At 38.7% G+C, this 115,343-nt stretch carries 99 protein-coding genes and 5 tRNA genes (2 of these 104 only partly in view); 41 read left to right on the plus strand and 63 right to left on the minus strand.

The window, feature by feature from the left end; genetic code table 11:
• The 4 genes in view from CXF79_RS21640 to CXF79_RS21655 are tightly spaced (at most 4 nt apart) and all read left to right on the plus strand, a layout consistent with a single transcriptional unit that may run on beyond the window.
• Positions 1-712, plus strand: the 3' portion of a protein-coding gene (locus CXF79_RS21640; RefSeq protein WP_101157829.1) for a nitrous oxide reductase family maturation protein NosD. It extends 692 nt beyond the left edge of the window; only the last 712 of its 1,404 coding nucleotides appear in the window; the start codon falls outside the window, past its left edge; its stop codon occupies positions 710-712.
• 4 nt (positions 713-716) lie between these two features.
• Positions 717-1,631: an ABC transporter ATP-binding protein gene (locus CXF79_RS21645; RefSeq protein WP_101157831.1), complete on the plus strand. Its 915-nt coding sequence runs from the start codon at positions 717-719 to the stop codon at positions 1,629-1,631.
• Positions 1,631-2,449: an ABC transporter permease gene (locus tag CXF79_RS21650; RefSeq protein WP_101157833.1), complete on the plus strand. Its 819-nt coding sequence runs from the start codon at positions 1,631-1,633 to the stop codon at positions 2,447-2,449. The genes CXF79_RS21645 and CXF79_RS21650 overlap by 1 nt, the downstream gene beginning before the upstream one ends.
• Positions 2,449-2,952 carry a nitrous oxide reductase accessory protein NosL gene (locus CXF79_RS21655; protein ID WP_101157835.1) on the plus strand — a complete coding sequence of 168 codons (504 nt, stop codon included), beginning with the start codon at positions 2,449-2,451 and terminating at the stop codon, positions 2,950-2,952. Before CXF79_RS21650 ends, CXF79_RS21655 begins: the two co-directional genes overlap by 1 nt.
• A 44-nt stretch (positions 2,953-2,996) precedes the next feature.
• Here the strand turns inward: CXF79_RS21655 and CXF79_RS21660 are convergent, their stop codons facing one another.
• Positions 2,997-3,887, minus strand: a complete 891-nt coding sequence (locus tag CXF79_RS21660) for a TraB/GumN family protein (RefSeq protein WP_011045462.1) — start codon at positions 3,885-3,887, stop codon at positions 2,997-2,999.
• Positions 3,888-4,123: 236 nt separating this feature from the next.
• Here CXF79_RS21660 and CXF79_RS21665 point away from each other — a divergent pair, with 236 nt between their 5' ends.
• From CXF79_RS21665 to CXF79_RS21675, 3 genes are all read left to right on the plus strand, one after another.
• Positions 4,124-4,609, plus strand: coding sequence for a DUF4136 domain-containing protein (locus CXF79_RS21665; RefSeq protein ID WP_232769282.1), 486 nt, complete (start codon positions 4,124-4,126; stop codon positions 4,607-4,609).
• A 97-nt stretch (positions 4,610-4,706) separates the two neighbouring features.
• The gene (locus CXF79_RS21670; RefSeq protein WP_101157839.1) at positions 4,707-5,030 is read left to right on the plus strand and encodes a ribonuclease E inhibitor RraB; all 324 of its coding nucleotides are present in this window, start codon (positions 4,707-4,709) and stop codon (positions 5,028-5,030) included.
• A 52-nt stretch (positions 5,031-5,082) separates the two neighbouring features.
• Entirely contained in the window at positions 5,083-5,709 is a 627-nt protein-coding gene (locus CXF79_RS21675; RefSeq protein ID WP_232769283.1) for a lysophospholipid acyltransferase family protein, read from the plus strand.
• 327 nt (positions 5,710-6,036) lie between these two features.
• On the opposite strand, the gene CXF79_RS21680 is transcribed toward CXF79_RS21675, so the two are convergent.
• The 9 genes from CXF79_RS21680 to acuR form a co-directional block, all read right to left on the minus strand.
• Positions 6,037-6,696 (minus strand): trimeric intracellular cation channel family protein, encoded by a 660-nt coding sequence (locus CXF79_RS21680; RefSeq protein ID WP_101157841.1) that lies wholly within the window; start codon positions 6,694-6,696, stop codon positions 6,037-6,039.
• A gap of 27 nt (positions 6,697-6,723) precedes the next feature.
• Positions 6,724-7,689 carry a cobalamin biosynthesis protein CobD/CbiB gene (locus CXF79_RS21685; protein ID WP_101157843.1) on the minus strand — a complete coding sequence of 322 codons (966 nt, stop codon included), beginning with the start codon at positions 7,687-7,689 and terminating at the stop codon, positions 6,724-6,726.
• 45 nt (positions 7,690-7,734) lie between these two features.
• Positions 7,735-8,466: a 5'-methylthioadenosine/S-adenosylhomocysteine nucleosidase gene (mtnN, locus tag CXF79_RS21690; protein WP_101157845.1), complete on the minus strand. Its 732-nt coding sequence runs from the start codon at positions 8,464-8,466 to the stop codon at positions 7,735-7,737.
• A gap of 87 nt (positions 8,467-8,553) precedes the next feature.
• Entirely contained in the window at positions 8,554-9,303 is a 750-nt protein-coding gene (locus CXF79_RS21695) for a pantothenate kinase (RefSeq protein WP_101157847.1), read from the minus strand.
• Positions 9,300-10,301: a bifunctional biotin--[acetyl-CoA-carboxylase] ligase/biotin operon repressor BirA gene (birA, locus tag CXF79_RS21700; RefSeq protein WP_101157849.1), complete on the minus strand. Its 1,002-nt coding sequence runs from the start codon at positions 10,299-10,301 to the stop codon at positions 9,300-9,302. The genes CXF79_RS21695 and birA overlap by 4 nt, the downstream gene beginning before the upstream one ends.
• Positions 10,294-11,418, minus strand: coding sequence for a UDP-N-acetylmuramate dehydrogenase (murB, locus tag CXF79_RS21705; RefSeq protein WP_232769284.1), 1,125 nt, complete (start codon positions 11,416-11,418; stop codon positions 10,294-10,296). Before murB ends, birA begins: the two co-directional genes overlap by 8 nt.
• A gap of 158 nt (positions 11,419-11,576) precedes the next feature.
• Positions 11,577-12,233, minus strand: coding sequence for a nitroreductase family protein (locus CXF79_RS21710; protein WP_101157851.1), 657 nt, complete (start codon positions 12,231-12,233; stop codon positions 11,577-11,579).
• Between the two features lie 122 nt (positions 12,234-12,355).
• A complete protein-coding gene (gene acuI, locus CXF79_RS21715) occupies positions 12,356-13,339 on the minus strand; it encodes an acrylyl-CoA reductase (NADPH) (protein ID WP_011045473.1) in 984 nt (327 codons plus the stop codon).
• 44 nt (positions 13,340-13,383) lie between these two features.
• Positions 13,384-14,007 carry an acrylate utilization transcriptional regulator AcuR gene (gene acuR, locus CXF79_RS21720; RefSeq protein ID WP_011045474.1) on the minus strand — a complete coding sequence of 208 codons (624 nt, stop codon included), beginning with the start codon at positions 14,005-14,007 and terminating at the stop codon, positions 13,384-13,386.
• A gap of 329 nt (positions 14,008-14,336) precedes the next feature.
• On the opposite strand from acuR, the gene CXF79_RS21725 reads away from it, so the two are divergent.
• The 4 genes from CXF79_RS21725 (at position 14,337) to CXF79_RS21740 (ending at position 16,177) form a co-directional block, all read left to right on the plus strand.
• A complete protein-coding gene (locus tag CXF79_RS21725; RefSeq protein WP_101157853.1) occupies positions 14,337-14,675 on the plus strand; it encodes a hypothetical protein in 339 nt (112 codons plus the stop codon).
• A 110-nt stretch (positions 14,676-14,785) separates the two neighbouring features.
• A complete protein-coding gene (pspA, locus tag CXF79_RS21730; protein WP_101157855.1) occupies positions 14,786-15,448 on the plus strand; it encodes a phage shock protein PspA in 663 nt (220 codons plus the stop codon).
• Positions 15,449-15,541: 93 nt separating this feature from the next.
• Positions 15,542-15,772: a PspC domain-containing protein gene (locus tag CXF79_RS21735; RefSeq protein WP_101157857.1), complete on the plus strand. Its 231-nt coding sequence runs from the start codon at positions 15,542-15,544 to the stop codon at positions 15,770-15,772.
• Positions 15,773-15,820: 48 nt separating this feature from the next.
• Positions 15,821-16,177 carry a hypothetical protein gene (locus CXF79_RS21740; protein WP_011045478.1) on the plus strand — a complete coding sequence of 119 codons (357 nt, stop codon included), beginning with the start codon at positions 15,821-15,823 and terminating at the stop codon, positions 16,175-16,177.
• A 57-nt stretch (positions 16,178-16,234) separates the two neighbouring features.
• Here the strand turns inward: CXF79_RS21740 and CXF79_RS21745 are convergent, their stop codons facing one another.
• Positions 16,235-16,972 carry an enoyl-CoA hydratase-related protein gene (locus tag CXF79_RS21745; RefSeq protein ID WP_101157859.1) on the minus strand — a complete coding sequence of 246 codons (738 nt, stop codon included), beginning with the start codon at positions 16,970-16,972 and terminating at the stop codon, positions 16,235-16,237.
• Between the two features lie 81 nt (positions 16,973-17,053).
• On the opposite strand from CXF79_RS21745, the gene CXF79_RS21750 reads away from it, so the two are divergent.
• From CXF79_RS21750 to CXF79_RS21760, 3 genes are read left to right on the plus strand one after another with little or no spacing between them, the layout of a single operon-like run.
• The gene (locus CXF79_RS21750; protein WP_101157861.1) at positions 17,054-17,497 is read left to right on the plus strand and encodes a copper chaperone PCu(A)C; all 444 of its coding nucleotides are present in this window, start codon (positions 17,054-17,056) and stop codon (positions 17,495-17,497) included.
• A 33-nt stretch (positions 17,498-17,530) separates the two neighbouring features.
• The gene (locus CXF79_RS21755; protein ID WP_101157863.1) at positions 17,531-18,523 is read left to right on the plus strand and encodes a DUF2333 family protein; all 993 of its coding nucleotides are present in this window, start codon (positions 17,531-17,533) and stop codon (positions 18,521-18,523) included.
• 4 nt (positions 18,524-18,527) lie between these two features.
• A complete protein-coding gene (locus tag CXF79_RS21760; RefSeq protein WP_041737174.1) occupies positions 18,528-19,283 on the plus strand; it encodes a TIGR04219 family outer membrane beta-barrel protein in 756 nt (251 codons plus the stop codon).
• 94 nt (positions 19,284-19,377) lie between these two features.
• On the opposite strand, the gene CXF79_RS21765 is transcribed toward CXF79_RS21760, so the two are convergent.
• The gene (locus CXF79_RS21765; protein ID WP_101157865.1) at positions 19,378-20,031 is read right to left on the minus strand and encodes a lytic transglycosylase domain-containing protein; all 654 of its coding nucleotides are present in this window, start codon (positions 20,029-20,031) and stop codon (positions 19,378-19,380) included.
• A gap of 151 nt (positions 20,032-20,182) precedes the next feature.
• Here CXF79_RS21765 and CXF79_RS21770 point away from each other — a divergent pair, with 151 nt between their 5' ends.
• From CXF79_RS21770 to CXF79_RS21785, 4 genes are all read left to right on the plus strand, one after another.
• On the plus strand, positions 20,183-22,021 hold the full coding sequence (locus CXF79_RS21770; RefSeq protein WP_101157867.1) for an assimilatory sulfite reductase (NADPH) flavoprotein subunit: 1,839 nt from the start codon (positions 20,183-20,185) through the stop codon (positions 22,019-22,021).
• Positions 22,021-23,775, plus strand: a complete 1,755-nt coding sequence (gene cysI / locus CXF79_RS21775) for an assimilatory sulfite reductase (NADPH) hemoprotein subunit (RefSeq protein ID WP_101157869.1) — start codon at positions 22,021-22,023, stop codon at positions 23,773-23,775. Before CXF79_RS21770 ends, cysI begins: the two co-directional genes overlap by 1 nt.
• Positions 23,768-24,529, plus strand: a complete 762-nt coding sequence (locus CXF79_RS21780) for a phosphoadenylyl-sulfate reductase (protein ID WP_101157871.1) — start codon at positions 23,768-23,770, stop codon at positions 24,527-24,529. The genes cysI and CXF79_RS21780 overlap by 8 nt, the downstream gene beginning before the upstream one ends.
• Before the next feature lie 955 nt (positions 24,530-25,484).
• Complete coding sequence (locus tag CXF79_RS21785; RefSeq protein WP_101157873.1) at positions 25,485-26,069, plus strand: hypothetical protein; 585 nt, start codon at positions 25,485-25,487, stop codon at positions 26,067-26,069.
• Positions 26,070-26,213: 144 nt separating this feature from the next.
• Here CXF79_RS21785 and epmA read toward each other — a convergent pair whose 3' ends face one another.
• The 12 genes from epmA to CXF79_RS21845 all read right to left on the minus strand — a co-directional run bounded on the left by epmA (position 26,214) and on the right by CXF79_RS21845 (position 45,041).
• The gene (gene epmA, locus CXF79_RS21790) at positions 26,214-27,191 is read right to left on the minus strand and encodes an elongation factor P--(R)-beta-lysine ligase (RefSeq protein WP_101157875.1); all 978 of its coding nucleotides are present in this window, start codon (positions 27,189-27,191) and stop codon (positions 26,214-26,216) included.
• A 319-nt stretch (positions 27,192-27,510) separates the two neighbouring features.
• Positions 27,511-28,695, minus strand: coding sequence for an elongation factor Tu (tuf, locus tag CXF79_RS21795; RefSeq protein WP_011045489.1), 1,185 nt, complete (start codon positions 28,693-28,695; stop codon positions 27,511-27,513).
• Positions 28,696-28,788: 93 nt separating this feature from the next.
• The gene (gene fusA / locus CXF79_RS21800) at positions 28,789-30,888 is read right to left on the minus strand and encodes an elongation factor G (RefSeq protein ID WP_011045490.1); all 2,100 of its coding nucleotides are present in this window, start codon (positions 30,886-30,888) and stop codon (positions 28,789-28,791) included.
• A 254-nt stretch (positions 30,889-31,142) separates the two neighbouring features.
• A complete protein-coding gene (gene rpsG / locus CXF79_RS21805) occupies positions 31,143-31,613 on the minus strand; it encodes a 30S ribosomal protein S7 (RefSeq protein WP_011045491.1) in 471 nt (156 codons plus the stop codon).
• Positions 31,614-31,731: 118 nt separating this feature from the next.
• Positions 31,732-32,106: a 30S ribosomal protein S12 gene (gene rpsL, locus CXF79_RS21810; RefSeq protein ID WP_011045492.1), complete on the minus strand. Its 375-nt coding sequence runs from the start codon at positions 32,104-32,106 to the stop codon at positions 31,732-31,734.
• Between the two features lie 486 nt (positions 32,107-32,592).
• Complete coding sequence (gene rpoC / locus CXF79_RS21815; protein ID WP_101157878.1) at positions 32,593-36,813, minus strand: DNA-directed RNA polymerase subunit beta'; 4,221 nt, start codon at positions 36,811-36,813, stop codon at positions 32,593-32,595.
• 108 nt (positions 36,814-36,921) lie between these two features.
• Positions 36,922-40,950 (minus strand): DNA-directed RNA polymerase subunit beta, encoded by a 4,029-nt coding sequence (gene rpoB, locus CXF79_RS21820; RefSeq protein ID WP_101157880.1) that lies wholly within the window; start codon positions 40,948-40,950, stop codon positions 36,922-36,924.
• A 245-nt stretch (positions 40,951-41,195) separates the two neighbouring features.
• Positions 41,196-41,555 carry a 50S ribosomal protein L7/L12 gene (gene rplL / locus CXF79_RS21825; protein WP_011045495.1) on the minus strand — a complete coding sequence of 120 codons (360 nt, stop codon included), beginning with the start codon at positions 41,553-41,555 and terminating at the stop codon, positions 41,196-41,198.
• Positions 41,556-41,676: 121 nt separating this feature from the next.
• Entirely contained in the window at positions 41,677-42,171 is a 495-nt protein-coding gene (gene rplJ / locus CXF79_RS21830) for a 50S ribosomal protein L10 (protein WP_011045496.1), read from the minus strand.
• A 364-nt stretch (positions 42,172-42,535) separates the two neighbouring features.
• Entirely contained in the window at positions 42,536-43,234 is a 699-nt protein-coding gene (rplA, locus tag CXF79_RS21835) for a 50S ribosomal protein L1 (protein WP_011045497.1), read from the minus strand.
• Positions 43,235-43,237: 3 nt separating this feature from the next.
• Entirely contained in the window at positions 43,238-43,666 is a 429-nt protein-coding gene (gene rplK / locus CXF79_RS21840; RefSeq protein ID WP_011045498.1) for a 50S ribosomal protein L11, read from the minus strand.
• A 271-nt stretch (positions 43,667-43,937) separates the two neighbouring features.
• Positions 43,938-45,041 (minus strand): OmpA family protein, encoded by a 1,104-nt coding sequence (locus CXF79_RS21845; protein ID WP_101157882.1) that lies wholly within the window; start codon positions 45,039-45,041, stop codon positions 43,938-43,940.
• Between the two features lie 263 nt (positions 45,042-45,304).
• Between CXF79_RS21845 and CXF79_RS21850 the strand changes: the two genes are divergently transcribed.
• The 3 genes from CXF79_RS21850 (at position 45,305) to CXF79_RS21855 (ending at position 48,037) form a co-directional block, all read left to right on the plus strand.
• Complete coding sequence (locus CXF79_RS21850; RefSeq protein WP_269801495.1) at positions 45,305-45,847, plus strand: ion transporter; 543 nt, start codon at positions 45,305-45,307, stop codon at positions 45,845-45,847.
• Positions 45,848-45,867: 20 nt separating this feature from the next.
• Positions 45,868-46,119: an ion transporter gene (locus CXF79_RS23880; RefSeq protein WP_269801496.1), complete on the plus strand. Its 252-nt coding sequence runs from the start codon at positions 45,868-45,870 to the stop codon at positions 46,117-46,119.
• A 97-nt stretch (positions 46,120-46,216) separates the two neighbouring features.
• The gene (locus tag CXF79_RS21855) at positions 46,217-48,037 is read left to right on the plus strand and encodes a glycoside hydrolase family 9 protein (RefSeq protein WP_101157884.1); all 1,821 of its coding nucleotides are present in this window, start codon (positions 46,217-46,219) and stop codon (positions 48,035-48,037) included.
• A 313-nt stretch (positions 48,038-48,350) separates the two neighbouring features.
• On the opposite strand, the gene nusG is transcribed toward CXF79_RS21855, so the two are convergent.
• The 10 genes from nusG to CXF79_RS21905 form a co-directional block, all read right to left on the minus strand.
• The gene (gene nusG, locus CXF79_RS21860; RefSeq protein ID WP_011045502.1) at positions 48,351-48,938 is read right to left on the minus strand and encodes a transcription termination/antitermination protein NusG; all 588 of its coding nucleotides are present in this window, start codon (positions 48,936-48,938) and stop codon (positions 48,351-48,353) included.
• Positions 48,939-48,955: 17 nt separating this feature from the next.
• Positions 48,956-49,336 carry a preprotein translocase subunit SecE gene (secE, locus tag CXF79_RS21865; protein ID WP_011045503.1) on the minus strand — a complete coding sequence of 127 codons (381 nt, stop codon included), beginning with the start codon at positions 49,334-49,336 and terminating at the stop codon, positions 48,956-48,958.
• Between the two features lie 93 nt (positions 49,337-49,429).
• A tRNA-Trp gene (locus tag CXF79_RS21870) sits at positions 49,430-49,506 on the minus strand.
• A 465-nt stretch (positions 49,507-49,971) separates the two neighbouring features.
• The gene (gene tuf, locus CXF79_RS21875) at positions 49,972-51,156 is read right to left on the minus strand and encodes an elongation factor Tu (protein WP_011045489.1); all 1,185 of its coding nucleotides are present in this window, start codon (positions 51,154-51,156) and stop codon (positions 49,972-49,974) included.
• 82 nt (positions 51,157-51,238) lie between these two features.
• A tRNA-Thr gene (locus CXF79_RS21880) sits at positions 51,239-51,314 on the minus strand.
• A 16-nt stretch (positions 51,315-51,330) separates the two neighbouring features.
• Positions 51,331-51,404 (minus strand) — tRNA-Gly (locus tag CXF79_RS21885).
• A gap of 61 nt (positions 51,405-51,465) precedes the next feature.
• Positions 51,466-51,550: transfer RNA gene (locus CXF79_RS21890), tRNA-Tyr, on the minus strand.
• Between the two features lie 60 nt (positions 51,551-51,610).
• A tRNA-Thr gene (locus tag CXF79_RS21895) sits at positions 51,611-51,686 on the minus strand.
• 275 nt (positions 51,687-51,961) lie between these two features.
• Complete coding sequence (locus CXF79_RS21900; RefSeq protein ID WP_011045504.1) at positions 51,962-52,645, minus strand: DUF2726 domain-containing protein; 684 nt, start codon at positions 52,643-52,645, stop codon at positions 51,962-51,964.
• Between the two features lie 192 nt (positions 52,646-52,837).
• On the minus strand, positions 52,838-53,482 hold the full coding sequence (locus CXF79_RS21905; protein ID WP_011045505.1) for a dUTP diphosphatase: 645 nt from the start codon (positions 53,480-53,482) through the stop codon (positions 52,838-52,840).
• Between the two features lie 239 nt (positions 53,483-53,721).
• Here CXF79_RS21905 and CXF79_RS21910 point away from each other — a divergent pair, with 239 nt between their 5' ends.
• Complete coding sequence (locus CXF79_RS21910; protein WP_101157886.1) at positions 53,722-54,600, plus strand: GGDEF domain-containing protein; 879 nt, start codon at positions 53,722-53,724, stop codon at positions 54,598-54,600.
• A gap of 56 nt (positions 54,601-54,656) precedes the next feature.
• Here the strand turns inward: CXF79_RS21910 and CXF79_RS21915 are convergent, their stop codons facing one another.
• A complete protein-coding gene (locus CXF79_RS21915; protein WP_101157888.1) occupies positions 54,657-55,691 on the minus strand; it encodes a GlxA family transcriptional regulator in 1,035 nt (344 codons plus the stop codon).
• A gap of 150 nt (positions 55,692-55,841) precedes the next feature.
• Between CXF79_RS21915 and CXF79_RS21920 the strand changes: the two genes are divergently transcribed.
• The 4 genes from CXF79_RS21920 to CXF79_RS21935 all read left to right on the plus strand — a co-directional run bounded on the left by CXF79_RS21920 (position 55,842) and on the right by CXF79_RS21935 (position 64,418).
• Positions 55,842-57,737: a beta-ketoacyl synthase gene (locus CXF79_RS21920; protein ID WP_101157890.1), complete on the plus strand. Its 1,896-nt coding sequence runs from the start codon at positions 55,842-55,844 to the stop codon at positions 57,735-57,737.
• 131 nt (positions 57,738-57,868) lie between these two features.
• Positions 57,869-58,726, plus strand: a complete 858-nt coding sequence (locus CXF79_RS21925) for a DMT family transporter (protein ID WP_101157892.1) — start codon at positions 57,869-57,871, stop codon at positions 58,724-58,726.
• Positions 58,727-59,275: 549 nt separating this feature from the next.
• Positions 59,276-62,269, plus strand: a complete 2,994-nt coding sequence (locus CXF79_RS21930) for a TonB-dependent receptor (RefSeq protein ID WP_101157894.1) — start codon at positions 59,276-59,278, stop codon at positions 62,267-62,269.
• Between the two features lie 199 nt (positions 62,270-62,468).
• Entirely contained in the window at positions 62,469-64,418 is a 1,950-nt protein-coding gene (locus tag CXF79_RS21935; RefSeq protein WP_101157896.1) for a DNA topoisomerase III, read from the plus strand.
• Between the two features lie 152 nt (positions 64,419-64,570).
• Here the strand turns inward: CXF79_RS21935 and CXF79_RS21940 are convergent, their stop codons facing one another.
• Positions 64,571-64,993 carry an SRPBCC family protein gene (locus CXF79_RS21940; protein ID WP_011045512.1) on the minus strand — a complete coding sequence of 141 codons (423 nt, stop codon included), beginning with the start codon at positions 64,991-64,993 and terminating at the stop codon, positions 64,571-64,573.
• Positions 64,994-65,351: 358 nt separating this feature from the next.
• Here CXF79_RS21940 and CXF79_RS21945 point away from each other — a divergent pair, with 358 nt between their 5' ends.
• Positions 65,352-65,837, plus strand: a complete 486-nt coding sequence (locus CXF79_RS21945; protein WP_101157898.1) for a potassium channel family protein — start codon at positions 65,352-65,354, stop codon at positions 65,835-65,837.
• A gap of 238 nt (positions 65,838-66,075) precedes the next feature.
• Entirely contained in the window at positions 66,076-66,933 is an 858-nt protein-coding gene (locus tag CXF79_RS21950; protein WP_011045514.1) for a PA4780 family RIO1-like protein kinase, read from the plus strand.
• Positions 66,934-67,022: 89 nt separating this feature from the next.
• On the opposite strand, the gene CXF79_RS21955 is transcribed toward CXF79_RS21950, so the two are convergent.
• Complete coding sequence (locus CXF79_RS21955) at positions 67,023-69,110, minus strand: S9 family peptidase (protein WP_101157900.1); 2,088 nt, start codon at positions 69,108-69,110, stop codon at positions 67,023-67,025.
• 330 nt (positions 69,111-69,440) lie between these two features.
• On the opposite strand from CXF79_RS21955, the gene CXF79_RS21960 reads away from it, so the two are divergent.
• Positions 69,441-70,334 carry a dienelactone hydrolase family protein gene (locus CXF79_RS21960; protein WP_101157902.1) on the plus strand — a complete coding sequence of 298 codons (894 nt, stop codon included), beginning with the start codon at positions 69,441-69,443 and terminating at the stop codon, positions 70,332-70,334.
• A 103-nt stretch (positions 70,335-70,437) separates the two neighbouring features.
• On the opposite strand, the gene trhO is transcribed toward CXF79_RS21960, so the two are convergent.
• The gene (trhO, locus tag CXF79_RS21965; protein ID WP_101157904.1) at positions 70,438-71,463 is read right to left on the minus strand and encodes an oxygen-dependent tRNA uridine(34) hydroxylase TrhO; all 1,026 of its coding nucleotides are present in this window, start codon (positions 71,461-71,463) and stop codon (positions 70,438-70,440) included.
• 414 nt (positions 71,464-71,877) lie between these two features.
• On the minus strand, positions 71,878-74,469 hold the full coding sequence (acnB, locus tag CXF79_RS21970) for a bifunctional aconitate hydratase 2/2-methylisocitrate dehydratase (protein ID WP_101157906.1): 2,592 nt from the start codon (positions 74,467-74,469) through the stop codon (positions 71,878-71,880).
• Positions 74,470-75,482: 1,013 nt separating this feature from the next.
• On the opposite strand from acnB, the gene CXF79_RS21980 reads away from it, so the two are divergent.
• Positions 75,483-78,290 (plus strand): bifunctional aconitate hydratase 2/2-methylisocitrate dehydratase, encoded by a 2,808-nt coding sequence (locus CXF79_RS21980; protein ID WP_101157911.1) that lies wholly within the window; start codon positions 75,483-75,485, stop codon positions 78,288-78,290.
• A 175-nt stretch (positions 78,291-78,465) separates the two neighbouring features.
• Here the strand turns inward: CXF79_RS21980 and CXF79_RS21985 are convergent, their stop codons facing one another.
• The 8 genes from CXF79_RS21985 to ampD all read right to left on the minus strand — a co-directional run bounded on the left by CXF79_RS21985 (position 78,466) and on the right by ampD (position 89,457).
• On the minus strand, positions 78,466-78,843 hold the full coding sequence (locus tag CXF79_RS21985) for a hypothetical protein (RefSeq protein WP_011045522.1): 378 nt from the start codon (positions 78,841-78,843) through the stop codon (positions 78,466-78,468).
• 88 nt (positions 78,844-78,931) lie between these two features.
• Positions 78,932-79,981 (minus strand): energy transducer TonB, encoded by a 1,050-nt coding sequence (locus CXF79_RS21990; RefSeq protein WP_011045523.1) that lies wholly within the window; start codon positions 79,979-79,981, stop codon positions 78,932-78,934.
• A 155-nt stretch (positions 79,982-80,136) separates the two neighbouring features.
• Positions 80,137-81,570: a dihydrolipoyl dehydrogenase gene (lpdA, locus tag CXF79_RS21995; RefSeq protein WP_011045524.1), complete on the minus strand. Its 1,434-nt coding sequence runs from the start codon at positions 81,568-81,570 to the stop codon at positions 80,137-80,139.
• A 162-nt stretch (positions 81,571-81,732) separates the two neighbouring features.
• Positions 81,733-83,382: a dihydrolipoyllysine-residue acetyltransferase gene (aceF, locus tag CXF79_RS22000; protein WP_232769285.1), complete on the minus strand. Its 1,650-nt coding sequence runs from the start codon at positions 83,380-83,382 to the stop codon at positions 81,733-81,735.
• Between the two features lie 287 nt (positions 83,383-83,669).
• A complete protein-coding gene (gene aceE / locus CXF79_RS22005) occupies positions 83,670-86,351 on the minus strand; it encodes a pyruvate dehydrogenase (acetyl-transferring), homodimeric type (RefSeq protein ID WP_101157913.1) in 2,682 nt (893 codons plus the stop codon).
• A gap of 544 nt (positions 86,352-86,895) precedes the next feature.
• Positions 86,896-87,687 (minus strand): pyruvate dehydrogenase complex transcriptional repressor PdhR, encoded by a 792-nt coding sequence (gene pdhR / locus CXF79_RS22025; protein WP_011045528.1) that lies wholly within the window; start codon positions 87,685-87,687, stop codon positions 86,896-86,898.
• Between the two features lie 263 nt (positions 87,688-87,950).
• On the minus strand, positions 87,951-88,886 hold the full coding sequence (ampE, locus tag CXF79_RS22030; protein WP_011045529.1) for a beta-lactamase regulator AmpE: 936 nt from the start codon (positions 88,884-88,886) through the stop codon (positions 87,951-87,953).
• 1 nt (position 88,887) lies between these two features.
• Positions 88,888-89,457: a 1,6-anhydro-N-acetylmuramyl-L-alanine amidase AmpD gene (gene ampD, locus CXF79_RS22035; protein WP_101157916.1), complete on the minus strand. Its 570-nt coding sequence runs from the start codon at positions 89,455-89,457 to the stop codon at positions 88,888-88,890.
• Between the two features lie 187 nt (positions 89,458-89,644).
• On the opposite strand from ampD, the gene CXF79_RS22040 reads away from it, so the two are divergent.
• Complete coding sequence (locus CXF79_RS22040; RefSeq protein ID WP_041737176.1) at positions 89,645-90,166, plus strand: retropepsin-like aspartic protease family protein; 522 nt, start codon at positions 89,645-89,647, stop codon at positions 90,164-90,166.
• Between the two features lie 13 nt (positions 90,167-90,179).
• Positions 90,180-91,076: a carboxylating nicotinate-nucleotide diphosphorylase gene (gene nadC, locus CXF79_RS22045; RefSeq protein ID WP_011045532.1), complete on the plus strand. Its 897-nt coding sequence runs from the start codon at positions 90,180-90,182 to the stop codon at positions 91,074-91,076.
• Between the two features lie 93 nt (positions 91,077-91,169).
• Here the strand turns inward: nadC and CXF79_RS22050 are convergent, their stop codons facing one another.
• Positions 91,170-92,447, minus strand: coding sequence for a DUF3667 domain-containing protein (locus tag CXF79_RS22050; RefSeq protein WP_101157918.1), 1,278 nt, complete (start codon positions 92,445-92,447; stop codon positions 91,170-91,172).
• A gap of 245 nt (positions 92,448-92,692) precedes the next feature.
• Here CXF79_RS22050 and CXF79_RS22055 point away from each other — a divergent pair, with 245 nt between their 5' ends.
• A complete protein-coding gene (locus CXF79_RS22055) occupies positions 92,693-93,241 on the plus strand; it encodes a YkvA family protein (protein ID WP_011045534.1) in 549 nt (182 codons plus the stop codon).
• Positions 93,242-93,356: 115 nt separating this feature from the next.
• Here the strand turns inward: CXF79_RS22055 and CXF79_RS22060 are convergent, their stop codons facing one another.
• Complete coding sequence (locus CXF79_RS22060) at positions 93,357-95,543, minus strand: DUF6351 family protein (RefSeq protein WP_101157920.1); 2,187 nt, start codon at positions 95,541-95,543, stop codon at positions 93,357-93,359.
• Between the two features lie 93 nt (positions 95,544-95,636).
• Entirely contained in the window at positions 95,637-96,191 is a 555-nt protein-coding gene (gene msrA, locus CXF79_RS22065; RefSeq protein WP_101158303.1) for a peptide-methionine (S)-S-oxide reductase MsrA, read from the minus strand.
• Between the two features lie 257 nt (positions 96,192-96,448).
• Between msrA and CXF79_RS22070 the strand changes: the two genes are divergently transcribed.
• Complete coding sequence (locus CXF79_RS22070) at positions 96,449-97,717, plus strand: sensor histidine kinase (RefSeq protein ID WP_101157922.1); 1,269 nt, start codon at positions 96,449-96,451, stop codon at positions 97,715-97,717.
• Positions 97,710-98,270 carry a response regulator transcription factor gene (locus tag CXF79_RS22075; protein WP_011045538.1) on the plus strand — a complete coding sequence of 187 codons (561 nt, stop codon included), beginning with the start codon at positions 97,710-97,712 and terminating at the stop codon, positions 98,268-98,270. The genes CXF79_RS22070 and CXF79_RS22075 overlap by 8 nt, the downstream gene beginning before the upstream one ends.
• A 19-nt stretch (positions 98,271-98,289) precedes the next feature.
• Here CXF79_RS22075 and CXF79_RS22080 read toward each other — a convergent pair whose 3' ends face one another.
• The gene (locus tag CXF79_RS22080) at positions 98,290-99,402 is read right to left on the minus strand and encodes a DUF3083 family protein (protein ID WP_101157924.1); all 1,113 of its coding nucleotides are present in this window, start codon (positions 99,400-99,402) and stop codon (positions 98,290-98,292) included.
• Positions 99,403-99,521: 119 nt separating this feature from the next.
• On the opposite strand from CXF79_RS22080, the gene CXF79_RS22085 reads away from it, so the two are divergent.
• Entirely contained in the window at positions 99,522-99,740 is a 219-nt protein-coding gene (locus tag CXF79_RS22085) for a DUF3820 family protein (RefSeq protein WP_011045540.1), read from the plus strand.
• Between the two features lie 638 nt (positions 99,741-100,378).
• Positions 100,379-100,552 carry a ribosome modulation factor gene (gene rmf / locus CXF79_RS22090; protein WP_011045541.1) on the plus strand — a complete coding sequence of 58 codons (174 nt, stop codon included), beginning with the start codon at positions 100,379-100,381 and terminating at the stop codon, positions 100,550-100,552.
• A gap of 83 nt (positions 100,553-100,635) precedes the next feature.
• Here rmf and hemN read toward each other — a convergent pair whose 3' ends face one another.
• The 4 genes from hemN to CXF79_RS22110 all read right to left on the minus strand — a co-directional run bounded on the left by hemN (position 100,636) and on the right by CXF79_RS22110 (position 103,633).
• Positions 100,636-102,006, minus strand: coding sequence for an oxygen-independent coproporphyrinogen III oxidase (gene hemN / locus CXF79_RS22095; protein ID WP_011045542.1), 1,371 nt, complete (start codon positions 102,004-102,006; stop codon positions 100,636-100,638).
• Positions 102,007-102,130: 124 nt separating this feature from the next.
• Positions 102,131-102,619, minus strand: a complete 489-nt coding sequence (locus CXF79_RS22100) for a DUF2489 domain-containing protein (RefSeq protein ID WP_011045543.1) — start codon at positions 102,617-102,619, stop codon at positions 102,131-102,133.
• 5 nt (positions 102,620-102,624) lie between these two features.
• Positions 102,625-103,251, minus strand: a complete 627-nt coding sequence (yihI, locus tag CXF79_RS22105) for a Der GTPase-activating protein YihI (RefSeq protein ID WP_101157927.1) — start codon at positions 103,249-103,251, stop codon at positions 102,625-102,627.
• 124 nt (positions 103,252-103,375) lie between these two features.
• Complete coding sequence (locus CXF79_RS22110) at positions 103,376-103,633, minus strand: hypothetical protein (RefSeq protein ID WP_011045545.1); 258 nt, start codon at positions 103,631-103,633, stop codon at positions 103,376-103,378.
• Between the two features lie 179 nt (positions 103,634-103,812).
• Here CXF79_RS22110 and tesB point away from each other — a divergent pair, with 179 nt between their 5' ends.
• Positions 103,813-104,670 carry an acyl-CoA thioesterase II gene (gene tesB, locus CXF79_RS22115; protein ID WP_011045546.1) on the plus strand — a complete coding sequence of 286 codons (858 nt, stop codon included), beginning with the start codon at positions 103,813-103,815 and terminating at the stop codon, positions 104,668-104,670.
• Positions 104,671-104,768: 98 nt separating this feature from the next.
• On the opposite strand, the gene CXF79_RS22120 is transcribed toward tesB, so the two are convergent.
• From CXF79_RS22120 to CXF79_RS22130, 3 genes are read right to left on the minus strand one after another with little or no spacing between them, the layout of a single operon-like run.
• Positions 104,769-105,320 (minus strand): Mpo1 family 2-hydroxy fatty acid dioxygenase, encoded by a 552-nt coding sequence (locus CXF79_RS22120; protein WP_101157929.1) that lies wholly within the window; start codon positions 105,318-105,320, stop codon positions 104,769-104,771.
• Between the two features lie 14 nt (positions 105,321-105,334).
• On the minus strand, positions 105,335-106,588 hold the full coding sequence (locus tag CXF79_RS22125) for a mechanosensitive ion channel family protein (protein WP_101157931.1): 1,254 nt from the start codon (positions 106,586-106,588) through the stop codon (positions 105,335-105,337).
• Between the two features lie 60 nt (positions 106,589-106,648).
• Complete coding sequence (locus CXF79_RS22130; protein WP_011045549.1) at positions 106,649-107,560, minus strand: acyltransferase; 912 nt, start codon at positions 107,558-107,560, stop codon at positions 106,649-106,651.
• 364 nt (positions 107,561-107,924) lie between these two features.
• On the opposite strand from CXF79_RS22130, the gene proB reads away from it, so the two are divergent.
• Together proB and CXF79_RS22140 are read left to right on the plus strand one after the other, a co-directional pair.
• Positions 107,925-109,022, plus strand: a complete 1,098-nt coding sequence (proB, locus tag CXF79_RS22135; RefSeq protein ID WP_011045551.1) for a glutamate 5-kinase — start codon at positions 107,925-107,927, stop codon at positions 109,020-109,022.
• A gap of 57 nt (positions 109,023-109,079) precedes the next feature.
• On the plus strand, positions 109,080-110,336 hold the full coding sequence (locus CXF79_RS22140; RefSeq protein WP_101157933.1) for a glutamate-5-semialdehyde dehydrogenase: 1,257 nt from the start codon (positions 109,080-109,082) through the stop codon (positions 110,334-110,336).
• Between the two features lie 117 nt (positions 110,337-110,453).
• Here CXF79_RS22140 and CXF79_RS22145 read toward each other — a convergent pair whose 3' ends face one another.
• Complete coding sequence (locus CXF79_RS22145) at positions 110,454-110,843, minus strand: Fis family transcriptional regulator (protein ID WP_232769286.1); 390 nt, start codon at positions 110,841-110,843, stop codon at positions 110,454-110,456.
• A gap of 199 nt (positions 110,844-111,042) precedes the next feature.
• On the opposite strand from CXF79_RS22145, the gene yegD reads away from it, so the two are divergent.
• A complete protein-coding gene (gene yegD / locus CXF79_RS22150) occupies positions 111,043-112,404 on the plus strand; it encodes a molecular chaperone (RefSeq protein ID WP_041737178.1) in 1,362 nt (453 codons plus the stop codon).
• Between the two features lie 123 nt (positions 112,405-112,527).
• Here yegD and CXF79_RS22155 read toward each other — a convergent pair whose 3' ends face one another.
• The 4 genes from CXF79_RS22155 to ilvC form a co-directional block, all read right to left on the minus strand.
• Positions 112,528-112,986 carry an NfeD family protein gene (locus CXF79_RS22155; RefSeq protein WP_101157935.1) on the minus strand — a complete coding sequence of 153 codons (459 nt, stop codon included), beginning with the start codon at positions 112,984-112,986 and terminating at the stop codon, positions 112,528-112,530.
• Positions 112,987-113,064: 78 nt separating this feature from the next.
• On the minus strand, positions 113,065-114,042 hold the full coding sequence (locus CXF79_RS22160) for an SPFH domain-containing protein (RefSeq protein WP_011045556.1): 978 nt from the start codon (positions 114,040-114,042) through the stop codon (positions 113,065-113,067).
• Between the two features lie 406 nt (positions 114,043-114,448).
• Positions 114,449-114,763, minus strand: coding sequence for a pyrimidine/purine nucleoside phosphorylase (ppnP, locus tag CXF79_RS22165; RefSeq protein WP_101157937.1), 315 nt, complete (start codon positions 114,761-114,763; stop codon positions 114,449-114,451).
• A gap of 159 nt (positions 114,764-114,922) precedes the next feature.
• Positions 114,923-115,343 carry the end of a ketol-acid reductoisomerase gene (gene ilvC / locus CXF79_RS22170; RefSeq protein ID WP_011045558.1) on the minus strand. 1,061 nt of this gene lie beyond the right edge of the window, so only the last 421 of its 1,482 coding nucleotides appear in the window; its start codon lies off the right edge, out of view; the stop codon is at positions 114,923-114,925.

Genomic DNA, 115,343 nt, shown 5'->3' on the forward strand with positions numbered 1-115,343 from the left:
TTACGATACTCGTGCAGGTTACGCCCTAATGAGTTCACGTCGATTAACTATTACCGGCAATAAAACAACCAACAGCGAAGATTATGGTTTTTTACTGAATTTTATTACCCAATCTACTTTTAGTCATAACTATGTTAAAAACGTTTGGACAAAGCCTGAAAACAAAGTGCTTGGCCGCGATGGTAAAGGTTTATTTGTTTATAACTCTGGCTACAATACGGTAAAACACAATATTATTGATACCGCTGAAATAGGCATCCACCTTACTGCGGGCTCGGAAAACATCAAAATCTTCGGTAATAGCTTTATCAATAACCCCACCCAAGTTAAATATGTTTCCAATAAAAAACAAGAATGGAGCAAAGATGGTCGAGGTAATTACTGGAGTAATTATTTAGGCTGGGATATGGGAAATGATGGCATCGGCGATACTATTTTTGAACCGAACGACGGTATAGATAAACTCGTCTGGCAATATCCAGAAATGAAAATGATTATGGACAGCCCTGCAATTTTAATTTTGCGCTGGGTTCAAAGACAATTTCCGGTACTTAAACCTCCTGGCGTTAAAGACAGCTACCCATTAATGAGCGCCCCAAGTTTAACAAAAAACGAGCAAGCCGCTACACCACTTGCTGTTACAACCTCTACCTTTACAAAAAGTAATTCTGCGCAGTCAGCAAACACCACTAGCGCAAGCTTGAAGGAATAATTTTATGAGTACTCCACTAGTATCACTCACCGATGCAGGTATAAGCTACCAGCAACTCGATGCTTTAAAGTCAGTGACAATGCACTTGAACCAAGGTGAGGTTCTGGGTTTATTTGGCCATAACGGCGCCGGTAAAACTACAATGATGAAACTCATCCTAGGGGTTATTTCTCCAAGTCGCGGTACGGTTGAAGTCATGGGCATGGCACCTGATTCAAAAGAAGCGTGGCATTGCCGCAGTAAAGTTGGTTACTTACCTGAAAACGTGAGCTTTTATGAACAGCTTACCGGCTTAGAAGTATTAACTTATTTTGCAAAATTAAAAGGTTTCAATAAAAAACAAGCTATTGATTTACTTGAGCAAGTGGGTATTACCCATGCAATGAAAAGACAAGTAAAGACGTACTCCAAGGGTATGCGTCAACGCTTAGGTCTAGCACAAGCATTTATCGGTGAACCAAAGTTATTATTGCTTGATGAGCCAACCGTTGGTTTAGATCCCATTGCTACCCGCGATTTTTATAAAACAGTGGATCAATTAAAGTCAAACGGCTCTAGTGTCATTCTATGTTCTCATGTTTTGCCAGGTGTTGAGCAACATATTGATCGGGCGATGATTTTATCGACTGGTGAATTATTAGCTATGGGTACGTTAGCCCAATTGCGCCAACAAGCTGCTTTACCTGTTGCTATTAAACCCTTTGGACTTAATGGAGCCGTAGCTAATGACAGCAAACTAAAAGGTTTTTTAACCGCCAGCTGTCCGAATACTTTATTGGTACCTGAACAGGAAAAAATGAAGGTATTAAAGCAGCTACTCAGCCATGAAGGCTTAGATGATTTACAGGTAGATACTGCAAATTTAGAGCAAGTTTATCAGCACTTCTTGTTGAAACATGAAAGTGGAGAAAAAAAATAATGAGACAAATATTAACCGTTGCCAATAAAGAGTTTCACGATGGTTTAAGAAATCGTTGGTTAATCTCAATTACACTCATTTTTGCTCTACTGTCTATTGGTCTAACTTACTTTGGCGCAGCAGCCTCTGGTGCTGTGGGTGTAGCTTCACTTTCAACAACGGTTGCCAGTTTAGCCAGTTTAGCTGTTTTTCTTATTCCACTGATTGCCTTGCTGCTAAGCTACGATAGCTTTGTCGGTGAACAAGAAAGCGGTACCTTGTTGTTACTATTGACCTACCCATTAAGTAAAAGCCAATTATTACTTGGTAAGTTTATTGGCCAAGGCAGCATTATCGCCCTAGCGACCTTGCTTGGTTTTGGCTCATCGGCGGTATTACTGTATTTCCAACTCGGTGACATCCAAGTATTAACAAGCTTCTCAGTATTTATTGTTAGTGCGATTTTATTAGGCTTAAGTTTTACTGCAATTTCTTATTTAATTAGTTTATCGGTAAGTGAAAAATCTAAAGCCGCTGGTTTTGCTTTAATCACTTGGTTCTTGTTTGCGCTTGCCTTTGATTTAGCGTTATTAGCTTTACTTGTTGGCGTTGAAGAAGGTATTACCCAAGCCGGTTTAACGCAATTGATGATGCTTAATCCTGCGGATATTTTCCGTTTGGTAAACCTTTCAGGCCTTGATAGTAGTGATGTTAACGGCGCTCTTGCTGTTGCCATTAATGCCAGCCTCTCACAAGGACAGTTGTTCACCGCTTTATTTGCTTGGGTTGCATTACCCTTGAGCATCGCCATATTTATCTTCAAAAGGAAAAAACTGTAATGTCTGCTATTTTTAAAACGCTCGGTGCACTTTTTTGTTTAATTGTCATATCTGCTTGTTCAGATAATTCAGCACAACAAGCCGTAATTCATAAAGCTGTTGCCATGGAAAGCAGCGATGAATGCCATTTATGTGGCATGCTTATCACCAATTTTGATGGCCCTAAAGGCGAAGTTTTCCGAAAAGAGCAAGGTGATAAAGTCTTTAAGTTCTGCTCTACCCGCGATATGTTTAGCTATTATTTAGACCCAGAAAATACCCGTAATGTCAGTCAAATACTGGTACATGATATGAGTAAAATGCCTTGGGGCAGTGACAGTATTGATGATAAATATTTTATTGATGCTAAAACTGCTTGGTATGTAACTGGCTCTGAAAAAACAGGAGCTATGGGGAAAACACTAGCGAGCTTTAGTTTACAAACGGATGCTCAAGCGTTTGCTGATGAGTTTGGCGGTAAAGTACTTAGCTTTAAAGACGTGAATCAAGATAGTCTTTGGTAGAGAGTCATTAAAGAGAACCCCATTATAAATGGGGTTCCATGACATTAAAGCTTTTCTACGCGATACCCTTTAGTTTTCAATAACGCTAAAACACTTTTATCACCCGCTAAATGCGCAACACCTACTAAAACAAATTCTTTACCTGTGCTTTTACCATTGTCAGAAAACATGCGATCAATATGTGATATCCAAGTGTGGTTTCTATCGGTTAGTAATTTTTTAAATGTTTTAGGATCATCCTTCATTGGAAGAATAGCTAACGTATTAAGCTGCTGTTCATCACCTGCTCGCCAGGCTTTAAGTAAGCCTAAAAACATCGCTTTAAAGTCTGTCATTTGCTCAAGGTTTGACTTGATGAAACGATCTTCATCGCCAATACCCATATTAGCAATCATATTCATTTGAAACTCAGCGCTCTCCAAATAGGCTATCTCTTTATTATCTCTAGTTGCTTGTTTGCTGTAGAAGATATCAACACCTTCTCCTGATAACTGTGCTTTTTGCGCTTCTAATAACGCCAGCATAGTGACCAAAAACCCAGGTTTAAAGTGCTCAAACATAGCTAGATCGACACCTAAAGAAGAAACATACTGACTGAGTTCTTTTTGCGTTTTCGTTGATAAAAAACTGCTAATAGTTTTGCCATTGCTATAAGTCATTTGTTGCATCATTTTCAGTTGAAAATCAGCATTACTGGCATCGGATAAGTTAGCTTCTAATACTATGCTATCGCTTTGTTTATAAGCCTCATTAAATTCTTTGGGTAGTGGGAATTCTGACGGTGGTAAAATGTGCACTGTCCCCCCGATAAAAATATAGTCATTGCCTTTACTGACTTTCCAAACAGATGATTGTGCTTGCGCGGTTAAAGAAACAAAACTCATTGCAAGAAGGGATGCACCAATAAATAGATGCTTATAAGTACTTTTAATCATTAAATATCCTTATTCTTTTGTGTAAATAGTGCAGTTCAAGGTTAAAAAGCGCTGTAATCAGGCGATAATCTATAATATTGTCGGTTTCCCTGTTCAAACCTTAAGCCAGTTGTTAGGCTAGCGTTTTACTTCTAGCGCATTCTTTACTCTGTGTTGGCTAACTTATGGTATTAACATTGCCGATAAAATTACTGCTACTCTACCTACTTGTATTGAATTTATCTAGTTGTAGCTCAATGAACAACCCTGTGACCTATCATACTAGTTTTGATTTTTCTCAAGTAAAAACCTATAGCTTTTACCCGAGTGATTCAAAGTTTTTTGATAGTCAAAGCCTGAGCCATGCACAGCGAAACCGTATTGAAATAGCAATAGAAAAGAGCCTCAATGCACAAGATTTTGTTTACAGTGACCTTGAAAGTGCAGATATGATAGTGACCTATCACCTAGTTAAGGGGACACGTCAAGATTACCAAGATTATAATAAAGTCGTGCTATTTTGCCCACACTGTTTAAAAGCCAATACTTGGCAACAAGACAACGATGATTGGTCTATTTATCCGGGCGGTTTGATTATTGATTTAGTCGATCCTAAACGTAATCGTTCTGTGTGGCGCAGTATATATCCGCTAGATTTCAAGCCAAAAGATAACAGCACCACACAAAATGAAAAAACAATGGAAGCGGTTGATGTTATGCTGACTCAGTATCCTGGAAAATAAAAATGACACAAAAATATTTATTTATCCCAAGCTCTATTCAAGCCGCTTTTACCGATTTATAATGCTCCATTCAATAACATAAGAATCTTACCCATATATGAACTACCCAGATGACGAAACAGGCCAAGTATTAGCCGAAATGCACCAAGCAGGTATAGACTTGAGCCAATCACATGATGTGGTATTTTTTCATTTGTTTGAGAAAGAAAGCCAAGCACAGGCTATGGTTCAACATTTAAACGAACACTTGCCCGAAGTAAAATGCGACTTACACCCAGATGAAACACCTAATGTTTGGGATGTAGATTGTACCGTTGTTATGACACCATCACATGAAGCTATTGTTAAACAAGAAGAAGCTTTTGATAAAATCGTTACCCAGTTTGCTGGTTACACCGATGGCTGGGGGATTGAAGCTTAATTACCGCTTCTGAATAATACTCATGTTTAGCTTTTATCTAAAAAAATACTCTATGTATGTCTTCATAGCGGCCGAGTCTGTTGCACTCTCTCTGTGTAAGCGCCATGGGGCGATGTTCAATCGTTTTCGCCAATTTTTTGTTGTTAGAATTGTGCGTAGTGTTGGTGCTCGGGTAAACCTTACCGGCATAATTGATGACGATACCGATATTTTAATTGTTAATCATCAAAGCATGTTTGATATCTTCTCTCTTGAAGAGGTCGTAGGCTTGGATACGCGTTTTATCGGTAGAACAGGTATTATGGATAAATGGCCTGTTTCTCGAATTGTCGATAGGGTTGGTCATATTACCGTCGATCAAAAAGACAGCCGTGCCATCATCAAATTATTAAAAGACGTAAAAATTTGCAAAGGTAAAAAGGTTATCATCTTTCCTGAAGGAACACGCTCACAATCAGGACAAATTGAACCTTTTGAAGCAGGTGCAAAATTACTGGTTGAAAAGCTTAAACTTAAAGCTCAACCCGTTGTTATTAAGAATATCTTAGATGTTTATAACGAGTCTGATAAATCAGCGACTTCAGGTACCATAGAGATAGAAGCTTTACCTGCAGTCAGCATTACTGATAATTGGTACGAAGAGATACAACAACAAATGAACAAAACGTTTAGCCGATAGCTTACAGCACTGGCTAATTAGCTATCAGACCCGCTGATTGCGGCAATATGGCACACTGGGTAATTGTTTGTAACTGATAAAATATCGGCACCTTTTTAACTCGTTACAACAACGAGTTGTTATACCTAGCTTGGTGCTTCCCAATGAAAAAATCTCTCTTATTTACCGTCATACTCATGGCGTTTGATTGACCAATAGCTAGCTATTGGTATTGAGGGAAGAAATTGAAATACAGCCACTACTAGTTCTCATATCACACGACCAAATTTCGAATTAAAAGTATTGTTTTTTTTACTTTATTCTTACATAAGCCGTTAGACAGTAATTTTATTTTTTCCCTATGATCTTAGTTGTGCCTTTTTCTTTTTTTGGCTTTTCAACAATATGAAAAGCCGGTAATGAAACATGCCAATAGATAGCGGCTAGGCGTAGAGCCAATGCTGCAGAGATTGAGACAATCATCGCATTGGTATCATTCCAATTTAATCCATGCAATATAATAAATAAACTACCACCTAACATGGCCGCCAGCGCATAAATCTCTTCACGTAAAATCATCGGGATTACATTACATAAAACATCTCGAATCATACCGCCGGCAATACCCGTAATAGTACCTAATACCACAGCCACTGGGATTGGTGCGCCCAAGTAAAGTGCTTTTTGCGTGCCTAAAACCGCAAACAAGGCTAAACCTAATGCATCGGCAATGAGCAAGAAACGCTTAGGGATCCGTTTTGGTTGTCTGATAAGCACTATGGTGAGTATTGCAGTCGCTAAAATAACATAGAGGTAGTAGGGTTTTTCCACCCAAAAGACGGGCGTTTGTAAAATAACATCTCGAATGGTACCGCCACCCACAGCAGTAACTGAAGCCAACACCACAACACCAAAAGGATCAAGTTGATAACGCCCAGCCATAAGCGCCCCTGATAAGGCAAAAACAATGACGCCAAAAATATCTAAATAAAATAAAAAGTCGTTCATGTAAATACCAAATTAACTAAAGGGAGATTAGCTTGACGTGACTAACTGCCAGCATAGTGCTGACAGCACGAGTAAAAATAAACTGCTATAGATAGTGAAATTAATTTTTCGGCTTGCGTTAATAATATCGCGTGGCTCTGGCTGTTTGCCAAGATCATTAAAGGCGGCCTTACGTAATTTTTCGCCTTGATACATAGCAACTCCGCCGAGTCTCACGGTAAGCGAAAAAGCATGTACCGCTATAAAAAAATTATTATTGAGTTTAAAGAAGTGGCCTCGAGTTAAGCGCCAAAATAATAAACTGCCCTGCCCTACAGTACTTAGTAATATCAATAACGCCATTAACCGGCTAGGCAACCATTGGATAAGCTGGATAAACAGCTGACTGTAAAAGCCAAAGTGCTTATATCGCCCTAATTTAGTATTCCAACAATAATGCATTTCTAACATTAGTCGGTAGCTCAGAGCCGCTAACGGACCAACGATAATAAAGAGGAAGCTAACCACATAAATTTGCTGCAAACTGCGAAGCAAGTGCATTTCAATAGCTGCTTTACTTAAACCCACTGATGAGAGTTGATCTGTTTCTCGCAAGAGTAATGGCTTGAGAGTTTGCTTTGCCAGATAGTTTTGTTTAGCAACTAAAGCTTGCGCAATACCTATGTTTACCTGCCCTAGATTAAGGCTGCCTAGGGCAAGATAAAGTAATAACCCTTGCCATAGGTAATCAACCGCAATAAAGTCAGCAAAGAGCCATAAAATAATAACTATCGGTACCAAAGTGACTAACAGCGCTAATAAACCAGCGATGGTTTGATGTTGAGTACCATTTTTACTGTTATTAACCTTATTACCTAACTGTAAGCAATAAAATTGGAAAAAGCGTAGTGGCTCATGGGCAATGAAATGACTAACTAAGGACTTAATGATCAGCACTACCATGAGAATTAACACATGGTAAGTAAAAGGTGCTAACTCGGTGAGTACTGTCATTAATTATCCCTTTTCAATTGCCAGCTTCTAGTTTAAGTAAAGTGCTTAGGCTGCGCTAAGTACTTTACCTTTAAGTTGTCCTAACATATTCAGTACTAGTTGCGATGAGTTAACCGCCGCTGTTTCTAAATACTCTTCAAAGGTATGCGGTGATTCTTTACCAGCAATATCAGAAAGTGAGCGAATAACAACAAAAGGTGTTTTAAGCTGCAAACACGCTTGGGCTATTGCAGCACCTTCCATTTCAACTGCTGCCATAGTGGGGAAGTTAGCACGTGCTTTGGCGACATCTTCTTCTTTAGTCATGAAAGTGTCTCCTGTAGTGATCAACCCTGTTACCGCTTTAATGTTTTCCCCAGCTGTTTGGCTTAATTGTTCAATGCCTTTTTTTGCCGCTGCCACTAAATCATCATGTGGCATAAACGCCGCAGGATTGGCTGGTAATTGGCCAACTTCGTAACCAAAGGCAGTCAAATCAACATCGTGATAGCGAACTTCTGAGCTCACCACAATATCACCTACTTTTAAGCTCGCATCAAAACCACCAGCAGAGCCAGTATTAACAACGTAATCTACTTGAAAACGGTCAATTAATATTGCTGTTGCTAGCGCCGCCGCAACTTTACCAATCCCTGATTGAACAATAACGACATCACTACCGTCTAATTGGCCTTGGTGAAAAGTGTAACCTGCATGTTCTGTGCTTTTAGCATCGGTTAATTTTTCTTTTAAAATGGCAACTTCTGGCTCCATTGCGCCAATAATTCCTGCTTTCATGATCATTCCTAACTGTGTTTAATATAATTAAAATGTGTAAATAATAACTGCTTATTTCATTTCACTATGGCAATTTGAAGCATTTTTTTATGCGTATTCCTGCAGGCCGAAGAAAATAAGGTTATCGATAAATTGAATGTTTTCTACCGCTAGAATATTTTCAGTTGTCTGTGCTAACAATAACCTTGTTAACGCTTTACCATCACCACCTGTTAATATAATGCGATTAATATCACCTAATTTCTGTGCTTGCTCAATGGCTCGCTCAATCATGCCTAGCGTTGCTGCCCAACACGCGTTGTTAACATTATCAGTCGTGTTAACACCAAATGCTAAGCTAGGCATTGTCTTACTTTTTGCATGAACCAAGGTGCTATGGCTTAAAATACTAGTAAACAGTGCGTTAATACCAGCTAATATCCAACCACCTTGGTGTTGACCATTACTCGTCAATAAATCTACAGTGGTCGCAGTGCCTGCATCTATTATTAATACATTTTCCTGTGGGTAAAGATGTATAGTGCCTAATAGTGCGAGCCAGCGGTCTATACCTAAGGTTGTTGGTTCTTGATACGCTGAAATCAAGGTGTTTTTTTTCTGTTCACTATGCACTTGTTTATAGTTAATTTTTTCTCTTGCACACCAAGTAGCAAGTTCATCGGTTAATGCCGACTTCGCCACATTGGCAACGATTAACTGGCTAGCTTGGTTGAAGTATTTTGTAAAATATTCTTCAGAAAACTCACTATTGCTTAGCTGCGTAGTCGCTGATAGCTCACCGCTAATGAGCTGCACATATTTCGTTCGGCTATTGCCGATATCAATTAATAGGATCATTCGTCCATCCTAAGGCTTACTTCACCACCGTAGACTGGTTTAACTTGCCCGTCGACCTCTAGTAGTAAAGCACCTTGGTTATTAACTCCTCGACATATGCCATGAGTTACTCGTTCGCCGGTAATTAATTTTACCCGCTTATTTAAAAAAGCATCATGAGCATGCCACTCTTCTAACATCGGCACTAAACCCACTTGCTGATGTTGTTGTAATCGCTTTCGTAAACAACTAATTAATTGTGCACTGAGCCCATTTCTATCGATTTTGACTTTACTGTGTGATTGTAGATCTGTCCATTTTTGTTCAATTAATTTACCTGCGTCCACTGGCATATGTAGATTTAAACCAATGCCAATAACACAATGACTAGGCTCTAATGCCTGCCCTTCAAGATCAATTAAGATACCTGCGAGCTTGACGCCATCAAGATAAATATCATTAGGCCACTTCAACTGAACTTGTACGTTACTATGGGCTTTTACTGCATCGCTGACCGCTAGTGCCGTGAGTAAACTTAATCCCATAGCCCCTGATAATCCTTGTTCTAAGTACCAGTACATAGACAAGTATATTTGCGAGCCAAAAGGCGAAATCCACTGCCTACCACGACGACCACGACCAGCGCTCTGATATTCCGCTAAACAAACCTGTCCTGATGTTACTTGATTAGGCAAACGCCTCATTAAATAATCATTGGTAGAGTCAATTAAGCTATGCACTTCAATCAATGGTAAGTCGCTTTGCTTTTCAGCTTGCGGGTTTGTTTCATCAGCCAATAGACTGATAATTTTCTCTTTCTCTAATAAGTACAGCGGCTGCGCCAGCTTGTAACCTTTACCGGTGACACTGTAAATATCTAAGCCAATTTCGGTTAATACTTTAATATGTTTAGCGATAGCAGTACGACTGATGCCTAATTGCTCACCGAGCAACTGTCCTGAAATAAATTGACCTGAGGCTAATGACTTAACTAAGTGCTCTTTAACTGTTTTAGTCATCACTACTACCTCTAATAGAATTACTATCTCCAATAACAGTGATATTTTCGATAGGATTTAAATCACTCAACGAAGAGAATGATCTCTCGCCTTTATGTGTAATCATGCGCACTTCAGGTATTAATGATACTGAGAATTTTTTTGCTACATTCTGTTGAATATACTTAGCTAAACTAATAATTTCTGCCCCTAGTTCACTACCATAATTCACTAGAACTAAGGCTTGTTGTTGATGAACGCCAACGTCGCCATGCCGAAATCCTTTTAATCCCGCCTGATCAATTAACCAACCAGCGGCCAGTTTTATCTCACCGTTTTTCTGAGGGTAATGGGGGATTTTAGGGTATTGCTGCTGTAATTGAGCAAAGTCTGCGTCATTGACTATGGGGTTTTTAAAGAAACTACCTGCATTAGGTAACTCTTTAGGATCAGGTAACTTGCTACTGCGTAATCCAATGACTTGCGCCATCACTTGTTTAGCCGTGCTTTCTTTGGCAAGAGTATCTAGTCCCGCATAAGAAAGATTTGCTTGCCATGCTTTCGGAAAATTAAAGGTCACTTGAGTAATTAACCCTTTGTTATAACGTTCCTGCTTAAAAATGCTATCACGGTAGGCAAATCGACAAGCTTGTTTAGTGAGCGAGTGCAGTGTTTCACTGGCAAATTCATACCACTGTATTTCTTGACAAAAATCAGCGAATTCGACCCCGTAGGCGCCAATATTTTGCACTGGCGCTGCACCAACGCTACCGGGAATCAAGGCTAAATTCTCTAAACCATAAATCCCTTGATCCAAACAAAAACAAACAAGGTCATGCCAGTTTTCTGCTGCACCAACCGTAACAATAAAGTGATCGTCTTGTTCAACAATATTGATACCGTTAAATTTCGGCTGAATAATAGTGGGTGCTTGAGATTCTACAAATAAGGTATTACTGCCATCGCCCAGAATATAAAAATTTTCCGAAGATAAATCAGGTAACTGCTGTAATTCTGCCAGGGAGCTTGGGAAATAGATACGTGAGCAACTCGCCTTAATATTAAAGCTGTTACTGCTTTTTAGGGAGTAATTTTGATTTGAGTGCATAGCCATGAAAATGAAAAATGAAAGAATCATTATTGTACTGAAAAATCTACTTAACTCCAATTTTTCACAACGATTAACCAAGATAAGGTAACAAAGAATTTCTTGCTACCTTATTTACATGGATGACTCATTTTATTTATTACTAGTACTTTACTAGCACTTCATGAGTAATTTACTGTTCAAAGAGACTAAATACGCACTAGAACATCGTTAAGGGCTAAACGAGATTTTGGTAACTTGGCATTGAAATCGTCTTCCGGGTGATGATAACCAATAGCCAATGCGACATCACATTGATAACCATCAAGCTCATCGCTAAACTCTTTATTCACCAACTCAATATCAATACCTTCCATTGGTGTGGAATCAATTTGCAGTCGAGCAAGTATATGAAGAGTATTACCTAAGGCTAAGTAAGTTTGTGCTTTGGTCCAAGTGCTGGTATCACCAGATTCGCTAGTATTTAGCTCAGCAAATGAATAAACAGCAAAAGCTGCTTCTCGTTTTTCAGCAAGTGTGCGTTTGTCTTCAATACCTTTGTCAACTACCTTGGCATAGTCCTCACGTGTATATTTTGGATTATGAGCAAAAAGTATCACCTGCGAGCTATCAAAAACATGTTTCTTATTATACTCATGCATATTGGCAAAGGTATTATTCAAGCGCTGCTTGGCGGCATCACTTTCGAGTACGATAAACTTCCATGGCTGGGAATTGATAGACGAAGCTGAAAGACGCATGGCTTCATATAGGACATCTAAATCTGTTTGAGGGATTTTTCTCGTTGCGTCGTATTTTTTTACCGTATGGCGGCTAGCAAGATCTTCGATAATAGGGTGAGTCATAATGATTCCATCAAGAAAAGTAATATCAACATAAGGTAGTAGCTATGACGTTGATATTCAATGCCGCTAAGGTGTTTTTTTACTTAACATTACCTTAGCGACTATATGGCTTCGTTTGAAGACTATTTATTTACGTCAACCACGACACGACCAGTAACGTTGCCATCAAGTAACTTACCTGCCACGTCGATAGACTCTTCTAAACTAATCACTTCTGCTATCGATTCCATTTCCGTTGCTGGTAAAATTTCCGATAGTTTTTTCCATGCTGCTATTCTATCTGCTCTAGGACGCATAACACTATCAACACCTAATAAAGAAACTCCTCTTAAAATAAAGGGAGCCACTGAGGCAGGTAAGTCCATGCCTTGTGCCAAACCACAAGCCGCAACAGCGCCACCATATTGGATGCTTGCGCAAACATTGGCGAGAGTATGACTGCCAATAGAATCAACTGCGCCAGCCCATTTTTCTTTCATTAACGGTTTACCTGGCGCTGATAATTCATTTCTATCGATAATCTCAGTCGCACCTAAGTCATATAGATAATCATGTTGATCACTACTACCTGTCGAGGCAACAACTGAGTAACCCATTAAGGAAAGCAGTTTCACCGCAAAACTACCAACACCACCAGTGGCGCCCGTAACGAGAATTTTACCACTTTGGGGAGTAATACCGTTTTTTTCTAATGCCAGAATACACAACATAGCAGTATAACCTGCGGTACCAATTGACATAGCCTGCAGCGGTGAAATAGCTGCAGGTAAAGGAATGAGCCAGTCACTATTTACTTTCGCTTTTTGTGATAAACCACCCATATGCTTTTCACCAACTCCAAAGCCGTTCAGTAACACTTTATCACCAACTTTGAATTCATCACTTTCACTGTGTTCGACAATGCCACTGAAATCTATCCCTGGTATCATAGGAAAACTTCTTATTACGGGAGCTTTCCCAGTTATAGCTAAGGCATCTTTATAATTAAGCGTGCTATAGAGGACTTTCACTAGGACATTACCTTGGGATAAGGTTTCCTCAGGTAATTCAGTGATCGATGTCTTGTAACCGTTTTCATCTTTATTTACCAGTAAACATTTAAACATATGAACCTCCAATATAGACTGATCGTCTATTAATTAATAAAATATTATTTTTTTAACAACTGTAAGAAATGATTGATAAAAATATCAATCGGCTTAGTTGTTTGAACCAACTTGCAACGGCTTACCGCACCTTCCCAACCAATCCAAAAAAACTCTGCTAACAAGTGATGTTCTTCTTGTTCAGCATCAGGGCAAAGCACATTGAGGTGATCAAAGATTTTATTTTGCCAGCCCTGCATCACCATCACTAACTTATCTCGGTGGCTCTCAGGTAAAACAGCAATTTCTTGTTCTAAGTTGCCCACTAAACAGCCACGATTAAAATTATAGCGTTCGATACCTGCTTTAGCATCATCAACAAAACTTATTAACCTTTGTTCAGGCGCTAACTGGTCATTTTTTAAGTGCGAATCAAGTTTACGACCGAAGTAGTTGTCGTAATAGTCAATTACCGCTAAACCAAAAACTTCTTTATTAGCAAAGTAATAATAGAAAGATCCCTTAGGTACCGACACTTTTTTTAATATCTGATCTAAACCCGATGAAGCAAAACCAAATTGCGTGAAGTGTTCAACGCCACTACTGATTAGTTCAGTTTTGGTATTAGTGGTATCTCGGCCAGACTTTGCAGGTCTGCCTCTTCGTTTTTTAATAGTATCTAATTGCATAAACCAATATTAGACCGATCGTCTATTTAAATGCAAGTATTAAATTGTCTAAAGAATGAACAAGAAAATAAATACAACAACAACTAACATGGTCAAATAAACTATTTTCATGGTCAATTTAACTAAAAAGTTAAAACAAAATATTCTGCTTGATTTTCATGCAATCCAAATAAAATAATATATTCATTAATTATCAACAAGTTAAAATATTATTAATCTTTGGCACAGCACTTGTAATAGCTATTGCATACCAGACGATGTTTAACATCCAAATAGAAAACTAACACTACAACGTAACCAACAAATACAAAGAGAAGAAGGAATTTATTATGAGCACATTTAACATGACTAAAAAAACTAGCAGCAAAATTAAAGATGTAAGCCTTGCACTAGTACTTATCGGATCTTTAATGGGCGCCACGCTAAGCACTAGCGTTAATGCCGCACCTTTACCTGATGTTGAAAAAGCCGTAAGCGACTTTATTGTTGCCCAGGGAGAAAAAATGATTACTGAATTAAATACACAATTACAGCAATCTATAGAGAACGAAATTGAAGAATTTTCAGCCAACTTTTCATTTGATAATACGTCAACTTGGTTAGCAATAGAGCAAGAAGACAAGCAAGCTACACCAGCAGTTAACGATGATAGCAAAGTAGCTAATTAAGTAACCAGCAGAGCTTTAAACCAACTTAATAACATGTAATCAAATTGCATGTTATTAAATTTAAAAACTAAATAGTTAAACTAAATATCAAAAATAAGCAGGAGAAAATTATGGGATTATTCAGCCGTTTTACCGACATTGTTAATGCAAATTTAAACAGCATGTTAGACAAAGCCGAGCATCCAGAAAAAATGATTCGCATGATCATTGGCGAAATGGAAGAAACATTAGTTGAAGTGCGTTCAACAGCAGCCAAAAATATTGCTGAACAAAAGACCTTGGCAAGAAAAGTTAAAACGACTCAGGAAGGCGTTGCTCATTGGCATGACAAAGCAGAGATTGCGTTAAATAAAGGTAGAGAAGATTTAGCAAAATCAGCCCTTGCGCAAAAACATAAATGCCAAGCTGAATTAACTCAGCTAAATGAAGAAAATGTACAATTAACTGACTTGTTGAGCGCCATTCAAGAAGATGCGCAACGCTTGCAAGATAAGCTTAGTGAAGCCAAACGTCGTCAAGATGCATTAAGACTTCGTCAAGAATCCGCTGAAGTGAGATTAAAGGTGCGAGAAAAAGCTGTGATTCATAATATTGATGAAGCAATGGCTAAATTTGAACGTTACCAACAAAAAATTGATCATCTTGAAGCGCAAGTTGAATCTTATGATTTAACAAAGAATAAAGATTTATCAACACAGATATCTGACCTTGAACAAGACGATAACATTGAAGCTGAATTAGCTGAAATGAAAAAGAAAGTTGTTAACGGTTAATGATTGAATATAGCAACTCCCTCGTTTAGACGAGGGCAGTCATTTTATATAAGTAATAGTGTAAACGTTAGATTGTAAAACTAAGGAGTTCCCATGAAATATGACAGAGAATATTCAAGTATAAAAAGTGTTCGCCAGACATTATGTAAAGACGTCGCAAATAAAAAATTGACTGGTGTCTGTGCAGGTATTGCCAAATATTATGACTTCCCTCGATTAGCTGTGCGCATTGTCGCTATTGCCGTACTGATTATGTTACCCGTAGCCACGGGCGTTGCGTATGTCGTAGCAAGTATGTTGTTACCTAACAGTAAATATTACTAATTTAGAACTAATCTAAATACTTTTCATCTCTATAAAAGTGAGGAAACTATGAGCTTCTTTAAATCCTTAATACTGGCAATTATCGCGACTATCTTCTTAACCTATGTTTTTGGTGTTGGCATGCTGGAGTTAATGGACTTGCATGTGATGATGGACGGTGAAGCCGTTGAACCACTGAAAGCTATAGGAGTTTCAGCTTTAGTGGTTGTGGTATTAGTTGTGGCCGCACTAGGAATTGTATTAAGTGTTTTTGGTGGCATGATATTTATTGGCTTGGTTATCTTTGGAAGCATTGCCATGGTGACTGTCGGCATATTTTGGCCAATTCTATTAATGGCTGTCGTTATCTGGCTTTTTACTCGAAATAACAGTAGTCGAAATAAAAACACTAAGCAATATGCTTAGTGTTTAGTGAGAGCAGTAATAATCTAGCAAGCTAGATTTAAATAATATCGCTCAATTTTATTTGAAAAATTTAGCTAGAATGTTTTTACATTCTTCTGATTTAACTAAATGAGAAAACGCTTGGCTTTCTTCACTAATAACCTGGCTCAATGCTAATTTATTCGCTTGACGTATTAACCGTCGACTAGTCATTACTGACTCAACAGGCAAATTGGCAATGGCTTGGGCAACATCGGATGTAAGTGCTAAGAGTTCATCGGGCTGACAAGTTTGGTTAGTTATGCCATAACTCAATGCTTGCTCTGCGTTAAACGTTTGTCCAAGCACCATTAATTCAAAAGCTTTATTTGGACCGACTTTTTGAGTTAATAACAAACTAGATCCTGCTTCTGGACATAAACCTAGCTGGGTAAAAGGCAATTTAAATTTACTATTATTAGCCGCTATGACCATATCACAATGCAATAATAACGTAGTGCCAATACCCACAGCAACGCCAGCAACACCAGCAACAAGAGGTTTAGTAAATTCTGACAGAACTTTAACAAAGGCAAGGGCCGCTAATTCGTCATCAGCGGAACATTGAATAAAATCATGCAAGTCATTACCAGCGCAAAAACACTGTTCATTTCCTTGAATAACTACGCAATGAATACTTGATGTTTGCTCTGCATAAGCGAAATACTGACAGAGCTGCTTATACATATCGTTAGTTAATGCATTTTTTTTATCAATACGATTCAAGGTAATGGTAAAAACACCTTGGTTTTCTGTCGTTAAAATCAAATTATCCATTTTCCACCAGTTTAGTTACATAGGTTTATCAATACGGTATAGTCAAACTCTAATACTTGTTATCAGGGATGTATAGTTACAATGAGAAATATTCACTATAGAAAAGTCAGTATTTTGTTCGCTTTATTATTCGGAATGACCAGTAATGTCTACGCAACAAGTCCGATTACAGTAACCGATGGATATATTAAAGCAAGTATACCTGGCACTGACATTACCGCCGCTTATATGACAATAAACAATACTAGTGATGAAGCGATAACGTTACAAAAGGTCAGCAGTACAATATCTGATCGCATTGAGATTCATGAACACAGCATGGCTGACGGTATGATGCGTATGCGTGAAGTGGGTGAAATCACTATCAAGGCTAACAGCAAAGTTGTGCTTCAACCATCAGGATTACACCTCATGATTTTTTCACTAAAACAGCCTATGAAAGAAAAAATTGTTATTCCATTAACATTAAAGTTCTCAAATAAAACAAACATTAAAATTCAATTACCTGTTCGTAAATATAAATAGTACAATACCAACAACCTCATCCTTGGAGTGGATATGAAAACAATGTTTTCTACAAAATCAATTGTCTGGGCCTTTACTGGCATATTTTTTCTTCTATATGGCATTGGTGTTTATTGGAGCACTGCTCCTATGTCCATCAACATTCATGCTGAAGTAACACAAGCAGCTAAAGCTGAAAATGTCGCCCCTGTTGTTGGCTATACCACCACCACTGCTTTGATAAAAGTCAGTGAAGCACTGCTAAATAAGCCTGGTGGTTATTTATCAAATGACATAATGCCACCTTCTCTCTTTTTAGATAATATGCCTGCTTGGGAGTTCGGTGTATTAGAAATGGTTCGTGATATAGCATTAGTGATGCGTAAAGACTTTAGTCGTTCTCAATCACAATCCCTTGTTAATAAGCATCTACTCGAAGCGCAACCACGTTTTAATATCGACAGTGAAAGTTGGGCAGTACCGAGTGCAGAATCTGAATATGGAGAAGCTATTAAGCAACTTTATGCCTATCGTTCCGCATTGGTTAGCACTAATGGTAATAAGGCTCAGTTTTATGCCCGTGCCGATAACCTACGAGCCTATATTGAAGAAGTACAAAAGCGTTTAGGCAGTTATTCTCACCGTTTAAGCTTGAGTGTAGGTCGTGAACAGGTAAATACTGATTTAGCGGGTGATAAACTTGCAGAACAATCAAGCCAAGGTGTTTCTCATTTGCAACTGCAAACAAGTTGGTGGCAAATAGATGATGTATTCTATGAAGCCAGAGGTGCTACTTGGGCATTACTGCAATTACTTAGAGCCATTGAGATAGATTTTAATAGCGTGTTAGAAAACAAAAATGCCAAAATTAGCTTACAGCAGATTATTCGCGAGCTAGAGGCAAGTCAAGAATCAGTATGGAGCCCAATGATTTTAAACGGTAGTGGCTTTGGTCTTCTTGCCAATCACTCGTTGGTCATGGCTAACTATATTTCTCGCGCAAACGCAGCATTAATCGATTTAAATGAACTTTTAACCAAAGGATAATGACATGAAAAAGACTTTACTCGCTGGCAGCTTAGCGGCACTAATGTGTGGCACTGCCCAAGCCGATACTCTATTAGGTTTATATATCGGCGGCCAAATCTGGTCTAACGAAGCCAGCGGTAGCTTTGGTGAAGGAGCTGATAATCAATCAGTTTTTGAATTTGATGATGAAAACCAAGGCAGCTTCTATGTCGCTTTTGAGCACCCAATTCCATTAATTCCTAACATTAAAATAGCATCAACAGCCCTTGATACGGTTGGCGGTACTACATTAAACGACAGCTTTAAGTTTGATGGCATTACTTATAATACTAACTCAACATTAGATACTACGTTAGATGCCAGCTTCGTTGATTACACCCTTTATTATGAAGTATTTGACAACGATTTGTTAACCTTTGATTTTGGTTTAACTGCGCGTGATTTAGACGCTACTATTCAAGTCATAGAACCTGCAACCCAGTTACAAAGTGATTTAGATGTCTCTGGTATTATCCCAATGTTTTATCTATCAACTATTGTTGGTCTGCCTTTTACCGGTTTAAACGTTTTCGCCGAAGCTAACTTTATTAGCTATGACGATCAAACTGTTTATGATGCACAAATTGGCGTGAGCTATGCAATTTTAGATAATCTTGCAGTCGATTTTGACGTAACACTTGGTTACCGCACAGTGAAAATGGAATTAGATGATTTAGATGATTTCTATAGTGATTTAACTTACGACGGTTTCTTTGCCGGTGCTGTTGTTCATTTTTAGCACCTAGCCATTTGGCATGATAGATAAACATAAAATAAAAGCCGTTGATATTTAAAATATCAACGGCTTTTTTATATCCAAATAAATTTAGTCATTATTTATTAAGGTGAGAAAAGCGTCCATAACGCTGGTGTAAAATACCGACCCGCTCTACATACACTTGGGTTTCTTTATAGGGCGGAATACCTCCGTGACGTTTAACTGCGCCTTCCCCTGCATTATAAGCTGCTGAAGCTAATTTATTATCACCCTTATATTTTCTGAGTAGGCGTGCTAAATGTTTAACGCCTCCCTTAATATTCTGCTGGGCACTTAACGAATTCCGTACGCCAAGCTCTTTCGCTGTTGCAGGCATTAACTGCATCAAACCTTGAGCGCCCTGCTTAGATACAGCTTGGGGATTAAAATGCGACTCTGCATGGATAACGGCTCGAACAAAAGCAGGGTCAATATCATATTTCAACGCAGCTTTATTTATATCATTCTTATAAGGCTGTAAATAAAGGGTTGCTTTACGCCAGTCAATTAATGAATCAACTTCGCAGGCATAACAATCAAATCGATAACGACTAAAATCAACATCAAGTGGTTCGATATCAGAGAAAGACGTTATCCCTGAGGTTGATTTATAGGTGTAAATATTTGCTATTTTTTTTTCAAAAGCGTAACTGACGCTTACAGACGTAGCTAAAATTAGGAACAAACCTAAGCGGCAACATTGAAATTGTTCCCTTGAAAATCTTCTCATCTACCCTCCTTATTCAATACACTTAACATAGACTAAAATCCTTTCATAATTCTATATTCCATTTTGGAATAAAAAATCGCTATCTATTCCTTTTGATCTGAATGAAATTTGTCTATTCTTCATCCATCAATTGTCATGGGTGAAAATAGTTATGTTGCCAGAGCAGCGCTTATTAAATCAAAATACATCAAATTCAGCAAACAATAGTAGTGCCTTAGATGCAAATCAATTAGCTTCACTACAACAAACCGTTGCTGATTATTCATCACTACAACTTGCTTGGGCAAGCGGTTATCTAGCAGCGAAAAGCGAACAAGGCCATAATGCCCAAATCGCACCGGCTGCGCCAGCTATTGCTGCCAAGACTTTAACTATTTTATATGCCTCGCAAACAGGTAATGCTAAAGGTGTTGCCAGCAAACTTGAGAAAAGCGCAAAAGCAGCAGGCATTAATGTTGTACTTAAAAACATTGCTGACTATAAAGCCAAAGGCTTAAAAAATGAAAGTCACCTGTTAATAGTAGCCAGTACTAATGGTGAAGGCGAAGCACCAGATGATGCCATTGAGTTTCATGAATATTTATTAGGTAAAAAAGCACCTAAATTACCTAACCTTAGCTATAGCGTTTTAGCTTTAGGTGACAGCAGCTATGAATTTTTCTGTCAAACAGGTAAAGATTTTGACGAGCGTTTAAAAGCATTAGGCGCAAAACAAGTCACCCCTCGCCTTGACTGTGATGTTGATTACGACAGCGAATGCGAAAGCTGGACCTTAAGTATTGTTGAATCTTTGAAAGATGAGCTTACTCAAGCCTCTTCAGGTTCGGCAAATGTTGTTGATTTACCAACAGCAGGCGCTGAAAGTCAATATTCAAAGCAAAACCCATTTGAAGCTGAATTCTCTTTAAGTCAAAAAATTACTGGTCGAGATTCTGCTAAAGATGTTCGCCATATTGAAATTGACTTAGGTGAATCAGGTTTAACTTACCAAGTAGGTGATGCCTTAGGTGTTTGGTTTGAAAACGACGCTGATTTAGTGGCTGATTTAATTGCTACCTTAAGCCTTACTGGCGAAGAAAAAATCAAGTTAAAAGTAAATGGCGCAAATCAGGTTTTCACACTAACAGATGCCTTAACTACCCAGTTAGAAATTACACAAACAGCACCAGCATTTGTTGAGTTTTGGGCAAAAATTTCTGGTGATAAAGCACTGACTGAAATTGCTGCTGATAAAAACACAGCTAGAGAATACGCTGGTGAGCACCAAATTATCGATGTGGTAAAAGCAGCAAAAACTGAAATTGATCCTCAATTCTTTGTTGAAGCACTTCGTAAAATAACCCCACGCTTGTATTCAATTGCATCAGCACAAGCTGAAGTTGAAGAAGAAGTTCACTTAACCGTTGGTTTAGTAAGTTTTGATGCAAATGGCGAACCACGCACTGGTGGCGCCTCAAGCTTCTTAGCAAACCGCTTAGAAGAAGGTCAAAAAGTACGTGTTTTTGTTGAACACAATGACAATTTCCGTTTACCTCAATCGGATGATACTCCTGTCATTATGATTGGACCAGGGACCGGTGTTGCACCATTTAGAGCTTTCATGCAAGAACGTGAAGCGCGTGATGCCAACGGCGATAACTGGATGTTTTTTGGTGATCAAACTTTCACTCAAGACTTCTTATATCAAGTTGAATGGCAAAATTATTTAAAGTCCGGTTTGTTAACACGCATGGACGTAGCCTTTTCTCGCGACCAGGCTGAAAAAGTTTATGTACAAGACCGATTAAAAGAACAAGCAAGTGATGTTTTTGCTTGGTTAGAACGTGGCGCGCACTTATATATTTGTGGTGATGCTAATCGTATGGCCAAAGATGTTCATCAAACCTTGGTAGAAATTATCCAAGAGCACGGTAAATTAAGTGCAGAACAAGCAGAAGACTATTTAAAATCACTTAGATCTAATAAGCGTTACCAGAAGGATGTTTACTAATGAGCAACAATTTCACAAAAGTTGAAAACCCTGTATTGATTGTTGAAGGTAAACAGGCCGACAATGAACGCTTAAAAGCTGAAAGCGATTACCTTCGTGGTACGATTAAAGACGATCTGCAAGACAGAATGACAGGTGGTTTCACCAGTGATAACTTCCAGTTGATTCGTACTCACGGTATGTATCAGCAGGACGACCGCGATATTCGTGCAGAACGCCAAAAACAAAAACTCGAACCATTGCATAACGTTATGCTTCGAGCACGTTTACCTGGTGGTATTATCAACCCAACACAATGGTTGGCTATTGATAAATTCGCTGATGATTATACCTCTTACGGCAGTATTCGCTTAACTACACGTCAAACATTTCAGTTTCATGGTGTATTAAAACCAAATATTAAATTAATGCACCAAACACTACACAGTGTTGGTTTAGATTCAATTGCCACTGCTGGTGATGTTAACCGTAACGTACTTTGTACTTCTAACCCGGTTGAATCAGCATTGCATCAAGAAGCTTACGAATGGGCGACCAAAATCAGTGAGCATTTATTGCCAAAAACACGTGCTTATGCCGAAATTTGGTTAGATGAAGAGAAAGTAGAAACTACTGAAGCAGATGAAATTGAACCTATTTTAGGTAGTAATTATTTACCACGTAAATTTAAAACAACGGTAGTCATTCCGCCGAATAACGACATTGATGTACACGCCAATGATTTAAACTTTGTTGCTATCAGCGAAGGTGGCGAGTTAATTGGTTTTAACGTACTTGTTGGTGGTGGCTTAGCCATGACTCATGGTGATAAAGCAACTTATCCTCGTTGTGCCGATGATTTTGGTTTTATTGCCAAAGAGCATACGTTAGCGATTGCCGAAGCGGTTGTTACTACTCAACGTGATTGGGGAAACCGTGTTAACCGTAAAAATGCTAAAACTAAATATACGTTAGATAGAGTTGGTGTTGATACATTTAAAGCTGAGGTTGAACGCAGAGCAGGTATTGAGTTCTCTGAGTCTCGCTCATATGAATTTACTCACCGCGGCGATAGCTTTGGTTGGGTTGAAGGTATTGATGGTAAAAACCACCTGACCTTATTTATTGAAAATGGCCGTATTCTTGATTTCAACGGTGCTAATTCTGATAGTAAAGCGTTAAAAACAGGTATGCGTGAAATCGCCAAAATACATAAAGGTGATTTCCGTTTAACTGCCAACCAAAACTTAATTGTTGCTGGTGTTTCAGCAGAAGATAAAGCAATTATTGAACAACTTGCTCGTGAGCACGGTTTAATTAATGACGGTGTTTCTAATCAGCGTAAGAGTTCAATGGCCTGTGTTGCCTTTCCTACTTGTCCATTAGCCATGGCTGAAGCCGAGCGTTACTTACCTGGCTTAGTCGATGATGTTGAAGCTATTCTTGAAAAGAATGGCCTAAAAGATGACAGTATTATTTTACGTGTTACTGGCTGTCCAAATGGTTGTGGCCGTGCAATGCTTGCTGAAATTGGTTTAGTCGGTAAAGGTCCTGGTAAGTACAATATGTACTTAGGTAGTGATTTAGCCGGTAGTCGTGTACCAAAATTATACAAAGAAAATGTTGATGAAGCTGGCGTATTGAGTGAAATTGATGCCTTGAGTGCTCGTTGGTCTGCAGAACGTAATGACGGTGAAGCATTTGGTGATTTTGTTATTCGTGCAGGTATCGTTGAACAAGTTATTGTGAGCTTTAGGGATTTTCACCATGCTTAATACCACAACAGGTATTGCCGATAAAGAGCTTACCAGCCCTTTTGAAGTAGCCTTTCCTCATCCTGCTATAGGAGAGTGGAATCAGTCTTTGGAAAAACAAACAGCGATTGCTCGTGCCGAGTGGGCAATGGAAAACTTGCCAGGTCAGTTTGTTTTATCCTCAAGCTTTGGTATTCAATCTGCGGTGATGTTGCATTTACTCACCCAAGTAGATAGCAATATTCCGGTATTGATAACGGATACAGGACATTTATTTCCTGAAACCTATCGATTCATTGAGCAATTGACTGATCGTTTGAACTTGAACTTACAAGTTTATCAAGCAAAAGAAAGTGCGGCATGGCAACAAGCTAAGTACGGTGAAGAGTGGGCGCAAAGTGATGATGCACTTAAAGCCTATAATCGCCGTAATAAAGTTGAACCGCTAGAGCGCGGTTTATCTGAGTTAAATGCTAATACTTGGTTTTCTGGTGTTCGTCGCCAACAATCGGCTCACCGAGAAGGTTTGTCTGTCGTGGGTACACTGCGTGGTCGTTATAAAGTACATCCAATAATTGATTGGAGTAATAAAGACGTACATGAGTACTTAACTAAGCACAACTTACCATACCATCCCCTTTGGGATGAAGGTTATGTATCGGTTGGTGATGTACATAGCACAAAACCATTAACATTGGGTATGAGTGAAAGTGATACTCGCTTCGGCGGCGGTCAACGTGAATGTGGTTTGCATACTGATGGTGATGGTATTTAATTTTTACTCACATCTAGTAAATAATTAGATCAACAAAAAAAGCTAAAAGAGAAAACTCTTTTAGCTTTTTTTATGTCTGTTAATCCATGACTAGATTCAAAATAGACATTAACTACAGCAGCTAACTTTATATTTCTGTTGATTAGTTGATAGGCTTGGATCTTTATTTATCTGCTTGACGTCGCGGTGGCGACCACACCCAAGGGGCGACGTACCGCCGCGCCTCCCCTTGGAACCCCTGCGACGCCCTACTCAGCAGAACATTCAATCCCCAACTAGCGTAAACCTCGATTCCTGCCGATTTATCATCCCTGAACAACGGCAGCCCTCGACGTCAGGACAATATGCTCCTGCATTGTCTAATAAGTTACATCCATGTAACGTCTGTCTCGGGTCGAGGTCTACCTTTGCTAGTCGATGATTGAATTGCTGAGATGGGATTTGGAGTACTTGGCACAGCCACGGAACCTAGCAGGTGTCATCCCCGTGGTTACTTAGTCGGGGATCTAGCTCTTAGTGACATGGATTCCGTACAAGACACTTACGGAATGACGAACCTTAAAAATAGAGCAGTTCCCCGATCAACAAGCACCCAATCTGCTTGAACAAACGCCGGAGTGAAGCACAATATTCACGTATCGCCATCATGGATGATGGCAAAAGCAATGTGGCACATGGATGTGCCTTCATTGCTGTTACGTCGAAGATATTGTGCTGAATGTAGGATTACGTTTGATGTAGCAGCTCCGAGGGATTCCAAAGGGAGGCCGGAGGTAGTCTTCCTTTGGGTGTCGTCGCCACCGCGACAAATCATTTTAATCTACTCCGATCTACTTATTTAACGATCACTTTTCCCACTTTGTGTCATAGTTTTATTGAAAAATGATATTGCCGAATGTAACCCTATTTATTAATATATATGGCAAAATATAAAAAATCATGACGGCGAATAAATATGAATGGGAAGAAAATCAAAGAAAGTTTATTAGCATTCCTAGATACTGGTAGTGTGATTGTAGCCACAAGCCCTGCTGCAAATATTAGAAATATCACTCATGCAGGAGTTTCAGAAGACAATATTTTTGAACATTTATCACTGTTCTTAAAAAGAACGAAAATAAACATAGAAATCCCAACGTATTTAGCGAATACAGAGAGTTTACAAGTCACAAAAAAAACTATACGCATAATCGATGCTCTAGAAAGCCTTAAATTAATAACCAAGGGGCAAGAAATGACAAGCGGTTTGTATGATAATATCCAACCCACCCCTTGCATAATTTATTCAATAACGCCCTCAGGATTAGAAGCAGCTTTAAAATTACAGGAGCATGACGATGCTGAAAAACGCTATAAGGAACAAGGCACAAGAAACACAATCTCAATATGCATCTCCATTTTTGCGCTATTAGCTGTATTTTTAAATTCCTATTTTTCATACGAAAGACTTAATCGATTAGAAGAAGTTATAAAACCTCAAAAAATTCTATACGAAGTTCAATCAAAGGATTCACGATTTGCCAAGGCAATTAAAATATAAAAAAATGCTATTAAACCTTAAAAAAAGACAAATAATATTATGGGTTGAAATTTAATATACGATATCAGTTATACGCACTAAGCGGTCTTACAAACCGATAGAGTATTCACAACGAGGTCGTATCTTAGTATTGAGTTATTCCCATTAGGCTCGTTCTATTGAAAAACTCTGTACTTCACTTATATTTTTGATATCAACCGCTAGCATCACTAACCTATCAATTCCCAAAGCGACTCCTGAACACTGTGGTAATCCATGATTTAATGCCGCAATGAAGTTTTCATCAATAGGCTTAACAGCTAATCCTTGAGCAGCTCTCTTTGCATTATCTTCTTCAAATCTAACTTGCTGTTCATTAGCATCAGTTAATTCATTAAACCCATTAACCAGCTCTATGCCTTTGAAGTAACATTCAAATCGTTGTGCAACACGAGGATCATCAATTGATTTTTTTGCTAGTGATGCTTGCGCTATTGGAAAATCATAGATAAATTGCGGCGCATCAATACCTATGGTTGGTTCAATGATTTCAGTGAAGATAAATTGAAGCAGCAAATCGGCATCATTCATTTCAACTAGCCAATCAGCAGATTTACCATACTTATTTAATACCTCAGTAAGCTCATCAAAAGTGGCGGTTAGTGGATCTACAGAAACTGTTTTAAGGAATATATCTTGATAGCTAGTAAATATCGCCTTATCACCACCTAAAACGACTTGCAGTAAGTCTGCGACCTCTGACATCAAATCAAACTGATCAAAGCCAATACGGTACCATTCAAGCATGGTGAACTCGGGATTATGATTCTTACCTGACTCTTCATGACGAAACGCCTTCGCTATTTGAAAAATACAGCCATATCCAGAAGCAAGTAACCGCTTCATATGAAACTCTGGCGAGGTTTGTAAAAATAACTCGGTCGAATGACCTACTGGACTATCAGCTAAAAAATCATACTTACAGGAGAGTGCATTTAAATAGACATCGGTCACTGTGCCTTGAGATAAAGAAGGTGTCTCCACTTCAACGACATTGCGTTCAGCAAAGAACTGTCTAATTTGTTGTAATATTTTTGCTCTTTTTTGAGCGTTTTGCCAAGTTAGTGTGCTTTGCCAAGTCATGTGAATACCGTTAATAGATTAGGACGTTGCATAGACAATAGATTCCCGACAAGAAACTTCGGGAATGACGACTGTTGCCATTGTAGATAAAGCCAACAGATTTACTAGATCTTTAATTAATAAATGGTTTTTTACTTTCTCTTAAGATCAAAAAAGGCCGCGTTAGCGACCTTCTTTATTCGATATTATTTCTAATATGGATTGATAAATTAATTTAATGCTAGATGAAGTGTTTGCAAAGCAGAAGCACGGAATTGACGTGAGTCAATGAGTACTTCCAATGCAGCTAACACAAGTTCTAGCGAAAATTAGTTATCAATTAAGCCATAATCTTAGAAACAACACCAGCACCAACAGTACGACCACCTTCACGGATAGCGAAGCGTAAACCTTCGTCCATCGCTACTGGGTTGATTAGCTCAACAACAAACTTAAGGTTGTCACCAGGCATTACCATTTCAACACCTTCAGGAAGCTCTACAGCACCTGTGATATCTGTTGTACGGAAGTAAAACTGTGGACGGTATCCTTTAAAGAATGGAGTATGACGACCACCTTCATCTTTAGAAAGAACATAAACTTCTGATTCGAATTTAGTGTGAGGTAAGATTGAACCTGGAGCACAAAGTACTTGACCACGTTCAACATCTTCACGCTTAAGACCACGTAGAAGAACACCACAGTTCTCGCCAGCACGACCTTCGTCAAGAAGCTTACGGAACATTTCAACACCTGTACAAGTTGATTTTTGTGTATCACGGATACCAACAACTTCTACTTCTTCACCAATTTTGATGATACCACGTTCAACACGACCTGTTACAACTGTACCACGACCTGAGATTGAGAATACATCTTCGATAGGCATGATGAATGCTCCGTCGATTGCACGCTCTGGCTCTGGAATGTAAGTATCAAGTGCATCAGCAAGCTCAATGATTTTCGCTTCCCATGCTTCATCGCCTTGAAGAGCGCCTAAAGCAGAACCTTGAATTACCGGTAAGTCATCACCTGGGAAATCATATTCAGAAAGAAGTTCACGAACTTCCATTTCTACTAATTCTAATAATTCTTCATCATCTACAACGTCACATTTGTTCATGAAAACGATGATGAAAGGAACACCAACTTGGCGAGACAATAAGATGTGCTCACGTGTTTGTGGCATAGGACCATCTGTAGCAGCAACTACTAAGATAGCGCCATCCATTTGTGCAGCACCAGTGATCATATTTTTGATATAATCGGCGTGACCAGGACAATCTACGTGTGCATAGTGACGTGCTTCAGTATCGTATTCGATGTGAGAAGTATTAATTGTAATACCACGTTCACGTTCTTCAGGAGCGTTATCGATTTGTGCGAAATCTTTAACTTCACCACCGTGAACTTTAGTTAATACAGCAGAGATAGCAGCTGTTAAAGTTGTTTTACCGTGATCTACGTGACCGATAGTACCAACGTTAACGTGCGGTTTATTACGTTCAAATTTTTCTTTAGCCATTTTTCAATTACCTTTAAGTTTAGTAAACTATATAAATTAAAAGGCGCAGTCAAAATGACCTTGCCAGATGTAAATATTCGAGTAATGGATTCTCTAACGAGTTTCCATAATTTTTTGTGCTACCAATTTCGGCGCTTCATTATACTGCTGAAACTCCATAGAGTAAGATGCACGGCCTTGAGTAGCACTACGCAAGTCGGTAGCATAGCCAAACATTTCAGCTAAGGGTACCAATGCATTTACAATTTTCGAACCTGCAGGACCTTCGTCCATACCATCAATCATACCGCGACGACGGTTTAAGTCACCTACAACATCACCCATGTTGGCTTCTGGTGTAGTGACTTCTACTTTCATCATTGGCTCTAAAATAACAGGATTTGCTTCAAGCGCACCTTTTCTAAAGCCCATAGAAGCAGCAACTTTAAATGCTATCTCGTTTGAGTCAACATCGTGAAAAGAACCATCATAAAGAGTAACCTTTATGTCTAATAACGGATAACCAGCTAAAACACCACTATCCATCTGTTCTTTACAGCCTTTTTCTACTGCAGGAATAAATTCTTTTGGTACTGTGCCGCCAACGATTTCGTTAACAAACTCAAAGCCAGCACCTTCTTCATTCGGTTCCATCTTCAACCAAACATGGCCAAATTGACCTTTACCACCTGATTGACGGATAAATTTACCTTCAACTTCAACAGTACCGCGAATCGTTTCTCGATAAGAAACTTGTGGGTTACCAACATTACACTCAACACCAAATTCACGCTTCATACGTTCAACAAGGATATCTAAGTGTAGTTCACCCATACCCGAGATGATGGTCTGTCCAGTTTCATCGTCTGTTGCGACTCTAAATGATGGGTCTTCTGCCGCAAGTTTACCCAACGCAATACCCATTTTTTCTTGTGCTGCGAGTGTTCTTGGCTCTACGGCAACTGAAATTACCGGTTCAGGGAACTCCATACGCTCTAGTGTAATAATATGTTTCGCATCACATAACGTATCACCCGTGGTGACATCTTTCAAACCAATTGCAGCGGCTATATCACCAGCACGAACTTCTTTTATTTCTTGTCTGTCGTTAGCATGCATTTGTACTATGCGGCCAAAACGTTCTTTTTTACCCTTAACTGGGTTATAAACGCTATCACCTGTTTGCACTACTCCTGAATATACACGGAAGAATGTGAGTGTGCCAACAAATGGGTCTGTAGCTATTTTAAAAGCGAGTGCTGAAAAAGGTGCTTCATCATCTGCTGAGCGAATACCTTCAGATTCATCTTTATCATCATTAATACCCGTAATAGCGGCGACTTCAGTTGGTGAAGGCAGATATTCAATAACAGCATCGAGTACCGCTTGAACGCCTTTATTTTTAAAGGCACTACCACAACTACACAGGATAATTTCATTTGCTAGTGTACGAGCACGTAAACCAACTTTAATCTCTTCTTCGGTTAAATCACCTTCTTCAAGGTATTTATCCATTAACTCTTCGTTAGCTTCAGCGGCTTCAGAAATGAGGTTTTCACGCCATTCTTCAGCCATATCTTGCATATCAGCAGGAATTTCTTCATAGCTGAAGGTCATACCTTGATCACTTGCGTTCCAGTTGATGGCCTTCATCTTAATCAGATCAACCACACCTTCAAAATCGTCTTCAGCACCGATAGCTAAATGTATTGGTACTGCATTTGCGCCTAGACGAGTTTTCAGTTGCTCAACTACATATAAGAAGTCAGCACCTGTTCTATCCATTTTGTTCACAAACACTATACGTGGTACAGCATATTTTTCCATTTGACGCCAAACCGTTTCGGTTTGCGGCTGTACACCTGATGAACCACATAGCACGAGTACAGCACCATCAAGAACACGTAAAGAACGTTCTACTTCAATGGTGAAATCTACGTGACCTGGCGTATCAATAATATTGATACGATGGTCTTCAAATTGACCTTCCATGCCTTTCCAGAAACATGTAGTTGCTGCAGAGGTTATGGTTATACCACGTTCTTGCTCTTGTTCCATCCAGTCCATAGTGGCCGCGCCGTCATGCACTTCACCAATCTTATGAGATAGACCTGTATAGAATAATACGCGTTCTGTGGTTGTCGTTTTACCTGCATCTACATGCGCACAGATACCAATATTACGGTAGCGCTCTATAGGAGTGATACGGGCCAAAATGAAATCCTCTTACTATTACTGGTCAGTTAACAAGTAATATATGTTTAGTGTTATTAACTAAATATTCGTTGATGAGAACATCTCAACAGCCAAACACTTAATTAATAAAACTCTGACTCATATTTCTGACTTAATGATAAAAGCACTAGTCCGTAAAATGAGTATGGCTAGCAAGAGAAACTCTTGCTAGCCATGTATCTACCTTTGAGTAAACCCAAAGGTAGATAATACAATCAGTCAATACTGCTAGCTTACCAGCGGTAGTGAGCGAATGCTTTGTTAGCGTCAGCCATACGGTGAACGTCTTCACGTTTCTTAACCGCTGAACCTTTGCTATCAGACGCATCTAACATTTCGTTAGCTAGGCGCTGAGCCATTGATTTTTCACCACGTTTACGAGCTGCTTCAACTAACCAACGCATGGCTAGAGCATTACGACGCACTGGACGTACTTCAACTGGAACCTGATAAGTAGAACCACCAACACGACGAGATTTAACTTCGACAGATGGGCGGATGTTATCTAAAGCTTCTTCGAAAAGCTCTAATTGATCTTTTTCAGATTTCTGAGCTAAAATATCTAATGCACCGTAAACAATTTTTTCGGCAGTAGATTTCTTACCATCAACCATAAGGATGTTGATGAATTTTGCTAAAAGTTCGTTATGGAACTTAGGATCTGGCAATATTTTACGTTGCCCAACGACGCGTCTTCTTGGCATCTTAATTCTCCGTAGTATTCAGGATAAATCCAAAATATATAAATTTTAAAAATTTCTTAATTTGGCCTTACTTAACGTTTTTATCTTTTACCTATCAAGTAGGTAAAGGAGGGAAAACTTAAGATTTAGGTCGTTTAGCACCGTATTTAGAACGGCCTTGTCTTCTATCGCTTACACCAGAACAATCTAGCGCGCCACGAACAGTGTGATAACGCACACCTGGTAAATCTTTAACACGACCACCACGGATTAAAATCACGCTATGCTCTTGTAAGTTGTGACCTTCACCACCGATGTATGAAGTTACTTCGAAGCCGTTAGTTAAACGAACACGAGCTACTTTACGTAAAGCTGAGTTAGGTTTTTTTGGTGTAGTAGTATACACACGAGTACAAACGCCACGACGTTGTGGACAAGCTTGTAACGCTGGAACGTTACTTTTTGTTACTTGTCTAACACGTGGTTTGCGTACTAGTTGGTTAATAGTTGCCATTATAGCTCCTGATTAGTTGTTACCAAGGAAAGTAGCCTTGATAAATTATTGCATAAGCTTTAAATCAATGGGAAAAGCTTACACGCTCGTAATATATCTTTTACCTTATAAAGGCGTGAAATTCATCACTCCTTTTATATTATGCACACTGGGTACAGAATATCAGGTCGCGAAATTCTATAGGTCAATGATTGAGCTGTCAAGCATTTATAGCAATTACACTCACTAAGTGATCATTATCAACTAGCCAAACGATCCTATAATGTTGTTGCTTTCATTGAGAGTAACTCGTTATCTCTCGAACAAGTGCCTTGTTAATCAGCGTCTTTATTGTTGAACTCTGTGGCCTTTGTTAACGTAGTTGGTAATAGTTTGCTAGCTTAAATCTCTAAACTAGAAAAACAAAAAACCGCACCTCTTTCAAGGTGCGGTTTTATTATAACGCTTTACTATATGGAGTAGCAGGCTAGCCCATATAACAAATTATTAATGATTACCTGACAGTAAATCTGAATTTAAGGCATCAGTTAATGCTTTTTCTGCATCATCAGCTGAAACAGTAGATTCAACCGCTGGTGCTAAAGCAGCAGCTTTACGTCTTGCTCGTTCTTGATGGTACGAATAACCTGTACCTGCTGGGATTAAACGACCAACGATAACGTTTTCTTTCAAGCCACGTAGACCATCTTTCTTACCTGCAACAGCAGCTTCAGTAAGTACACGTGTTGTTTCTTGGAAAGACGCCGCTGAAATGAATGATTCAGTTGCAAGTGATGCTTTAGTAATACCCATCATCTGCATTTCATATTCAGCTGGTTGCTTACCTTCAGCTTCAAGTTCACGGTTTGAGATATTAACTCGCGCCACTTCAACTTGTTCGCCTTTAAGGAAAGTAGAATCACCTGCATCAAGAATTTCACACTTACGGATCATTTGACGTACGATAACTTCAATGTGCTTATCGTTAATCTTAACACCCTGTAGACGGTAAACTTCTTGTACTTCGTTAACGATGTAGTTAGCAACTGGAGCAACACCACGTAAACGCAAGATATCATGTGGAGATTCAGGACCATCGGCAATAACTTCACCTTTGATTACTGGCTCACCTTCATAGATATTCAATAGACGCGTTTTCGGGATCATCTCTTCGTAAACTTCACCGCTAGGCTGAGTAATCAATAAGCGTACTTTACCTTTGGTTTCTTTACCGAAAGCAACAACACCCGTTTTCTCTGCAAGTATCGCAGGAAGTTTAGGTTTACGTGCTTCAAATAAATCAGCTACACGAGGAAGACCACCGGTAATATCACGAGTTTTTGAACTTGCTTGTGGTATACGAGCTAGTGCATCACCAACGCCAACATCCGCGCCATCTTCAAGGTTAACAATCGCATTACCTGGAAGATAGTAAAGTGCCGGAATTTCAGTACCAGCAATCATTACTTCTTTGCCTTTCGCATCAACAAGCTTCAATGCTGGACGCATTTCTTTACCTGTTGCATTACGTTGTGCAGCGTCAGTAATAACGATACTTGATAAACCAGTTAACTCATCAGTTTGGCGAACCATAGTTACGCCATCAGCTAGGTCAACGAATTGAACCTTACCTGCCACTTCCGTGATGATAGGATGCGTATGTGGGTCCCAGTTAGCGATAGTATCGCCAGAGTTCACTGCTTCGCCATCATTCTTAGAAAGTACAGAACCGTAAGGAACTTTATAACGTTCTTTCTCACGGCCCATTTCATCAATGATTGTTAACTCTGATGAACGAGACGTAATTACGAGATGTTTCTCTGAGTTTGTTACAAACTTAGCGTTTTGTAATTTCAAAGTACCTGTGTTTTTAACTTGTACGCTGCTTTCAGCAGTAGCACGAGATGCAGCACCACCGATATGGAACGTACGCATTGTTAACTGTGTACCAGGTTCACCAATTGATTGTGCAGCAACTACACCAATAGCTTCACCTTGGTTGATCATATGGCCACGAGCCAAATCACGACCGTAACAATTAGCACAAATACCAAAGTCAGTATTACAAGTAATGATTGAACGTACTTTGATTTGATCTACTGAGTTGTCTTCAATAACATCACAGAGTGCTTCATCAATTAGTGTATTACGTGGAAGTAATACTTCATCAGTACCTGGAATTAATACGTCATCACACACGACACGACCTAGAACACGTTCGCGTAATGGCTCAACAACATCACCACCTTCGATTAGTGGCGTCATTAATAAACCGTCATGTGTACCACAGTCATGGTTAGTAACAACCAAATCTTGTGCAACATCAACTAAACGACGAGTTAGATAACCCGAGTTAGCTGTTTTAAGTGCCGTATCGGCAAGACCTTTACGCGCACCATGAGTTGAGATGAAGTATTGTAATACAGTCAGACCTTCACGGAAGTTAGCTTTGATTGGCGTTTCGATGATTGAACCATCTGGTTTAGCCATCAAACCACGCATACCCGCTAATTGACGAATCTGTGCAGCACTACCACGAGCACCCGAGTCAGCCATCATAAAGATTGAGTTGAAAGAATCTTGTTCTTCCATTTCGCCATCTCTGTTCATAACCATTTCTTTCGAAAGGTTATCCATCATCGCTTTCGAAACTTTTTCGTTAGCAGATGACCAAATATCGATTACTTTGTTGTACTTCTCACCGGCAGTTACTAGACCTTGGTCAAACTGGGCTTGAATTTCAGCAACTTCAGCTTCTGAATCTTCTACAATCGTATACTTAGCTTCAGGAATAACCATATCGTCGATACCAACAGAACAACCTGCAATCATCGCGTAATGGAAACCTGTATACATGATTTGATCAGCAAACATTACTGTTTCTTTCAAACCTAAGTTACGGTAAGCATGGTTAATCAGTTTTGAAATTGGTTTTTTACCAAGTGGCTTGTCAATTAGGTCATAAGGTAAGCCCTTAGGACATACTTGCCACATAATTGCGCGACCAACTGTAGTATCACGTAACTTAGTTACTGGTTCCCATTCACCATCAGCATTTTTAACGTGCTCGGTAATACGAACTTTAATACGAGCATGAAGTTCAGCAACACCTGTACGGTATGCCTTTTCTACTTCTTTTTCGTCAGTAAAGTACATGCCTTCGCCTAAACCGTTTATACGAAAACGTGTTAGGTAATAAAGGCCTAATACAACATCCTGCGATGGTACTATGATTGGCTCACCGTTAGCCGGTGCTAGAACGTTGTTCGTTGACATCATCAACGTACGTGCTTCCATTTGTGCTTCGATTGTCAACGGTACGTGTACCGCCATTTGGTCACCATCGAAATCGGCATTGTATGCCGCACAAACTAGTGGATGAAGGTGAATTGCTTTACCTTCAATCAACACAGGTTCAAAAGCTTGGATACCCAATCTATGAAGTGTTGGTGCACGGTTAAGCATAACTGGATGTTCACGGATTACTTCATCAAGTACATCCCAAACTTCAGCGCCTTCACGTTCAACTAATTTCTTAGCAGCTTTAATTGTAGTTGCTAAACCACGTGCTTCTAATTTACCGTAGATAAATGGCTTGAATAATTCAAGTGCCATTTTCTTAGGCAAACCACACTGATGTAGTTTAAGCGTAGGACCAACAGTGATTACTGAACGACCAGAGTAATCAACACGTTTACCTAGTAAATTCTGACGGAAACGACCTTGCTTACCTTTAATCATATCGGCAAGAGATTTAAGAGGACGTTTGTTAGAACCCGTAATAGCTCGACCACGACGACCATTATCTAATAATGCATCAACAGACTCTTGCAACATACGTTTTTCGTTACGTACGATAATATCTGGTGCAACTAAATCTAGAAGACGTTTTAAACGGTTGTTACGGTTAATAACACGACGGTATAGATCATTAAGATCAGAAGTCGCAAAACGACCACCATCTAATGGTACCAACGGACGTAAATCAGGCGGTAAAATTGGTAAAACATTCATAATCATCCACTCAGGCTTGTTGCCTGAAGCAGCGAATGCTTCCATTAATTTTAAACGCTTAGTGATTTTTTTACGTTTAGTTTCACTACCGATTTCTGGTAACTCTTCACGCATTTGCGCTACTTCACCGTCTAAATCAATTTGTTGTAGTAAAGCTAATACCGCTTCAGCACCCATTAAGGCATCAAATTCATCACCGTGTTCTTCTAACGCATCAAGATATTCTTCTTCCGTTAGAATTTGGCTTTTTTCTAATGTTGTCATACCAGGTTCGGTTACAACATATGATTCGAAATAAAGCACACGCTCAATATCACGTAACGTCATATCAAGTAGTAAACCAATACGTGATGGTAATGATTTTAAGAACCAAATGTGAGCCACTGGACTTGCTAATTCGATATGACCCATACGGTCACGACGAACTTTAGTCAATGTAACTTCTACGCCACATTTTTCACAGATAACACCACGATGCTTTAAGCGTTTGTATTTGCCACAAAGACATTCATAGTCTTTTACTGGGCCAAAAATACGCGCACAGAATAAACCGTCACGTTCTGGCTTAAAAGTACGATAGTTAATGGTTTCTGGCTTTTTAACTTCACCAAATGACCAAGAACGTACCAAATCTGGCGACGCTAATCCGATGCGAATACCATCGAAATCTTCGGTTTGATTCTGTTGCTTAAGAAACTTAAGTAAATCTTTCACACACTTCTCCTGTCGGAGTTAAACTTTGAGAAGAAGGCAAAATAATTTGCCTTCTTCGCTTACCGGCTTACCCATCAGGATAAGCTCAGTTGACTTATGGTTTGAAACCTAGTCTTTGTCCAACTCGATGTTAATACCTAACGAGCGGATTTCTTTCAACAATACGTTGAATGACTCAGGAATACCTGGTTCCATGCGATGATCACCATCTACTAAGTTTTTATACATCTTAGTACGACCGTTAACATCATCAGACTTAACCGTAAGCATTTCTTGCAAGGTATAAGCAGCACCATATGCTTCAAGTGCCCACACTTCCATCTCACCGAAACGCTGACCACCGAACTGAGCTTTACCACCAAGTGGTTGCTGAGTTACGAGTGAGTAAGAACCAGTTGAACGAGCATGCATTTTGTCATCAACTAAATGGTTTAGTTTCAACATATACATATAACCAACAGTAACAGGACGTTCAAACTCACGACCGGTACGGCCATCAGTTAATACGAACTGACCACTTTGTGGCATATCAGCAAGCACGAATAACTCTTTAATTTCTTTCTCTGCAGCGCCATCAAATGCTGGTGTAGCAATTGGTAGACCAGCACGTAAGTTACCTGCTAAGCGCAAAACTTCGTCATCAGAGAAGCTTGCAACATCAACTACTTGACGAGACTCACCTACATTGTAGACTTCTTGAATGAAGTTACGTAGTTTGTGAATTTCTTGTTGTGCTTCTAACATACGGTTAATCTTTTCACCGATACCGCGACACGCCATACCTAAGTGAGTTTCTAAGATCTGACCAATGTTCATACGTGATGGAACACCTAACGGGTTCAATACGATATCAACTGGTACACCGAATTGATCGTATGGCATATCTTCAACAGGTACTACGTTTGAAATAACACCCTTGTTACCATGACGACCAGCCATTTTATCACCAGGCTGAATATGACGTTTAACAGCTAAGTAAACCTTAACGATTTTTAAAACGCCAGGTTGTAAGTCATCACCTTGAGTGATCTTACGACGCTTAACTTCAAACTTCTTATCAAAATCTTCTTTGATATTATCAAATTGCTCAGCAATTTGCTCAAGTTCAGCTTGTTGACCTTCATCAGCTAAGTTTTGTGTTAACCACTTGTCACGAGACATTGACGTTAAGTCAGACTCATTTAAACCAGCAGATAACAATAACTTCTTAGTACGTGCGTAAATACCATCTTCTAAAATGCTTAATTCATCGCCAAGATCTTTCTTAACTTCTTTAAGTTGCATTTGTTCAATTTCAACTGCGCGAGCATCTTTTTCAACGCCGTCTCGAGTGAATATTTGAACATCGATGATAGTACCTTTAACAGAGTTAGGTACACGTAATGAACTATCTTTAACGTCAGCAGCTTTCTCACCGAAAATTGCTCGTAGTAGTTTTTCTTCTGGCGTAAGTTGTGTTTCACCTTTTGGTGTTACTTTACCTACTAAGATGTCACCACCATTTACTTCAGCACCAATATAAACAACACCCGCTTCATCTAATTTAGATAATGCTGATTCGCCTACGTTTGGAATATCTGCCGTAATTTCTTCACTACCCAATTTAGTATCACGTGCAATACACGTTAACTCTTGAATGTGAATAGTAGTAAATCTATCCTCTATTGCAACACGTTCAGATAACAACATTGAATCTTCAAAGTTGTAACCATTCCACGGCATAAAGGCGATACGCATGTTTTGACCTAAAGCCAATTCACCCATATCAGTTGAAGGACCATCCGCTAATACATCACCACGTACAACTGGCTCACCCATACGACACACTGGACGTTGGTTGATACAAGTATTTTGGTTAGAACGCGTGTATTTAGTTAAGTTATAAATATCAATACCGGCTTCACCAGCATGCATTTCATTTTCATTAACTTTTACAACAATGCGCGATGCATCAACATAGCTAACTACGCCGCCACGTTTGGCAACTGCAGTTACACCTGAATCAACAGCTACTACTTTTTCCATACCAGTACCAACAAGCGGTTTATCAACTCGTAAAGTAGGTACAGCTTGACGTTGCATGTTCGAGCCCATCAAGGCTCTGTTTGCATCATCGTGTTCAAGGAATGGGATAAGTGACGCCGCAACAGAAATAATTTGTTGTGGAGAAACGTCCATATATTGAACTTCAGCAGAAGCTTTTAAGATAAATTCATTTCTATGACGACAGTTAACTAAGTCTTGTACTAACTTGTTGCTATCATTACGTTCAGCGTTCGCCTGAGCGATAACAAAGTTACCCTCTTCAATCGCTGATAAATAATCAATTTCATCAGTCACTAAACCGTCAATAACTTTGCGGTATGGTGTTTCTAAGAAACCAAAATCATTAGTTCGTGCGTAACAAGAAAGCGAGTTGATCAAACCAATGTTTGGACCCTCTGGCGTTTCGATTGGACAAACACGACCGTAATGCGTTGGATGTACATCTCGTACTTCAAAACCAGCACGTTCACGGGTTAAACCACCCGGCCCTAAGGCAGAAATACGACGCTTATGCGTTACTTCTGATAACGGGTTGTTCTGATCCATAAACTGTGACAATTGTGATGAGCCAAAGAACTCTTTCACTGCCGCAGAAATTGGTTTAGCGTTGATTAAATCTTGCGGCATGATTGCATCTAAGTCACCAAGACTTAAGCGCTCACGTACTGCACGTTCAACACGAACAAGACCAACACGGAATTGGTTTTCAGCCATTTCGCCAACAGAACGAATACGACGGTTACCTAAGTGATCGATATCATCAACTTCACCTTTACCGTCACGAATGCCGATTAAGGTTTTCATTACTGAAATAATGTCTTCTTTTGACAAGATACCAGTACCAACATCATCTGCATTGCCAACACGACGGTTGAACTTCATACGACCTACCGTTGATAAGTCATAGCGTTCTGATGCGAAGAATAAGTTAGAGAACAACCCTTCAGCAGCGTCTTTCGTTGGTGGCTCGCCTGGACGCATCATGCGGTATACTTCAACTAAAGCTTCAAGCTTGTTAGTTGAACTATCAACACGAAGTGTATCTGACATGTATGAACCAACATCAAATTCGTTCATGTATAAAGTAGATAATACTTTATGGCCCGCTTGGCTAAGCTCGGCTAATAATTCTAAAGTGATAATTGCATTTGCTTCAGCAATTACTTCACCTGTAGATTTGTCGATGTAAGCTTTTGATAAAACACGACCAACGATATAATCTGCTGGTACTTCTAGTTTTTCCAATTTTGCTTTTGATAAAGCGCGAATATGGCGTGCTGTAATGCGACGACCAGACTCAACTAACACTTCACCTTTTTTGATAGAGATATCAAAAATAGCAGTCTCGCCACGAAGACGTTCAGGGATAAGATCCATGATCAACTTATCACCTTTGATGGTGTAATCAGTTGTGTCATAGAACATCGCTAAAATTTCTTCAGTCGAATATTCTAATGCACGTAAGATGATTGACGCTGGTAATTTACGACGTCTATCTATACGTACAAATAAGTTATCTTTTGGATCGAATTCAAAGTCTAACCATGAACCACGGTAAGGAATAACGCGAGCGTTATATAATACTTTACCTGAGGAGTGAGTTTTACCTTTATCGTGATCAAAGAATACACCAGGAGAACGGTGTAATTGTGAAACGATAACACGCTCAGTACCATTGATTACGAAAGTACCGTTATCTGTCATCAACGGGATTTCGCCCATGTACACTTCTTGCTCTTTGATATCTTTAACAGTACCTGCTGCGGCTTCTTTATCGTAAACCACTAAGCGTAATTTTACGCGTAATGGTGCAGAATAAGTCACACCACGAATTTGACATTCTTTAACGTCAAATAATGGTTCACCTAAACGATAGCTTACATATTGTAATTCTGAGCTACCTGAATAAGCTTTAATTGGGAAAATAGAACGAAAAGCAGCCTCTAGACCGGTTTCACCTGTTGCGTCAATATCAATAAACTTGCGGAAAGAATCGAGTTGAATGGACAACAAGAATGGATATTCCATTACTTGTGCACTTTTACCAAAGTCCTTTCTAATTCGCTTTTTCTCAAAGTATGAGTAAGCCATGGGGTTCCTCAGCTTGCTGGTTATGGCCAAATCTGCCCACTGAGCAACGCTCAGTCAGACAGGTTATGCTGTAATATTTACGTCTAAATATTACTAGATGATTTAAAATAATCACCTAAACGCTTAATAGTAAATTGTTAACAAATAAAGAATATTTATTCTCTAACAACAAAAGCGCAAAAAGGCCGGTGACGTTTAAATCACCAGCCATGCCTTTTCAGGCAAACAATCTGTTTAAAAACAGATTATTTGATCTCAACAGAAGCACCAGCTTCTTCAAGAGTTTTCTTAAGTTCTTCAGCTTCAGCTTTCTCTACGCCTTCTTTAACAACGCCAAGAGATTCAACTAAGTCTTTAGCTTCTTTAAGGCCTAAACCTGTAGCGCCACGAACTGCTTTGATTACTGCAACTTTCTTCTCACCGAAGCTAGTCATAACAACGTTAAACTCAGTTTGTTCGTCAGCAGCTTCAGCAGGTCCAGCAGCTGCAACAGCAGCAGAAGCAGAAACACCAAATTTTTCTTCCATTGCTTCGATTAAAGCAACAACGTCCATTACTGACATTTCAGCAACTGCGTTTAAGATATCGTCTTTAGAAATAGACATACTATAATTTCCTAATTTTTAATAAACAGGCCATTTTTACTTTTCTTATTAAGTAATAAAGCACTGTTTGAAATAACTACAAATACAAAAAGCTTGGTTATAAGCAATAAGCTTATATAACCTATGCAGCTTCCTGTTCTTTCTGATCGCGTATAGCAGCAAACGTGCGGGCTAATTTGCCTGCAGATGCTTCTTTCATAACGCTCATCAAACGTGAAATCGCTTCGTCGTAAGTAGGTAGCTTAGCTAACATATTTACGTCTACTGCGTTGCCTTCAAATGCAGCTGCTTTTAATTCAAAGTTTTCGTTAGCTTTAGCGAAATCTGTGAATAAACGTGCAGCAGCACCTGGGTGATCACTTGAAAAAGCAATTAATGAAGGACCTTTGAATACGTCAGAAACACATTCAAATTCAGTACCTTCTACTGCACGACGTGCTAATGTGTTACGGACAACTTTCATCCATACACCATTTTCACGTGCTTGCTTACGCAATACAGTAATTGCTTCAACTGCAACACCACGGGCATCCGCGATTACAACTGAGTGAGCGCCATTAGCAGCTTCTTGAACTTCAGCAACAATTGCTTTTTTGTCATCAAGATTGATAGCCATTGGCTTTAACTCCTGGTTCAGACCGGTAAAAGTACCGGTATTTACAATCCTTAGCTAATAATCACTTACTAGCTAAGCCATAACGGCGAGGACCAGAAAAATCTAGGAAATATCTGGGTAATCACCATCTACGTAGGATAAATTAAGTAATTAAATCAGAAGAAATAACTACACCTACGGTCTTGGACGGGGGTTGTGTATTTATTCAGCTTCATTCGATTTTACTCGAAAAACTGGCCAAAAAAGTTCACAACTCCTACCAAAATTTAAGGGGCGAAATTATAGATTATAATTTCGCCCTTGTAAAGATTCAATACACAAACTTTACTCAATAATATTTACACGTAATAAATTACAGGTAATATTAAGCTTGAGTTAGTGTTGCTTGGTTGACGACAACGCCGGCACCCATAGTTGTAGAAAGAGAAACTTTCTTCAAGTATTGACCTTTAGCATTTGCAGGTTTTGCTTTTTTAAGCGCTTCTAGCAAAGACTCTAAGTTTTCTTGCAATTGTGCAGGTTCGAAATCAGCCTTACCAATAGTAGTATGGATGATACCGTTCTTGTCGTTGCGGTAACGGATCTGACCAGACTTAGCGTTTTTAACAGCGCCAGCTACGTCAGGAGTTACTGTACCAACTTTAGGGTTAGGCATTAAACCACGAGGGCCTAAGATTTGACCTAGTTGACCAACAACACGCATTGCATCTGGAGAAGCAATAACAACGTCGAAGTTCATTTCACCGGCTTTTACTTGCGCGGCTAAATCTTCCATACCAACGATGTCAGCACCAGCTGCTTTAGCTTTCTCTGCGTTTTCGCCTTGTGTAAATACAGCAACACGTACTTCACGACCAGTACCATTTGGTAATACTGTAGCGCCACGAACGTTTTGATCTGATTTACGAGCGTCAATACCAAGATTTACAGCAACATCAACGCTTTCACGGAAGTTAGCTGTAGCAAATTCTTTTAATAAAGAAACTGCTTCATTGATATCATATTCTTTTGTTACGTCTACTTTTTCACGGATAAGACGAGCGCGTTTTGATAATTTAGCCATTGATTAGTCCTCTACCACTAAACCCATTGAACGAGCAGAACCCGCAATGGTACGCACTGCAGCTTCAAGTGAACCAGCAGTTAAATCAGGTTCTTTTGTCTTAACGATTTCTTCAAGTTGAGCTGTAGTAACAGTTCCAACTTTATCAGTGTTAGGACGACCAGAGCCGCTTTTTATGCCAGCTGCTTTTTTCAATAAGAAAGAAGCAGGTGGAGTTTTTGTTTCGAAAGTAAACGAACGGTCACTATATACAGTAATTACTACTGGAACCGGAGCGCCTTTTTCTAAAGAATCTGTTTTCGCGTTGAACGCTTTACAGAATTCCATGATGTTAACACCATGTTGACCTAATGCAGGACCAACTGGTGGTGACGGGTTAGCTGCACCAGCAGCTACTTGTAGCTTGATTAAAGCTTGGACTTTCTTAGCCATTTTAAAATACCTTTTGTTTGGGTAGTTAACGCAATCACTTAACATTAAGGTGGAATTCACCAACTCGACATAAAGTTTTCGCTTCCCTGTTTACAAAATTCGCTTTAAAAACAATTGTTTTCACAACAGAATAAAGCGCATTTAGTGCGCGCTAAAAATAAGCGGCAGCGGATTATATATTAACCAGCCATATCATTTCAAGCGCTTTTATTGTTACCTAGAAAATAGTGGTGTTCTGTATTTACATCAAAACACTGTTTCCCCTGTAAAATCAGCGTTTTTCCGCTACTTTATTAGTAGTAGAAATGGTAGCTTCTATACGACGGTTTTGTTCGTGAGCTGCAGCTGTATTATCTGTATTTAGTAATTCGCTTTCACCATAACCTATCGAATTTAAACGACTTGCATCAACACCAAAGTCATTAATTAAAACATCAACAACAGCCTGAGCACGCTTAGCAGATAAAGTCTGGTTATATGCAGCACTTCCCTTTGCTGAACTATGCCCTTTAATTGTTAAACTAAGATCTGGATAAGCTTCCATAAATTTAGCGACTTTAACCATAATTGGTTTATATTTTTCTTTAACTACGGCTTTATTGCTATCAAAGTTAATAAGTAACTCAACGGTATCTTGCGCTTCAGTAAAAACAGTACAGCCTACTTCATTTACTTTGTCCGTTGCAGGAGTATTAGCGCAATTATCTTTGCTATCTAATACACCATCATTATCACTATCTAATTCAGCGATAGGAGCAACAGCAGCGATAGGGGCAACAACGGCAGCTTTAGTTTTTACTGGCTCACTACGCTTTATTTCAGCTTTTTGTGTACCAAAGAAATAGATAAAGCCTAACTTAGCAGATAGGTCAGTGTAATTATCTTCAAATTGATAATGGCCTTTTCCTTCAAAATAAAGTGCCATATTCTTACTTAAATAATGACGGTAGCCAGCACCTAATGCTGCAGAAAGATTTGATTCCTCAACATCTAAAACATCTGCGCCACCCACAACATAAAAACTGTCTTTAAATGGGAAATATAATAGATCTAACGCAATACTTTTGCCTGATGATAAATCAACGTTATGATTTTCAGCAACCGGATTAAAATGAGTATAAGAAAGTCTAGTTTCAAATAACTCTGAGATACGGTAACCCGCCTCCGCACCTACACCTGAAGCATGATCAATTGATGAGTTGGCATTGCTATTAAAAAGACGATCCTCATCTGTTTTTAAATACAAAGTATGGCCACCAAGATACACCTTGCCAACTAAACTCTCAGCACTTGGCTGCTCAGCAGCTGATAACGATAAAGAAAAAATTGATAAACCGATAAACTGGCTTATTTTTGAAACTGGTAAGTAGCGCATTACATATTATCCCTATGAATGTAGTCCAATGATTGGTTTTTTACGGCGCATATTTTAATCGTTTCTTCTTTATGTTGCAGCAATTAGTTATCAATTTGTAAAAATATCTTTCAAATTGTTATTAAAAAGACATTGATAAGCTGTATTTCGGGCTACATAGGCCTTTACCTCCTTGTTTGGGCTAAAGTCTCTTACATTTAACATTTTAATTTTAGTTATAATGTTTTCATAAAAATGTCAGTCACATTATTACTAGGTCTCATATGTCTATATCTGCACACAACAGCAAACTACAAAGGTTTGTTGAAAGTAAAAAATTCCAAAGTTTTCTTATTTTCCTTATCCTCTTTAATGCAATTAGTCTGGGCCTTGAAACAAGCCAGTTTGGTAAAGCTAATGCTGAGCTTTTACACACCATAGATACGACCATCCTAGTACTGTTCACAATTGAGCTTTTATTAAAATTCATTGTTTATCGAAATCAATTTTTTCGTTCAGGATGGAACTGGTTTGATTTTATAATCGTTGCCATTTCCTGGGCACCTACAAGCGGTGCATTATCGGTTTTACGCGCCTTTAGAATATTGAGAGTTTTACGGTTACTTTCTGTCGTTCCGCAAATGCGTCGTGTGATAGGCGCCCTAGGGCATTCATTACCAGGTATGGCTTCAGTAGTTGGTGTCTTGAGCATTATATTTTATGTGTCCGCTGTACTAACCACTAAGATATTTGGCACTCATAGTGATGCAAACATGCAGGAATGGTTTGGCAACATTGGGCTTCTGCTTACACCTTATTTCAGGTAATGACATTAGAGAGTTGGTCTATGGGGATAGTTCGTCCAACCATGGAGTTATTTCCCCTCTCTTGGGTATTCTTTGTACCCTTTATCATTATTACCAGCTTCGCGGTCCTTAACTTATTTATTGGTATTATCGTTGATGCGATGCAAGTCATGCATGAAGAAGAAGGTAAACCTAAACAAGTCATAGCGACTAAAGAAGATATGTTAATACTTGAACAAAAAATTGATAAGCTAAATCAATTACTACAGAGTAAATCTAAGCCTGATAGATAGTGGAATTAAATATTATCTTATGTGATTAAAGTATTATCAAATTAATACCAATAAGTTAAGGTTAACTTTATAAAAAATATAACCTTACGGTAAAAAAATGACAACGGTTTCCCTTTATTCTCGTTTATGTAAACTACTGCTACTTGCTATGGTGATTATTGTCTCCGCTTGTAGCAGCACACCACAACCAAGCAACCCACCTCCCCTAACCAAGGCTAATATTTATATTAACCAGCTGGCTTTTGACGTGCAAGCGCCCAAACAAGCAGTAGTTGCTTTACCCATAGGTGAAACAGCAAGTCGTTTTATCGTTTATCAAGATTCAAACATGATTTATCAAGGTAAGCTTACTTCTCAACCAAGCTTCTCTGAATGGGGCCAAGGTGCTCACTATTACCTCGCTGATTTCTCGCAAGTAAAACGCCGAGGTGAATTTCATATTGTAGTAAATACACCCAAGCAGCAACTAGCTTCATCAACGTTCGCGATTAAACATAATGCTTACTTTGCACTTACCGCCAAATCACTAATCAATTACTTTAAAGCAAGTCGTCATACTAATCCGAGAGATGAATCTATTCGCATGATTGGTACTGAACGTTACGTTAATGTTTCAGGTGGTTGGGTAGATGCAGGAGGGGATCAGGGCAAACATTTAAGTCAGCATACTGAGTCTAACTTTTTAATTCCTCAACAAGGCGCAATAGCTACCTGGGCCATGGCAAAATCTTATGATAGCTTAAATCGATTGTATGACCGCAAGGCCTTAACATTGGAGCTTGCTGAGGAAGTTATTTGGGGCGCAGATTATCTACATAGAATATTAGACAGTGAAGGCTATTTTTATACCAATATTTATGACCAACGAGGCTTGGCAGAAGAACGTTTAATCACAGGTTATCAAGGAGCTGAAGGTGATTATAACACTAACTTCCAAGCCGCTTTTCGTGAAGGCGGAGGCATAGCTATTGCTGCGTTAGTAAGAGCACATGAACTGAGTAATAAAACAGGTGTTCAAGGTGAATTTTCTGCAAAGCAGTATTTAATCGATGCGGAACGTGCTTTTACTCATTTACAAAAGAACAACCTACGTTATGTTGATAATGGTAAAGAAAATATTATCGATGATTACACTGCCCTCATCGCGGCCACCGAACTTTATCGCATAACTAAAAAATCGAAATACTTAAAAACCGCGCGTCACCGTGCTCATAACTTAAATAATAGAATGACGTCACAAGGTTGGTTTGTCAGCGATGATGATAATAGACCCTTTTATCATGGGGCTGAAGCAGGATTACCTGTTATTGCCTTAGTTGATTATTTAGCAATAGAGCGTAATCGACAAATTAAAACTAAAACTAAACGGACTATTAAACTATCGCTTGATTATCAACTCGCCTTAAATTCTCAGGTTGCTAATCCATTTAATTTGGCACGCCAAACATTTAAAAGCTACAAAGATGGCCAGCACACTAAACAACAAGAAGGCTTCTTTATACCGCATGCAAGTGAAGCTAGCCATGCTTGGCAAGGTGAAAGTTCACGCTTGGCCTCATTAACCGCTGCAGCAATATGGGGTGGTAAAATCACTCACAGTGATAAAAGTGGTGCTTTTGGTATCAATGATGAACTCGCTTATTTTGCACAAAGCCAAATAGATTGGATCATGGGTAAAAATCCTTACCAAGTAAGTATGTTATACGGTTTTGGCGTTAATAACCCACCGCATGCTAAAAGTGCGGGTACTATGTTAAATGGTGGTATTTCAAATGGTATCACTGGCGCAACATCATACCTAAATGGCCGTGGCATTACTTGGGCTGAAGGACCTGATGAAAATAATAGACGCTGGGTAGAACAATGGTTACAAAATTCAACCTGGTATTTGTTAGCTATGACGGCAATGACTGAGTAATTCACATCAATGGACTGAGCTATTAAACTTAGTCCTTTGACAACACCTATTCTTAATTTCTTCAAACACAGACTTCTACATTAGAATCTTTTCATCAAAGCAGCTGATAGCTAAATAGCTTTATCTAACGTTTACTCTACTCTTGAACTTACACAGACGAATATTAATCAGGTAATGATTAACCTGTAATAACGACTCTGTAATACTGAAAATTTAGTGCTACTAAACGGATTAATTAATCACAAAAAAAAACGCTTGCACAAAGCAAGCGTTTTTATATCAAGTGTTTTTTATATTCAGAAAAAGTGGCTACTTAGCTACCCTTCTCAACTTGACCAAATTCTAAATCAACTGGCGTTGAACGACCAAAGATAAGTACAGATACTTTGATACGGTTTTTCTCGTAATCAAGTTCTTCAACTACACCATTAAAGTCAGCGAATGGTCCGTCAATAACACGGATAACTTCACCTGGTTCAAACAATGTCTTAGGCTTCGGCTTATCTGTTTCTTCAAGACGTTGTAAAATACGATCCGCTTCTTTCTTGGTAATCGGTGCAGGACGATCACTTGTACCACCAATAAAGCCAAGAACACGTGGAACACTTTTCACTAAATGCCAAGCATCAACATCCATTTCCATTTGTACTAAAACGTATCCAGGAAAAAACTTACGTGAGCTTTTACGCTTTTGACCTGCGCGCATTTCTACTACTTCTTCAGTAGGAACTAAAATCTCACCGAATTTCTCTTGTAAACCGTGGATTTCAATGTGCTCAAGCAATGTTTTTTGAACGCGACCTTCATAACCAGAAAATGCTTGTACTACGTACCAACGCAATTTCGGATTTTGATTAACTTTCTTTTCTTCGCCTTCAGGAGAGATATTTTCTTCTGACATATTTTCTTCAGACATAACTAAACCTGCATACCTGTAACTAAACCAACTAACCAGAATAGAACGGAGTCTAATCCCCAAAGTAGTAATGACATCAATAAAGTCACTACTAATACAATACCTGTCGTCTGTACGGCTTCTTGGCGTGTTGGCCAAACAACTTTACGTACTTCAGTACGAGCTTCTTTTGCAAATATAGCAGCATTACGACCTTTTTCAGTTTGTAATGCAATTAAACCAGCAATACCAACCATTGCCACAACAGCCACTGCTCTAATTAATACTGACTCTTCACCGTAAACGTAATTACCCGCAACAGCACCCGCTAAAAGTAAGAAAATAACTCCCCACTTTACTGCATCGAAAGAACTGCTTGGTTGCTCTTCTGTACTTGCATTCATAATTCTATTCCGTATTTATCTACTTTCTAATAACACGACTTGCAAACACAAGTCGCTTAAACATAAATGAAATCATCTATGTTTACTCAAAAATGGCAGGGGTGGAGAGACTCGAACTCCCAACCATCGGTTTTGGAGACCGCTGTTCTACCAATTGGAACTACACCCCTACAGATTGCTTATAAAGCAATAGTTACACTTATCAGGTGAATCTTAGTTTTTTGGGAAATAAGAGATACTCGAGAAGTGAGGCGCTATTATACTCAGCCCAGTGTTTTACTCAAGAAGTATTTGATGTATTGGCTAAGATAAGCCGTTTCTCTGCAATAGCATCTTTAAATAATCAGAACATGATTATTTAAAACGCAATAGATGCTCAACTAGCCTTCTTAAGAAATACTATTTCGTATTATTGAAACCCGGTCACTCATTTAAAATGCGACTCTATACTGTTGGAAATTTCTTTCCAGCGTTAAATTATGCGCACAAAAAAGGCCGCGTTAGCGACCTTCTTTATTCAGTACTATTTCTAATATGAATTTGTGTTTTAACAGATGATTTAACAAGACGTTGGCACGGAGTTGACGCTAGTCAATGAGTACCAACAACCACGTTAAATCGATGTTAAAGACAAATTAAGCCATAATCTTAGAAACAACACCAGCACCAACAGTACGACCACCTTCACGGATTGCGAAGCGTAAACCTTCGTCCATCGCTACTGGGTTGATTAGCTCAACAACAAACTTAAGGTTGTCACCAGGCATTACCATTTCAACACCTTCAGGAAGCTCTACAGCACCTGTGATATCTGTTGTACGGAAGTAAAACTGTGGACGGTATCCTTTAAAGAATGGAGTATGACGACCACCTTCATCTTTAGAAAGAACATAAACTTCTGATTCGAATTTAGTGTGAGGTAAGATTGAACCTGGAGCACAAAGTACTTGACCACGTTCAACATCTTCACGCTTAAGACCACGTAGAAGAACACCACAGTTCTCGCCAGCACGACCTTCGTCAAGAAGCTTACGGAACATTTCAACACCTGTACAAGTTGATTTTTGTGTATCACGGATACCAACAACTTCTACTTCTTCACCAATTTTGATGATACCACGTTCAACACGACCTGTTACAACTGTACCACGACCTGAGATTGAGAATACATCTTCGATAGGCATGATGAATGCTCCGTCGATTGCACGCTCTGGCTCTGGAATGTAAGTATCAAGTGCATCAGCAAGCTCAATGATTTTCGCTTCCCATGCTTCATCGCCTTGAAGAGCGCCTAAAGCAGAACCTTGAATTACCGGTAAGTCATCACCTGGGAAATCATATTCAGAAAGAAGTTCACGAACTTCCATTTCTACTAATTCTAATAATTCTTCATCATCTACAACGTCACATTTGTTCATGAAAACGATGATGAAAGGAACACCAACTTGGCGAGACAATAAGATGTGCTCACGTGTTTGTGGCATAGGACCATCTGTAGCAGCAACTACTAAGATAGCGCCATCCATTTGTGCAGCACCAGTGATCATATTTTTGATATAATCGGCGTGACCAGGACAATCTACGTGTGCATAGTGACGTGCTTCAGTATCGTATTCGATGTGAGAAGTATTAATTGTAATACCACGTTCACGTTCTTCAGGAGCGTTATCGATTTGTGCGAAATCTTTAACTTCACCACCGTGAACTTTAGTTAATACCGCAGAGATAGCGGCTGTTAAAGTAGTTTTACCGTGATCAACGTGTCCAATAGTACCAACATTTACATGTGGTTTATTACGTTCAAATTTTTCTTTAGCCATTGTAAGATACCTCTGGGTATAGTAATTATTTACTGTTTAAGTTTGATATTTAATTTGAGATAAGGATAGATTAATCTAGGAATGGTGCTGATAGGCAGATTCGAACTGCCGACCTCACCCTTACCAAGGGTGCGCTCTACCAACTGAGCCATATCAGCATTCATATACAAAGATTGGAGCGGGCGGCGAGAATCGAACTCGCAGCTTTAGCTTGGAAGGCTAAGGTATTACCACTATACGACGCCCGCGTTTTCTATCAGATATCTTTTTTTTTGAACTATACTTTTCAACAAAGTATAACTCGAAAGATGGTGGAGGGAGGTGGATTCGAACCACCGAAGGCTGAGCCGTCAGATTTACAGTCTGATCCCTTTGGCCACTCGGGAACCCCTCCACTTTAAGCCTATACCTTTTCCAAGGTACCCTATAAAAGCATTGCTTTAATAAGTATTAATGGTGCCGACTGCCGGAATCGAACTGGCGACCTACTGATTACAAGTCAGTTGCTCTACCAACTGAGCTAAGTCGGCACTACATTAAGTGGTGCGAATTCTAGTGTAATGTTTTACGCCTTGCAATAGCTAAATTCAAATATTTTGCACTTTTTTCATCTTTATTGTTTGTTTGATGGTTTTTCATTCAAAGGAAGGTCGTTTTTACTGCTCAACGGCTTGTTACTGGTGGTTAAAGTAAAAAATCCGACACTGTTAAATGTCGGATCTCTTTATTTTTCTTTGTTAGGACATATTTTTGGCTATATTTCTTACTATATATAGCCGTGTTATCCCTTAATTAAATGCAATGCTTAGTGTGATAAGGAGGAAGCTGGCATTCCACCTAATTGTCCTGCTGACATTTGTGGCATTATTGGCGTTTGTTGATCAACTTGTGCTCTAGCCGCTGCCGCTGTTAAAGCGCCAACTGATTTATTTCGTGCTCTCACCATAGGAGCCGGGATGATACGACCCTTTATTTTCGGTTCAGGTGCAAAGTTAGCCGCCGATTTACCCAGGAGGCGAGTATGGATACAAGATCTAATTTCTTCTAATGTGTAATTGGCTTTTACTTTAATACGAAGGTGTGGAATTGAAGCGGCTTCTAAACTACCACTCACAAACCAGTCTTTTTTAATTTTATAACCTCGGCCCTGCGTATCGACTAAATCAATCGCGCCAAGTAGTTTCATAGTGCTACGATCACAAATAACAAAATCTAAGTATTTGGTTTCAGCACTTTTTGCTGCCGTTTGACTGGCTCGACTTGAGACTCCATTGCGTATCGTTACCACATCACTGAGCCTGACGCGATTCAGCACACGGTATTTCGCACCTAATGCTTGTTCAACAAGATTTTGGAAGTTTTTTTCTGCGGGTGTAAAAATTGCTTTTTTACTATCAAAAGGAAAAGGAAAGCTATTGTCATTTAAACGACTTGCTAACACGGCAACAATTACCACTAAGGTAATCAAGGTAAATAATATCAGTTCCATACATTTCTCCAGCGATTCAAATTCTTGACGCTTTCTCTCTATTAGAGAATAAACGTACTACTTAACCTTGATTAAGCAAAATTTGTGCCGAAGATTGATGTTTAGAAAGGTTTATTAAGATATGATTTTGAATAATACTTATTTAAGAAATAGATGCAGCGTCAAATACTGCACCTATATAGTAGTATTAATTTAGGCAGGGTATTTTTCTTCTAACGCTTGGTATAATTGCTGCTGAAAATCTTCTGCACCAGTATCTAAAGTAGTAACTAGCTTTGCTAATACTTCATTATCTTCTTCACCGTGCCACTCTTTAATATAACTACCCTCTTTATAACCGTGGTCTTGGCGGAAAAAGTTTAGTGTATTTTTACCTACATATTGTCTGAATAATTCATCTAGATCCATATTCATTAACGACATGCAGTCAGCTAAAGCTTTGGCATCAAAAGCTCTACTTGTAACAGCAGCCGATGCTAAGTTTTCTAGCGCTATTTTAAAGTCACTTTCTGCCGTACCTTGGTGTAATTCTTTTGAAAGTTCACTGGCAATTAATTCGGCACTATCACCAGACATTAAACGTAAACTCAAACCAAAGTGAAAAATATCAACGAGTTCTAATTGCACTTGAGCGATGTCAATTTCTTGGTGTTTCCACCATTTCCAACCATGATGGTCTAACATCTCAGCACATTCTACCCAAATTGCACGATACCATTCATAGCCATTTTCACGCCAAGTGTCACTAACACGACTGTTCATCGCATCTTGCATGACCAGCATTTGGCTAATTTGTTTCTCGGCTATAGAGAGTGCAGTTGATAGTTTTTCGCTCATGTATTTCTCAAATAATAATGTTAGTACTGTTATTTTGCCGTAGCTGATAGCTTGTGACAAGTATTATACTAAACGGATTAACTTATTGACCAAGTTAGCGCTACATCAGCTCGAAAGGTATTAGCTGTTTCTTTTGCTTTAAGAGTAGCTTTATGACTATATTAGGTAGGTAAAACTCTTCTCCCTCTGCTTATTGTTACCATATCACCAAGTAAACGAGTTAGCTCAAGGAAAGTTCTATGAAGTATTTAGACAATAACCTACTACTTAACTCCGTCATTGATCTCATTGATGATTTAATTTTTTATAAAGATAAACACTTCAGATATATTGGCTGTAATACTGCTTTCCTCAACTTTGTCGGCAAAAAAGCTGAGGACCTTATAGGCAAGGATGATTTTGAAATATTTGATCATGACTTGGCTTGCCTATTCAGAAAGCACGACAAACTCATGCTAGCTGAAGGTAGTGTCAGATCCAATGAAGAATGGGTTGTCTATCCTAATAACAACAAAGTTTATCTGTTAACCAAAAAAATTCCTTTTGTTTATGATGGTATTAACACCGGAATTTTAGGCATTAGTCGTGATATCACTTCGTTAGAGAAAGCCAACCAACAATTAAAGCAACAAACATTATTGGATGAACTTACACAGATAAAAAACAGAAAAGCATATAACCTTAAAATTAAATCTTTACTCGCTGTTTTTGAGCGTTACCAAACCCCTTTCTCAATTATCAGCATAGATATTGATGATTTTAAAAATATTAATGACAACTTTGGTCATGATGTTGGCGATACGGTATTACGGAGTTTTGGTGCGCTTATCGAGAAAAATATTCGAGAAACTGACCACCTATTTAGAATTGTCGGTGAAGAATTTGTCATTTTATCAGAGTCAAAAACTAAAGTTGATGCGATTCAGTTAGCCGAAAAATTAAGAAAAATTGTGGCTTTTAATACTATTCTTACCGATATTAATATCACCATCAGTTTAGGTATTTGTGAAGTAACTACTGGTGATGGTCCCAACTCTATAGCTAAGCGAGTTGATAATTTACTTTATGAAGCGAAGTCCCATGGAAAAAATAAAGTGACTTATCATTCAGTAACATAAAATTTCAATTTATAGTTCAAATTCATGGGCAGACCTTACTGTTTGATATGCTCACTTTAACTGAACAGTTTTTTCCTTACCATAGCGCGATAAGCTTTCGGCGTTAAATGTAAGTCTTTCTTAAATAATCGAGTTAAATGTCCTTGATCTTGATAACCCACCTGATCTGCTATTTCTTGAATAGTTAAATTACTTGATGCCAATAGTTCTTTTGCTGTTTCTATTCTTAACTGCTGCCAGTATTGTGTCGCACGAACGCCCGTTGCCGCTTTGAACCGGCGGGTAAATGAGCGTTGACTCATACCAAATTGCTTAGCAATTTCTGTCAGGGTTAATTCAGTATTTAAATTTGTCCGTAGCCAAAATTGAATTTCAGCAATCAATTCATCCGCATGCCTATCACCCGATCCCTCCAAATAACGTTGTTCCTCATAAGGCTTGCGTATCTCATGGGAGAAATTTCGTTCTACATTTTGTGCCGCTTCTTTACCGTAATGCTGAGCGATTAGGTGAACAATAATATCTGCCAATGCATTTAAGCTAGCTGCACAATAAATACGTTCAGATTGCGTAATAAAGAAATCGGGCTTTAAATCAACTTGTGGATAGTCTCGCTTAAATTGCTCAACATAATGCCAATGCGTGGTTGCTGAGTGATTATCTAATAAACCTGACTCTGCCAAAAAGCACACCCCAGTGCCAACACCAATTAAAGTACTTCCTTGCTGCCAGCAATGCTTTAACCAAGCAATTAATTTTTCATGACTTTTAAGTACGGGGCGAGGATTACGCCACAAACTGGGCACAATAATAATATCAGGTGGGGTTGATTTAACTAATAATTCACTATCAAGGGTGATATCGGCAACCATGGTAATGCCTGCACGTGACTTTATTTTAACTGACGATTCACTTAAAAATTGCGTGTCTAGTTTTAATACTGATTTATCATAACGCCTAGCAAAAGCCTCACCAGCGAGTAACATCTCTATGGGTAAAGTAACTCCCGTGGCTAATACATGCGGATAAATAGCTAAATTTACCGTTAACTTATTTGTTAGATAATCTATTTTTATCCGCTTATTAGGCATCATTCCTTTCCTCTTCATTATTTTTGGCCATTATTGCATACTACAAGGCCATTTTGGCTTATTATTATTTTGAGGAGTCATTAGAATAGACACTATCAAACGCAATACGACTATTTTGCATTTATTCAAATTCTTTAAGTGGATTATTACATGACACGTTTACCTTTAATTATTGGCATGGGCGGTATTAATGCTTCAGGCCGTACCTCATTTCATCAAGGCTTCCGACGTATAGTAATCGATAAATTAACTGCTCAAGCACGCCAAGAAACATTTGTCGGATTAGCAAGCTTAATGAAAATTGTCACAAAAAAAGATGGTGCTTTAGTTGATGGTGACGGTAACCTTGTTTTAGCTGAAGAGATCGAAAGCAAGTTTGGGCAAAAAATTCTTGCTGGTACCCTAATTCGTAAAATTGAAAAAAATCATTTTGATCCTGATGCGACTCACTGGCATCAAAAAATGAATGTCACGCCTACAGATAAACCTATAGCGTTTGAACTACGTGCTAAAGAATTACCTCAACCGGTACCAAGTTCATGGTTGGTTACTGACTTAGGTGCAGGTAGAGTTTCTGTCGAAATTCCTGAGCAACTAACAATTACTCACGATTCGTACCGTGATAATCCGATTAAAGCCGCAGGGCAATTTCCTACTGGATTCGATCCTACTGAGCTTTACAAAAGTCGAAACCATCCGCGCGGTTTGCAAGTAACAATCTTTGCGGCGACAGATGCTATTCGCTCTACCGGATTAGAATGGGATGCTATTCTAGATAAAATTAGTCCCGATGAAGTTGGTACCTACTCAGCTTCAATAGCAGGACAAATGCATGATGAAGGCTTTGGTGGCTTAGTTAAAAGCCGTTTAACCGGTTCTCGTGTCAGCTCTAAGCAATTAGCGCTGGGACTTAATACTATGTCTACCGATTTTATCAATGCTTATGTTACTGGCAATGTTGGTACTACTTTTACTAGCTCAGGTGCTTGTGCAACATTTTTGTATAACCTACGCGCCGCAACACATGACATGGCCGCTGGCCGAACACGTATCGCTATTGTTGGTAGTAGTGAAGCGCCTATTACGCCAGAGATGATTGAAGGCTTTGGCAACATGAGTGCATTAGCCAACGAAGAAGGGCTAAAAAAACTTGATGGTACTGATACTGCTGATCATCGTCGAACTAGCCGTCCATTTGGTCAGAACTGTGGTTTTACTATGGGTGAAGGCGCACAGTTTGTTGTCTTGATGGATGATGCGCTTGCCTTAGAGATGGGCGCAAAAGTACTCGGCTCTGTTGCCGACGTTTTCATTAACGCTGACGGTTACAAAAAATCAATTACCGCACCAGGACCTGGTAACTATATTACCATGGCCAAATCCGTTGCTTTAGCAGAGCAAGTTTTAGGTAAAGAAGCATTACAAGAACGTAGCTTTATTTTGGCGCACGGTTCAAGTACTCCACAAAATCGCGTTACTGAGTCATTAATTTATCATAAAGTTGCAGAGTGTTTTAACATTGAAAATTGGCCTGTTGCAGCACCTAAAGCGTATATTGGTCACACCTTAGGTCCTGCTAGTGGCGATCAAATGGCGATGGCATTAGGCATTTTTAGCGATAATATTATGCCCGGTATTACCACTATTGATGAAGTTGCTGAAGACGTTCATAACGAACACCTTAATATTGCTACTGATCATTGGCACTGCCCTGATATGGATATCGCTTTTATCAATTCAAAAGGCTTTGGTGGTAATAATGCAACCGCGACTGTTTTTTCTCCAAAAGTAAGTTTATCAATGATGGAGAAACGTTATGGTGCAGAGGCAATGGCAACTTACCAACAGAAGTTAATTGAAGTAGAACAAGCCCAGCAAGTGTATCGTGATAACGCTAATGATGGTCAGTTTGATTTAATTTACAAATTTGGTGAAGGTCTGATCGATGAAGCCAATATTGAATTAACTAACGATCGTTTACGCTTCACTGAATTCAAAAATAGCATCGCACTACCTAGCAAAAACCCTTTTGATGATATGGTTTAACCTTATCTAGTAAGGTGTTAGCTTACTAAAATGGCAAGCTAACACCTGATATGTTCCTGCTCTTCCTAAAGTACAAAATCGAGTCACTTCTCCTCCTATTATAGTTTTCCTAAACAAAGATAAGGCAAAATATGACTCGGCTTCGCATCATTTTAATCACTTTACTATCACTATCAGCCTTTGCTGCTAATTCGCTCATCACTCGTTTTGCTTTAGAAAAAACGGCTATTGATGAAGCTAGCTTCATTATGCTTCGAGTTGTCTCAGGAGCACTCTTCTTGTGGTTATTTTTAGCGATCAAAAAAGATAAAAAAATAGCACAAGGGGGGACATGGTTTGCTGCTTTTGCTTTGTTTATTTATGCCGTCAGTTTTACCTATGGTTACGGATTGATTGCAGCTGGCACAGGTGCCCTATTACTCTTTGGATCAGTACAAATTACCATGACCGTTGCAGGTTACCGTGAAGGAGAACGACTGAACGTAATACAGCTAGTCGGCTTTGTTTTAGCAATTGTTGGGCTAGTCATTTTGATGCTACCGGGTATAAGTGCACCTTCCTTTATGGGAGCATTTTTGATGTGTATCTCAGGGATCGCTTGGAGTATTTACACGCTACAAGGCAGAGGAGCAAGTAGTCCTGCAGCTAGCACTGCCGGTAACTTCATAAAAGCTGCCCCTATGGCAACACTGTTATGGCTCATAGTTTACCTGTTTACAAACAACACTATCGACTTAGCAAACACTGGTGTTATTTATGCATTGCTATCCGGTATTGTCACTTCTGGTATCGGGTATATTATTTGGTATAGTGTTTTGCCTGAGCTTAAAGCCACTCAAGCCGCGATTGTGCAATTAAGTGTTCCGCTATTAGTCACTTTAGCTGGGGCTCTACTACTAAATGAAGTCATTACATTACGTGTCATATTCGCTTCAATTACCATATTAATTGGCACCATTCTAGTACTGACTTTCAAGCGTAGGCATTAATATCCTCTTTAACAGTACATACCACCTTCACAGCGCCATGGTACTGAATAACTAGAATGACTCAAAAAATTTAATCAAAGTAAGGAAAATCTTAACAACTTTCATTTCTTACCTTGCCATACCCAGCTATCTCCAACAGAGAACCTTCAATAAACAACCTTCAGTACCCGGTCCAAACTGTATTTTATTTTGATAACCAATTGAAAACGGCATTATATTCAAAATAATTATAAGCTAATAGCATTATATTCTTAAGCTGTATTTATTTTATACCGTGAGCTTTCACCTCGCCTACAACAGCTATTTTTACTGAACTCTCGTTGCAAAAACTTGTTTTTTTGTTTGTTTTTTATTCAATTTATAATGTTCACACATCAAATAATTGTAGATAATATACAATATAACGTATATAAGTGTGTCCGTCTTTCAGGGTTATTTGCTTAAGAAACCCCGCTGCTGACTGGTGAAAGTACAAGGGAAGCTAAGTCAGCTTAAAGGACACAACAAAACAATAATAATATAAAACAACAATAAAATAGGTAAAACCAAATGATTACATCAAACTTAAAGGCACGTAGATCTCTCGCTGCTATTGCCGTAGGTACCGCACTAATGCTTTCTGCTCCTAGCGCATTGGCTATCGACACAGGTACGGTTAAAGGTCATATAATTAGTAATGAAGGCGTTGTTATTAGCAATGCCACCATCACCCTAAAACATAAAACCAAAGGGCTGGTATTTACAGTTCAAACCAACGACAAGGGTAATTACTCACTGCGTAATGTTCCAGTTGGTGACTATAATATTACCATCACAAAAGATGGCTTCAACGGAGCAGAAGAGCCAAATATCAGCTTGAGAATTGGTCAACCTGTTATTATTGATAGTCAATTACTGTCAAGCTCTGCGACAGCGCAAGAGATTGAACGCATTGATATTCTTGGCAGTAGTATTCGTCGCGTAGATTTAGCGTCTTCAACCTCAGGTGTTACCTTCAATCAAGAAGAGCTTGATAGAATGCCAGTAGATAATGGCTTTGAAAATATCGCTTTGTTAGCACCAGGTACCTCTTCTGCAGGTGGCTCAAATTTTAAAGGGGCATCTAGTTTTGGTGGTTCATCTTCTGCGGAAAACGCCTATTACTTGAACGGTCTGAATATCACTAATATTAAAACAGGTTTAGGCGCGCTATCCCTACCATGGGAAGCTATTTCACAGACACAAGTGAAAACAGGTGGAGTAAGCCCTGAGTTTGGTGGTGCTTTAGGCGGTATTGTTAATGCCGTATCAAAGTCTGGTGATAATGAATTTAAATTTGGCGGACAAATTCGTATTGACCCCTCTTCAATGCGCGCAAGCCAAGACACTGTTTATCTTGCCAACGGCAATGTTTCTAGTGATGGAGCTACAGGACAAGATAGCTACCAATTTACCGAAGCAAGACTTTGGGTAAGTGGTGCAATTATCGAAGATTCACTATTCTTCTATGGCTTATATGAGCCACGTAAAGAAGATGAAACTTACTCAACACAAACCGTAACAACAGACCGTGTGCGTGAATCAGACCGCTGGTTTGCCAAAGCAGATTGGTTTGTTAACGAAAATCACTCTTTTGGCTTTATGGCGATGAATAATAAACGCACATGGACAAAGAAAAATTACGCCTATGACTCACAAGCCAATACTGTTGGTGAAAAATTGGGGGTTAACTCACCCGGTGAAGATGGCGGTCAATTATATAGCATTAACTATAACGGTTACTTAACGGATAACTTCAGTGTAAACGCGGTAGTTGGTCGCGTAGTTGAAGAAGTGAATACTATTCCGAGTTCAACAGCACCCAGTGTCTGGGATGCAACTGACGGCTGGGTTAAATTAAGTAACGACACAGACAGCACTTTGAAAAACGAAGAATACACTCGTGATCAAGCGCGTATAGATTTCAGCTTAGATCTTGAAGAACATGCGATTAGTTTTGGTGTTGATTATACCAATGTCGCTGTTGATTATTTAGAGTTTCCTAATGGTGAAGGTGACGCTGCTGCTTGGTGGACAGTATATACTGCCGGCGATGGCAGTGTTTCTGGTGCGCCAGCAGGCGATACCTATATCGAAAAACGTGTCCGTAATAGATTTACCGATTCTGATGTTAGTCAATTAGCCTTTTATGTAAACGACTCATGGCAAGCGACAGACAATTTGGTCTTAAACATGGGTGTGCGTTATACCCAATCTGAAAATACCATGAACAGTGGTGAAGCTTATGTTGATTTTGATAATCAAATAGCACCACGATTACAAGCCATTTATGACTTATCTGGTGATGGTAGTTCAAAAGTTTATGCTACTTATGGCCGTTTCTTTCAGCCAGTATCAGCAAACATGAACATTACTCAAGGTAGTTCAGCAACTGACGTACGTGATTATTACCGCACAGACCAACTAGACAGCAATGGTTACCCAGCTTTACTGACTGACGGTTCTCCTAGCCATGGCTCCGCATATCGTGAGACAGATATTCGTCAAGACAGCACCAACTTAGCCGCTGGTGGTATTGCTTCTACCACATTAGAGCCAATGTACTCAGATGAAGTCACCCTAGGCTTTCAGCAAGAAGTCTTTGATACCATGACTTTTGGTACACGCGTTATTTGGCGTGAACTTGGCCGTGGTGTAGAAGATAGTGATATCCAATCACCGTTGAATAAGAAATTGGCTCAACTTGGTTATAATGATGTCGGTGGTACATGGTTCTTACACAACCCAGGCGAAAGCTTAACCATTGAACAAGATTTTGATGGTAATCCTGATAATGGCCTTGAAGCAGTAACTTTATCTGCTGAGGAAATGATGTTACCTAAGATGGAACGTCATTATGCTGCTATGGAATTCACCCTTGATGGTTCGATCACGGATAGCTTCCGCATTAACTCTTCTTACACTTACTCTAAAAACTGGGGTAATACCGAAGGTCTAGTTAAAACGGATAATAACCAAGCAGATCCAGGTTGGACAACTTCGTACGATTACGGAGATGTTATGGACCACGGCTATGGTCTGTTACCAAATGATCACACCCATGTATTCAAATTTAACGGTAGTTACGACATCACTGAAAACATAATTTTTGGTTTCGTTTCGAGTATTAGTTCTGGTCGTCCACAAAGTTATCTTGGTCGTCACCCAACTGGCGTAGATAGTTGTGCTGCGGGTAATGTATGGGAAGCATGTTATGGCAATTCTGGTCATGAGAGCTTTTACGATGAAAACGAACAACCAGCTAAACGTGGTTCAAAAGGTAATCTTGATTGGGTTACTAATGTCGACTTATCATTAACTTATATTACCGAAGTAATGGATGGTGATTTATCATTCAAAGCGACCGTTTATAACGTATTTGATAGCGATTCAGCGACCAATATTAATGAAACAAGAACCTCCCTAAATGATGACGGAAACTTAGTTAAAAATGCTGATTACGGAAGTATTACTGACCGTCAAACAGAACGTTATGTCTCCTTTGTTGCCCGTTACGAGTTTTAATAGTTACTGTTTAAGCAGCTAATATTTAGCTGCAACTAAGATTCAAGCCGCTCTTAAAGAGCGGTTTTTTATGGCGAAACTTTAAGTATCATGTGTACTCTCCTTGCCTAGTCAAAGCTAACCGATAAAGCTGTACATAAAACCAGTAAACGCATTATACTTAAGCCTTTGTTGTTAATCACTAACACTTGGATATGGCTTGAAACTCTATATTGCCGAAAAACCGAGTTTAGGTCGCGCTATTGCTGCCGCATTACCTAAGCCACAAAAAAACCATAAAACACATATTGAGCTCGCTAACGGTGATGTGGTCAGTTGGTGTATCGGACACATTTTGGCGCAAGCAGATCCTGAAGACTATGATGCCGAATTAAAAAAATGGCGCATGGAAAGTTTGCCTATAGTGCCGCAGCAATGGCAATTAAAACCCATTGCTCGAACTCGCTCACAACTCACTGTCTTAAGAAAATTGGTGAAACAAGCCGATGAAATTATTCACGCAGGCGATCCCGACAGAGAAGGTCAATTACTCGTTGATGAAGTGATTGATTACTTTAAATTATCCAAAACAAAAAAAGCTAACATTAAACGTCTGCTGATCAGCGATTTAAACTTACCTGCCGTTAAGCGAGCCCTTACGTCACTAAAACCTAATAGTGATTTTATGCCGTTATCTATTTCTGCTTTAGCACGTTCACGCGCTGATTGGCTTTATGGTATTAACCTTACCCGTGCATATACATTGCAAGGGCAAAAAACCGGTTACAACTCGGTATTGTCCGTAGGTCGTGTGCAAACACCTTTGTTAGGTTTAGTGGTTAGGCGTGAGCAAGAAATATCAGAATTTGTCAGTAAACCTTTCTTCCAAGTTCAGGCTCATATTGCACTAAGTTCAAAGGACGCCATCGCTTTTACAGCAAAATGGCAACCAAGTGAAAACTGTCAACCATATTGCGATGAAGAAGGTCGAGTTTTGGTAAAAGCATTAGCAGAGAATGTCGTTAAACGCATTGCTAACCAACCCGCAACAATCAGTAATATTGACAGTAACGAAAAACAACAAGCCGCCCCATTGCCCTTTAATTTATCGCAATTACAAATTAGTGCTGCTAAGCAGTTTTCTATGAATGCCAAGCTTGTGCTTGATGTTTGTCAGGCTTTATATGAAAGACATAAACTGATTACTTACCCACGTTCAGATTGTCGGTATTTGCCTAAAGAGCAACTAAAGCAAGCAAGTGGCATTGTTAATACACTCGCCAACTCATCATTACCTTGTAATAAACCCGCTCAAGGGGCAAATACTTCTTTAGTGAGTAAAGCATGGAACGATAAAAAAATAACCGCCCATCATGCAATTATCCCTACCGAGAAATCACCTGAGAACATCAATTTAAATACCTTTGAAAAAAATGTCTATTTACTGATTGTACGTCAATATTTAGTACAGTTTTATCCTGCCTATATTTATCAGCAAACCAAAGTGGAATTATTAATTGCTGGCGGGAATTTTATGAGCCAAGCAAAAACAGAAAAACAACTGGGCTGGCAAGTCTTATTCCCAAAAAGTAATAAAACGAAAAACCAAAGTAAGTTAGAACATGGGCAAGAACAAGAGCAAACATTGCCCCCTTTAACAAAAGGGCAACTATTACATTGCCAACAAGGCGAATTAATAGAAAAACACACGTCACCGCCGCAATCTTTTACTGATGCAACGCTGCTCGGTGCCATGACCGGTATTTCCCGTTACGTCAATGATGCGGCCATTAAAAAAGTACTGAAAGAAACCGATGGTCTGGGTACAGACGCTACTCGCGCCGGCATTATAGATTTACTTTTTAAACGCGGGTTTTTACAACGTCAAGGCAAAGCGATCACCGCAACGGAGGTTGGTGTTGCGTTAATCACCGCCCTGCCCACCATGGCTACTTTGCCAGATATGACAGCACAATGGGAAGCAACACTCACGGCAATCAGTGAGAAAAATGCCAACTATCTAAGCTTTATGCAACCTTTAACAGTTATAGTCAATGAGATGGTACAAGGTGCCAGTCAGCAATCTTTTTCTGGTTTACCTAAGGTTGCTTTTAAGCCTAAACGCGGCAAACGAACATTTCAGAAGAAAGCGGTAAAAAAAGCAAGTTAGCGCCAAGCTACTTGTCTGAAGGTAAACTATACAAAGGTAATTAATCTCAAATATCTTTAAGAGGTAGAAGTTGATTAGTCTTTTTCTAAGGCGAATTTAGGCGTTAATAGCTTGGCTGTTACAAGTGAATTTAACGCTGAAGTAAGTTGGACTTAACGTAAACTATTTTTTAATGCGCCAAGTAATGCCATATAAATTGGATCACAAAACTCAGTAACCGCCTTTTCATTATCTGAAGTGAAACTAGAGCTCCATTCAACCAACACACCCGTGCTACTTTCAGACAAATTAACCATACCTAAATAGTTATCTACCGCTGACTTAGCAATAGCATCTGGCCCATCATCAATAGAATAAGTAAAAGTATAATTACTGGAATCTAGTGATACTAAGGTTTCGTGAATAGCATCATTTAAAATGCGCTTAGCGCCTACTTCAGTACCACTAGCAGGGCCTACTTTAACTAAAGAGGTGATCACCCCTTTCGCCCACGACATATCATGAAAGTTGCCTATTTGTTGCCAAACTGCTTCGATTGACGCGTCAATGACTATATTGTTGTAACATCTACCCATGAGTAGCACCTGATTGTAGAACATAAAATATACAGTTAAGTTTATGCCATCACAGTAAAATTGCCAAATAACAGGAAACTGATAATACACAACTCAACGTGTCTATACTCAATCCAGATAAAGATGAGGTTTCAGCTGGCAATAGAAACGCCTTTAGACAAGGCATTGATAGCGTTCCATTGTTTAAAGGAATAACGCAGAAGAAATTGCCTTTCGGGGGATGTCTGAGGAAATTAAACTCTTCAAGTGGCTTGGATAGATAATCTATGGTCCTCATTATCCCCAAGCAAACACTTTTCTATCGTCTCAGATTGTAATATCATCGAAAATATTCTGAGTAAAAAGCAAAGAGAGCAAGATGATTATTCTGCAAAACGCCATGGAAAAAAGTAACTTATATAAAGTCGATGAATTTGGCGTGAAAAATTACAACTATGGCATATTAGCAATACTTTCCTTCGTCCTATTTGCCTTTATTAATATCAGCTTAGGTTATGTCACCTTTGTAGCAGAAACCGCCGTAGAGGGATCACCCGTAAAGAATTATGCTGATGCTTTTTGGCTGATGCTGATGTCATCAACCACCATCGGCTTTGGTGATGTCTATCCAATTACGTTAGAGGGTCGTATTGCTGTTTTTACTATGTTCATTTTAGGTGTCGGCATATTAGGTGGTGTAGGCGCTGTTTTTGCCAATAAGATTTTTGGCTTTGCTGATACCAATATAAAAAATCGAGAACTTAGACAGCAAAATGAAGAAATCTTGTTACAAAATGATAAGATTTATCAAAAATTAACCGCATTAGAAGATAAGCTAGAAGCGTTTAATAGAGAGACGAAATAATAGATCGAGCTTGAATAACTAGCTCAATATCAAGTTTCCCTTTGAAGATAATACTTTAGCCAAACGTTTAAGTGTACTTGTTCAAGATTAACAACCTCAAATAGCGCTGTTATAAGAGCCTTTCTTAAGCAATATTTAGTCATGTCATCGTCAGGTAAAACCGCAGCCTAATGCCCGTATCAAGGTAACAAATGATGTTTTACTATCTTCCTTAGCGCATCTGATGTATAACAGCGCAATGAAAATTCCAAAGCGACTATTGCCTCTCGTAGAAGAAGGCTTAATTGATGAAGTGCTCAACCAATTAATGAGCGGTAAAGAGGCCACTGTTTACCGAGTTCGTTGCGGCGATGAAATTCGCTGCGCGAAAGTCTATAAAGAAGCCACTAAACGTAGCTTTAAAAAAGCATCACAATACACTGAAGGTCGAAAAGGCCGCAGTAGTCGACGTGCTAGAGCAATGGAGAAAGGCTCTAAGTACGGTAAAAGCCAACAAGAAACCGCTTGGCAAAATGCTGAGGTTGATGCTTTATATACCCTTGCAGAACACGATGTACGTGTCCCACAGCCTTATGGCTGTTTTGACGGCGTATTATTGATGGAACTGATCACTGACGAGCAAGGTGATGTTGCACCACGACTTAATGATGTTGTTATGCCAGCAGAACAAGCGATAGAAGATCACGCTTTAATGATGATTTATATCATGCGCATGTTATGTGCAGGTATAGTACATGGTGATCTATCTGAATTTAATGTCTTGGTAGATGCTTATGGCCCCGTTGTTATCGACTTGCCTCAAGCAGTTGATGCCTCAGCCAATAATAATGCCAAAGCAATGTTACTGCGTGATGTCAACAATATCACTACATATTACGCCCAATTCGCCCCGAACTTAGCATTAACCAGATTTGGCGAAGAGATGTGGGCACTGTATGAAGCAGGTGAATTAAGCGATACTACTAAATTGACAGGCCTATTTGCAGAAGACACTCAAAGCGCCGATGTTGAGACGATATTAGCTGAAATTCAAGCGGCTTTTGAGCAAGAGCAGGACCGACTTGCCTATCTCAAAGAAGCTGCTGAGCAAGATTAATTTAAGGCACTTTTTCCTATAGCCCTATTTTAAATAATTACTAAAATAAAAAAGGCACATTAACCTAAGTTAATGTGCCTTTTTTGTTATTACTTCTTAGTATATTTCTCTAACCATTTAAAAACTTCGTCATACCAAACCACTAAGTTGTCAGGTTTACGAATATGGTGATCTTCATCTGGAAACATCACTAAACGACTATCAATGCCTTTACGCTGCAAGGTGGTAAATGCCCCTAAACTTTGTGCGTAAGGGACACGGTAATCTAATTCACCTTGAATCACTAACATAGGTGTTTGCCAGTTATTAACATAAGCAGATGGATTGAATTTAGTGTAATCAGGGCTTACTTTGCCTTTAGCACTACCATTTTCTTTGCCCCATGAAGGACCGCCCATATCATACTCTGGGAACCATAACTCTTCAGTAGATTGATAAAAACTTGGCATGTCATATAAACCTGCGTGATTGATCAAACACTTAAAGCGAGTAGGCCAATTTCCGGCTATCCAGTTCATCATGTAACCACCGTAAGAAGCACCTAAAGCACAAGCATTATCACCATCTAACCAAGGCTGGTCTTTGACGATAAAATCTAACCCTTTCTGTAAATCTTCTAATGGTTTACCACCCCAGTCACGACTGATTGAATGGGTAAATTCTTGTCCATAACCCGTAGAACCGTGGAAGTCGACCATAACGACACCATAACCCTGCGCTGCCCATAATTGGGCATTCCAACGATAATGGAACATATTGCCAAAACTACCTTGAGGACCACCGTGTACTAAAAAAGCGATAGGGTATTTTTTACCTGCTTCAAAGTTAGCTGGCTTTAACCAATAACCGTGCACGGTTTCATCATTCCAACCTTTGAAGTTAAATTGTTGGTAATCAGCAAACTTTACGTCGCCCAGCTTATCTTTATTGATGTGAGTTAATTTCGTTAAGTCATCACCATGGTTATCAATGGAAAAAATATCTTGCGGTGAATTTAACGTATGGCGAGTAAAGTAAACTTTATTACCGTGGCTTGAGATATCACCATTACTACCAACATTAGAAATGCTACGCACTTCATCAAACTCAGGAGTAATAGAAAAAATACTTTTTTGGCCAACATCTTGCGCCACAACATAGACAGAATTGTTATCTGGTGCGAAAGCTAAGCTACCAATTGAACGATCCCAATCAGCAGCAACTGCGCGGATTTTTCCTGTTCTGTTATCACGTAACTGTAGGGTAAACTTATCTGCTTCATAGCCTGCTATTTTCATGGCTTTATAAGCAAGATATCTACCGTTGGGTGAATAAACAGGACTTGAATCCCAGGCGTTATTCTTTTCGGTAATATTCTTTAGATTAAAAGCTGTTTGCCCTTTTGCAAGAGACACTTCAAAAATATCAAAGTTAGTGCTCCAAGCATGATCTTTGGCTGCGGCTTTACTTGAGGAGTCTTTCGCTGAAAAGGCTAAAGATGTTGCATCAGGGTGAATACTTACTTGGCTAATACCTGCAAAATCACTTACCCAATTTGGCATAATATCTTGCGCATGCTTAAGCTGACCGTTTTTATCGGCATGAGCAATAAATAAATGTTCTTTATACTCTGTTGCCCATGCATCCCAATGGCGAACCATTAATTGGTCATAGGCACGAATATTATATTTTTTCTCTTCATCCGCTTTCTTTGCTTCAACGGTGCAGGTTAACGTTTCACAGCCTGGCTTAACGGTAAAGGACAAAGCGAACACTTGGCCATTTTTAGATAATTTAAACCCGTTAACTTCTACCGGAAAATCTGATATTTGCTTAGCTGTCTGATCTTGTAAATCCTGCTGCCAAATTTGGCTACTACCATTACGCGAAGAGAGGAAATACAAAGATTTTCCATCATCAGCCCAGACAACATTACTTTCAGCTTTCTCATGCTCAGTAAGTTGTGTAATTTGGCCCGTTTTAATATTTTGTTTATATAAGTGATTGTCTTTAGAGCTACTGCCTTTTTTCAAACCATAAACCAGTACATCACCTTGAGGAGATAAAGTGACATCATGCAGTTGGTTTAATTCATTAAGTTTTTCAACAGTGAACACTTCAGACACTGAGTCTGCTGCTTTGACCGAAGTTACCGCCGTCATTAATGAAAGCGCTGCAAAGCTAAGTAATTTTTTCATAAGAGTCTCGAATAATTGTCAACTCAGCAAGAATATACAATCCGCATACGTTACACAATTACTTACCTGTATAGCTTTAACTTTAGCACAGTAAAATTCGACTACGACGTACACAGTTTTTTACGTTAGCGCATAAAGATGATGTTAATGAAGACTGAAAGACTCGCGCAATGTTAACAAATATTTGGAGGTCATCAGTTAGACGTTTAAATAATATACAGCTATGATTAAAGCGCTTCATGGAAGTAGGCCATCTCTTGATAGTGATGTTTGCGATCTGTAGTAAATGAGTATGGTTCATATACAACAATCAATATTAATGGATTTATTATGCTTAAAAAAATGTTTTTAGTAATCTTACTATTACTCTTTTGCCAAGGTTTTGTTTACGCTACAAAACTACCAACAAGAATATCCTATATTACCATTCCTGTCGTAACGCCCGCACAAAGCTGGCAGGTATCTGCACAATTACGCGTGCCAAGAAACTCAAATTCCGCAATTCCCGCCGTTGTTATTTGGCATAGTTCTGCAGGTGTTGATAGTACCGGGGCTTTTTATGCCCGCGCACTCAATCATAGTGGTATTGCGACCTTAGAACTTGATTTATGGGGTGCACGTGACTTAGCTGGAGGAAGCGAGAATAGACCTGAGTCTCCACAAGAAACCTTACCAGATGTTTTTGCCGCTCTCGCTTATTTAGCTCAGCATCCCAACATAGATAAAGATCGCATTGGTGTTATTGGCTTTTCTTGGGGAGGCATTTTATCTATGCTAACCGCAACAGAGCAATACATGTCGATGACTGGTTTACCCTACCGTTTTGCTGGGCATGTAGCTCACTACCCTCTTTGCTGGTTATTTAATTTTGCACCTGGTTTTGAGTTTGATAACTTTACCGGTGCACCCGTTCTCATTCAAACCGGCGCCAAAGATGATTATGATTTACCCGAAACCTGCCCCGCATTAGTAGATAATCTATCTGAACACGATCAATCATTTGTGAAGGTTAAAGTTTACAAAAGAGCTTTTCATGCATGGGATCGATTAGAGCCTAAATGGATCGTTGACGACCCCTTTTCACATTTAGGCCAAGGTGGACTAGTAACATTAGCACCTAACATACTCGTTGCTTATAAATCTCGATATCGGGTAATAAAGTTTTTCACTGGGTTATTTAATTTACAAAAGAGTAAATATAATGAACATGATAAGAATGAATAGTATTACCGTTAATGAGGTAACCGGGTCATAAATACAAACAGCCCGATGTTATGTTTAATAACTCGGGCTGTTTCAGTACGTATTCAAGTATAAATTAAGTTAGCTACTTGTTTGCTTGTTTCGCTTTTTTATCATTTTTCTCTTGGCGGCGTTCTTCAATAATATTTTGAATATCTCCACCTATGTGACTTTCACCACGCTCTTCAGCTAAAGAGATTTGACGTTGACGTTCAGCATAACGGCTACGTTGTTGTTCAGACACTTTATCATGACAACGGTGACAGCTTACGCCTTTAACATAATGCTCACTTTCTTTTTCTACGTCAGTTAACGGAAAACGACAGGCAAAACATTGATCGTATTGACCTTGCTCTAGTTCATGATTAACTGCAACACGACCATCAAAAACAAAACACTCACCTTCCCACATAGTCTCAGTACTTGGCACTTCTTCAAGGTACTTTAAGATGCCACCTTCAAGGTGATAAACCTCTTCAAAACCTTGTTCTTTTAGGTATGCCGTAGATTTTTCACAACGAATACCACCAGTACAATACATGGCAACTTTCTTGTGTTTATTCTTATCTAGGTTCTTTGCAACATAATCAGGGAATTCACGGAACGTTTCGGTGTTCGGATTAATAGCATTTTTAAAGGTACCAATCTCAATTTCATAATCGTTACGAGTATCAACTAAGACCACCTCTGGATCAGAAATTAAAGCATTCCAATCTTTTGGTTTCACGTAAGTGCCAACCACTTGGTTAGGATCAATACCTTCAATACCCATAGTGACGATTTCTTTTTTCAATTTCACTTTCGTGCGATGAAATGGATTTTCTTCACTATAAGATTCTTTATGAGAAATATTATCTAAACCGGGTTGTTCACCTAAAAGAGCAAGTACTGCATCAATACCCGTTTGCGGACCTGCAATAGTACCGTTGATACCTTCAGCAGCCAATAATAGGGTACCTTTGACGTCAACACTGGTCATTTTATTTGATAATGGCTCACGTAATGCTTCAAATGCGTCTAAACGCACGAACTTATATAATGCACAAATAGTGATAGTTGACGCTGTTTGTATTGTCGCAGACGTCGATAACTGTTTTTCTGATGAACTCATGGTCTCTCCATTGAGCTAACTGGAACGTAAATCCAGAGCTGTAGATTAAATTTTTAAAATCAATAATAAACGTAACTTATTACTTCCCAAATAAAGTATTAAATAATGTACCTAATAAATCACCTAAGCCACGTTTTAGGGAGGCATATTCTAGCAGAATTATTTAACAATAAACATAGCGCACAAAGTAGACGATATATAGCGCAACTATATTAAGATAAGAACAGATAGGAATAACATTAAGCGCAAAAAAAAACGCCACCTTGCATCAGCAAGGTGGCGTTTATCAGCTAAATTTATTCGCTTTCTCAACGCTAACAAATTCAAGAACAAGAAAGAAGCACGGAGCCTATGACTATAGGTGAGTACTTCTAACGCTGTTATTGAGCTTGTTAGCTAAGAGCTGGCAATAAATTAGGCTTCTACTTGTAAAATTACAGTATCTGCTTTTGACGTGTACTCTTCCATCTTATCAAAGTTCAAGTAACGATAAGTATCAGCAGCAGTAGCATCAATTTGAGAGGCATACTCCATGTATTCAGCCACACTTGGGAGTTTACCTAAGATAGCACCAACACCCGCAAGTTCTGCTGACGTTAAGTAAACGTTTGCGCCAGTACCTAAACGGTTAGGGAAGTTACGTGTTGAAGTAGACAACACCGTCGTATTATCACCGACACGTGCTTGGTTACCCATACACAGTGAACAACCCGGAGTTTCTACACGAGCGCCGGCTTTACCATAAATGTTGAAGTAACCCTCATCTTTAAGTTGTGCACTATCCATTTTTGTCGGTGGTGTAACCCACATACGTGTTGGTAATGAGCCACCAAATTTTTCGATAAGCTTACCAGCTGCACGGAAGTGACCAATGTTAGTCATACATGAACCGATAAATACTTCATCAACTTCAACACCAGCAACGTCTGATAATAATCGTGCATCATCAGGATCGTTAGGACAACAAACGATAGGCTCTTTGATTTCATTTAAATCAATTTCAATAACATGAGCATATTCAGCATCGCTGTCAGCAGACATTAATGAAGGATTAGCTAACCATTCTTCCATGCCTTTAATACGACGAGTAATAGTGCGAACGTCACCGTAACCTTCAGCAATCATCCACTTAAGCATAACAATGTTAGACGTTAAGTACTCTGCAACAGCGTCTTCTTCAAGTTTGATTGAACAACCTGCAGCTGAACGTTCAGCTGATGCGTCAGATAATTCAAATGCTTGCTCAACGGTTAAACCTTTAAGACCTTCAATCTCTAATACACGTCCAGAGAATTCGTTTACTTTACCTGCTTTTTCAACCGTTAATAAACCATTTTTAATTGCTGTATAAGGAATAGCATGTACTAGGTCGCGTAATGTAATACCCGGCTGCATTTCACCTTTAAAACGAACTAGAACTGACTCAGGCATATCTAAAGGCATTGTGCCTGTAGCAGCAGCAAAAGCAATTAAACCAGAACCCGCAGGGAATGAAATACCTAATGGGAAACGTGTATGAGAATCACCACCTGTACCTACAGTATCAGGTAACAACATACGGTTTAACCAAGAGTGAATTACACCATCGCCCACACGAAGTGAAACACCGCCACGATTCATCATGAAATCAGGCAAGGTGTGATGGGTAATAACATCAACAGGCTTAGGGTATGCAGATGTATGGCAGAATGACTGCATAGTTAAATCAGCAGAAAAGCCTAAACATGCTAAATCTTTTAATTCATCACGTGTCATAGGACCTGTTGTATCTTGAGAGCCTACAGTTGTCATTTTAGGTTCACAGTATTGACCAGCGCGAACACCTTCAATACCACAAGCTTTACCCACCATTTTCTGAGCAAGGGTAAAGCCTTTACCTGTATCAGTAACAGCAACTTGTTTAGCGAATAAATCAGCTTCAGGTAAACCTAATGCTTCACGAGCACGACCAGTTAAGCCACGACCGATGATTAATGGAATACGACCACCAGCACGAACTTCATCTAATAATACTGGGCTAAGTGTAAATTCTGAAATAACGTCACCAGCAGCGTTTTTAACAACACCTTCGTATGGGTAAATGTCGATAATATCGCCCATATTCATTTTTTGTACGTCTAATTCAATTGGTAATGCGCCTGAATCTTCCAAAGTGTTATAGAAAATAGGAGCGATTTTGCCTCCTAAACAGACACCGCCACCACGTTTGTTTGGAATACAAGGAATATCATCACCCATGTACCATAAAACAGAGTTAGCTGCAGATTTACGTGAAGAACCCGTACCAACAACATCACCAACATATGCTAGTGGGATACCGTCTTTTTGTAATTCTTCAATTTGAGAGATAGGACCAACAACTCCATCTTCTTCAGGGGTAATACCGTCACGTCCAATCTTAAGCATTGCTTTAGCATGTAATGGAACATCAGGACGAGACCATGCATCAGGAGCAGGAGATAAATCATCGGTGTTCGTTTCACCAGTAACTTTAAATACTTTAACCGTGATTTTTTTAGCCACTTCTTTTCTAGAAGTAAACCAAGAACCATCTGCCCATGATTGCATTACTGATTTAGCTGCAGCATTACCTGCTTCAGCTTTTTCTTGTACATCATGGAAGGCATCGAACATTAATAAGGTATTTGATAAACCGTGTGAAGCCGCTGAAGATAGTGCTTCATTGTCTAAAAGGTCAATCATCGGTTGAATGTTATAACCACCTAACATGGTGCCTAATAATTGTGTGGCTTTTTCAGGCGTTAAGATAGATGAAATCGCTTCACCTTTAGTCACTGCAGCTAAAAAACTTGCTTTAACGTAAGCTGCATCATCAACACCTGCGGGTACACGATTTGTTAATAAATCAATTAAAAAATCTCCTTCACCGGTTGGTGGGTTTTTAACTAATTCGACTAATGCTGCTGTTTGTTCAGCGTCTAAAGCTTTAGGTACAAGACCTTCAGTTGCACGTTCTGCTACGTGGTTACGATATTCTTGAAGCATGATATTCACCTTCTTATTGGAGACACTAGTCACTTTAGGGATGACTCGATTAATATAGAGCCAATTAAGGACAAAGTTTTTAAGTATCTAAGATTAAAACAGGATTGAAAATTCGTCTTAATAATACAATATTGTCGACACTTTTTGTTACTTACAACTAGTTACGATGGTTATTTTAAATATTCACAAAAAATATAATCATTATACTTCAAAGATATACGTAACTTATTGTTTTTGTTTGTACGACTATAATACTAGTAAATTATTCGTTATTTTTAAAATTGTCGGAAATACCTCGATTCCACTTAAGATTCTATTATGCAAAATAGTTAACCATTAGGCCTGTTAAGATGGCTGCATGATTATAGTTATAGTATAGGGGATAAGATGGTTTTCAGCGATTAGACGGACTTTACATCTGCCAAAATAATCGTATTTTAGTCGCGAACTTGCAGGGATATAGGGGACTTTAGTATTTATACCAAATCCATTAAGGTATTTCCCACTCAGCGAGAATTAAAAGGCTTAGAGGAAAGGCATTGATTGAAGAGAATGGTTATTCAGGAGAATATGCTCCTGCATTCTCTAATAAGCTGCATCCATGCAGCGTCCTTGTCAAAATCAATAACGATGTATATAAGCCTTTACCTTTTATTAGGTACTCGCCCTTGGGAGCTTGTCAGAAAAGCAACAACTGCACAAATTTGTTAGATGTAGAATGACTATACCAGCACAAATTTTATTTGTTCTAACTTCTCTGGCATAGCTCTGAGGTGGGAATAAATTTAATGGAATTGGTATTAACATCACCTTGAAAGAGAATTTCCAGTGTAACCAACAATCCAATATAAGTCACATAACTATATTATCTAGTTGTCATTACTGTTATGAATAGTGCTTATTTAAGCAAATGATTAGTAGTTAGCAGAAAATCAGGTAAAATAGGCGCAAAAATTTGTCCTTGCTAATAATGACAATATTATTAGCCATATTATAGCTAGAGAGAGTATCAGATGAGCTTATATTCAGAGTACATTAAAGAAATAGAAAGTCGTAAAACCGATCTAGGATTGGCACCTTTGCCAATTGATTCTGCCGATTTATTATCTGAGATTATAGCTCAGATTAAAGACTCAGCTAATGCGCATCGCGAAGAGTCTCTTAACTTTTTCATTTATAACACTTTGCCAGGTACAACAAGTGCTGCAGGTGTAAAAGCAACTTTCCTAAAAGAAATCATCCTAGCTGAGTCTGTCGTAGCAGAAATTACACCTACATTCGCTTTTGAATTGTTATCTCATATGAAAGGCGGTCCTTCAATTGAAGTACTTCTTGATTTAGCATTATCTGATGACGCAGCAGTAGCAAAAGAAGCGGCTGAAGTATTAAAGACTCAAGTGTTTTTATATGACGCAGATACAGCGCGTCTTGAAGCAGCTTTTAAAGCTGGCAATGCACTTGCGAAAGAAATTTTAGAAAGTTACGCACAAGCTGAATTTTTCACAAAATTACCAAATGTTGAAGAAAAAGTTGAAGTAGTGACTTATATTGCCGGTGAAGGTGATATATCAACGGATTTACTTTCTCCAGGTCATCAAGCCCATTCTCGTGCTGACCGTGAATTGCATGGCCAATGCATGAGCACACCAGAAGCTCAAGCAGAAATACTAGCATTACAAGTTAAGCATCCTAATGCGAAAGTGATGTTAATTGCTGAAAAAGGCACTATGGGTGTTGGTTCATCTCGTATGTCAGGTGTTAACAACGTTGCACTATTGGCAGGTAAAAAAGCAAGCCCATACGTACCGTTTATTAACATTGCACCGGTAGTTGCTGGTACTAATGGTATTTCTCCAATCTTCTTAACAACCGTTGATGTAACTGGCGGTATTGGTCTTGACCTTAAAAACTGGGTTAAGAAAGTAGATGCAAGTGGCAACGCAGTTGTTGATGCAAATGGTGATGCAGTTTTAGAAGAAGCTTACTCAGTAGCAACTGGTACTGTGTTAACTATTGATACCAAAGCGAAGAAATTATACAACGGTGACAAAGAGCTTGCGGATATATCTTCAGCCTTTACACCACAGAAAGTAGAATTCATGAAAGCAGGCGGTTCTTACGCGGTAACATTTGGTAAGAAATTACAAACGTTCGCAGCTGAAACACTTGGCCTAGCAACACCACCTGTATACGCAACTTCAAAAGAAATTTCACATGAAGGTCAAGGTTTAACGGCCGTTGAAAAAATCTTTAATAACAACGCTGTTGGTGTAACGTCTGAAACACCATTACATGCAGGCTCAGATGTTCGCGTTAAAGTGAACATTGTTGGCTCTCAAGACACGACAGGTCCTATGACATGTCAAGAACTTGAAGCGATGGCAGCATCTACTATTTCTCCACTAGTAGACGGTGCATACCAATCAGGTTGTCATACAGCGTCAGTTTGGGATAGCAAAGCTAAAGCTAACATTCCTAAGCTTATGGCATTCATGAATAAGTTCGGTCTTATTACTGCACGTGACCCGAAAGGCGTTTACCATGCAATGACTGATGTTATTCATAAAGTACTAAACGATATCACAGTAGACGATCGCGCAATCATCATTGGTGGTGACTCGCATACTCGTATGTCTAAAGGTGTAGCCTTTGGTGCTGACTCGGGTACAGTAGCAATCGCGCTAGCCACAGGTGAATCTGCTATGCCAATCCCTGAGTCTGTAAAAGTTACTTTTAAAGGTAACATGCAAGGCCACATGGATTTCCGTGATGTAGTTCACGCAACTCAAGCCCAAATGCTTAAGCAATTTGGTGGTGAGAACGTATTCCAAGGCCGTATCATTGAAGTGCACATTGGTACTTTATTAGCTGACCAAGCATTCACATTTACTGATTGGTCTGCAGAAATGAAGGCTAAAGCGTCTATCTGTATTTCTGAAGATGAAACGTTAATTCAATCACTTGAGCTTGCTAAGAGCCGTATCCAAATCATGATCAACAAGGGTATGGAAAACGAAGCGAAAACCCTTAACGGTTTAATCGCATTAGCTGACAAACGCATCGAAGGCATTAAATCAGGTGAAACTCCTGCATTAGCACCAGATGATAACGCTACATACTACGCAGAAGTTGTGATTGATTTAGATGTTATCGACCAGCCAATGATTGCTGATCCAGATGTTAACAACGAAGATGCATCTAAGCGTTACACCCATGATGTTATTCGCCCTGTTTCATACTACGCTGATAAATCAGTTGATTTAGGTTTTGTTGGTTCTTGTATGGTTCACAAGGGTGATATGCAAATCATCGCTCAAATGTTCCGTAATATGGAAGCACAAGGTAACAAGATAGAATTTAAAGCACCATTAGTTGTTGCACCACCAACTTACAATATTGTTGATGAACTTAAAGCTGAAGGTGATTGGGATATTTTACAAAAATATTCAGGTTTTGAATTTGACGATGCTGTACCTAAAAATGCTGCTCGTACTAAATACGAAAACATCATGTACCTTGAACGCCCAGGCTGTAACTTGTGTATGGGTAACCAAGAGAAAGCTGAACCTGGTGATACTGTTATTGCAACGTCAACGCGTTTATTCCAAGGTCGTGTTGTAGCTGATACTGCTGAGAAAAAAGGCGAATCACTACTTGGCTCTACACCGTTAGTGGTACTTTCAACTATGCTTGGTCGTTTCCCTTCAATCGAAGAGTACAAGTCTGCTGTAGAAGGTATCGATTTAACTCGATTCGCTCCTCCTACGCATGAAATGACTACTAAGTATACTGCTCAAGCAGTACCGGTTAAAGTGGTATAATAGATAGATAGTTAGTGGGTAGAACGTCTACTTTAATAACTAAATAACATAAAGCAAAAAGGGTTACTTAACTGATTGAAGTTAAGTAACCCTTTTTTTTGCCTATGTTTTATATTTTTTAAAATGAATTCATATTACTCAAATTGATAATCACTTCTTAACAATGCTGACCGCATTATTTTGTTGTTGCGCACTCAAGCTTAGCAGTGAGATTTGGCATAATTAAATTGGGTGACGCACGAGGGAAATCAAAGCTTTCAACACCTTTTATTAGTTCTAACTTATACCCATAAGAACCGCAAATTAAATAACTTCTGCGTAATAAAAATGCAGATAAACGCTCAAAGCTGACTTTATTATTCGGAATAACTTCTAACTGATAATGGCTGTCATCAAATTGAGTTCTTTTGAATTGTAGTTTGTGATCAAAATCCCATTCTGACTGAGCTTGACCTAAAACGACTTGACTAGGTCCTGCACAAGCCGCTAACAATGAAATACATAACAAAAAAACAATAGAGTGAAGTGCTGATTTTAGAGTGAAATTTAACATAGTTACCATCCTTTTAACTGTTGTCTTAACAGTCTAGCAAATAGAAAGCTATGACAGCAATAGTGTTAAATCAGTTACTTAAAAGAAATTATATGTCGACAGGATGCTCAATCAAATTAAAACTCGTTTTTGGCTCACCGTAGACATAAATACTACAATTCATCCAACTTGTAGGAATTCTCCAAGTATTATTATTTTCTACCGTATAAACATGACGTTTATTAGCGCAACGAACATCTAAAGTATGCAAGGACCCTTCAATATTGGTTAATGAAAACTCATTTCTAACTAAGTCTGCATACCAGTAATCACTATCAATAGCAGCATCAATAACTATATCCTTATCACTACTGATTACAGAATCAATATCTGCCATGACCTTTTTAAGTTTTGCTAAATAAGGCTTAGCCTCTTCAAGCTTAATAAGCTGTTTATAGGTAGCAAATGCACTTTGAAACTTAGATAAAGTAGTCTCTAAGTAAAATTGTTGATACAGCACTGAAAATTTTAAATTCTCACTTTTTACTCCGCTATCAAGGGTCACTCGATCAAGGTGATATAACTGTAATGTATCATTACCTATTTCTCTTGCATAATTTGCCGCAAGAATGTGCATGTAGTTATTCTCACTCAGGTGCATTGTTTTTCGTGCATTCATCTTAGCTAATTGATGCTCTACTGCCTGGTAATCTTTATCTTTCAAGGCTTGAGTAGCTATTTCATATTTTTTCTTAAATCTTCGAGACACTCCTTTAGTTCCAACGTTCTTGCCCATACGGTAATCCATTTGTACTGTATTAACACACTGCTGTATTGGCTTACCATTTTCAAATGCCGGTTGATACTTCCATTTAGTCACGGCTTTTAGCGTTGCCTTATCAAAATCTTCGCTACCAGAAGATTCTTTAACTAAAGCATCAGATACGTTGCCTTTTTCATCAATAACAAAACTAAGAATTGTCCAGCCTTCACGGCCTTCTCGAGCCGCGTCAATAGGATATTTAGGTTGAATACGTTCAATAGGCTCAGGAATGATAATCGTTGATAGGTGCTGAGAAATTTCGTTGGCAGAAACTTGGCCGTTAGTGCTAACAGCTAGAAGAGCAACGGCACTCGCGTAGAGTATTTTATGACTCATAATTAAATCCTTTTATTTGTAGCGTCGTCCAAGGTTAACAGAATGTTAACCTTCAATCTATAGGCACAAAAAAACCAATTATAAATGACTAAAATTAGTCCCTACAATTGGTTTTATTAAATAATTTTTATTTCGCTAACCGAAAGTAAACGTTATTATTTTTTCTTTTTAACTGCTTTAGCATTTGGTAAATCAGTGATTGAACCTTCAAAGATTTCTGCTGCTAAGCCAATTGACTCATTTAACGTTGGGTGAGCATGAATGGTTAAACCAATATCTTCTGCATCAGCACCCATTTCAACGGCTAAACAAATTTCGCCTAACATTTCGCCAGCATTGATACCCACGATAGCGCCACCAAGTATACGACCTGTTTCTTTTTCGAAGATTAACTTAGTTTTACCTTCGGTACGTGCAGAAGCGATAGCACGGCCAGATGCAGCCCAAGGGAAATTAGCGATTTCAATGTTTAAACCTTGCTCTTTCGCTTCAGATTCAGTAACACCAACCCAAGCCATTTCTGGATCAGTGTAAGCAATTGAAGGGATACAACGAGGTTCGAAAGTATGCTTCTTACCAGAAATAACTTCAGCTGCACAATGTGCTTCATGAACGGCTTTATGCGCAAGCATAGGTTGACCAACAACATCACCAATAGCGAAGATGTGTGGCACGTTAGTACGAAGCTCGTTAGTTACGTTGATGAAACCACGCTCATCAACATTTACACCCGCTTTATCAGCAGCAACTAAGTGACCATTTGGCTTACGGCCAACAGCAACTAAAATCTTGTCATAACGTACTTGTTCTTTTGGTGCTTTTTTACCTTCAAAAGTAACGTATAAACCATCATCTTTTGCTTCAACAGCAACAACTTTAGTAGACAACATGATGTTGAATTTTTTCTTGTTGTAGTTGTTATAAACTCTAACGATATCTTTATCAGCTGCTGGTACTAATTGATCAGCAAACTCAACAACAGATACATTAGAACCTAAAGCAGAATATACAGTACCCATTTCTAGGCCAATGATACCGCCACCAAGTACTAATAATTCTTCTGGAACATCTTTAAGTTCTAGTGCGCCCGTTGAATCAATAACACGTGGGTCATCGTTAGGGATAAATGGTAAGTCAATTACTGAAGAACCCGCTGCGATAATTGCGTTATCAAAAGTAATAGTCGTTTTTTCGCCGTCATTACCTTCAACTTCGATAGTTTTATCAGAAGTGAATTTACCGTAACCGTATACTGTAGCGACTTTACGGGCTTTAGACATGCTGCCTAAACCACCAGTAAGTTGAGCAATTACGCTTTCTTTCCAGCCACGGATTTTATCTAAATCAATTTCAGGTTTACCGAAAGTAACACCGTGAGAAGCCATTGCAGCTGCATCATCAATAACTTTAGCAACGTGAAGTAATGCTTTTGATGGGATACAACCAACGTTTAAACAAACGCCACCTAATGTTTCACGGCTTTCAACTAATACTACGTCTAAACCTAAATCTGCTGCACGAAATGCCGCAGAATAACCACCAGGGCCTGCACCTAATACTACTACTTGAGTTTTGATATTGTTACTCATGCTTATCCTCATTGAATATGTAAGCTGATATAGGGTTTCTGTATCAGCTTTTATTTATAATAATTTCTTGTGGCGAAATTCTACGCCTATGCGTTGAATTTCGCCAATATTAATTAACCACTGCCGACTAAAGTCTGAGTGCCTAACGCTTGAATGTACGGATTAAAGTACTAACTTACGAATGTCAGACATAACACCTGCTAAATGCACCGTGAAACGTGCAGCTAATGCACCATCAATAACGCGATGATCGTAAGACATTGATAATGGCAACATCAATTTAGGTTCGAAGTCTTTACCATTCCACTTAGGTTTTATTTCTGATTTAGAAACACCTAAAATAGCCACTTCTGGTGCATTAACGATTGGCGTAAATGCCGTACCGCCAATACCACCCAGGCTAGAAATAGTAAAACAACCACCTTGCATATCTGTTGCTTTTAGCTTGCCATCACGTGCTTTCATACTGATTTCAAGTAATTCACGAGATAACTGATGAATACCTTTTTGATCAACATCACGAACTACCGGTACAACCAAACCATTTGGAGTATCAACCGCAACACCTATGTGAATGTACTTTTTAAGAATCAAGCTTTCACCGTCTTCACTCAAGCTTGAGTTAAACGTTGGGAATGCACGTAATGCATCTGCCGCTGCTTTCAAGATGAAAACTAATGGTGTAATTTTAAAACCAAGCTTTTGCTTTTCACAAACAACGTTCTGTTCTTTACGGAACGCTTCAACGTTAGTGATATCAGCTTCATCGAATTGAGTAACATGTGGAATAGTTACCCAATTACGATGTAAAAATGGTCCAGATATTTTCTGAATACGCGTTAATGCTTTCGTTTCAATTTCGCCAAATTTAGAGAAATCAATCGCTTTAGCACTCACTACTTGTAAACCACCTTCACCCGCAGCAACTGAACTACCTGCATTCGCTTTTGGACGAGATAGCTCATATTTAACATATGATTGCACATCTTCTTTTAAGATTCGGCCTTTACGACCAGTGCCTTTCACTAAGGTTAAATCAACACCAAATTCACGTGCAAGACGACGAATTGAAGGTGAAGTGTAAATAGTACCTTTCTTGACATTACCCGCTTGTGGATGATGTGGAACAGGTGCTGATTTTACAGCTGCAGGGGCTGCAATAGGAGCAGCCGCTACTGGTGCAGCTTGAACTGCAGGTGCTGCAGCAACAGGTGCAACGCCGCCAGCAGTTTCAAGTTTTATAACCAGAGAACCTTGCTTAACTTTGTCACCGTTGCTAATAAATACTTCTTTCACAGTACCGGCATGCGTTGATGGAACATCCATCGTTGCTTTATCTGTTTCAAGTGTGATTAAACCATCTTCTTCTTCAATCACATCACCAACGCTAACTAATACTTCAATAACGTCGACTTCGCCGTCTTCGCCAATATCAGGTACTGCGATTTCAATCACTTGCGAGGCAGTAGCAACAGCGGCAGCTACTGGAGCCGCTTCAACAACAGCAGCAACCGGTGCTACAGGTGTTTCAACTACGGCTGCAGCAGGCGCTTCTTCAGCTGGAGCAGATACTGCACCAGTCGCCTTCATTTCAGCAATAATATCGCCTTCTTTAATTTTGTCGCCAACTTTTACGGTTAAGCTAACAAGCTCACCCGCAAACGGTGCTGGAATATCCATTGAAGCTTTATCAGTTTCAACAGTAACAATACCTTCATCTGCTTCTAAGGTATCGCCAACCGCAAAACAAATTTCAATTATTTCAACTTCGTCGCCACCCACATCAGGGACTAGAACTTTTTCTATAGACATAATATTTTCCTTATTAATACTCGTTACCAATCACATTGTATGTTTCAGAGTGCTTGAGCAATTTCAATTCAAGGCGCTGTGATGAAATAATGGCTATTCCATTATAAGTCACAGCAACGATGAAGTGATGTTACTCAAGCGCTTCTTCGAGGGGTTTAAAATAACTTTATACGGCGTTAAATAATCAAAACATAGAATGACTATGTTTAACTAATTTTCCTTGCCTAGAGTCATTTTAATTCCCACTGAAATCTTTCAATTTGAATGACAACGAGTATTTACGCTAATTAAGCGTAAAGTGGGTTAAGTTTTTCAGTATCAATATCAAAGCGTTTGATTGCTTCTGTAACTACTGAACGTTTGATTTCATCGCGATTCGCTAACTCGAATAATGCCGCTACAACAACGTAAGCTGCACTTACTTCAAAGTGAGTACGTAAATTTGCACGACTATCACTACGACCAAAACCATCAGTACCTAAACAACGGTATTCAGTATCAAGATATGCGCGTACTTGATCAGAGTAGTTTTTGATATAGTCAGTTGCAGCAATCGCAGGACCCGCTTCTTTAGTAATAATTTTTGCAATGTATGGCACACGCTGTTCACTTTCAGGGTGAAGCATGTTCCAACGAGTCACGTCTTGACCATCACGGCCTAGTTGGTTAAATGACGTTACTGAATAAACATCACTAGAAACATTGTAATCATTCGCTAGAATTTGAGCTGCTTCACGTACTTTTTCAAGGATAGTACCTGAACCTAGCAACTGAACATTAGCAGTCGCTTTACCTTTAGCAGGCGCGGCTTGTTCTAGTTGATAAATACCTTTAATGATTTCGTCTTCAACCGTTTTGTTGTCAGGTATTGCTGGATGTTGGTAGTTTTCATTCATTAACGTTAAGTAGAAGAAAACATTTTCATTTTCTTCATACATGCGACGTAAACCTTCACGCACGATAACAGCAATTTCATAACCGTAAGTTGGATCATAAGTAACACAGTTAGGGATTAGACCCGCTTGAACATGTGAATGACCATCTTGATGTTGCAGACCTTCACCGTTAAGTGTTGTTCTACCTGCCGTAGCACCTAATAAGAAACCACGTGCTTGGCTATCGCCTGCTGCCCATGCTAAATCACCGACACGTTGGAAACCGAACATTGAGTAGTAGATGTAGAACGGAATAGTAGTCGCGTTACAAGTAGAGTAAGACGTACCCGATGCAACCCAAGAGGCCATAGCACCTAATTCGTTAATACCTTCTTGTAGAACTTGCCCTTTTTTATCTTCACGATAATAAGCAACTTGGTCAGCATCTTGTGGAACATACTTCTGACCTTCACTTGCATAAATACCAACTTGACGGAATAAACCTTCCATACCAAAGGTACGTGCTTCATCAGGAATGATTGGCACAATGCGCTTACCGATTTTCTTATCTTTTAATAAGCTATTAAGTACACGCACAAAGGTCATTGTTGATGACACTTGACGCTCACCTGAACCCTTTAAGATAGGATCAAAGATTTTAAGCGCTGGAATTTCAAGTTGCTCTTCCGCTTGAACACGACGTGCTGGTAATGAACCACCTAATGCTTCACGGCGTGCTTTCATGTACTTGAATTCTTCGCTGTCTTCTGGAAACTTGTAGAAAGGTAAGTCAGCAATATCTTCATCTTTTACTGGAATATTGAAACGATCGCGGTAATGTTTAATTGCTTCAACGTCCATTTTCTTAACGTTATGTGCAATATTTAATGCTTCACCAGATGCACCTAAACCAAAACCTTTAACTGTTTTAGCTAAGATAACGGTAGGACGACCTTTAGTATTCATTGCTTTTTCATAAGCTGCATATACTTTAACTGGATCATGGCCACCACGGTTTAAACGCCAGATGTCATCATCTGACATGTTAGCTACCATTGCGGCTGTTTCAGGGTATTTGTTAAAGAAGTTTTCGCGCGTGTATTTACCACCTTTCGCTTTACAGTTTTGGTATTCGCCATCAACTGTTTCATTCATTAACTGTAATAATTTACCTGATGTATCACGAGCAATTAGTGAATCCCAGTAAGAACCCCAAATAACTTTCACTACTTCCCAGCCTGCGCCACGGAATGTACCTTCAAGTTCTTGAATAATTTTACCGTTACCACGTACCGGACCATCTAAACGTTGTAGGTTACAGTTAACAACGAAACATAAGTTATCTAAACCTTCACGTGAAGCTAAACCAATAGCACCTAATGATTCTGGCTCATCTGTTTCACCGTCACCTAAGTAACAGTAAACACGTTGACCTGAACAGTCTTTAATACCACGATCAGTTAAGTATTTTAAGAAGCGTGCCGTATAGATAGCTTGTAATGGACCTAGACCCATAGAAACTGTTGGGAACTGCCAAAAATCTTTCATCAAATGTGGATGAGGGTATGAAGATAAACCTTTGCCATCACACTCTTGACGGAAGTTGTTCATTTGATCTTCTGTTAAACGCCCTTCCATGAAAGCGCGAGAATAAATACCAGGAGAAATATGACCTTGTGCGAAAATGAAATCGCCGCCATTTTCTGGCGTTGCCGCTTTAAAGAAGTGGTTAAAACCTACATCATACAAAGTAGATGAAGAGGCAAAACTACCAATATGACCGCCAAGCTCTAAATCTTTTTTAGAGGCACGTAATACTAATACCAAAGCGTTCCAACGAATTGCAGCACGAATACGTGATTCAATAGTTTGGTCCGCAGGCATGTTTGGCTCTTGACCTGGCGGGATAGTATTTACATAAGCAGTAGTTGCATCAAATGGTAAATGAGTACCACCACGACGTGCGCGTTCAATTAACGTTTCTAATAATTGATGTGCGCGCTCTGGGCCTTCATTTTCTAATACTGACTCCATTGATTCTAACCACTCTTGGGTTTCTGCTGAATCAATATCGATATTTGGTAGATCTGACATATTGTTTAGTCTCCAATACTTTTTTATTTAATAAAAAGTTTTAATTAAATGTTTAAAATTAAATTTCTAACTATTCGTTATTTCACTACATAAATTCTTTCTTCTAACGCTGTGCGCTTTGCGCATAATTCTTTTACATTCTGCGCATTGAACGTTCCATGCGACTGTTTTCTTGTGTACATTTCTTTAAAGAGTAATAATACGTCTTCGATAAACGCTAAATGTCGATGACTTGCACCCCAAGCTTTTTGAGGTTCGCCACTGACTTATCTACATTCTGCGCATTGAACGTTCCATGCGGCTGTTTTCTTGTGTACATTTCTTTGAAGAGTAATACTACTTCTTCGATAAACGCTAGATGTCGATGACTTACTCCCCAAGCCTTTTGAGGTTCGCCACTGACTTATCTACATTCTGCGCATTGAACGTTCCATGCGACTGTTTTCTTGTGTACATTTCTTTGAAGAGTAATAATACTTCATCGATAAACGCTAGATGTCGATGACTTACTCCCCAAGCCTTTTGAGGTTCGCCACTGACTTATCTACATTCTGCGCATTGAACGTTCCATACGACTGTTTTCTTGTGTCGATTTTAATAATACTTCTTCGATAAACGCTAAGTGTCTATGGCTTGCTCCCCAAGCTTTTTGGGGCTGGCCACTGAGAATGGCATCAAGCAAACGCTTTCTATAATCGGTAATCTTGCTAAAGATATCAGGCCGCTTTGCTAATACTGTTAAATTTTGTGCAATATTATCTGCTAATAATGACGACATGCTGCGAGCAAGCTGTAAAATTACCGCATTATGTGACGCTGCACAGATAGCTAAATGAAACTCAACAACGGCTTCAGCTTCCCCTCGAAAGTCATCTTCTAATTGGCTGTTACCAATTTCATTATGCTTTGCTTGAATTTGTTCAAAGTCCGCAGGTGTACCACGCATAGCAGCGTAGTATGACGCCATACCCTCAATTCCATGGCGAAACTCTAATAAATCAAATTGTGATTCATTATTATTGGACATTAATTCAAACAAGGGATCAGAAAAACCGCTGAGTAAATTGTTACAAACAAAAGTGCCCCCACCTTGTTTACGTGTCACCAAACCTTTGGCTTCTAACTTCTGTATTGCTTCACGTAATGATGGTCTTGAGACTTCAAATTGCAGAGCAAGTTCACGCTCAGGTAATAATTTTTCACCTGGCTGTAAACTGCCTTCAATTATCATGCCTTCAAGCTGAGCTAAAATAATATCAGCTAATTTTTGTGGTTTTACTCGCCCAGTGTTTTTGGCTGCTTGTACTGATTTATTTGTCGTTACGTTTGTATTCATAAAAGTAAATTAACTAATTATTTCAATAATAATAAAAGACAATAAGGCTTGATATCACTCGCCAAACACATGGTAAATTGGTAAGACCAATCAGATTCTGGGTAATAAAGTAGCAAATATAGCTACTTTTGACAAGTAAATTTAGTTGATGGGTGGTGTTTATGCAAGTTTTTTATGCGCTAAAACAAATTATTTTAACTATTTTAGCGCATAAAAGGAGATGAGATGGATTGGTCTGACCAATCCTATTTGACTAGATTTAATTAATTAAGCAGGCCACTAAGCGTCAAGATTGAAATAACGGCAAGGACAAGTAGAACATTACGTTTTGCCAGTCTAACGAGTAAACAAGGCTCTGCTGTGCAATCGTTTTCGTTTACCAAAAGGTCTTCCGATTTTTCTGCAACATCAATTAAAACTTGATGGGTTGGTTTTTGACTATCAAACAAACTTTCTAACCAAACAGGCATCGCTTTGGAGAAGTGACCGACAAACATATAACCGAAAGAAGCTATACGCACAGGTAACCAGTCTAACCAAAAAAGTACATCATGATGGTTTTGACATCCATTCATGATATTTGGCGCAACGTTGCCCTCATGAACAGCTTGATGATGCTCTTCAGATTCAATGTCGCTTTCATCTACTGAACTGACTTCTGCTTGAGCTTTATTTTCAGCGGCACTAGCCATACATTTTGCTTTTTTATGTTCAATAACTGTCGTTAACAAACGGTAAAATACTGCGCCAGCAGCACCAAAAACGGTGAAGAACAGCATAATAGCAATGTAATAACGGTAGTTTAACCAAATAAGTGCTTGGCCGAAGCCCATCTCTGGCAAATTTTTATCTGATAATAGTTGCTCGTGATGCATTTCTGTCGTCGTTTCTTCACCACGAAAAGCAGAATGCAAATAACTCTTGTAGCTCTTTCTAGTGGTGGTACAACCAAAACAAACAATAAGTATCACGGTAGAAAATAATAGTTGCAGTACGGAGTTATCAATAACGTCAAGTAATAGGTATGTCGCAATAACTGGCAAGATAATAAACACTGCACTAGCTGTAGTACCTTGCTTAGCAGTAAAGTTTTTGCTAAAAAAATGGTGATAATGTTGGTAATAAAAATTAAATTGCCATACTTTTGCAGATAAAGATCGATCGGCTGCTAATGCAATTAATAAACTTAATAAACTCATGTTAGGTGTTGTTCCTTGTCGCTTGTTCAGTCAAACACTGACGAAAGTATTGCCAGTCAAATACCGGCCCGGGATCGGTTTTTCTAACCGGGGCAATATCACAATGACCAACAACATTGTCCATAATAATAGCAGGAAATTGATCTTGCAAACAAAGTGTTAACGAGATTAATTGCTGATATTGTACTGCTGTATAAGAGATATCATCTGTGCCTTCCAATTCAATGCCGATGGAATAATCATTACAACGATCTCTTTTGTTAAATGATGAGACTCCTGCATGCCAAGCTTTGTCAGTAAAAGCAACATATTGAATCACATGACCATCACGGCGAATAAGGCAATGTGCTGAAACCTCAACACCTCTTAAGTCATTAAAACTGACATGGGCGTTACAGTCTAATTGGCCAAGAAATAAATCACTAATGTAATTCCCACCAAATTGACCTGCAGGCAATGAAATATTATGAACAACAAGTAAACTAATTTCTTCATCCAATTCACGTGGAGAGTAAAACGGTGACGGCAGGTGTTCTGCCTGAGTTAGCCAGCCAGAGGAAATTGAAAACATGTGTTTCTCATTTTTATAGTGATTAATGCGTTTAGTATATATTCGCTTCACTTGAAGATGCTCGTTTCAGGAAGTCTGAGCGATTCATAATCAAGTATCTTCAAGTGGAGCGGGTGTAAGATTACACTTTGTACTTTATTACTTGCTAACATACAATATCGGTACCCTTAATCAAAGGCTGCTTAGTATGGCTGAAGTTGACCCAACAAACAAAATGGCAAAAATATTCGTTTGGATAGCCTGGATAATTGGCTTAGCGCTATTAATGTTCGTGTTTCAGGATGTTCTAGACGAGCAATACAATCCAAATAGCCGCCCGGAAATGCGCTTAACGGAGAATGGCCAAGCTGAGGTGATTTTAGATCAAAATCGGCAAGGTCATTATGTTGCCCGTGGCACAATAAATGAGACTCCTGTTACCTTTTTACTCGATACGGGTGCAACTCAAGTATCCATACCTGCACATATTGCTGAGCAGTTAGGTTTAGTCGCACAAGGAAATTATCGAGTACAAACGGCTAATGGCAGCATTACCGTTTATAAAACTGAAATTGCCCAATTGAGCTTAGGTAATATTTTCTTGTATAATGTCGCCGCTCACATTAACCCAGCAATGAAAGCAGATGAAATACTTTTAGGCATGAGCGCACTAAAACAAGTAGACTTTTATCAAACGGGTAAACAATTAATCTTACGGGACCCCCTGTAATAGGAAGAAAGCAATGCTTAGTTCACAATTAGAAAAATTACAGCAAGATATTAGCAAAACAATCTCTTGGGCCCTTTGTGAAGATTTAGGTGCCGTTGATAATGCTATGCCTCAAGCAAGCCAAGATATTACCGCGATGTTAATTCCCGAAAATGAGCAAGCGGTTGCCACTGTAATTACCCGTGAAGATTGTATCGTTTGTGGTGTTGCTTGGGTGAATGAAGTATTCAAACAACTTGATGCTTCCTTAAATAGAACCGTTGAGCAAGCGACAAAAATCACTTGGTTCGTTAATGATGGCGAATCTGTTGCCGCTAATAGCACTCTGTTCGAACTCGAAGGAGATGCGCGTACTTTGTTGACCGGTGAGCGTGTTGCCTTAAATTTTTTGCAGACGTTGTCAGGAACCGCCACCTTAACCAGTCACTATGTGAAAGAGTTAGCCGGCAGTGAGACTAAACTCCTTGATACCCGTAAAACGTTACCTGGATTACGAAGTGCACAAAAATATGCAGTGCTTTGTGGTGGTGGTGTAAACCACAGAATTGGTTTGTTCGATGCATTTTTAATAAAAGAAAACCATATTGCCGCTTGTGGTGGTATTAGCCAAGCAGTTGCTACTGCTAAAAGCAATCACAGTGATAAGACTGTTGAAGTGGAAGTAGAGTCTCTCGATGAGCTTGAACAAGCACTTAACGCGGGTGCTGATATTATCATGCTTGATAACTTCACCCCTGAAATGATAGAACAAGCCGTCACGGCAACACGTGGCAAAGCAAAACTCGAAGTCTCTGGCAATATGACCATTGAAATTTTGCAAAAATACGCCAAAGCAGGCGTCGATTACATATCAAGTGGCGCACTAACCAAACATGTTAACGCTATTGATTTATCTATGCGCTTTAAATAGACGCTACGATTCATAAAAAAAGCGTTAAGCATCTTATGCTTAACGCTTTTTTTATGAGAGGTTGATCGTATATTTCAAATAAATTAGATTTAATTAGGTTCCCATTAATCCCCAAACTACAGCCACAAGAGCCGTTACTGCTATCATGATGCTGTATATAGTGCCAATAAAACTAAATTTTACGATGGTAAAAAAGTAGCCCTGTTTATACACTTTCTTCTGCATTAAAAATAAATAAATGGGTATCCATAACAATAAACCGCCTGCAACTAGTCCAACAAAATTTGCCAGTTCTGGACTGTTGGTTTTTATATTAGCTTCTAATAAATCAAGCATTTCAGAAAGTAGTAATGCAATAAAAATAAAACTGTGACTATGCAAAGCCACCGTTAAATGCTCCATATATAATCGCTTAGAAAAAATAAACATCACTTTCAGTAATACCGCAAAAAGTGGCAGTAAAATAAACATCAACTGAGGAAGCTTACCTATAACTTGCTCAATGAGTGGGCCGGTATCTGAGTTAAAAGCTTTTTCAGCTTTTTTAATTAATTCTTTAAAAAAAACATTAACTTTTTTATTTTTTTCTTCGGAAAGAAAATCAAGTTGTACCGTTTCATCCCCATTGTCATCTACATCTAAGTCTTTCTTAGCGTTAACGTCCTTATCATCGCTCTTCTCTTTTAAAAGACTAGTAATCAATGCATCAAAACGGGCTTGTTTATCGGTAGGTAACGGTTCTTTAACTTGCTCAAAATCCAACTCGACAAGTTTTCGCGTCAGTTTTATAATGCTTTTGTTATTACCTTGAGTATAGTCACTGTTTAAATCATTAAGATAAATGTTAAATCTTGCTAAATCAGCAGTTAATTTTGCCACCTTAGTAATAACTTCAACATTTTTTTCTACTTTTTTTTCTAACGTGCTTCTCTCTGTTTCCAGCGTTTCTATATGGCTTTTAATCTCGGTAATCATACCTTGCCTGCCGTTTAGATTAATGACGTTATCATCACCCGCCACAAAAAACTTCAAGGTTATAAAAAACACAATACTAATAAATAAATACAATCGTAGCGGCGGTACATAATGCACCCTCCTACCAGCAAAATATTCATTCGTTAAAAAAGCGGGTCTAGTGAGTAATGGAATAACTGTCCGACTGGCGCGAGAATCAAAACTAAAAATATCATCTAATAGGTGCATGATAACCACCCAAAAATATTTCAATTTCGAATCGGCCTCTTGTCCACAATGAGCACAATAAGGTCCATTTAATGGGAAATGGCAATTTTCACAGCTTTGATTATCCTCAATCGGGACAATTACCACATCATTTGTAGATTCGGCTTCGGTTAACTCTGTTGTTGGCATAATGAATAATTATTGAATAGCAATAGACAATAAAAGCATAACACTATGTGAATATAAAGTTACAAAGTAATTAAAAAACTTAAGTAAATAAGGTGTCGAGACTGATCTATTCTGCTAAATTGATATTTGAGATATAAGATCAATTCAATATATTTCAACTAACTCTATTAAGACTGGTCAACTATGCTTAGACATAATCACCAAAAAAACACATTGAAAATAAAGCCAAAAGCAGGAGAATTATAATGGCGTTTGAAGTTAAATTTGAATTAACCGAATCAGACTTAGAGCATTTCCGCGATGTTATGCGTAAAGCGCAAGCAGGTGCCAAACAACTTAGCGAGCAAGAGATTTTAGCTAATGCTAAAAAGATTAGTCAAAATATAAAAGATAATGTACCCGAGTTTGTTCGTGACCGAATTCAAAAGCTAGAAACTTTCGTTGCCATGATTGAAGATGATGAATGGCAGATCCCAAGTGACGAGCGAACCGAAGTATTAAGCGCTTTGGCTTACTTTAGTGATCCAGAAGATTTAGTACCTGATCATATTCCGGTATTAGGCTTTTTAGACGATGCAATTATGATCGAACTTGTTGCTGAAGAATTTAAAGATGATTTTGAAGCCTTTGAAGAGTTTTGCGCATACCGTCAACGTGAAGAAGGTCGTAGCGGAGATGCAACTATTACACGTGAAGAGTGGTTAGAGTCAAAACGTCACGAATTACATAGTAGAATGAGAAGTCGTCGTTCATCTAGACGAAGTGGCCGCTCTTCATTTCGTTCTGTTTTTTAAAGTAAACATCATTAAAGCTATTTCTATTTAATAATTAGAACCAGCTTTCAAAATGGCAAAGCATTGGCTTTGCCATTTTTTATCTTCTAATTTCAACTCTACCCCACTATTCTTTCTACAGATCGCTTGGTCTACCTGCATCCCCTTGACTATAATCACACACTCCTTGAGAAAATATTGCCCGTAAAGACGTTAACTGTTCAGCTAGCTCTATGCCACCATACATACCTTGTTTAATCGCTTGCTCAAACGGAATTTTATAACATTTGAAAACGCTGCCTTGCCAAGGACCTTCAGCTTGGATACGGCTATTTGAAAAAATAGCGTAATGCTCTGCACATGCTCCTCGTTTTAATATTTTATTTCCATAACCAACGTCGTTCCAATTACCATCCCAAACATCTTTTCCTTCCGCCAGTACAGCACCTTTATCATCAAAACAAGTATCTTTTAATTGTGTAGGTTTACTTTGAGCCGCATTAAGTTTCGGAAATTCAGTACGTTTTAATAGCCATATATCCATAAGGTCAAACGCTTTATTTGTCGGATCAAAATCACGTCTTGCCACCCAAATCACCTGATTTTCATAATGCCCATTAGCTTGTTGCAAACGTAAACGGGTACTGAAGGATGCTGACATATGATGCATGTCCAATTTTTCTTCTAAGTAATGGCGAACATCAATAATGGGTAAATCAAGTTTACCAATAAAAACCTGTCCTCCTCGATAAGCGGCTTCGATCGCGTTAAGTGAAGCACTACGTCGAGGTGCCATTTCATTATCAATCACTTGCGTTATATTATCGCTGCCCCATAACGAAATCCAAAATGGCATTTTACGCCCGAAGGGTGTCACAATGGTTTCAGCCTTCATTTGATGTTGTGCTTTCCAACTGCCGATATTTTTATTGAGATGAACAAATTCAGCTAAGGTTATTTTCTTTTGTTTTAAGGCATGTAGTCCATATTGCACCCCTTCATTATCCCATGTGCTCTCGACTAATCCGTATTTATCACGCCTGAACAGCCAAGCCATATCTTCCCAATAATTCCAATTCGTTTGCTCAACTACATCGTCACTATAAAAATGCCTTAAAAAACCCTGCCTAGGGTTATGAATAAAAGTTGATAAGCCAAAGTAACCGTTAATACATTCGCTATTGCCTTGTGGGAAACTCGGCACCATGCCGGCCATCAATTGAGCTACGGGTTGAAGAAAAGCAATTTTTTGTGGGAAATCTTGTAAGCTGTTCATGCCTTCAAGTAATTGTCGCTGCTCCCACTGTTGCCAACGCAGATTATCTGTTGCTCGAAAGGTAAAGTAATTATTAAATAAATCGCAATCTAAGGTATAAATTGTTTGGCTTAACATGTCAGGATAAGAATATTGAGGAATTAGGCCATCAAGAATTCCACGGCTATTTTGACCGATAAGATATTGTGCCAACCCTCCACCTGACCCGCCAATACCCACTGTGTATAATGGCTCGCCAAATAAACTGATAAAATGAAGTTTAACTCTACGAGCAGTATCTTCTGCCAATAACATATTATAGGTATAGCTAGTGCGATTACCGCTTGAACTTATAATTGCATAACCTTTTTGCACTTCTTCTAAACGACGAGTAATTGTTCGTGTCGCTTTTTGTCTACCTTGCCTAAAACCTATGCCCGAACCGCCATGAAACTGATAAATTAATTTTTTATTCCACAGTGAGCTTACCGTACGCGTACCTAACTCTTCTGGGGTTACTGCCATAGCAATAGTGTATATAAAACGATTGATGCTACCTTGCTCTGCGCGAAACAATTGCAAAGGTAACTGGGCATCTCTTAAAGAGGTTAATTGAGAAAACTGCTCAGTAGCAATTTTAATGAGCTTTTCATCATTATTTAGATAATAAAACTGTAGATGACTTTTAAATAGGCAATCTTTTGAATAACCAATAACTTTACTGCGCTGTGCTAGATTTTCATAAACAGGCACACCAAAGCCTTCTTGGTTATCTACTAAAGGCTGACCTATATGAGAATCTATGGTCATACAATAGAACGGGTACTGCTTTGAGCCTGAATATAAAGAATTACTTGGGCCAACATCATCGAGCTTGACCGGAAAGTGAAATGTTTCTGTTGGTCGAGTAACTAAGCTAATATGCGGAGAAATTGGCAATAAAAAATTATCCTCTGCTGTGGCTAACCGCTTAACTTGCCGATATTTATAAGGCTGCTCAGCAGGATAAAGCCATACTAGAAAAGCAATCAGAGCGATAATAGATAATATAAGTTTTTTCTTTTGCATCACAACACCACCGAAAAAAATTACCCCACCTAAGTTAAATATAGTGGAGTTAGTTGAGTCCGGTAGAAGATATTACGCTGAAAAAGTCGCCGCTTATTTCAATTTAGCAACAAAGGTTTCCCTAAACTTAGCTAATTTAGGTGATACCACGGCTTGGCAATATTGATTTTCTGGATTATTTTTAAAGTAATTTTGATGATAATCTTCTCCACAATAAAAGGTAACCGCTGGACTAACTTCGGTGACAATAGAATCATCAAATAGCTGCTCTTGATTGATTTCTTCAATGATAGCTAAAGCAATTTTTTGTTGTAGAGCATCATGGGTGAAAACTTCAGAACGGTATTGTGTTCCGATGTCATTTCCTTGTCGATTTAACTGCGTTGGATTGTGCAAACTGAAAAATATCTCTAATATTTCCCTATAGCTAATCACTTCACTATCAAACTCTAGCTGTACTACTTCAGCATGACCACTGCTACCAGTACAAACCTCTTCATACGTTGGCGCTGTACTCTGCCCGCCCATATAACCAGGCTTCGCAGTAATAATACCCTTAACCATATTAAGCGCACTTTCAATACACCAAAAACAGCCTCCTGCTAAAGTCGCGGTTTGTACCGCTTTATCGTTGCGTTGATCTGTCATTATATCCACTGCCTTAATCATTGTTTCTTTTATGATTTATCACAGCCTTTTTTGTCGTGAAATAGGCTAAGATATCATCGTTAATTTATCTATACCCAAGCCACTTGAAGCTGCGTTATTGATTTCGACAATAGAATAACTATTCTCTTCAATCAATGCCTTGCCTAAAGGCTTTTCTAATTCCAGCTGAAACCTGCATATTCAGGTAGCTTGGGTATATACCATTATTATACTCATATTTAGCCAGTAAGAAATATATGCCACAATTTTTCAAAAGAACGAGTAAAATACAAGCAATTATTGCCTTGCGTAGCATTGCTATCGCGATTCAATTATTGTTGATTCTCTTCGTCAATTTGGGCTTAGCGTACGAGTTACCATGGACGCCATTGGTAAGTGTTATCAGCTTAGAAGTTCTTTTTACTTTCGGTAGTTATCTTTATTATAGCCGTAATCATTTAAGTGAAAAGAAGGCCAGCCAAAAAGCAATTTTAGTACAAATATGTGCTGATATTATTTTCCTTTCTCTATTACTATTCTTTAGTGGCGGAGCAACCAATGCTTTTGTTTCTTTATTACTCATTCCTATCGCGATAGCCGCGGTCACTTTAACGCCATTATTACTAACGGTAGTTGCCTTCCTTGCCATTGCTTCTTATAGCATTTTACTATGGTCATTACCCATGAGTGTTATGCACGGTAATATGCAAGGTCACTTTATTGGCATGGGTATCAACTTTTTATTTTCAGCACTCGTAGTTGCTATTGTTGTGGGTAAAATGGCACGTAGTATTAATCAACAAGAACTTGCTATTGCGGCCTATCGTGAAAATTTATTGAAACAAGAGCAAGTCACCTCTTTAGGTGTTGCTTCCGCTCAGGTAACCCACCAGTTGGCGACGCCTATAGCCACAGTGCAACTGCTGGCTGATGAATTAAGTGAAGATTTTCCTGACAACGAAATAGTGCTTGATATGCAAAGCCAACTCACTCGTTGTAGAGACAGCTTATCTGAATTTCGTGCTATGGTTTTCGATATTAAAGAACAGGTGATTAAAGCCATTAATTGCCAAGATTTATTTGATGAAATAACCGATAATGTCCGAGTCAATAATCCAGCAGTCAGCTTAAAATTACAAAAAAATAGTGATGAACACGCTAAAGATGTCACTATTGATGCTGATGCTGCTTTGCTACCTGCTATTCTCAATTTAATTAATAATGCAATCAGAGCGAGTAAGGCCAATAACAGCAATGCACTTAGCCTCACTTGTCAAACGATTGAGAATAACTGGCAATTTACTATTCGTGATTATGGCAAAGGGTTTACTTTAAAGAAACTGAATGAGCTAGGAGTAAAACCAGTCAATAGCGATCAAGGTTTTGGCATGGCCGTTTTTCTTAGTCACGCCAGCTTAGAACGCCTTGGTGGTAAATTAGCTTTAACAAACCATCAAGAGGGCGGTGCACTAGTTACTTTAAGTCTACCAATTTCATCATTAACTTCAGGAAATGATTATGCCTAATTCAGCAATAGCGACCGTGCCATCTAAACTATTAATCGTTGAAGATGATGTTATTTTTGCCAACACTCTTAATAGACGTTTGACTAAACACGGTTTTGATTGTGTTCAAGTAGATAATAACAATGATGCGTTACTCGCATGCCATCGCCACACACCTGATTATATTTTGCTAGATATGAAACTAGCCGAAGAAAATACCTTATCAATCATCACACCATTACGTAAATTACGTCCCGATAGTCGCATTGTGCTACTTACTGGTTTTGCTAGCATTGCTACCGCAGTTGACGCAATAAAATTAGGTGCCGATGATTATCTATCTAAACCCGTAGATAGCCAAACACTGCTCGCGACGCTTAAAGGTAGTAAAGCAGAAACCATAGAAGTTGATTCCAAAAACGAACAAACTTTATCTGCGGAGCAAGTTGAATGGCAACATATTCAACAGGTATTGAAAGCTAACCAGGGGAACATTTCGGCCACGGCTAGACAGCTTTCAATGCATAGAAGAACCTTACAACGTAAGTTACAAAAGCGACCTCAATCGACTTAGGTTGTGAACTTAATCCGTGTTAAAAGTTATAGGCTAGATGCTGATGAAACCTAACCATCATTTCTTCTTTAGTCGGGTCTATTTCAAGTTCTACGGCCATTAACTGTATTGCTTGCTCTATTTGATTTAAAAATCGACCAAAGCCATGGCCACTATTATTTTCAGGTGTTGCGACAAAGACTAACTGAACATTATCCGTCAGCTCAGCTGCATTCCATTTACTCACAATACCGCATGGACTTTGCTCAGGGTTATACCCTAACATTTGCAACTCACCCACTCTAGATACGATCTCATGAATACTGTATCTAACAATAGGTACTAGCCCATTGGCAATCAACGCACCATTGTTTAGATTATAGCGCTTTGCCGCCATAGTAAAAACATCCGTTAGATACATATACAAAGGGTTGTAAGGATCTTTAGAATTACTATCGATTTCTACTTGTTGCAATAACTCATTACTGATATTCAAGGTAACAACAGCATAATTCATGGCACTATGGTAACTTGGTACCGTCACTTTTTGGCTAGCATAACGTTTATTAATCTCACGCAATTTATGCGCTTTGGTAATGGTGCAACCTTTATTCTTAGCAAACAGATCGTAAGTCAAATGTTGATGATCTCGCAAACGCACATCGCTTTTATCGAGTTTAATTTTTTCACAAAACTTTTCCACCACTTGGCTGATTTTACTATGAAAATTAGCAGCATTAACTCTAATTTCACTACCCGTTGCTAAAAAGAGTAAACACACTTTCTTCGCTCTTTTACTCCCATCAAAAAACGATTTTTTAAGATGATGGCTCTCAGGGTTGTAATAAAATAAAATTTGCTGATTAGTTTGCCATTGATGCATTTCTTGGCTGTACCTTACGCGCGCGAGTTTGTCATTGGCGATAAACTGACAATTTTCTAGCTCTATTTCATCAGTCAATTCAAAAAACAATGCCGATAATTGCTGATAAAAATCATAATATGGCTGTGGCTTTAAATCGCTGTATTTTCCTGAAAATTGCTGAAACAGTTCATCGGTCAAGGTAAACTCGGCTAGAATATATTGATTATCGCGCACATTACCAGGTAAGTAAGCTTTGTGAGCGGCACTTCGTTTTCTAATAATTGACATGTTCATCCCTAACGTTGTTAACCTTTTAAGTTAAGCACAGTATAATGAGCGAGAATGAAGCTTTTGTGACGTAAAGATGTCACTAATATGACAAGCATTTACCCGTAAAAGGACCTAATTTGTTAAACGATCAACAAGCCCTGATTGAAGCTATTAATCAAACGATGCCTTTTGGTAAATATGCTGGTAGAAAATTATTACAATTACCTGAACCGTATCTGGTTTGGTTTCATAGCAAAGGTTTTCCTGAAGGAAAATTAGGACAACAATTAGCCTTGATGTATGAAGTGAAGCTCAATGGTTTAGAAACCATGCTGCAACCTTTATTACGTACGTAACCTGAACTCTGCTTAATAAATATTTCTCTAGCCGCTATTTTTACTAACTTCTTTGTTAAATCCACTTGCAATAGGCCAGCTATTGACGCGTAAATTTGCCTCGAATTAAGAAAAAATATCAAGCTAGATATGTTGAAATTATTTACGTTATATAATTCATGAGCTTAACTATCACTTAAACAGAGTTCAGCTTACTTAATAACTTAAAATACAGATTGTTTCTCAAATAAGTTTTTTTAACGGCTCCTAGTCAATAGTAAAAACCTTTTTTAGAGTAATTTTGTCTATCAAGTTAGCTCTTTATTATCTATCGCAATAACGTTTTATCATGATGCGCAGCTAACAAATTGTTTTGCCAAGGCAAACTTTCATGATAAAAATTTGCCTACCATTTTTCCTTACTTTATCTTTTTCTCTCCTCTTCAAAATTACATTTTTTCACTTGCATCACTACAAAAAATCCTCTTAAATGACTCGTCGATTGATGAAATTTCATACTACTTTCAGATAAGATAGAATTCGATAGTCGACCACTCTGTAGTCTTAAGTAATAAATTCTCTCAGGTAAGCGAGGGACACTAAATTTGTTTATTAATTGATTTGTCAAATAATTACGAAATTTTTATAAGGTGGAATAAATGAAAAGACAAAAAAGAGATAAATTAGGTAGAGCGCATTCTAACGGATATCAGGCTGGCCTTGGCGGCAAAACTAAGGAGCAGTGTCCTTATCAAAATATTGATGCTAAATCGCAATGGCTTGGTGGTTGGCGAGACGCCATAAGTGATAGAAATTTGGGGTTATTTAAATAGAAATCAACTGAAGACTTTATCCCCGAATCTTAACGATTGGGGATAAATATTATCAATAAACTGAGCTATAGCAAGCGGATTAATTAAATCACTCGAGAAAAACGTTGCTGATTAACATGCTTTTTCATGTAAGCATCAAAGCTCATACAAATGATACGAATTAATAAGCGGGCTTTTTGCTCTACCTTAATATGTTGAGCATTATTTTCTACTAAACCATCGTCAATAAAGGTATTTAATAATGGTAAGTCTTCAGCAAAATATTCATCAAAATCAATATTGTATTTTTCACTAATGACTTGTTTATCTAAATACAAGTTACACATCAATTCTTGAATAACTTCACCACGTAAAATGTCGTCTTCAGATAAGCTTACGCCTTTGATTTGGGCATGCTGTTTTTCTGTTATTGCTTGGTAATATTCTTTCAAATCTTTTATATTCTGGCTAAAACTATTACCAATAGAGCTAATTGATGATACGCCTAAGCCTAATAAGTCACAGCCACCTTTAGTAGTGTATCCTTGGAAGTTACGATGCAAGGTACCATCACTTTGCGCTATCGCTAATTCATCATTTGGTTTAGCAAAATGATCCATACCGATAAAGTCATAACCAAAGTCACAAAGCGTTTCTATGGCTAATTTCATCAAGGCAAACTTTTCTTGTGTACTAGGTAACCATTCATCACGTAATTTACGCTGTGCGGCAAAACGGCTTGGTATATGGGCGTAACTAAATAGAGAGATACGGTCAACATCCCACTCATGGGCTTTTACTAACGTTTTAGTGAAATTCTCAAGCGTTTGATGCGGTAAGCCATAAATAAGATCAATATTAATAGATTTAAAGCCAACCTCTTTGGCGTGCTGAATAAAGTCACCAATGAACTCTGTTGACTGCACACGATTAATAGCTTGTTGTACTTTTAAATCAAGATCTTGCACACCTAAACTTAAGCGATTGAAACCTAAAGAATATAAATGCTCAGCTAAGTCCATCTCAATTTCACGAGGATCAATTTCAATACTCATTTCTAGTTCATCCGAGAAATTAAATTTCTCTTTTAATAAAGAAACAAGTTGAGTAATTTGCGGGTGAGTTAAAAAGCTGGGTGTACCACCGCCCCAATGCAGTTGCTTAACAGTATACTCTTCAAACAAGGGTGCCTGTAGTGCTATTTCTTGCGCTAAATATTCAAGGTAAGTATCTGCTTTTCCACGATGACGAGTAATAACTTTATTACAACCACAGTAATAACAAAGTGTATGACAAAATGGGATATGTACATAAAGTGACAATTCACGGTTTTGCGAGTTTTCTATCGCTTTAATAAAGTCCTCATGTTTAAAATTATCATGAAACTCTAACGCTGTTGGATAAGAGGTGTATCTTGGTCCGCTGGTGTTATATTTATTTAATAGCGCATTATCGAAGAATTGACTTACTTTCATATTTTCATACCGTTTTATTTAGTGAACGAAAATATTATAGCCTTTTATAATTTGTACGCATTGATCAAGCGCAACAACAGACCTTAATAAGATCTGTTATTGGAATTAAGGCCTACTGTTGGCGCTAAGGAGTTAAAAGAGTAATTTGCTCAGTAGTGAATTGAAAAAGCTTATCCAAATCAATCACAACCTCGTCATGCCTTTTATTTAACGCTGTTATACGTTGATAATCTTCACGCATACGCTCTTTTTTCGTTAGCGTTTTACGTGCATCTAGAATTGAAAGGCTTTTAATTTCTTCATATAAGCCAAAGATACCCGGAAATTTATCAGACATTTCCGTCAATGTTTTCAATGAAGACAACAATACCGACAAACGCCAGCATCCTTCATCAAATTCACATTGCTCTTCCTGCATAGCACGTGTAATTAATAACACACTATCAAGTACTTTTTTATCGTGCTTATTAAGCGCTAGCTCTTGTGCCTGTTTTGCTTGTGCTTGTTGTTCTTTTTGCCGCGCTACTTGTTTTAATAACTTACCTGCATAAAATGCTAAGGCAAGTACAATAATAACGCCAAACAACAAAGCATAAAGCCAAAAATCACTCATTGATGTTACTCTTTCTCTTCAAAATCTGAAAAGTTAGGGCGATCTAGTTTATCCCATAAGTCATCTTCGCTATCACTGCTGTTAGATTCATCACTTGCGTCTTCATCTTCATCTAGACCCAATTCTGCAGATAATGCTTGATGACGTTCCATTTTCTCATTGTAGTAGTCAACTTCTTGCTCTGTTAAAGCAATATCGTCTTCTTGTTTAGCTAAAATACTTTGTAACAACTCATCTTGCTCAATAGCATCAAGCTCTTGTTCAGCAGACAATTCAACCTTCGTATTCTCAACAACAGTATTTTCAACAAAACGCACAGCCGCGATAGGTGCTGATTTCTGGCTGTCTTGTTTCGCTTTTGCTTGCTTAGATTTTTCTGCTTTAGCTTTTTCGGCTTTAGTAATTATTTTACCTAAAACAATCGGCGTTTTATTACCAAGGCGCGGATCTTTATTGCCCCCTTGCTGATTATTATCAGTTTGCTCTGGCATTGCTTCTTTTTGACGATTTCCCGCCACCTTACCCGTTGTTTTACGGGTACGCTTCTCAACTTTTTCTAATTCTTGCTTACTTAACTTAGGTTTAGCTGTCGGTGCTCCACCTGGTTTTCTAGATTTTTTTGAACGAGACATAGATACAGTTACTTTTTTACTAATAATGTCAGCTATTTTACGTTATTAATGGCTTAAAAACCTTAAAAAGCAGAAAAAAGACACAAAAAAAGCGCCAATTGGCGCTTTTTTATGTCTCATTAACTTAAAGACGAATTTTAATCTTTGGGTGAGTATTGATTTCTCCCCCTTTAGAGATCACAGCGATATTATCATTACAGCTTAGTACTGCCACATGAGTATCGTGAACGTCTCTTATAAAGCTAAGCTTATAGCCAAATTGCGCTAAGCTACTGGCAGCAAATTTTTGCGCCAATGTTAAACTTTCCCAAAGTTTATCTGTATCGCCCAACACTTCTTGCCGGCGCTCCAACAGATCTTCTCTTTGCATTGCTGCAGCCATAATTTCCCCTCCCTAGACCAATTATGATTTAGATAAGTTTTTATTTATTATTATTATTAGTATTAATACTATTTTGAATGAAATTTAACCTACTTTACATGTAACATCAATAGCGATTACACTGTTACCTTAAATTAGTTGGTTTATAACCACATAGTCTTTGATATATAAGGTAAAAAATGACACGTGTATTAGATGAATTATCAGCGTTATTAAAACTAGAAGTCATTGAACAAGGCATCTATCGAGGACAAAGCCAAGATTTAGGTTATAAAGCTCTCTTTGGTGGTCAAGTTATGGGCCAAGCACTTTCGGCGGCTCAAGAAACAATTGCCGCTAATCGCTTTGTTCATTCGCTACATTCTTATTTTTTACGCCCTGGTGACGCTAGCTTACCCGTTGTTTATGAAGTAGAAGTCATTCGTGATGGTTCGAGTTTTAGTACCCGTAGAGTGCAAGCGGTGCAAAATGGTAAAGCCATCTTTTATATGACCGCATCTTTTCAACATGCTGAAACAGGCTTTGATCACCAAGATACCATGCCTACTGTAGCGGCTCCCGAAGATCTTCCCTCATTTACCGATTATATAAAAGCCAACCAAGACTATATACCTAAGTCATTACGCGAAAAGTTTTTAGCTGAAAAGCCTATTGATGTCCGTCCTGTTCAACAATATAACTGGTTGCAACCAAAGCCTACAGATTCTGTAAGCCAAATGTGGATAAAGGCCAATGGCGATTTACCTGATGATTTAGGCATACACACCTATATGTTAGCTTACACGTCAGATTTTCATTTTTTACCAACAGCATTACTGCCCCATGGCGCCAGTCATTGGCAACCAAACTTCCAAATTGCCACCATAGATCACGCTATGTGGTTTCATCGTCCATTTCGCTTTGATGATTGGTTACTTTATTGCATGGATAGTCCGTCTGCGAGTAATGGTCGCGGGCTAGTGCGAGGTCAAATATATAATCGTCAGGGAGAGTTAGTCGCGTCTACCATGCAGGAAGGTGTAATTAGGCAACGCTAGCGACAGCTATTAGTCATATGGTTATATGGTTATATGGTTATAAATTTATAGCCATATGACTTTTTAGATTACTTAGTTTGCAGTCAAGTAAATGACAGCTATATAGCACCTGTTCTTTTTTCTAATGCTTTACGTTTTTCAACCGCTAGAGAAGTAACTCTCGCTTTTAATACCGGCTCTAAACCTAACATAAAATACACTTCAGCCATTAAAAATAATGGTCCGATTAGAAACTGGCTCAAATCATCAACAAAAGCCGGTTTGGCTTTTTCATAATAATGACCAATAAACTGAATAATCCAACCAACAACGAATAAACCTAGTGCGATATAAATCAAACCTGCTGTGCCACTCAATAATTGCGCAATAAACAAGTTAATTAAAATGTATATCAGCATGCCCAATGCCAATAAACGATGCAAAAAAATATAATAAATAGCGACAACAGAAAAAATAGCCATTGCTAAGGTATAGTGCAAAGTCACTTGAGCACTAAAAACATCATCCAGGGTTATTTCAAAGGCAATAGTACTCAACATCAGTGTTACGGCTAACACTATCAAAGGGACGCCAACAAAATGGGTGTTGATGTTTTTCTGATTCAAATGCACACTTTTATAACGCGCTAGTTGCTCTTCAATTGACTTCATTTAAGTACTCTATGTTATGAATTCTGTTGCCAGTCATGTCCACTAGGATGTTGAAAAACACGCAAATCAAACTGTGGTGCTATGGCAAAAAGGTGATCAAAGATATCAGCTTGGATTGTCTCGTAAGCAAGCCAATCAGTGGTGTTAGCAAAACAGTAAATTTCCAATGGCAAGCCAGTTTGCGTGGCGGTTAACTGCCTCACCATACACGTAAGATCATTACGAATATGACTATTTTGTTGTAAGTACTTGGTAATATAAGCTCGAAAAGTTCCTATGTTAGTCAGTTGTCGACTATTTAAAGAAGTAAACGATTGGGTGATCTCACCGCTGTTGTGGCCGTGTTCGCTCTGTGCCAGCTCTTGCTTTTTATCACTAAGGTAATCTTGTAATAAATACGCATTAGTCAGTTGGTTTATTTTTTCAGCACTACAGAAATCAATACTAGCAATATCAATAATAACGGTACGCTTAATCCGTCGTGCGCCGGTATGATACATATTGCGCCAGTTTTTAAAGGAATCACTAATCAGCGCGTAAGTAGGTACTGTGGTAATCGTTTTATCAAAATTTTCTATTTTCACCGTACTTAGACCTATTTCTAGCACATCGCCATCGGCACCATATTTGGGTAACTCAACCCAGTCGCCAGCAACAACCATTCTATTCGCTGATATTTGAATACTAGCAACCAAACCTTTAATGGTGTCTTGAAAAACTAACAAGAGTACCGCGGTCAAAGCACCTAAACCACTTAATAGATAAACCGGTGAGCGGTCAATGATAAGCGAAATAATGATAATACTGGTCACTAAATATAAAGCTAATTTAATGATTTGAATAATAGCGCTTAACGGTAAAAACCGTTGCTTGGCACTTTCTTTATAGATGCTTCGACTGACATTAAGTAAGGCGCTAATACAACGTGAAATTTGAAAAGTAAGTAACACTTTACTCAATAAAATGAGTAAAGTACTGGCAATACTGGTGGTTTCTAAGATAAGTGGCGTTAAGAAGAGCATTAATACTAGCGGTAGTAGTAAAGCCATTCGACTGAGCACGCCATGCTCCATCAATGCATCATCCCAGGTATTTTTACTATTAATAATGATCTTATTCATCAAACCTAAGACTTGATGTTTCGCAATATAATAACTTAGGCTAGAAATCAACAAAATCATACCAATACCGACAGCAGTTGCGCTACTGGCTAAATATTTCGAGCTGATACCTTGCTCACTCAACCAAATACTGATCAGTTCATTCATACACTTCTCCTGTCATCTTATTGGTGAGGGGCTTAGCTCAGGGACATTCCGCATTTAAAATTAGTCATCACGTTGGGCATTATATTGCTGTCTCATGTTCTCAAGTCTTGCATCTTTATCATGCCAAAATTGCGTTAACCATTTTTGAAAAGCAATTCTATCATTTCGATCTGAAAAATTGATATGACCTAACTCACTAGCAATATCGAAGGTCTGGATATCAATGTGTACCTTCTCCACCTCTCCGTAGATAAAATCACTGAAATTTGGAATTCCATCGGGATAATAGATAGTAACGTCAACTATTTTGGTCAAATGCTCACCCATTGCATCTAATACAAAAGAGATACCACCTGACTTTGGCTTCAACATATGTTGAAAAGGAGAACCTTGCTTATCATGCTTTTTTTGAGTAAAACGCGTACCTTCAATAAAATTCATCACACTAACTGGTTTGTGTTTGAACTTAGCACATGCTTTTCGAGTTGTTGCTAAGTCTTTACCACGTAGATGAGGATTCTTCTTCAAGAAAGCTTGGCTATATCGTTTCATAAAAGGAAAATCGAGAGCCCACCAAGCCAGTCCTAATAGGGGGACATAAATAAGTTCTTTTTTTAGGAAGAATTTTAAAAATGGAATATTGCCGTGTAAAGCTCGTTGTAAAACGACAATATCAACCCAACTTTGATGATTTGCTAACACCAAATACCAATCATTAATTTTAAGCGCTTCTAAACCTGTCACCACGATATTTGTTTTAGTAAATAACTTTTGAATTATGCTATTTGTTGCCACCCAATTACTGGCCATTAAATCAAGTAAGTAACTAAATATTTTTTTGGAGAAAGTTAATGGAATTAACGCTTTAAACAGGGAAAAAACTAAAATAGGTAACAGCCAAAATATGGTATTAAGGATATAAAGGGAAAAGGATATAAAACCGATCAATTTGGCTGGTAAGAAATTTAGCATATCTTGATAATAACTAATAATAATAGATAAGTAACACGGATAACGTCATTTAATCATGATTTAGCTCATAATTAAATTTTTTTATTGCTCCTCTATCAAGCAATTCATTTTAAAATCACACTATTCGTTAAATAATCGTTAAATTATCTTTTTGGGTAAAAAGTGATCTCTTTTTTTTTATCATCCAATAATATCGCTGTTTATCTGAATATAAGGGTGTAAAACACATGGTTACCTGCAAATACTTTATAAAACGATTGAAAATAGACTTTTTAGTATTTTCTAATAGTGAATAATTACCTTTAATAATTGAGTTTTTAATCAGTTTCAAGCATACTAAACAAGCTTAATAATAGGAGATAAAATGAACTTTAATAGAGCTGTAATCAAAGTAGGTAGTGCCTTAGTTGCACCGACTAGCGATGGTTGTAGTGGCCAATACATCTTAGCAATTGCACAATTCATTACCAAATGCCAACAGCAAGGTAAGGAAATTATTTTAGTTTCATCTGGCGGTGTGGCAGCTGGCCGTACTATCATTCAACATGGCTCACCAAAGCTCTCGCTTTCCACTAAAAAAGCCATGGCAAGCGTTGGTCAGATGCAAATGATGGCTAATTGGCAGCGTTTTTTTGATATCCCTTGTAGCCAGATACTCATCACTCAAAATGATTTAGCCGATAGAGAACGCTTTATCAGCATTCAAGAAACAATAAAAATTCAATTAGCCAATGGTGTACTACCTATCGTTAATGAGAATGATACCGTCACCACCAAAGCACTCGCTATCGGCGATAATGACAATATTGCCGCGTTAGTTGCCCAGGCATGTGAAGCAGACAGTTTATTCATATTAAGTGATATTGATGGTGTATTTACCAAAGACCCAAATATCCATGACGATGCCGTATTAATCCCTAATATCGATAAGATTACCGATGAAATTTATGCCATGGCTGGTACAAGTCGTAATCCTTTAGCGAGCGGAGGCATGAAAACCAAAATACAAGCCGCTGAAAAAGCCGTTGAACACGGCATAAACACCTATATAGTCAACGGCTCGAAAAGTGAGGTATTTAGCTCACTTTTAGCAAAAGTTAATCCAGGCACTCGTTTTGCCGCAGATAAAGATATTATTACCGCTAAAAAGCACTGGCTTAAACACACATTAAAAAGTCGAGGTAAAATTAAACTCGACCCCGGTGCAGTTAATGCGGTTGTGAACAAAGGCGCTTCTTTATTACCTTCTGGTATAAAATCAGTGACTAATAGATTTAAAGCAGGTGATGCTATCGATCTAGTTGATGCAAGCAATAATGCGGTGATCGCCAAAGGAATTACTTTATATAGTCACTATGACTTAAAAAGAATTATGGGCAAACACAGTAATGATATCACCGATATTTTAGGCCATGACCAAGGCGATGTTGTGGTTCACCGTGATGATATGGTTATATTATAATTAAGCTATAGCAAGCAGATTAAAATAACTTAAACAATTTTCGACAAGAGTAGCAAAATGACTGATTTTAATATCGCCACTATGGCACAAAAGGCTAAACAAGCTAGCAGAGTGGCTGCACAACTTAACAGTAGTGAAAAAAATGCGCTATTAAATGACATTGCCACAGCGATTGAAAATAATAGTGATGCTATTATCCAAGAAAATAGTAAAGACATTGCAGCAGGTCTAGAAAAAGGCTTGTCGCAAGCGATGTTGGACCGATTAGTGCTCACGGATAAAGGCATTAAGGACATGAGTTCTGCTATCCGTGAGATTGTTGCTTTAACAGATCCTGTTGGAGATGTTGATAAACTATCATTACGCCCGAATGGCATTCAAGTCGGTAAAATGCGCATCCCTCTTGGCGTCATAGCCATGATTTATGAAGCGCGCCCCAATGTTACAGCAGAAGCCGCCGCCTTATGTATTAAATCGGGTAATGCCGTGATCCTACGTGGTGGCTCAGAAGCAATTCATTCCAACTTAGCTATCGCTCACTGCTTACATCAAGTATTAACGACTCATAATGTTGATGAACATATTGTTAGTGTTATTCCTGATACTAGCCGCAGTGTTATTGAGCAACTATTACAGCAAAGCGACACGATTGACCTAGTCATTCCACGTGGCGGTGAAGGTTTGATCCGCTATGTTAGTGAAAATAGCCGTATCCCTGTTATCCAACACTATAAGGGCGTATGTCATTTATACATTGATAAATACGCAGACTTAGATAAAGCGGTCAACATTTTAGTCAATGGTAAAACCCAGAAGCCAAGTGCGTGTAATGCCTTTGAAACCGTTTTGGTACATAGTGATATTAGTGCAAAGTTCTTACCATTAGCGGCTAAAGCACTGAATGATGCAGCACAAGTGAAAGTTCATGCGTGTAAGAATAGTATTGGTTTTTTCCCTAATGCTGAGTTGGCAACTAATGAAGATTACCAAGCGGAGTATTTAGCGCAAGAAATTGCTGTAAAGGTTGTCAGTAGCTTTGATACAGCAATTGGTCATATCAATGAATTTACCTCTGATCATACTGAAGTCATTATTAGCCAAGACATTTCACGCAGTCAAAAATTCATTCGCCAAATAAACTCCTCTGTAGTGATGGTGAATGCCTCTTCACGCTTCTCTGATGGTAACCAATTAGGCTTAGGCTCGGAAATAGGTATATCTACCAGTAAACTACATGCTTATGGCCCAATGGGCCTAGAAGCGCTAACCACTGAGAAGTTTGTTGTTTTTGGTGATGGTCAAGTTCGACTATAAGCGATAAGATTTATATCTAGTAGATAATTAACAAAAAAACCTAAAATCCATCAGAATTTTAGGTTTTTTTATTCCAATCAGACTAATTTATTAATCCTTTTTGGTATTAGCTAAAGTTTAATGAACGCGTCGAGCATTTGGTTTTTGTTTCACTATGCTCAATGCTAACCGGTCAGCCCATTGCCCGTCGTGTTTAGCCTGACAAGCTTGTTCACTATCAAAGCGAACGCTTTTTTTAATGTTTTTAACCACAACTCCTACTTTTAATAATTGCTTTTGGATAGTCGCAATCATTGTTTCATCATGTTGCAACGCCTTCATTGCGTCAATTTCTTCATCGGTATTAAATACACAAGTAATCACTAAACTAGCGGGGAAATTAGTGTAATTGGCTCTATGGGTTAACCAAACAAACCCCGCCACTTCATGCAAAGATGACTCACACGCTATCGTTAACGCTTTACAGACATTATTATCAATTTTTTGATTCGTTTTGCTTAATTTCATCTTCATCATCATACCAATTCAATTTTATCTATTTTAACTGCGGCTAAAACGGAAAACAATAAAACCATTGGTGTTAAATCTCACAGCGTCTTCTTATACCTACTAAAAAAGTAGAATTCAGTCACTAATGCTTGTGATTTTCTTAGTTACTGAGTATGCTACGCGACCTTTTTTCTCACAGGCATTCTCGTAGGTATTAATGATGATAGGTTTTGATTACGGTACATCCAACTGTGGTGTCGCCACTATGCGTAACGGCCAACCCCACATTATTCCGTTATTAGGTAATGAATCATACATTGCTTCAAACCTATATGCTCCAAGCCGTGATGTGATCGCCAATTGGCTTTCTCAACAGTTGGATAGTCCGCAACAAGCAAACTTCATCGCGGAGAGAAAAGCTCAGTTACAAAAAGGTCAAGCGGCGCTGCGAGAGTTAAAATTTGACGGTATTTCCAGTGAGTTACTCTTTGGTAAGTCTGCCTTAGCTCAATACCTTGAAGACCCTGAAGAAGGCTATTACATCAAATCACCTAAGTCATTTCTGGGTGCTAGTGGTTTAGCGACGGCACAAATTCAGTTTTTTGAAGATATTGTTGCTTGTATGATGAGTAATGTAAAAAATCTCACTGAACAAGCACTGCAAAAAGAAGTGACACAAACGGTTATAGGTCGACCTATTAACTTCCAAGGTTTACATGGCGAAGAAAGCAACCGACAAGCCATCAGCGTATTAACTAATGCGGCAAAACGCGTTGGTTTTAAAGACGTTGAGTTTCAGTATGAACCTGTTGCTGCTGGTTTTGAGTTCGAAAGCTCATTAACAAAAGAAACACGGGTATTAGTTGTTGATATTGGTGGCGGAACGAGTGATTGTTCAATGCTGCTGATGAGCCCAGATTTCACTGACAACGACAATCGTAATGATCACCTGCTCGCTCATACCGGTGTTCGTGTAGCAGGTAATGACTTTGATATTCAATTAGCCCTTCAAGGCATCATGCCAAGCTTTGGTATGAATAGTTTATTAAAGACAGGTAAACCGATGCCAACCAGTAGTTTTTATCAAGCGCTAGCCATTAATAACATTAATGAGCAAACAGAATTTTATAGCGCCAAGAATAGACGGAACTTGGTTCAATTATCTCGTGATGCCAAAGAAACAGCTATAATCGAGCGCTTGGTGGCAGTGCACGACCACAAACTTAGTTATCAATTAGTCAATGCAGCTGAACAAGCAAAAATCGCGCTAACAGAGCAAAGTAAGCAAACAATCGACTTAAGTGATGTTACTGATGGACTTTGTGCTGAAGTGACCAAAGAAACGTTGCGCTCAGCCAATAAACGTACCTTAGAAAGCATTGCTAATATAATGCAATCAGCGGTACAACAAGCCCAGTGTCAACCCGATGTGATTTTTGTTACTGGTGGTACCGCAAAATCTCCTGTATTGAGTGAGTTTTTACAGCAACAAATGCCTAATGTTCCGATTGTAGTTGGTGATCATTTTGGTAGCGTTACGTCAGGTTTAGCGCGTTGGGCTGAGAAAATATACCAATAATTGCTCTAACCTTTCATTTATTTTTTGATAATTAAACGTAAGTAGATTGAGTACAAAAAAACGACGCGAATGCGTCGTTTTAGTCAGCGGCTATAGATCTTTAAGTCTTAAAGGCTATTCAACTTAAAGCGCTTTAACAAGCATAATATTGCCTGTTATTGCGACAATGACACACTGGCTTTGTGCACTAATGGATTCCCCATTAGCTTCCTCAGCTAAGCGCGCTTGCCAATCAATACCCGAATAACGAATACTACCACTGCTTACATTAATTTCAGTACTTGCTAAAACGGTTAAACCAACCATGTCACTGGAGTTATCCGTTGTGTCTTTTGAATTCTGTAATGACTTTAATGGTTTCCATAAAATAGCAGCAACAATCGCTGTTAATACGCCAACGGTAAATATTTCACTTTGCCAACCTTCGACAAAACCAACAGTCACTAAAATACCGGTAGTCAAACTTGCAATAGCAAAAAATAATAACGGACCACTTAACCCCATGATACTCAGTTCTATAACAAAGCTAATACCCGCAATTAAGTACCATAAATGATCAGGGTTTTCTAAAAAATATTCCATAAAACCTCTTGGGTAAAAAGAAAAGTAGACTAAGCGTATTAGACTTTATAGCCAAACACGTTAGGCCTACATTATCTACTAGTTAGACAACTTCAAACTACTTGAAACAGCAATGGCTTGTGCAACAGTATTAGCAATGTTATCACCTGTTTTTCCATCCGTCAGTACTACAGTACTTTCGTTAGCAATGGCTTGATGAGCTGCAATCGAATCTTGTGCTAGCGTTAGCATGACCGCCGCGTGACCTTGTTCGCTATTTGCCGCATTACCTACCACCTCTAAAGCATTAGCATCCGCATCAGCAACTAATCGTATGGCTTCAGCTTTACCCGTTGCTTCGAGAATTTGTGCTTCTTTAGAAGCTTGCGCTGCTAGAACTTGCTCAGCTTTTGCTGCCTCAGCATCCAATACTCTCGCTTGCTTCTGGCCCTCAGCTTCTGTGATCGCTGCAGTTTTAACCCCTTCTGCGGTTAATATCACTGAACGTTTTTCACGCTCTGCGGTCATTTGTTTTTCCATATCTTCACGAATAGTCTGTGGAGGCGTAATATCTTTTATTTCATAACGCGTCACCATAACACCCCAAGGCGCTGTAGCTTCGGTCATTGAGCTTAATATTTGGGCATTTATCGTATCACGGTTTTGAAAACATTCGTCCAACTCCATTGAGCCTATGGCATTACGCATACTAGTCATAGCAAGTTGAACTACCGACATCTTATAGTCAGTAATATTATTGGTTGCTGCGGCCGCATCAGTAACTTTCATAAACAAAATACCATCAATATCTAAACTAATATTATCTTTAGTTATTGCTGCTTGTGACGTTATTTCTAATGATTGTTCTTTTAAATTACGATCGGCAGCAACCGATTGCACGTAAGGAATAATAAAATTTAAACCCGCAGCAAGAGTTTTGCTGTACTTACCTAAGGTATAAATAACATAACCTCGGTTTTGCGGTACAAAATAGATACCTTTTTTCAGCGTATATAAAATAACAATAGTCAGCCATAAAACAGGACTAGTGATGATGCCTTCAACAATGTTTTCCATAAATATATTTTCCTTTTTATTCGAAGTGAAATCTAAATTCAATTGAGAATTATTTTTAACAACACGTTAATAGACTGTTACGAGCAAAGCAAGCTATTTCATCAAAGCTGCTCATACCCGTTCTGAGATGGCGAGACGTCGCATTGCCATAAGACTAGCGTCTTACTGTTAAAGAAGTAAAAGAGTATCAGTCAGTAAAGCTAATAATGGGAGAAGTAGTTAAAGCTGATGCTAACGTTTGGCCGCCCTTGTGCTAGGGCTTATAGTAGTAGATGGCTATTGTTAGCTAGAAAAATGTAAAAAGCACCAACAAAGAGTGGTGCTTATAAAGTTTACCAATAATATCGATTAGCAGGATTATGACTGGCGATAGCCTCCTACTATTATATAGCTAACAGTAAAGTTATTAGCTTATATAAGTACAGCAATAATCAATTAAGGTTTTCGCGCGTACTTCAAAAGAACTATTTGCCGGGACACCAAAAGATTGCCCGCCGCTAATGTTCTGCCATTCAGTAGCCCCTGCCAGTAAAATTTCACATTCACCTGCAGTGATTTCCATTAATTCTTCTTCATTGGTACCAAATTTATATTCACCTGGCATCATGATGCCTAAGGTTTTAAAACTTCCATCATTGAAAGTAACCTTACGGCTGGTAACTTTGCCATCAAAATAAACGCTGGCTGCTTTAGTAACGGTAACTTCTTTAAACTCTGACATAGGGATTCCTTTAGTGTATTGGTGATTTAAAAGCGTGGGGATTAAAAGAAAAAACGGGAAGCCATTAGCCTCTATTGAGCAATGGCTTCCCGACTAATACCCTGCGATATAAGTGACCACGGGAATGACAACCTATAAGGGTGTCATTCTACGTCTCAATTATTTTGCACTAGCAATTTTTTTCATGTCAGTCATATAACCGCGAAGTTCTTTACCAATCACTTCAACACCATGACTGCGAATCGCTTCGTTTACTTCAATCAAACGAGCATTATCAACGTTATTTGAACTTTCTTTTAAGCCTTCGCCTAATTGTTCTAACGTTAAGCTAGCCGTGTAGTCTGCAAGTAATGGCACAGCAGCGTGAGTAAATAAATAGTTACCGTATTCTGCAGTATCAGAAATAACAACGTTCATTTCGTGTAACATGTTACGTGCAATACAGTTAGCAATTAATGGCGTTTCGTGTAACGACTCATAATATGCAGATGCATTGATGATACCTGAATCAACCATTGCGTCGAATGCTAATTCAACACCGGCTTTAATCATCGCAACAACAAAGATACCTTTATCGTAG

Origin of the sequence: Colwellia sp. Bg11-28 (assembly GCF_002836245.1) — a bacterium.
GTDB classification, from domain to species: Bacteria; Pseudomonadota; Gammaproteobacteria; order Enterobacterales; family Alteromonadaceae; genus Colwellia; species Colwellia psychrerythraea_A.

Bases quoted from the DNA above. Each gene is read 5' to 3' on its own strand.
- CXF79_RS21645 (WP_101157831.1), top strand. From the start codon at position 717: ATGAGTACTCCACTAGTATCACTCACCGATGCAGGTATAAGCTACCAG.
- CXF79_RS21650 (WP_101157833.1), top strand. From the start codon at position 1,631: ATGAGACAAATATTAACCGTTGCCAATAAAGAGTTTCACGATGGTTTA.
- CXF79_RS21655 (WP_101157835.1), top strand. From the start codon at position 2,449: ATGTCTGCTATTTTTAAAACGCTCGGTGCACTTTTTTGTTTAATTGTC.
- CXF79_RS21660 (WP_011045462.1), bottom strand. From the start codon at position 3,887: ATGATTAAAAGTACTTATAAGCATCTATTTATTGGTGCATCCCTTCTT.
- CXF79_RS21665 (WP_232769282.1), top strand. From the start codon at position 4,124: ATGAACAACCCTGTGACCTATCATACTAGTTTTGATTTTTCTCAAGTA.
- CXF79_RS21670 (WP_101157839.1), top strand. From the start codon at position 4,707: ATGAACTACCCAGATGACGAAACAGGCCAAGTATTAGCCGAAATGCAC.
- CXF79_RS21675 (WP_232769283.1), top strand. From the start codon at position 5,083: ATGTATGTCTTCATAGCGGCCGAGTCTGTTGCACTCTCTCTGTGTAAG.
- CXF79_RS21680 (WP_101157841.1), bottom strand. From the start codon at position 6,696: ATGAACGACTTTTTATTTTATTTAGATATTTTTGGCGTCATTGTTTTT.
- CXF79_RS21685 (WP_101157843.1), bottom strand. From the start codon at position 7,689: ATGACAGTACTCACCGAGTTAGCACCTTTTACTTACCATGTGTTAATT.
- mtnN (WP_101157845.1), bottom strand. From the start codon at position 8,466: ATGAAAGCAGGAATTATTGGCGCAATGGAGCCAGAAGTTGCCATTTTA.
- CXF79_RS21695 (WP_101157847.1), bottom strand. From the start codon at position 9,303: ATGATCCTATTAATTGATATCGGCAATAGCCGAACGAAATATGTGCAG.
- birA (WP_101157849.1), bottom strand. From the start codon at position 10,301: ATGACTAAAACAGTTAAAGAGCACTTAGTTAAGTCATTAGCCTCAGGT.
- murB (WP_232769284.1), bottom strand. From the start codon at position 11,418: ATGATTCTTTCATTTTTCATTTTCATGGCTATGCACTCAAATCAAAAT.
- CXF79_RS21710 (WP_101157851.1), bottom strand. From the start codon at position 12,233: ATGACTCACCCTATTATCGAAGATCTTGCTAGCCGCCATACGGTAAAA.
- acuI (WP_011045473.1), bottom strand. From the start codon at position 13,339: ATGTTTAAATGTTTACTGGTAAATAAAGATGAAAACGGTTACAAGACA.
- acuR (WP_011045474.1), bottom strand. From the start codon at position 14,007: ATGCAATTAGATACTATTAAAAAACGAAGAGGCAGACCTGCAAAGTCT.
- CXF79_RS21725 (WP_101157853.1), top strand. From the start codon at position 14,337: ATGAGCACATTTAACATGACTAAAAAAACTAGCAGCAAAATTAAAGAT.
- pspA (WP_101157855.1), top strand. From the start codon at position 14,786: ATGGGATTATTCAGCCGTTTTACCGACATTGTTAATGCAAATTTAAAC.
- CXF79_RS21735 (WP_101157857.1), top strand. From the start codon at position 15,542: ATGAAATATGACAGAGAATATTCAAGTATAAAAAGTGTTCGCCAGACA.
- CXF79_RS21740 (WP_011045478.1), top strand. From the start codon at position 15,821: ATGAGCTTCTTTAAATCCTTAATACTGGCAATTATCGCGACTATCTTC.
- CXF79_RS21745 (WP_101157859.1), bottom strand. From the start codon at position 16,972: ATGGATAATTTGATTTTAACGACAGAAAACCAAGGTGTTTTTACCATT.
- CXF79_RS21750 (WP_101157861.1), top strand. From the start codon at position 17,054: ATGAGAAATATTCACTATAGAAAAGTCAGTATTTTGTTCGCTTTATTA.
- CXF79_RS21755 (WP_101157863.1), top strand. From the start codon at position 17,531: ATGAAAACAATGTTTTCTACAAAATCAATTGTCTGGGCCTTTACTGGC.
- CXF79_RS21760 (WP_041737174.1), top strand. From the start codon at position 18,528: ATGAAAAAGACTTTACTCGCTGGCAGCTTAGCGGCACTAATGTGTGGC.
- CXF79_RS21765 (WP_101157865.1), bottom strand. From the start codon at position 20,031: ATGAGAAGATTTTCAAGGGAACAATTTCAATGTTGCCGCTTAGGTTTG.
- CXF79_RS21770 (WP_101157867.1), top strand. From the start codon at position 20,183: ATGTTGCCAGAGCAGCGCTTATTAAATCAAAATACATCAAATTCAGCA.
- cysI (WP_101157869.1), top strand. From the start codon at position 22,021: ATGAGCAACAATTTCACAAAAGTTGAAAACCCTGTATTGATTGTTGAA.
- CXF79_RS21780 (WP_101157871.1), top strand. From the start codon at position 23,768: ATGCTTAATACCACAACAGGTATTGCCGATAAAGAGCTTACCAGCCCT.
- CXF79_RS21785 (WP_101157873.1), top strand. From the start codon at position 25,485: ATGAATGGGAAGAAAATCAAAGAAAGTTTATTAGCATTCCTAGATACT.
- epmA (WP_101157875.1), bottom strand. From the start codon at position 27,191: ATGACTTGGCAAAGCACACTAACTTGGCAAAACGCTCAAAAAAGAGCA.
- tuf (WP_011045489.1), bottom strand. From the start codon at position 28,695: ATGGCTAAAGAAAAATTTGAACGTAATAAACCGCACGTTAACGTTGGT.
- rpsG (WP_011045491.1), bottom strand. From the start codon at position 31,613: ATGCCAAGAAGACGCGTCGTTGGGCAACGTAAAATATTGCCAGATCCT.
- rpsL (WP_011045492.1), bottom strand. From the start codon at position 32,106: ATGGCAACTATTAACCAACTAGTACGCAAACCACGTGTTAGACAAGTA.
- rpoB (WP_101157880.1), bottom strand. From the start codon at position 40,950: ATGGCTTACTCATACTTTGAGAAAAAGCGAATTAGAAAGGACTTTGGT.
- rplL (WP_011045495.1), bottom strand. From the start codon at position 41,555: ATGTCTATTTCTAAAGACGATATCTTAAACGCAGTTGCTGAAATGTCA.
- rplJ (WP_011045496.1), bottom strand. From the start codon at position 42,171: ATGGCTATCAATCTTGATGACAAAAAAGCAATTGTTGCTGAAGTTCAA.
- rplA (WP_011045497.1), bottom strand. From the start codon at position 43,234: ATGGCTAAATTATCAAAACGCGCTCGTCTTATCCGTGAAAAAGTAGAC.
- rplK (WP_011045498.1), bottom strand. From the start codon at position 43,666: ATGGCTAAGAAAGTCCAAGCTTTAATCAAGCTACAAGTAGCTGCTGGT.
- CXF79_RS21845 (WP_101157882.1), bottom strand. From the start codon at position 45,041: ATGCGCTACTTACCAGTTTCAAAAATAAGCCAGTTTATCGGTTTATCA.
- CXF79_RS21850 (WP_269801495.1), top strand. From the start codon at position 45,305: ATGTCTATATCTGCACACAACAGCAAACTACAAAGGTTTGTTGAAAGT.
- CXF79_RS23880 (WP_269801496.1), top strand. From the start codon at position 45,868: ATGGGGATAGTTCGTCCAACCATGGAGTTATTTCCCCTCTCTTGGGTA.
- CXF79_RS21855 (WP_101157884.1), top strand. From the start codon at position 46,217: ATGACAACGGTTTCCCTTTATTCTCGTTTATGTAAACTACTGCTACTT.
- nusG (WP_011045502.1), bottom strand. From the start codon at position 48,938: ATGTCAGAAGAAAATATCTCTCCTGAAGGCGAAGAAAAGAAAGTTAAT.
- secE (WP_011045503.1), bottom strand. From the start codon at position 49,336: ATGAATGCAAGTACAGAAGAGCAACCAAGCAGTTCTTTCGATGCAGTA.
- tuf (WP_011045489.1), bottom strand. From the start codon at position 51,156: ATGGCTAAAGAAAAATTTGAACGTAATAAACCACATGTAAATGTTGGT.
- CXF79_RS21900 (WP_011045504.1), bottom strand. From the start codon at position 52,645: ATGGAACTGATATTATTTACCTTGATTACCTTAGTGGTAATTGTTGCC.
- CXF79_RS21905 (WP_011045505.1), bottom strand. From the start codon at position 53,482: ATGAGCGAAAAACTATCAACTGCACTCTCTATAGCCGAGAAACAAATT.
- CXF79_RS21910 (WP_101157886.1), top strand. From the start codon at position 53,722: ATGAAGTATTTAGACAATAACCTACTACTTAACTCCGTCATTGATCTC.
- CXF79_RS21915 (WP_101157888.1), bottom strand. From the start codon at position 55,691: ATGCCTAATAAGCGGATAAAAATAGATTATCTAACAAATAAGTTAACG.
- CXF79_RS21920 (WP_101157890.1), top strand. From the start codon at position 55,842: ATGACACGTTTACCTTTAATTATTGGCATGGGCGGTATTAATGCTTCA.
- CXF79_RS21925 (WP_101157892.1), top strand. From the start codon at position 57,869: ATGACTCGGCTTCGCATCATTTTAATCACTTTACTATCACTATCAGCC.
- CXF79_RS21930 (WP_101157894.1), top strand. From the start codon at position 59,276: ATGATTACATCAAACTTAAAGGCACGTAGATCTCTCGCTGCTATTGCC.
- CXF79_RS21940 (WP_011045512.1), bottom strand. From the start codon at position 64,993: ATGGGTAGATGTTACAACAATATAGTCATTGACGCGTCAATCGAAGCA.
- CXF79_RS21945 (WP_101157898.1), top strand. From the start codon at position 65,352: ATGATTATTCTGCAAAACGCCATGGAAAAAAGTAACTTATATAAAGTC.
- CXF79_RS21950 (WP_011045514.1), top strand. From the start codon at position 66,076: ATGAAAATTCCAAAGCGACTATTGCCTCTCGTAGAAGAAGGCTTAATT.
- CXF79_RS21955 (WP_101157900.1), bottom strand. From the start codon at position 69,110: ATGAAAAAATTACTTAGCTTTGCAGCGCTTTCATTAATGACGGCGGTA.
- CXF79_RS21960 (WP_101157902.1), top strand. From the start codon at position 69,441: ATGCTTAAAAAAATGTTTTTAGTAATCTTACTATTACTCTTTTGCCAA.
- trhO (WP_101157904.1), bottom strand. From the start codon at position 71,463: ATGAGTTCATCAGAAAAACAGTTATCGACGTCTGCGACAATACAAACA.
- acnB (WP_101157906.1), bottom strand. From the start codon at position 74,469: ATGCTTCAAGAATATCGTAACCACGTAGCAGAACGTGCAACTGAAGGT.
- CXF79_RS21980 (WP_101157911.1), top strand. From the start codon at position 75,483: ATGAGCTTATATTCAGAGTACATTAAAGAAATAGAAAGTCGTAAAACC.
- CXF79_RS21985 (WP_011045522.1), bottom strand. From the start codon at position 78,843: ATGTTAAATTTCACTCTAAAATCAGCACTTCACTCTATTGTTTTTTTG.
- CXF79_RS21990 (WP_011045523.1), bottom strand. From the start codon at position 79,981: ATGAGTCATAAAATACTCTACGCGAGTGCCGTTGCTCTTCTAGCTGTT.
- lpdA (WP_011045524.1), bottom strand. From the start codon at position 81,570: ATGAGTAACAATATCAAAACTCAAGTAGTAGTATTAGGTGCAGGCCCT.
- aceF (WP_232769285.1), bottom strand. From the start codon at position 83,382: ATGTCTATAGAAAAAGTTCTAGTCCCTGATGTGGGTGGCGACGAAGTT.
- aceE (WP_101157913.1), bottom strand. From the start codon at position 86,351: ATGTCAGATCTACCAAATATCGATATTGATTCAGCAGAAACCCAAGAG.
- pdhR (WP_011045528.1), bottom strand. From the start codon at position 87,687: ATGAATACAAACGTAACGACAAATAAATCAGTACAAGCAGCCAAAAAC.
- ampE (WP_011045529.1), bottom strand. From the start codon at position 88,886: ATGAGTTTATTAAGTTTATTAATTGCATTAGCAGCCGATCGATCTTTA.
- ampD (WP_101157916.1), bottom strand. From the start codon at position 89,457: ATGTTTTCAATTTCCTCTGGCTGGCTAACTCAGGCAGAACACCTGCCG.
- CXF79_RS22040 (WP_041737176.1), top strand. From the start codon at position 89,645: ATGGCTGAAGTTGACCCAACAAACAAAATGGCAAAAATATTCGTTTGG.
- nadC (WP_011045532.1), top strand. From the start codon at position 90,180: ATGCTTAGTTCACAATTAGAAAAATTACAGCAAGATATTAGCAAAACA.
- CXF79_RS22050 (WP_101157918.1), bottom strand. From the start codon at position 92,447: ATGCCAACAACAGAGTTAACCGAAGCCGAATCTACAAATGATGTGGTA.
- CXF79_RS22055 (WP_011045534.1), top strand. From the start codon at position 92,693: ATGGCGTTTGAAGTTAAATTTGAATTAACCGAATCAGACTTAGAGCAT.
- CXF79_RS22060 (WP_101157920.1), bottom strand. From the start codon at position 95,543: ATGCAAAAGAAAAAACTTATATTATCTATTATCGCTCTGATTGCTTTT.
- msrA (WP_101158303.1), bottom strand. From the start codon at position 96,191: ATGACAGATCAACGCAACGATAAAGCGGTACAAACCGCGACTTTAGCA.
- CXF79_RS22070 (WP_101157922.1), top strand. From the start codon at position 96,449: ATGCCACAATTTTTCAAAAGAACGAGTAAAATACAAGCAATTATTGCC.
- CXF79_RS22075 (WP_011045538.1), top strand. From the start codon at position 97,710: ATGCCTAATTCAGCAATAGCGACCGTGCCATCTAAACTATTAATCGTT.
- CXF79_RS22080 (WP_101157924.1), bottom strand. From the start codon at position 99,402: ATGTCAATTATTAGAAAACGAAGTGCCGCTCACAAAGCTTACTTACCT.
- rmf (WP_011045541.1), top strand. From the start codon at position 100,379: ATGAAAAGACAAAAAAGAGATAAATTAGGTAGAGCGCATTCTAACGGA.
- hemN (WP_011045542.1), bottom strand. From the start codon at position 102,006: ATGAAAGTAAGTCAATTCTTCGATAATGCGCTATTAAATAAATATAAC.
- CXF79_RS22100 (WP_011045543.1), bottom strand. From the start codon at position 102,619: ATGAGTGATTTTTGGCTTTATGCTTTGTTGTTTGGCGTTATTATTGTA.
- yihI (WP_101157927.1), bottom strand. From the start codon at position 103,251: ATGTCTCGTTCAAAAAAATCTAGAAAACCAGGTGGAGCACCGACAGCT.
- CXF79_RS22110 (WP_011045545.1), bottom strand. From the start codon at position 103,633: ATGGCTGCAGCAATGCAAAGAGAAGATCTGTTGGAGCGCCGGCAAGAA.
- tesB (WP_011045546.1), top strand. From the start codon at position 103,813: ATGACACGTGTATTAGATGAATTATCAGCGTTATTAAAACTAGAAGTC.
- CXF79_RS22120 (WP_101157929.1), bottom strand. From the start codon at position 105,320: ATGAAGTCAATTGAAGAGCAACTAGCGCGTTATAAAAGTGTGCATTTG.
- CXF79_RS22125 (WP_101157931.1), bottom strand. From the start codon at position 106,588: ATGAATGAACTGATCAGTATTTGGTTGAGTGAGCAAGGTATCAGCTCG.
- CXF79_RS22130 (WP_011045549.1), bottom strand. From the start codon at position 107,560: ATGCTAAATTTCTTACCAGCCAAATTGATCGGTTTTATATCCTTTTCC.
- proB (WP_011045551.1), top strand. From the start codon at position 107,925: ATGAACTTTAATAGAGCTGTAATCAAAGTAGGTAGTGCCTTAGTTGCA.
- CXF79_RS22140 (WP_101157933.1), top strand. From the start codon at position 109,080: ATGACTGATTTTAATATCGCCACTATGGCACAAAAGGCTAAACAAGCT.
- CXF79_RS22145 (WP_232769286.1), bottom strand. From the start codon at position 110,843: ATGAAATTAAGCAAAACGAATCAAAAAATTGATAATAATGTCTGTAAA.
- yegD (WP_041737178.1), top strand. From the start codon at position 111,043: ATGATGATAGGTTTTGATTACGGTACATCCAACTGTGGTGTCGCCACT.
- CXF79_RS22155 (WP_101157935.1), bottom strand. From the start codon at position 112,986: ATGGAATATTTTTTAGAAAACCCTGATCATTTATGGTACTTAATTGCG.
- CXF79_RS22160 (WP_011045556.1), bottom strand. From the start codon at position 114,042: ATGGAAAACATTGTTGAAGGCATCATCACTAGTCCTGTTTTATGGCTG.
- ppnP (WP_101157937.1), bottom strand. From the start codon at position 114,763: ATGTCAGAGTTTAAAGAAGTTACCGTTACTAAAGCAGCCAGCGTTTAT.